Below are 112,965 nucleotides of genomic sequence, written 5' to 3' on the forward strand. Positions count from 1 at the left end.
TTACAGCGCCGATGGTACTGCAGGGGGGACCCTGTGGGAGAGTAGGACACCGCCGAACAAACATTGAAGAAAACCCCGCACCTCACGGTGCGGGGTTTTCTGCGTTCTGCCTCCGTCTAAGCTCATACGCATGCGCTACGACCTCGTCATCTTCGACAACGACGGTGTCCTCGTCGACAGCGAGCCGATTTCCAACCGGCTCCTGGCCGCCCATCTGACGGAGCTGGGGCACCCCACCTCCTACGAGGACTCCATCCGCGACTACATGGGGTCGGCGATGCACCGGGTGCACGACCTGGTCCTCGAGCGCACCGGCAAGCGGCTGCCCGACGACTTCGACGACGTCTTCCACGCCCGCGTCTTCGCGGCGTTCGAGCGGGACCTTAAGCCCGTGGCCGGCGTCACGGACGTACTGGAGAAGCTGGCGGCGGACGGGACGCCGTACTGTGTCGCCTCCTCGGGGAGCCATGAGCGGATCCGGGTGGGGCACCGGACCACCGGGCTCGACCGCTGGTTCGACGACGGGCGGGTCTTCAGCTCGCAGGACGTCGGGCGCGGCAAGCCGGCGCCGGACCTCTTCCTGTACGCGGCCGAGCGGATGGGGGTGCGGCCCGAGCGCTGTGTCGTCGTGGAGGACTCCCCGCTCGGGGTGCGGGCCGCCGTGGCGGCCGGGATGGACGTGTACGGGTTCACGGCCATGACGCCGGCCGAACGCCTCGCCGGTGCCACCCAACTGTTCTCCGACATGGGAGAGTTGGCCGACCTGCTGGTATGAGCGCCGGCATGACCGGCGCCACGGGCGCCGCGCTGACATTTGTCATGCGGACCTCCGGACGATCGTTCCTACTGCCGGGGCACCCCGTTCCGCGAAGCTGAACGCATGACGACGAACACGAAGCGCGCGAACCTCGCCCCCCTCCTGGTGGACGTCGCGGTGCCGGTCGGCGGGTACTACCTGCTCAAGAACGGTTTCGGGATGAGCACGCTGGCGGCCCTCGGCTGGAGCAGCGTGGTGCCGGCCCTGCGGACCGCGTGGGGCGCGGTCAAGGAGCGCACGGTGAACGGGCTCGCGGCGCTCATCCTGTTCGTCAACGTGGTCGGGCTGCTGCTCAGCCTGGTCTCCGGCGACCCGCGGCTGATGCTCGCCAAGGACAGCGGGGTCAGCAGCGCGATCGGCATCGGCATCCTGGTGTCCGTGGCGCTGGGCAGGCCGATGATGACCGCGGCCATGAAGCCCTGGGTGGTCAAGGGCGACGCGGGGCGCGAGGAGGCCTGGGGGCGGCTGGCGTCCGGCTCGGCACGTTTCCGGCGGGCCGAGAAGGTCTTCTCGCTGGTGTGGGGCGTGGTGCTGCTCGCCGAGTGCCTGGTGCGGGTCGTGGGCGCCTACACGCTGCCCGTGGACACCATGGTGTGGCTCGGGACGGTGATCCTGGCGGTCGCGATGGCGCTCGGGTTCCTCCTCAGCGGGGCGCTCGCCGCCGGGCCCATGGCCCACATGGTCATCGCCGAGGCGAAGGGCTCCAGGAGCACCGCGGGCACCCCGGTGCCGGTCCAGGTCTGAAGTTGAGCCGAATTCATCTTTGGCCGGATCTACCCACAGGTAGCCAGGGGCCCTACGCTCGCCGCCATGACAGATGTGCTGCGGCGCGGCAGGGCCTCGCTGGCGTTCAGCTTCTTCGCGCAGGGCGCCACCTTCGCGCTCCTCGTGACGCGCATCCCGGCCATCCAGGACCGCGTCGGCGTCTCGGACGCGCTGCTGCCGGCCTTCCTGGCCGCCGTGCCGATCCTCGCCGGGGTCGGCAGTGTGACCACCGAGCACCTGGTGAAGCGGGTCCGGCCCAGCCGGCTGCTGCGCTGGTCCCAGCCGGTGGTCCTGCTCGCCCTGCTCGGCGTGGGCGCCAGCGGGCAGGTGGCCGAACTGGCCGTCGCGCTCGGCGTGTTCGGGCTGGCGGTCGGTGCGCTGGACGCCTCGATGAACATGCTCGGGGTGAGCCTCCAGCGGACGTACGGCCGCAGCATCATGCTGAGTTTCCACGCCGCCTACAGCCTGGGCGGGATCGTGGGCGCCTCGCTGGCCTGGGTGGGGGCGCACTGGCACCTGGCGCTGTGGGTGTCGTACCTGCCGGTGGTGGCGGTGCTGCTGCCGGCGGCCCTGGTCGGCAGCCGGTGGTACGTCGACGACGAGCGCGGCACCGTACCCGACGCCAGGGAAGGCACCGCGGACGGGGACACCGCCGGCGGCACCCTCGTCTTCCGGATGCTGCTCCCGCTCTGCCTGGTGATGACGTTCGCCTACATCGGGGACTCGACCGTCTCCAACTGGAGTGCCAAGTACCTCCAGGACACGCTGGGCAGCTCCGAGCAGCTGGCGACGGTGCCGTACAACGTCTACATGGTCACGACCCTGCTCGGCCGGGCCATCGGGGACTTCGGGGTGCGGCGGTTCGGGGCCGTGGCGGTGGTGCGGCTCGGGGCGCTGGTCGCGGCGCTCGGGTTCGCGGTGGTGGCCGGGGCTCCGGGGGCCTGGGTGGGCATGCTCGGGTTCACCCTGCTGGGGCTGGGGCTGTGCGTGCTGGTGCCGCAGACCTTCGCGGCCGCAGGGCGGCTGTTCCCCGGGGCGTCGGACGCGGCGATCGCCCGGCTCAACATCTTCAACTACGTGGGTTTCCTGGTCGGTTCGCCCCTCGTGGGCGCGCTCGGCGACGCGTGGAGCTACCGCGGGGCGATGCTGGTGCCCATGGCGTTGGTGCTGGTGACACTGGTGTACGCCAGGTCGTTCGCGCGGGGCGCGGACCGATACGGTGGCGGGCATGAGCGGCCGCGCACAGCTGATGTGGGACGAGGCAGTAACGGGCTATGACTTCGGGCGGGACCATCCGATGGATCCCGTCCGCCTCGCCCTGACCCGGAAACTGATCGCGGCCCTCGGGCTGGACCGTCAGGCGCACCTGGTGACGGCCAAGCCGGCCGGGGATTCCACACTGCGGCTGGTCCACCGTGAGGACTACATCGAGGCCGTGAAGGCGGCCTCCGCCGACCCGGGCGCGGCCGACGGGTCGTACGGGCTGGGGACGCTGGACGATCCGGCCTTCGCCGGGATGCACGAGGTCTCCGCGCTGATCGCGGGCCAGTCGGTGGGCGCGGCGGAGGCGGTGTGGCGCGGGGAGGCGCTGCACGCGGTGAACTTCGCGGGCGGGCTGCACCACGCGATGCCGGGCTGCGCGTCCGGCTTCTGCGTCTACAACGACGCGGCGCTGGCGATCGCGCGGCTGCTGGAGCTGGGCGCGGAGCGGGTCGCGTACGTGGACGTGGACGTGCACCACGGGGACGGTGTGCAGGCGGCGTTCTGGGAGGACCCGCGGGTCCTGACGATCTCGCTGCACGAGCACCCGCGGACGCTGTTCCCGCAGACGGGCTGGCCGCAGGAGACCGGCGCGGAGTCGGCGGAGGGCTCGGCGGTGAACGTGGCGCTCCCGGCGGGCACCGGCGACTCGGGGTGGCTGCGGGCGTTCCACGCGGTGGTGCCGGAGCTGATCGCGGACTTCCGGCCGCAGGTGCTGGTCACCCAGCACGGCGCCGACACGCACTTCGAGGACCCGCTGGCGCACCTCGCGGTGTCGCTGGACGCGCAGCGGGCGGTGCAGGTGGCCTGTCACGACCTGGCGCACGAGCACGCCGACGGACGGTGGGTCGCGCTGGGCGGCGGGGGATACGCGGTGGTGGAGGTCGTACCGCGGTCGTGGACGCACCTGGTGGGGATCGCGGCGGGGCGGCCGGTGGAGCCGGAGACGGTGATCCCGGAGAGCTGGCGGCAGGAAGTGTACGCGCGGACAAGGCAGTTGGGGCCGATGCGGATGACGGACGGCCGGTGGCCGGTGTCCTGGGCGGACTGGGAGGCGGGGTACGACCCGGCCGACCGGCTGGACCAGGCGATCCGGGCGACCCGGCGGGCGGTGTTCCCGCTGCGCGGCCTGCTGCCGTAGGCCCGGCGCCGTACCCGCGTCCGCCGCGCACCCTCCGCGGGCCCTCCGCGGGCCCCGACGTTACGCCGACCGTGCGGTCTTCCCCGGTTCCGGGGACCCCGTGGGCCGGCGTCGGCCACCATCGCTTGCGTGGTGAGCACAGGCGCTCTGCGCGCCCATCTTCTGGCCGCCGGGCTGGCCGGTCCCGTGGCGACCACGCGGGAGGTGAGCCTGCGCAGCTACCGGCTGTTCGCGGCGCGGGACCCCCGGGCGCTGATCGGTATTGATCCCGAAGGGCCCTGGGGGCAGCGGGACCTGATCGAGTTGATGGCCAGGAAGTGTGGCGTTTCGGCCGATCCTGGGCATACGTCCGGCCGGGACGTGATCGACCCGGACCTGACGGTGGCCGCGCTGGGGGCGTTCGCGGAGCGGCTGGGAGCGGCGGCCCGGCGGGGCGAGCCGGTACTGTTCGGCACCGGTCACCCGCACCGGCTGCTCGGTTTCTACGCCGCGCTCGCGGACGCGCTGTCGGCGGCGGGATGTGCCGTCCTCGCCCCGGCGCAGGGTCGCTGTGTCGACATATTGACCCGGTTCGGTCTACGCACGCACAACCTCGCCTACGTACGGGGAGTCGCGCTGGTGCGGCCCGCCGGCCCCGAACGCCCCGGTTGTGAGCCCGGCGCACACACGCATTCACCCCTCCCGGTTCGGGTGGCGCTGGACGCGGCCGCCGACGCCGGAGGACCGCTGCCGCAGCTGGTGATCGGGGATCACGGCTGGGTCTGCGGAGCAGGTCAGCTGGGGTTCGAGGCCATCGGGCTGGCCGACACGGACGACCCCGCACCCTTCGTCGGCGAGGCGGAGGGGCGCGTGTCGGTCGTCGTTCCACTTGATGACGCCGTACGGGCCGCCTACTACCGCCCGCTCATCCGCTACGTACTCAATCGAGCGTGTCTGTCACGGTAGGCCGCCGATGGGTGCACCTCTTCCCCACTCGCATCACCCGCCCCTAGTCTGGGGAGTGAGCACGCAGCGACGAAGAGTCACCGGAAGGGGAAGCCGGTGGCCGTCGAGTGCGGAAGGTGCAGGTGTGTCATGGCTGCAGCTGGCGAGAGGCCTCTGAACGAGGTTCAGTTCCTTACCGTGGCGGAGGTCGCCTCGGTGATGCGAGTGTCGAAGATGACCGTGTACCGGCTGGTGCACAGCGGTCATCTGCCCGCGATCCGGGTCGGGCGGTCGTTCCGTGTCCCGGAGCAAGCGGTTCACGAATACCTCCGCGAGAGCTACGTGGGGGTGGAAACCGCCTGACGGCGACCTCGATTTACGACCTCAGCACTCGGGCGGGTAGGCTAGCCCCTCGTAGGTCGTGTGGGCCCATGGCGCCCAAACACCGAGTGATGAGAAGTGAGCGAGGGTAGTCGTGGGCTCTGTTATCAAGAAGCGGCGCAAGCGGATGGCCAAGAAGAAGCACCGCAAGCTGCTCAAGCGCACCCGCGTCCAGCGTCGCAACAAGAAGTAGTGACGCCGGTCGCCGCGAGGTAGCGCGACAACGCGAAAGCGTGGCCGTGGCCCCCCACCGCACAGGGTGGGGGGCCACGCGCATGTTCGGTGACGGATTTCGTCACGTCCCGCAGCGAGCGGTCATCACAGCGCAACAACGAACCGATAGGTTGGCCGCACGGGGGAACGCGGTGGTAGGCCGGGTGTGGGACACCCAGGTGCGGGAAGGAAGGCGCTGATCTTGGGACAGGTCGTGCTCGTGACCGGAGTGGCCCGCCAGCTAGCGGGCCGGTTCGTACGGCGCATCCAGCGTGACCCTCAGGTCGACCGGGTCGTCGCCGTGGACGCGGTGCCGCCCGAGCACCATCTCGGCGGCGCCGACTTCGTCCAGGCGGACATCCGGCAGGCCGGCATCGCCCGCGTGCTCGCCGAGACCTCCGCCGACACGGTCGTCCACATGGACGTCACGGGCACCCCGCTGGGCAGCGGCAGCCGGGCCACGGTCAAGGAGACCAACGTCATCGGCACCATGCAGCTGCTCGGCGCCTGCCAGAAGTCGCCGAGCGTCAAACGGCTGGTGGTGAAGTCCAGCACCAACGTCTACGGCTCCGCGCCCCGCGACCCGGCGGTGTTCACCGAGACCACCCCGGCCAAGTCCCTGCCCAGCGGCGGCTTCGCCAAGGACACCGTCGAGGTCGAGGGCTATGTGCGCGGCTTCGCGCGGCGCCGGCCCGACGTGGCCGTGTGCGTGCTGCGCTTCGCCAACATCCTCGGCCCCTCGGCGGACACCCCGCTGGCCGCGTACTTCTCACTGCCCGTCCTGCCGACCGTGTTCGGCTACGACCCCCGGCTCCAGTTCGTCCACGAGGACGACGTGATCGAGGTGCTGCGGATCGCCGCCCACGAGGCGCGGCGCGGCACGCTCAACAGCGGCACCTTCAACATCGCCGGGGAGGGCGCGCTGCTGCTGTCGCAGTGCTCGCGGCGGCTCGGGCGGCCCACGGTCCCCTTGCTGCTCCCGGCGGTCACCTGGGCGGGCTCGCTGGTGCGTACCCTGGGCATGACGGACTTTTCACCCGAGCAGATCCGGCTGCTGACCCACGGCCGGGTCGTGGCCACGGACCAGATGCGCGAGACGCTGGGCTTCGTCCCCAAGTACACGACCGCACAGACGTTCGCGGACTTCGTCCGCAGCCGCGGCCCCGGCCTGCTGCCGCCGGAGGCCCTTGCGGGGGCCGTCGACCGGATCGCGGCGCTGGCCCGGTGGGCCGGCGGCAACCCCCCGACGCAGAGCGCCAACTGAGGAGCGCAGCAACGATGGCGGACGCCAAGGTCATTCCGTTCGACGACGACCGGTCCCGCGGCGGCGGTGCGCAGCGGCCGGCGCGGCGCCGGAGCGCGGGCAGCCGGCGCTCCGGCGGCGAGCCCGCGGTGGTCCGCGAGGTCCAGCCCCTGCCCAGCAGGGCGAACGCGCAGGATGATGTCACTGTGACCGGTGAGAGCTCCGAGGAGCGGCCGTCCTTGGCAGGGGAGCCGCGCGAGGCCCGTGGGACGCACGAGGGTGACGGCGGCCTGGAGCGGCGCATCGCGAGCGGCCTGTCCTTCCTGCGCCGCCGGCTCACCGGCAACTACGAGGTCGACGACTTCGGTTACGACGCCGAGCTCACCGACCAGGTCCTGATGTCGCTGCTGCGGCCGGTGTACGAGAAGTACTTCCGGGTCGAGGTGAAGGGCGTCGAGAACATCCCCGCCAAGGGCGGTGCGCTGATCGTCGCCAACCACTCGGGCACGCTGCCGCTGGACGGCCTGATGATGCAGGTCGCGGTGCACGACAACCATCCGGCCGGGCGGCACCTGCGGCTGCTCGCCGCGGACCTGGTGTTCGTACTGCCGGTGGTCAACGAGCTCGCCCGCAAGCTCGGGCACACCCTGGCCTGCGCCGAGGACGCCGAACGGCTGCTGGAGCAGGGGGAGCTGGTCGGGGTGATGCCGGAGGGCTTCAAGGGCATCGGGAAACCTTTCAGCGAGCGCTACAAGCTCCAGCGCTTCGGCCGGGGCGGCTTCGTCTCCACGGCGCTGCGGCAGGGGGCGCCGATCATCCCCTGCTCGATCGTCGGGGCCGAGGAGATCTACCCGATGATCGGCAACGCCAAGACGCTGGCGCGACTGCTCGGCTTCCCGTACTTCCCGCTGACGCCCACCTTCCCGTGGCTGGGCCCGCTGGGCGCGATCCCGCTGCCGACGAAGTGGACCATCCAGTTCGGCGAGCCGATCCCCACGGACGGCTATCCCCCGGAGGCGGCCGAGGACCCCATGCTGATGTTCAACCTGACCGACCAGGTCCGCGAGCAGATCCAGCACACGCTCTACAAGCTGTTGGTGCAGCGCAGGTCGGTCTTCTTCTGAACGACCGGATTCCCGGCGATCCGCACGACGACGGGGTCGTCGCTCCCGCTCAGGGCGGGGGCGACGACCCCGTCGTCGTAGGTCCGGCGTACGCCTACTTCGCGTCCTCCCCGCTGATGCCGAGGCCCGGCAGCAGGCCCGGCAGGAGGGGCGGGATGGTGACGTCCGGGTTGCCCGCGGGCGGCTTGGTCGCGGACGGCGAGGCGCTGGCGCTGGGGTTGGGCGGGTCGAGCAGGCCGCCGGTGGTGCCGCCGATCAGCCCCTCGCCCTCGCTGCCCGAGCCCGCCGACTTGCTGGGGCTGCCGGAGGACGTGTGAGCGCCGCCGGAGGCGGAGCCGCCGCCCGCGCTGGGCCGCGCCGACTCGCCGGAGGCGGTGGAGCCGGCGGACGACGACGGACCCGTGCCGTGCCGTTTGCCCGCGCCGCCGCCCGGTGCCGTGGGCTGGGGGAGCAGCGACTGGAGCGGGGCGACCTCCTGGTCTATGGCGTCGAACACCGACGAGACCTGGTTGCTGACGTCCCCGAGCTGGGCGGGCAGCTTCTCGCGCAGGGTGCCCCAGGCCTGGCGGTGGGCCCGCGAGAACGAGGAGAGGGCCTGGATGGGTCCCAGGGAGCCGGGGTCGCGCTCGTAGGCCTCGTGGAGCAGGCGGTGGCCCTCCGACGCGTCGTGCTGCATGCCGGACAGGGTGCGGCGGATCTCGCCGAGCGACTCGTGGTCGAGGTGGCCGCCGCGGCCGCGGTCCATCAGCCGGCGGGCCTCGTTGAGCCGGGTCGAGGCCAGGTCGAGATAGGCCTGGCCCTGCTCGTCGGCGCCGTCGGTCAGGTAGTTCAGCCGGAAGTCCTCGATGCCGCGCTTGAGGCCGTACAGCGTGTCACCGGGGAGGGCGTCGGAGCTGGCGGCGGCCACGCCGCCGAAGGCGCTCGCGGCCACGCCGACGCTGAGCCCGCCCGCGGCAAGGCCCTTGGTCAGCCGTGTACGCGGCCGCAGTTTCCCCAGACCTGCGGCCCGATGGGCCCCCTTGCCGCGATGTGATCGCCCGCCCGTCTCCCGCCATCGCCCTTCCAGGGCCGCTTCGCTCCCCCTCTTCTGAACGGGCACCGAAGGGTCCGTGGCCTCGCCCGAGCCCTCTTGCAGCATGGCCTCCATCGCGGCCACCAGCTGGGCCCGCTGGACGACCTTGGTCTCCGGGTCCAGCTCCGGCCGGGGCAGCGCGCCGAGACCGGTCGCGAGGGCCAGCAGACGGCCCCGCTCGGTCTCTTCCGCGGCGGCCGCGGCCGGTGCCGGCCCTTCGGACTGCTCGGCCGCCGTGCCCCGGTCGGACTGCTCCTCCAGGGCCTGGGCGAAGGCGTTCGCCCGCCGGTGCGCCGATACGTTCGCGATCACTGGCGGCACCTCCTCTCGTCATGACGGTCGACTCCCCAGGGATCCTGAGAGTTGCACGTCCCGCGCCGGTCCACACGATCGAGTGATCAGGATTGGCCAGGGCGTGACCACAGGGAGCCTGTATCCCGCACAACGAGCGGCTCGGCACTTGGGTTACGGACGGACGGGCATCGGATGAAGAAGTCAACGCACCGCCACGCAACGTGAGTTGGGTGTCGCCCTGGGTGGCCGTCGTACGGCCGCGCCCGGCCGGTTCAGCGGGCGTCCTCCGGCAGGAGCCGGGCGAGGGTGCGCACGGCCCGGTACTGGAGGGTCTTGATCGCTCCCTCGTTCTTGCCCATCACCCGGGCGGTCTCGGCCACGGACAGGCCCTGGAGGAAGCGGAGCGTCACGCACTCCTGCTGCTGGGGGTTGAGCCGCCGTACGGCGTCCAACAGCGCGGCGTTCGACAGGTGCTCCAGGACGGAGTCCTCCGGGGAGCGCTCGACCTCGTTGGCGTCGAGCATCTCGCCGGTGGTGACCTCCAGGCGGAAGCGGCTGGACTTGAAGTGGTCGGCGACCAGGTTGCGCGCGATGGTCACCAGCCAGGCGCCGAAGTCGCGGCCCTGCCAGGTGAAGGTGCCGATGCGGCGCAGGGCGCGCAGAAAGGTCTCGCTGGTGAGGTCCTCGGCGGTCGCCTTGCCGCCCACGCGGTAGTAGATGTACCGGTACACGGTGTCGCTGTACTGGTCGTAGAGGCGGCCGAAGGCGTCGGCCTCGCCGGCCTGGGCGCGCTCGACGAGCTCCATCATCCGGGCGCTGTCGCTGTCCGCGGCCGGGCGGCGGACGGTGGTCGCGGCGGCCTGGCGCGCGCGCCTGCCGGTCGCGCGCCCGTCGCCCGTGCGCCGGCCCTCGACGACGGCACTGCGGGCCGGCCCCTGTTCCATGCCGTCGGCCAGCGCGTAGTACGGGCCTACGGGCGCGGCGGTGGCGAATGCAGGGCCGGCGGACGCGGTGGGGACGAGCCCGCGCAGCAGGTCCAGGACCGTGGCGCGGAGCGTAGCCAGGCCCGAGGCGTCAACCCCGACGTGTGGGTACACGGGACTCCCAGAGGCAGAGCTTCCATCACGTGCAGTGCGGGACCGTTCACCCGTCGTAGCGACGGAGGGGTACCGGTTTGCGTCTGAGGAGAATAACGCTTCGTGCAGGCGCTGCTACACCCAGTTGCTCAAATCATCGATTACGTCGCTTCCGTAACCGATTGACGCCCCATCAAGTGCCGCAGAGTGACCGATTGTTGATCGGTTCGGTTCGGTGTCGGTGTGGATCGGGGGCGTGTTGTGGCGGTGTACCGCCAAGAGGAAAGGCCAACGCGGTGCGTGAGTACGTTCGGGCGTCAGCCCCGGATTCCGGGTGCGCCGCGCGTCCCGCCCGCGTCCGGCGGTGCTACCGGCGCCGCCGGTGCAGTGCGATCGCCGCAGCGGTGCCGCCCGCGACCGCCCCGACCCCGGCCGCCGCCGGGATGCCGACCTTGGCCGCCTTGCGGCCGGTGCGGTAGTCGCGCAGGCGCCAGTCCATCTCGCGGGCGTGGCGGCGCAGTTTGGCGTCGGGGTTGATCGCGTAGGGGTGGCCGACCAGCGACAGCATCGGGATGTCGTTGTGGGAGTCGCTGTAGGCGGCGCACCGGGACAGGTCCAGGCCCTCGGCCGCCGCGAGCGCGCGCACCGCCTCCGCCTTCGCCGGGCCGTGCAGGGGCTCGCCGACCAGCCGGCCGGTGTAGATGCCGTCGACGGACTCCGCGACCGTGCCGAGCGCGCCGGTCAGGCCCAGGCGGCGGGCGATGACCTGGGCGATCTCCACGGGCGCCGCGGTGACGAGCCACACCTTCTGGCCGGCGTCGAGGTGGGCCTGGGCGAGCGCCCGGGTGCCCGGCCAGATCCGCTCGGCCATGTACTCGTCGTAGATCTCCTCGCCGATCGACTGGAGTTCGGCGACGCGGTGGCCCTGGACGATGGAGAGCGCGGAGTCGCGCGCCTCCTGCATGTGCTCGGGGTCCTCGACCCCGGCCAGCCGGAACCAGGCCTGCTGCCAGGCGAACCGGGCGAGGTCGCGGGTGTCGAAGAACTTGCGTTTGTACAGTCCCCGGCCGAAGTGGAAGAGGGCGGCGCCCTGCATCACGGTGTTGTCCAGGTCGAAGAAGGCGGCGGCCTGGACGTCGCCGTGCACCGGGAACTCCGCCTCCCGCTCGGCGGGGGGTGCGGCTTGCGCCTCCTCGGCCTGCGAGGACTTGCGCGCTGCCTCTGCCGAGGCCTCGCCTGCCAACACGCTCCGCGCCGTGGCGGAGCGCCTACGGGGAGTGAGCCATCCGAGAGCGGCCATGGCGTGAGCATAGCCAGTTTGTTCGGTGGTTCCGGAGGCGAGAGGTTCGCATGCCGTGAACTCTGCGCGACCGTGTCGTTAAAGCGGCCGCGGGCGGGCGGGGTCACACGGGGGCGCGACGGCGCGAGAATGGCGGGCATGAGTCCCCTCTTCCGCCGCAAGGCCCCCGCGCCCCACGAGCGGTTCGTCACCCTCGTCCGCAAACCCGGCTGCCATCTGTGCGACGACGCGCAGGCGGTGGTGGAGAAGGTGTGCGCCGATCTCGGCGTGCCCTGGGAGAAGAAGGACATCACCGAGGACCGGGAGCTGCACGACCGCTACTGGGAGCAGATCCCGGTCGTACTCGTCGACGGTGAACAGCACACCTTCTGGCGGGTGAACGAGGAGCGGCTGCGCAGGGAACTGACCGGTTGAGGCCGCGGCGGCCGACGGGCCGGACGCGCCACGCCGGTCCGGCCGGATCCGGACCCCGGTCCGCGACTGACCGGCGAGTACAAACTGGCGGAAATTCGCTTAGGATCGACGGCGACTTGGTCTCGGGGGCGGGGATCGCAGAGGAGCGTGGGCGGTTTTGCCCCCAACAAAGAAGGAACGCGAGAGCGGGTGCGCCGGTTCCGCGCACCCCCGCGCGGGACGCGTGACCCCGGTCACGTTGGCCGGGCAAATCGGACACCATCTTTGTGCACGCGTTCACAAAGACATAGCCTGCTTTCGACGGGGCGGTCCGGGGACGTATGACCGCCCACAGCCCCGCTCTACCCGCAGGAGCACCGTGGCAACTGGCCGAACTCACCGACCGGCGACCCGTAGCCGAGGGATTCCCGAGGCCACCGTCGCCCGGCTTCCGCTGTACCTACGAGCCCTGACCTCGCTGTCGGAGCGCTCGGTGCCCACGGTCTCCTCCGAGGAGCTCGCGGCCGCGGCGGGGGTCAATTCCGCCAAGCTGCGCAAGGACTTCTCCTACCTCGGCTCCTACGGGACCCGGGGTGTGGGGTACGACGTCGAGTATCTCGTGTACCAGATCTCCCGTGAACTCGGGCTCACCCAGGACTGGCCGGTTGTCATCGTCGGCATCGGCAACCTCGGCGCCGCCCTCGCCAACTACGGCGGGTTTGCCTCCCGCGGCTTCCGCGTCGCCGCGCTCATCGACGCCGACCCGGCGATGGCCGGAAAGCCCGTCGCGGGCATCCCGGTCCAGCACACCGACGACCTGGAGAAGATCATCCAGGACAACGGCGTCTCCATCGGCGTGATCGCGACCCCCGCGGGCGCCGCCCAGCAGGTCTGCGACCGCCTCGTGGCCGCGGGGGTGACCTCCATCCTCAACTTCGCGCCGACCGTGCTGAACGTCCCGGACGGCGTCGACGTGCGCAAGGTCGACCTCTCCATCGAGCTTCAGATCCTCGCCTTCCACGAGCAGCGCAAGGCCGGCGAGGAGGCCGCCGCCGACGGCGCCCTGCCCGGCGCCGCCGCAGCCGCTGCCGCCGCCCGCAAGGCGGCCGCCGACCAGGGGCCCGACGGGGACGTACCCGCCGTGATGCCGGCATGAGTCTCCTCGTCGTCGGACTGAGCCACCGCAGTGCCCCCGTCAGCCTGCTGGAGCGCGCCTCGCTGCACGCGGACGCGCAGACCAAGTTGCTTCAGGACACCGTCGCCGCCGAGCCGGCCACCGAGGCCGCCGTCCTGGCCACCTGCAACCGCATCGAGCTGTACGCCGACGTGGACAAGTTCCACGCCGGTGTCGCCGAGCTGTCCACGCTGCTCGCCCGGCACAGCGGGGTCGGCCTGGAGGAGCTCACGCCCTACCTGTACGTGCACTATGAGGACCGGGCGGTCCACCACCTGTTCTCGGTGGCCTGCGGCCTGGACTCGATGGTCGTCGGCGAGGGCCAGATCCTCGGCCAGATGAAGGACTGCCTGGCCCGCGCCCAGGACCTGCACACGGCCGGACGCCTGCTCAACGACCTGTTCCAGCAGGCGCTCAGGGTCGGCAAGCGCGCCCACTCCGAGACCGGCATCGACCGCGCCGGGCAGTCCCTGGTCACCTTCGGCCTGGAGCAGCTCTCCCGGGGCGCCGACGTCGCCGCCTGGGCGCGCGGCAAGAAGGCCCTGGTCATCGGCGCGGGCTCGATGTCCTCGCTGGCCGCCGCCACGCTCGCCCGTGCCGGCGTCGCCGAGATCGTGATCGCCAACCGGACCCCGGAGCGCGCCGAGCGCCTGGCCCGGATCCTCGCCACCGGCGACGACACGGACGTGCTGGCCCGCGCGGTACCGATGGACGCGGTGCCGGCCGAGCTCGCACGTGCGGACGTCGCCGTCTCCTGCACCGGTGCGACGGGGCTCGTCCTGACGGCCGGGACCGTCGCGACGGCGGTCGAGGGCCGTACCGGAACCGCGGTCACGGCCCAGGGCCGTAAGGACGCGGCCGGCGTGGACGCGGCGCGTGGAGCGGCGGCTACGGGTGCCGCCGGGGCCCACGGGCGTACGGCCGTGGCCGACGACCCGCGCGAGACCCCGCTGCCGCCCGCCACGGTCGGCGCCGAGGAGGGCTGCCCGGTCGACCTGGCCACGGTGGCCGCCGCCGAGCCCGGCTTCTCGCTGCTGGGCGAGTCCGCCGTGGCCGGCATCGACGCCGCCACGCTGGAACAGCACGGCACGTGGGTGGACAACGGCACCGTCGACCGCCGTGAGGCCGCCCGCCGCAGCGCCGAGGCCGACGCCGAACTGATCACCGCGCTCGCCGCGACCGCCGCCACCGTCGGCCGCATCCCGGAGCGGCGCAGGCCCGAGCCGGTCGTCGTCGCCCCGCGCCCCGAGCCGGCCCTGTCCCTGCTGGACCTCGCCATGCCCCGTGACGTCGACGCGGCCGTGCACCGGCTGGCCGGCGTGCGCCTGGTGGACATCGAGTCCCTGGCCGAGGCCTCCGCCGACGCGCCGATGGCGGCCGACGTCGACCAGGTCCGCCGTATCGTTTCGGACGAGGTCGCGGCCTTCGGGGCGGCCCAGCGCGCCGCGCACATCACGCCCACCGTGGTCGCCCTGCGCGCCATGGCGGCCGACGTCGTGGCCGGCGAGATCGCCCGCCTCGAGGGGCGGCTGCCCGGCATGGACGACAAGCACCGGGCGGAGATCACCCAGACCGTGCGGCGCGTCGTGGACAAGCTCCTGCACGCGCCGACCGTACGGGTCAAGCAGCTCGCGGCCGAGCCCGGCGGCGCCGGGTACGCCGACGCGCTGCGCACCCTGTTCGACCTCGACCCCGACACGGTCGCGTCCGTCTCCCAGGCGGACGACAGCAACACCCCCGAGAAGAACGGCAGGAACCGAGGGCCGGCATGACTGAGAAGGCATTGAGGCTCGGGACCAGGCGCAGCAAGCTCGCCATGGCCCAGTCCGGGCAGGTGGCGGACGCCGTGAGCCAGGTGACCGGACGGCCCGTCGAGCTGGTCGAGATCACCACCTACGGCGACGTGTCCCGCGAGCACCTGGCGCAGATCGGCGGCACCGGCGTCTTCGTCGCGGCGCTGCGCGAGGCGCTGGCGCGCGGGGAGGTCGACTTCGCGGTTCATTCGCTCAAGGACCTGCCCACCACGCAACCCGACGAACTCGTCCTGGCCGCCGTGCCCGAGCGGGAGGATCCGCGCGACGTGATCGTCGCCCGGGACGCGCTGAAGTTCACCGACCTGCCGCGCGGCGCCCGCATAGGCACCGGCTCCCCGCGCCGCATGGCCCAGCTGAACGCGTACGCCCGCACGCACGGCCTGGACATCGAGACGGTCCCCATCCGGGGCAACGTCGACACCAGGATCGGCTTCGTGCACAAGGGCGAGCTGGACGCGGTGGTGCTGGCCGCGGCCGGCCTGAACCGCATCGGCCGCGCCGACGAGGTGACCGACTTCCTGTCGGTCGACACCGTTCTGCCCGCTCCCGGCCAGGGGGCACTGGCGATCGAGTGCGCCGCGGGCAACGCGGACCTCGTCGCCGCGCTCGCCGAGCTCGACGACCCGTTCACGCGGGCCGCCGTGACCGCCGAGCGGTCACTGCTCGCCGCCCTGGAGGCCGGCTGCAGCGCACCCGTGGGGGCGCTCGCCGACCTTCCCCCACTCTCGAACCCGCTCGAGCGGGGGGACCCCCAGGCCGACGGGCAGATTGTCAAGGAAATGCGCCTGCGGGGCGTCGTCGGCACCACCGACGGCTCCGCGCTGGTGCAGCTGTCCACCACCGGTCCCGTGCCCCACACGCACGAGCAGGCGATGGCGCTCGGTCGCGAACTCGCCACCGAGATGCTCGCCCAGGGCGCGGCCGGTCTGATGGGGGAGCGAGCACATTGAGCCCCACCACCCTTTCCGCCGGCCTCGAACACGGGCACGTCACCTTCCTCGGTGCCGGACCCGGAGATCCGGGACTACTCACACTGCGCGCCGTGGAGGCGCTGGCGAACGCGGACGTCCTCGTCGCCGAGCACGACGTGCTCGAGGTCGTACGCACGCACGCCAGGCAGGGCGTGGCCGTCGTGCACACGGACCCGGATCCCTCGTCGGACCCGCTGCCGGGCACGGGCACACCCCAGCTCACGGTCGTCGACGGCACGTCGGCGACCGCTGGAACCCCCGCGGTGCGGGATGCCTCACATCTTGTCATGGAGGCCGCGCGCGGCGGCAGGCGGGTCGTCCGTGCGGTGTCCGGGGACCCGGGACTTGATACGTACGCGGCGGAGGAAATGCTCGCCTGCGCGGCGGCCGGCGTTCCCTTCGAGGTCGTGCCCGGCATCGCGGCCGCGGTCGGCGTGCCCGCGTACGCCGGTGTGCCGCTGCGCGACGCCGAGGGCGCGGACGTCCGCTTCGTGGACGCCCGTACCGCCTCGGACCGCTGCTGGACCGAGGTCGGCGCCTCCGACGGCACGGTGGTGGTGTCCACCACGCTCGACTCGGTCGCGGCTGCGGCCGGCGAACTGGTCTCGGCGGGCCGCAAGCCCGACACCCCGCTGACGGTCACGGTCGCCGGTACGACCACCCGCCAGCGCACCTGGACCGCCACCCTCGGCACCATCGCGCAGACCCTGAAGCAGGCCAAGGTCCTGCCGTCCCCGGACGGCGGCCGGCCCGTGATAGCCGTGGTCGGCGAGCGCGGCGCCGCGGCCCGGCGCGACCAGCTGTCGTGGTTCGAGTCCAAGCCGCTGTTCGGCTGGCGGGTGCTCGTGCCGCGCACCAAGGAACAGGCGGCCTCGCTCTCCGACCAGCTCCGCTCCTACGGCGCCGTCCCACACGAGGTCCCGACCATCGCGGTCGAGCCGCCGCGCACGCCCCAGCAGATGGAGCGCGCGGTCAAGGGCCTGGTGACCGGCCGCTACGAGTGGATCGCGTTCACCTCGGTCAACGCGGTGAAGGCGGTCCGCGAGAAGTTCGAGGAGTACGGTCTCGACGCCCGCGCCTTCGCCGGGATCAAGGTCGCGGCGGTGGGCGAGCAGACGGCGAAGGCCCTGATCGCCTTCGGCGTGAAGCCGGACCTGGTGCCGAGCGGTGAGCAGTCGGCGGCGGGCCTGCTGGAGGACTGGCCGCCCTACGACCCGGTCTTCGACCCGATCGACCGCGTCTTCCTGCCGCGCGCCGACATCGCCACCGAGACGCTGGTGGCGGGCCTGATCGAGCTGGGCTGGGAGGTCGACGACGTCACCGCCTACCGCACGGTGCGGGCCTCGCCGCCCCCGGCGGAGACCCGTGAGGCGATCAAGGGCGGCGGCTTCGACGCGGTGCTGTTCACGTCGTCCTCGACGGTACGCAACCTCGTCGGCATCGCCGGCAAGCCGCACAACGTGACGGTGATCGCCTGCATCGGCCCGGCCACGGCCAAGACGGCGGAGGAGCACGGGCTGCGGGTCGACGTCATGGCCCCCGAGCCCTCGGTCCACCGACTGGCCGAGGCCCTGGCCGAATTCGGCCTGCGCCGCCGCACCGCCGCGCTGGAGGCGGGCGACCCGGTCACCCGCCCGAGCGAACGCCGTCCCGGGGCGCGGAGGCGCCGCTCGACGACCTGAGCCCGGTGAGCTCACGAACGGACGGCGGGGTGTCCCACGGCGATGGCCGGGGACACCCCGCCGTCCGTCGTCCTCAACGCCCGCAGACGTACGGCAGGAAGCCCACCCAGGCAGCCGGACCGAGGGCGAGGCGCGGCCCGGCGGGGTTCTTGGAGTCGCGGACGAGGACGCGGTGGGGGATGGCGGCCACCTCGACGCAGTCGGGGCCTTCGTCCGTGCTGTAGCTGCTCTTTATCCACACCGGCTCAGGAGCGTTCTCGGGGGTCATGTCTCTCCAAGCACCTTCTCGATGAGGGCCGTTGACTCTCGCGTGCTGAGAGCCTGTGCCCGGATGATCCCATAGCGCATGTCGAGGAGCTGCACCTCTTTCGGATCGGTGATCACGCGACTGATGTGCTGCACCTCCACGTGTCCGGCCGTGGTGCCGTCCCTCAGCCTGAGAAGCCTGAACGAACCGGCGAGCCCCGGATTGTCCTCGCGTCCGAGCGGCAGCACCTGAAGGTCGACGTTGCGGAACTCCGCGATCTCCAGCAGCCGCTGGAGCTGACCGCGCATGACCATCTTGCCCCCGATGGGGCGCCGTAGCGTCGACTCGCACTGGACGAAGCTGAACACAGGATGTGCCGCCGTGCCGTTGATGATCCCCTGACGGGCGACGCGGGCCGTCAGCCGCTGCTCCAACTCGTCGGCGGTGAAGGGTGGGCGCCGGGCGCTGAACACGGCGCGCGCGTACGCCTCGGTCTGCAGCAACCCGTGCACGACGGAGTTGTTGTAGGCCCCCAGCTCGAAAGCCTCCGCTTCCAACTTCTTCAAGTCCCGTACCTTTTTCGGGTACCGGACCTCGGTCACGTCCTCCTTGAGCGCGGCGATCTTGCCGCCCGCGCCCAGCACCTCGTCGGCCGCGTCCAGGTACTCCGGTCGGGGAATCCGCCGCCCCCGCTCCACCGAGGAGACGAGTTCCTCGCCGTACCCGATGGCCGCGCCGAACTCGGCCTGAGTGAGGCCGGCGGCCTCGCGCCACAGCTTGAGCTGCCGTACGACCGTCCGCATCACGGCCCCGGCCTCTTCGTCGTCCCGTCCCGCTTCCCACCCGCTCATGCCTGCCGCCCTCCCGCCACGCGCCCTTCCCCGGCCCAACTCCGGTGGCCCGCGTCCGGTCACTGCGGCCGACCCGGACAGAACCGGGCAGTTGGCGGACAGACGCCGGCTGTACGACCTGTGTCGCTTCACAGCACAGACACGGCTGAGCACACTGTGTGACGAGGCGGTTGGCGGGTACGGGAGGGAGGGCCGCTGCGGCTGTGGGAGCGCGCCGAGCGCGTCCTGGACGTGTACGACGCGGCCGGGCGGCCCGGGCCGGAGAGCTTCACCCCCTGAGCGTCCACGGGAACGGGCCGTGCCTGCGCCACCCGCGGCTGCCCGGCCTGCCGCTGCCATCGCCCTGACGGGCACTGCCCGTGCCGACCCGGACAGCGGCCGGTTGCCCGGGTCTGACTCCTTCACAGCGGATGCGTGCGTGAACACGCTGGGTGACGTGAACGTAGACGTGAACCAGGGGACCGCCGAAGCGCGCGCCCTACTGCACCAGTTCTCCGTGCCGTTGTCGGCCACCCGCCGCGGAGCCCGCCTGGCCCGGCTGCTCGCGGTGGAGCGACTGCGGGCATGGGGACTGCCGTTGGACCCCGCCCGCCTGATCGTCGCCGAACTCGCGGCCAACGCGGCACTCCACGGCCGTGTCCCCGGCCGCGGCTTCCGTCTCACCCTGTGTGTGCCCAGGCCCACCGTCCTCCGCATCGAGGTGACGGACACAAGGGGCGACCGGCTGCCGGTCACCCCGCGGCCGTCCACCGACTCACCCGCGGAGTCCGGCTACGGACTGCTGCTAGTGGAGGAACTGGCGTCCCACTGGGGGATCCGGAACGGCCCCGCACCGGCGAAGACCGTCTGGGCGGAAGTGCGGCTCGTCAGTTCCGGGTGAGGTGAGGGGGTGACATGGAGATGTGGTCGCCGCAGGCGTCGATCTGAGTGGGGTGGCCGTGGGCGTCCGTGATGGGGACGTCCGTGCGGTCGGCCTCGGAGGCGTGCGGTGCGGAGACGAGGGCGTCGGGCTCACGGACGCAGTAGGAGCCGGCGCCCTCCGTACCGCTGGGGGTGTACTGGAGGCCCACCGTCAGCTTCTCCCCCTTGCGCAGGGTGATGGCCTCGGGCTGGCCCTGGCCTACTCCGTCGATGCTGTTGGCCTTGCCGTTGTGGATGAGGAGGCCGGGGTAACCGGCGAAAACGCAGGGTTCCGCACCGCGGTTGGACGCGGTCAGGTGAGCGTCACGCCGGCTGCCGCTCTTGTCGGACTGCAGGACCAGGCTCCACTTGAGGCCGCCGGTACGGCAACCGGCCGCCACGGGGGCGGCGGTGTCGTCCTGCGAGTTCACGTTGCCGCAGGCCGTCACGGCCACGACGACCCCGAGCGCGGCCATGCTGTGGGCGAGGCGTGTCTTCGCTCGCATCGTTCCTCCCGAAATCCGGAGTGCGCGGTCCGGCCAACGGCCCGCCTTGCCCCCGACTGCTCACCTGGCTGGATGAGCATCCGGCCCGATCGGTTGCACCAGGGGCTCATGCGTTCACTCGACCGGCCGGAACTCATTGGAGCGATCGGTAAGGATCCGCCGCCTCCGTGACATGTAAGAGGTGTGGAGACCTTGGAGGCCCGGAGTGGGCGTGAACTTGCCGGGCGGTTCACGGACTTGTACGTGCGTGAGCGGCCGCGTGTGTGCTGCTATGTGCACCGGCGGTGCGGTGACCTGGGGACGGCCGAGGAGCTGACCGCCGAGGTCTTCCGTACCGCCTGGGAGCGGATGACGGCTGGTCAGGAGATACGCGCAGGCTGGCTGTTCGTCACCGCGCGCAATCTGCTGAGCAACCACCACCGCTCGGTGGCCCGGCTCACCGAGCTGCACCGGGCGGTCGCCGACGAGTTGGGGCGGCCTCCGGCCTCACGGCGGGACGACGCCGTGCTCGACGCGCTCGACCGGCTCGCGCCCGCGCACCGCGAGGTACTGCTGCTGAGCTACTGGGACGGGCTCAGCGCCAAGGAGGCCGGCCAGGTCCTCGGATGCGGCGCGTCCGCGGTCTGGGTCCGGCTGCACCGGGCACGCAAAGCGTTCCGCGCCGCCTACGATCTGCCCGAGGAGTCAGTGTGATGCGTGTGAAAGGCCTGATCCAGAGCGTCAATCCGGTGCCGCCGAACGCGGGCCGGGAGCTGTCGGCGCGGGCCGAGGGTGAGCTGGCCGCGCTCGTCGGGCCGCAGGGGGCCGAGACGTCCGGGAGTGTCGTGTCTGCCACCGGTGCTCGGCGGACTGACCGGCGTGGGCTGCTCCTGGCCGTCGTCGCCTGTGGGGCCGTTCTCGCCGTCGGGGGCGCCTTCCTCGGTCTGCACGGCGGGTCTCCGGCCGGCTCCGGCAGTCACCAGGCTGGCGGCACCGGCGCCGGGCCAGGTGGGTCCGCCGTGGCCGACGAGCCCTCCTACGGGAGCACCGCCGAGCTGGAGGACGCCGCGAACCTCATCGTGCGGGCGCGGGTCGGTGACGGGCGGCAGGAGAGCGTCGAGGGGGTCGACACGACCGTCGCCACGGCGAAGGTGCTGGCGACCGCCAAGGGCGCGGCCCCGGGCGACTCGATCGAGGTGGCGTACACGACACCCGGTAGCGGGCCCGAGACCACGTCCTTCACCGCCGGGAAGGAGTACGTCCTCCTGCTCGACAAGGGACCCGGTGGACGCTTCGTCCTCGTCAACACCACCCAGGGGTGGTACGAGGTCCGCGGCGACGCCCCCGTCGCCGGGAAGGACAACCGCGTCGGCCTCAGCGCGGGCGTGCGCGGGTCACTCGGCCTCCGCCCGCGGTAGCGGAACGCAGGAGCTGCGCTGGTGCGCCACGGGTCGCTTCTCCGTGGCGCACCAGCCGACCGGTGCGGCTACTTCGTACGGTTCGCCGTGATCCGGTGGGCCCTGTCGGCCAGTTGACCGACCTTGCCCGCGCCGTCGAAGCCCGCGGGCGACACGGCCTTGACCGTGCCGTCCTGCTTCACGCCGTAGAGCGCCTGGACCGGGTTGACCAGGTCGTACGGGTGCCCGCTGCCGTGGTCGGCGAGCATCAGCACGTACTGGGGACCGCCCTTGGCGAGGAGCGTGGTGTCCGAGTCCCGGTACTTGACGCCCTTGTAGGTGCCGCCGAGCTGGCTGACCTCGATCACGTCACCCGCGGCCACGTGCCCGGACAGCGCCCGGGACACCTTCACCCGGGAGACGGTCACGATGACCGGGTCCGCCTCGGCCGCCTCCTTGGCCTTCTTCGCCTCGGCGGGCGACAGCCCGGCCTGCGGGTTCGTGGCGGGGTCGTTGCCGGCTGGCGCGTCGGGCAGCATCTTCTCCACCCGGCTGCTGAGCACCGTGCCCTCGACGACGACGTCGGACTTCCTGATGACCTCGTCGAGCGAGGAGTACGCGGGGTAGTCCGCGTGGTACGTCACGGTCTCCGCGGCCGGCGCGGAGCCGGCCCCCTTCGCGGAGGTGCCGTCCGCGGAGCAGCCCACGGCGGCGAACGCGGCGAGCATCGCCGTCCCGGTGATCAGTACGTGCCGTCTCGCGGTGGTCATCACTTGTAGATCCTCTTCACCTCGGACTTGTCATAGGGCTGCGGCGTCTGCACCTTCGAGCGGTCCCGGCTGTGCTTCATCAGCGAGACCTTGCTCGTGTTCGGGTTGTCCGCGAGGCTCAGCGCGTGTCCGAGCTCGTGCGTGGTGGTGCTGCGCACCCACTTGTCGTACTTGGGTATGGACTTGGTGTCCCGCCAGAGGGTCGTGGCGTTGACCTTGATCTGGAAGGACCGGCTCGAACGTGAACCGGAGGGCGCGTACAGCCCGTACCAGCTGGCGCTGTAGTTGCCGGCCGTGTAACTCGGCTTGGCGCTCGACTTGCGCTGGATGTTCGCGCCGACGCCGGCGCTGTTCCAGTTCTTGCGGCCGGTGTCGAAGTACTTGACCCACTCGCTGTTGATGCCGACGGTCTTCACGCTGAACGACCGCTTGGGCATGCCCCCGCTGTAGTACGTCGCGTAGGCGGGCGCCGTCGTGGCGAGCGTGCCCGCCAGGGCCAGCGCGCCGCACGAGGCGAGTGTGAGTGAGGTGCGGGTGAGCGCGGTGCGTGTGACTCTTCGCTGCAAAACTGCTCCTCCGTGAATCGAGCATGCGGCATGGCCGGATGCAGCCTCAGGGAAGGATTCGAAGGAATGCGGATGCCGGTGCCGACGCCGGTGTCGGTGCGGACGCCGGTGCCGGTGCGGACGCGGACAGGTCTCGACGCGTCCCGCGCACCGCGGCGCAGTGCGTCGCCATGCATCCAGAAATGTGCTGTTCCCCCTTTTTGGTCCCCCGTTGACCGGCTGCTTCGCTTGCGCGAGCCGTGCCTGTGATCAAGATCCAGCCTCACAGACAGCGCGGGTCCGGGCATCGACCCCAAGAACGAGTAAAGAGCTCCTACTTGAGGGCGATGACAGCCCGGCCCCTCAATCGCTCACACGTTCCAATACGCGGCCCGCGTGCGAGCGGTGCGGGGCTCGTGCGCGGCCCGTGCGGGGCCGACTCCGCGTCGGCAAAGGCACGGCGGTGGCGGGCGTAGCGTAGAGGGCATGACGAAGTACGGATCCTTCCCCGGTACGCGTCCTCGTCGGCTGCGCACCACCCCCGCCATGCGGCGCATGGTCGCCGAGACGCGGCTGAGCCCGGCGGACTTCATCCTGCCCGCGTTCGTGCGGGAGGGCGTGAGCGAGCCGGTGCCGATCGCCGCCATGCCCGGCGTGGTGCAGCACACGCGGGAGAGCCTGAAGAAGGCCGCCGCCGAGGCGGTGGAGGCCGGGGTCTCCGGGATCATGCTCTTCGGGGTGCCTCAGGAGGAGAAGAAGGACGCCCTCGGCACCGCCGGCACCGACCCGGACGGGATCCTCCAGGTCGCGCTGCGCGATGTCCGCGCCGAGGTCGGGGACGAGCTGCTCGTCATGTCCGACCTGTGCCTGGACGAGTTCACCGACCACGGCCACTGCGGGGTCCTCGACGCCGAGGGCCGCGTCGACAACGACGCCACGCTCGAGCGGTACGCCGAGATGGCCCAGGTCCAGGCCGACGCGGGCGCCCATGTCGTGGGCCCCAGCGGGATGATGGACGGGCAGATCGGCGTCATCCGCGACGCGCTCGACCAGATCGGCCGCGAGGACGTGGCGATCCTCGCCTACACCGCCAAGTACTCCTCGGCCTTCTACGGCCCCTTCCGCGAGGCCGTCGGATCCTCGCTCCGGGGCGACCGCAAGACCTACCAGCAGGACCCGGCCAACCTGCGCGAGTCCCTGCGCGAGCTGGCGCTCGACCTCGAGGAGGGCGCCGACATGGTGATGGTCAAGCCGGCCGGCCCCTACCTCGACGTCCTGGCCCGCGTCGCCGACGCGGTCGACGTACCGGTCGCCGCCTACCAGATCTCCGGCGAGTACTCGATGATCGAGGCCGCCGCCGAGAAGGGCTGGATCGACCGGGACCGGGCGATCCTGGAGACCCTCACCGGCATCAAGCGGGCCGGCGCGCGCAACATCCTCACCTACTGGGCCACCGAGGCCGCGCAGAAGCTCCGCTGAGCCGCCGGGGGCGGCGCCTGCTCCCCGCACGGGTGACCCAGCGATCTCGACGACACCGAGGACGGCCCCTCGTCCCGTACGCCCTCGCCGTCGTGGCAGCCCGTCAGGGCGGCCGAGGCGGTGAGCAGGAGCGCGGCGGCGACGAGCAGCCGGACCCGGGCGCGGGTGCGCGCGGTGCGCGCGGATCCGGGTACGGGTGTGCGTGCGGGTGCACGGGTGGGGCGTGCGGGCATGGTCGGTCCCTCTGTGGACGGGCATGAGCTGGTGACGAGAGGTGGTGCGGCGCCTGGTCGGGCCCCAGCCTGGTCCGTACGGCCCTCCCGGCGCCACGGTGAAGCGTGAACGTGGGACACCGGAACGCCGGGATGCCGTCCGACCTGCGGGAACGGTGTGCCCCTTGGATGCGGTACGGGACGCCCGGCCGGGACTGTCAGTAGTCCAGGGCGGTGTCCAGGCTCGGCTGCCAGTACGTCACCGTCAGGCTGTTGTCGACGTGGACGCCCTTCGCGGGGAGGGTAACCCGCGCGATCGAACCGTCGTCGAAGGGGACCGTCAGGGTGTGCACCGTGTGCCCGCCCTCCGCGCTGCCGTCGCCCGCCGAGAGCAGCACGCCCGCGTAACCGGACTTGCCGGGCTCCAGCTCGGTCGGCGCCTGCGGCTTGGTCTGCTCCGCCACGGGCGGCACGGCCTGCGCCTCGCCGAAGCGGGCCATCGGGTACGCGGGCAACTGGCACGTCTTCGAGCCGGTGTTGGTGGCCGTCAGCAGCAGGTGGTTGAGCGGACGGGACACCACGGTGGCGGTGATACGGACGCTCGCGGCACCGCACTTGCCCGGGACGCGGGACGACTGGCCGGCCTGGGTGCCGCCCTTGCCGCCACCGCCGGAGCCGGACGTGCCGGAGGAACCGGAGGAGGCCGCTGAGCCCTTGGCGCCGGACGTTCCCTGCGAGCCCTTCGAGCCTGTTCCCGAGGTGTTCGAGGACTGCCCGGCCGAACCGGCGCCGCCCTGCGCCGGCTGGGAGGCGGAGGTGCCGCCCGTGCCGTTCGCGGTCGCGGAGGACGAGGAGGAGCCCGCCCCCTTGGTGTCGTCGCCCTGGCAGGCGGTCAGGGACAGGGCCGCCAGCGCCACCGCGGTAGTGGCGAACAGGCGGGTGCGGTGCGTGCGGGCGGTGCGTGCGGACATGGCTGAACCCCTGTGTGTGCGAAGTGGCTGATCGCACGCCGCTCGACCGTCGCCGGGAGCGGGGTGCTCGGATGACCAGAAGCTTGGGGGAGCGGTCGTCCCGGCCGCCAGCGGCACCGGACGACCAGGGACACTGGAACGCCGGGAACCAGTGTGACCTGGAGGAACGTCATCTCCCTGGGACGGGGTTCCGGTACGCGGGAGAGGGAGAGACGGTGACGGGGGACGACTTCGCGGGGCTGCTGCGCGAGCTCAAGGAGCGGTCCGGACTGAGTTACGGCGCGCTCGGCAAGCGCCTGCACATGAGCGCGTCCACCGTGCACCGCTACGTCAGCGGCGACGTCGTACCGACCGACTACGCGCCCGTCGAACGGCTGGCCCGGGTGTGCCGGGCGACCCCCGACGAACTCCTCGAACTGCACCGCAGATGGGTCCGCGCGGACGCGCTGCGGGGCGTGAGGAGCGCTCACGCCGCTCAGGCGGCTCAAGAGGTGCGGGAGGACCCGCGGGATGAGCCGCAGGAGGACCCGCGGGCCGGGGAGGCGGAGCCGGACCGGCGGGAACCGGAGCCCGCGGCCCAGGAGGCCCAGGAGCCCGTGCCCGCCCCCGCCGAAACCCTCACGGGCCACAGCGCCCGGAAGCGACGGTGGAACCGCCCCCGCACCCTCCTCGCCGCGACCGGCGCCGGTGCCGTCGCCGCGACCGTGGTCCTGGTCGCGAACCTGGTGCCGGGGCACCCGGACGGCCGTACCCAGGACGCGGCGAACGTCACCTCGACCCACTCGCCCACCCCCACCGGCTCGCGCACCCAGGGTTCGGGCGCCCAGGGACGGAGCGCGTCCCCCTCGCCCTCCGCGTCCGGCCGCGGCGCCACCGCGAGCACCTCACCGTCCGCCTCCGCGCCCGTCCCACGGCGGAACTCCGCCGGCGGCGGCAGCGGCGACGACAAGGACCCGGCCGGCGTCCCGGTCACCGTCGACACCACCCCGTACTACTGGGACTCGCCCTGCGACCAGAGCTTCCTGGTGGACCGCAGTCCCGGCAACGTGCCGCCGCCGCCCGCCCAGCAGGACGCGGTCGGCTGGGCCACCGCGCTCGGCGCGGTCGCCGCGGACCACCAGACGGTGACGCTCACCGTGCAGGGCACCGGGGCGCGGACGGTGGTGCTGCGCGGACTGCACGCGCGGATCGTGCGCAGCGACGCGCCGCCCGCCTGGAACAAGTTCGAGATGGGCGACGGCTGCGGCGGCCAGGTGAACACCAAGGCCTTCGACGTCTCGCTGGACCTCGGCAACCCGCTGGTGCACCCGATCGGCGGTCAGCGGGACTTCCCGTACAAGGTCAGCGAGTCCGACCCGGAGGTCTTCTACGTCAACGCGCACACCAGCGGCCACGACGTCAGCTGGTACCTGGAGCTGGACTGGTCCAGCGGCAGCCGCAGCGGGACCGTGCGCATCGACGACCACGGCAAGCCCTTCCGCACCAGCGGCTCGGGCAAGCCGTACTACGGGTACCCGCTCGGCGGCGACGCGTGGGTCAGGTTCCCCGGCGAGTGAGTCCGGACCGCGGATCAGGTCAGCCGCGGCCGCGGGCGTGGCGCCCGCGGCCGGCGGTCGTCACAGACGCTCGGGGGTCCTGATGCCCAGGAGGGCCATGCCCTGGTGGAGGGTGCGGGCCGTGGTGTCGCAGAGGAAAAGGCGGTTCTCTGTCTGCTGCGGGGTCTCGGCCTTCAGGACCGGGCACTTGTCGTAGAAGGACGTGTAGAGGGACGCCAGCTGGTAGAGGTAGGCCGCCAGCTTGTGCGGGGCGTACTCCCTCGCCGCCTCGGCGACCGTCTCCGCGAAGGCGTCCACGTGCAGGCCGAGGGCCCGCTCCGCCTCCGTGAGGTCCAGCTCCGGGTGGGCGGCCGGGCGGGCAGCGCCGGCCTTGCGGAGGATGGACCGGATACGGGCGTAGGCGTACTGGAGGTAGACGGAGGTGTCGCCGTTGAGCGAGACCATCTGGTCCAGGTCGAACTTGTAGTCCCGGTTCGCCGACGTCGACAGGTCCGCGTACTTCACCGCGCCGATGCCCACCTGGGCGCCCCGCTCGGCGATCTCCTCCTCGGACAGGTCCTGCGCCTTCTCGCGCACCACCGCGGAGGCCCGCTCGATCGCCTCGTCGAGGAGGTCGACCAGGCGGACCGTCTCGCCCTCACGCGTCTTGAACGGCTTGCCGTCCTTGCCGAGCACGGTGCCGAAGGCGAGCTGGTACGCCGTCACGTCCTCGCCCAGCCAGCCGGCCCGCCGCGCGGTCTCGAAGACCATCTTGAAGTGCAGTGACTGCCGGGCGTCCACCACGTAGAGCAGCGTGTTCGCCTTGAGGTTGAAGACGCGGTCGCGGATCGCGGAGAGGTCGGTGGCCGCGTAGCCGTAGCCGCCGTCGGACTTCTGGACGATCAGCGGGACCGGGTTGCCGTCCGGGCCCTTGATGTCGTCGAAGAAGACGCACAGGGCGCCCTCGCTGCGCACCGCGACACCGGACTCCTCCAGGAGCCGGCAGGTCTCGGCCAGCATGTCGTTGTACCCGGACTCGCCGACGATGTCGGGGTCGCGGATCTCCATGTCCAGCTTCTCGAAGACGGAGAAGAAGTAGATCTTCGACTCGTCCACGAACTTCTGCCACATGGCCAGCGTGTGCGGCTCGCCCGCCTGGAGGTCGACCACCCGGCGCCGGGCCCGCGTCTTGAACTCCTCGTCGGAGTCGAACAGCCTGCGCGCGGCCTTGTAGAGGCGGTCGAGGTTCGACATCGCCTCCTCGCCGGAAACCTCGGACGCCTTGTGGTCCAGCTCGTGCGGGTGCTCGTCCAGGTACTGGATGAGCATGCCGAACTGGGTGCCCCAGTCGCCGATGTGGTGCCTGCGCACGACGTTCTCGCCGGTGAACTCCAGCAGTTGGACCACCGAGTCGCCGATCACGGCGGAGCGCAGGTGGCCGACGTGCATCTCCTTGGCCACGTTGGGCTGGGCGTAGTCGATGACCGTGGTGCCCGGGTGCTCCGCGTAGGGCACGCCCAGCCGGCCGTCGGGGTCGGCGGCCCGCGCCGCGAGGTTCTCGGTGATCGCCCGGTCGGTGACCGTGATGTTGAGGAAGCCGGGGCCCGAGACCTCGACGTCCCCGATCACGTCGCCCGTGGTGACGTGGGCGACCACCTGCGCGGCCAGCTCCCTGGGGTTGGCCTTGGCCTTCTTCGCCAGCGCGAGGATCCCGTTGGCCTGGAAGTCCGCCCGGTCGCTGCGTCGCAGCAGCGGGTCCGCGTCGGCGCTCTGCGGCAGGGCGGCCGAGAGGGCGTTCGCGAGGCGCTGGTGGACGGCGGACGTGAGGGACGTGACCGAGGCCATAGGAATGGGTGCCGTTCTCCTCGTGGGGATGGATAGACCCACCCAGTATCCCATGCGGGGTAAAGCGAATTTTCCGGTCCGCGGGTGAACGCCCGGGGCCGTGCGGCCGTCCAACGCGTTGAAAAGGCGTTTTCGTGGATGTGGCCCCGCCTGGGACACTGGAGCGGTCAGTCGTGCGACCGTACCGGCCGCCCAAGGAGAAAGAAGGACGTGCCGATCGTGGCTCAGAGCACCGAGACCACCGACTGGGTCTCCCGTTTCGCGGATGAGGTCATCGAGGAGTCGGAGCGCCGGGCCCCGGGCACAGTGACATCAGTCGCTGACGCTCCGGTGGTCGTCGTCGCGTCCGGTCTCTCCCCCTCCGGCCCCATCCACCTGGGGAACCTGCGCGAGGTCATGACCCCGCACCTCGTCGCCGACGAGATCCGCCGCCGGGGGTACCAGGTGCGGCACCTGATCTCCTGGGACGACTACGACCGTTACCGCAAGGTCCCGGCGGGCGTGGCCGGTGTCGACGAGTCCTGGGCCGAGCACATCGGCAAGCCGCTGACCTCCGTCCCGGCGCCCAAGGGCTCGCCGCACCCGAACTGGGCCGAGCACTTCAAGGCCGCCATGATCGCCTCGCTCGCCGAGCTGGGCGTGGAGTTCGACGGCATCAGCCAGACCGAGCAGTACACCTCGGGCGCCTACCGCGAGCAGATCCTGCACGCGATGAGGCACCGCGGCGACATCGACGCGATCCTCGCCCAGTACCGCACGAAGAAGGCCCCCGCCAAGAAGCAGCAGCAGAAGCAGGTCGACGAGGCCGAGCTGGAGGCCGAGGAGGGTTCGGGCGCCGCGTCCGAGGACGACGGCAGCTCCGGCTCCGCCGGCTACTTCCCGTACAAGCCGTACTGCGGCAACTGCGAGAAGGACCTCACCACCGTCACCGCCTACGACGACGACTCCACCGAGCTGACGTACGCCTGCACCGCGTGCGGCTTCTCGGAGACGGTCAGGCTCGCCGAGTTCAACCGCGGCAAGCTGGTCTGGAAGGTCGACTGGCCGATGCGCTGGGCGTACGAGGGCGTGGTCTTCGAGCCGTCCGGCGTCGACCACTCCTCGCCCGGCTCCAGCTTCCAGGTCGGCGGGCAGATCGTCGGCATCTTCGGCGGCAAGCAGCCCATCGGCCCGATGTACGCCTTCGTCGGCATCTCCGGCATGGCGAAGATGTCGTCCTCCCGCGGCGGGGTCCCCACCCCGGCGGACGCGCTGCAGATCATGGAGCCGCAGCTCCTGCGCTGGCTGTACGCCCGCCGCCGGCCCAACCAGTCCTTCAAGATCGCCTTCGACCAGGAGATCCAGCGCCTCTACGACGAGTGGGACAAGCTGGCCGCCAAGGTGGCCGACGGCTCGGCGCTGCCCGGTGACGTCGCCGCGTACACCCGCGCCATCGGCACCGCCGCCGGCGAGCTGCCCAGGACCGCCCGCCCGCTGCCGTACCGCACGCTCGCCTCGGTCGCCGACATCACCGCCGGCCACCAGGACCAGGCGCTGCGCATCCTGTCCGAACTGGACCCGGCCAACCCGCTCGGCTCCCTGGACGAGGCCCGCCCGCGCTACGACAAGGCCGAGGCGTGGATCAACACCCACGTCCCCGCCGACCAGCGCACCATCGTCCGTGACGAGCCCGACACCGAGCTGCTGAAGTCCCTCGACGAGCCCTCCCAGCAGTCCGTACGGCTGCTGCTCGACGGCCTCGCCGAGCACTGGTCCCTCGACGGGCTCACCCACCTCGTGTACGGCGTGCCCAAGGTCCAGGCCGGCTTCTCCGCCGACGCCACGCCCAAGGAGCTGCCGCCGGAGATCAAGACCGCCCAGCGGTCCTTCTTCGCGCTGCTCTACCACCTGCTGGTCGGGCGCGACACCGGCCCGCGTCTGCCCACGCTGCTGCTCGCGGTGGGTCAGGACCGGGTGCGGACGCTGCTCGGCGAGTAAGCGCCGAAGGAAAGGGGGCCCTCGTCGTGAGGGCCCCCTTTCCCGTGCGACGGGTGTCCCGCCCTACGCGATGTGGTCGTCCTCCAGCTCCGCCGTGTGGCGGTTCTGGAAGCGCATGACCATCTTCTTGGCCTCGGCGTCCGGGACGGGGACGCCGTACGTCGCCTCGACGTTGTCGCTGAACTCGCGCGGGGTCGGGTAGCTGCCGTTGATCGACTGCTTGAAGACCTGGTAGTACGACTCCTCGTCCGGCGGCGCGGGCTCCGGCGTGCCGCCGCCCTCGCCCAGCTCGCGGGTGCGGTTGGGGCCCACCGGGATCGGGAAGCTGCCCGTGTCCTCCATCGACGGCTGCTCGAACCGCTGCCCCTGCTGCTGCGGCACGGACTGCCGGCCCTCGTACCAGTCCTCGTACACCGGCTCCGGGTCGTACGTCGGGTCGTAGCCGCCCTGGTAGTCGACCTGTGCGTGGGCCTGGAACCAGGGGCTCTGCTCGTCGGGCGGCAACTGCTCCTCGTAGGCCGGCCCGACCGGCTCCTGCTCGGCCACCGCGACCGGCCGCTGCGCGCCCGGACCGCCCACCACGGCCTGCCGGGCGCCCGCCGTCATCTCGGCGCGCGGCGCGGGCGGGAGCAGCGCGGGCTCGATCCCCGCCGCCGCGAGGCCCGCCGGGGCCGTCTCGCCCAGCGGCACGCCGTAGCGCGCGAGCCGCAGCGGCATCAGGGACTCCACCGGGGCCTTGCGCCGCCACGCCCGGCCGAACCGGGACCGCAGCCGCGCCTGGTACACCAGCCGCTCCTGCTCCAGCTTGATCACCTGGTCGTAGGAGCGCAGCTCCCACAGCTTCATCCGGCGCCACAGCAGGAAGGTCGGCAGGGGGGAGAGCAGCCAGCGGGTGAGGCGGACGCCCTCCATGTGCTTGTCGGCGGTGATGTCGGCGATTCGCCCGATCGCGTGCCGGGCCGCCTCCACGGCGACCACGAACAGCACCGGGATCACCGCGTGCATGCCCACGCCCAGCGGGTCCGGCCAGGCGGCCGCGCCGTTGAACGCGATCGTCGCCGCCGTGAGCAGCCAGGCCGTCTGCCGCAGCAGCGGGAAGGGGATACGGATCCAGGTCAGCAGCAGATCCAGGGCCAGCAGGACGCAGATGCCCGCGTCGATGCCGACCGGGAACACGTAACTGAAGTTCCCGAAGCCCTTCTTGATGGCGAGCTCACGGACGGCCGCGTACGAACCCGCGAAGCCGATACTGGCGATGATCACGGCGCCCGTCACGACCACGCCGATGAGAACGCGGTGCATCCGAGTCAGCTGCAGTGGCGCGGCCACTCGTACTCCCCTCCCATTGCGTGTTGTTGCGCGCAACAGAGTGGCACATCCGTGCGGCGAACGGGTGGCCGGATCCGATTGCCCGCCTCCGCGGGCCGGTCCTGGCCGGTCAGCTCTTCGCGGCCGACTGGGACGCGGACGGCGAGGCCGACGCCGGGGCGGACTTGGACGGGGAGGCGGACTTCGACGGCGCCGTGGACGGCGAGGCGGAGGACGAGGAGCCCGGCGCGGTGCCGGCCTTGCCGCCGTTGGCCGCGGTCACCGCGGCCACCGCCTCCTTGGCGGCCGCCTGGGCCGACTTCGACAGGTCGTCGGCGTCCGGGGTCTTGTCACCGGCCAGACCGGCGCCGTTGTAGTCCAGGGTGACCACGACGTTCTCGACGCGCGCCACGACCGTCTGCTGCTTGAAGGCCCCCTCCTTCTTCGTCAGGTCGTAGCGCACCAGCGTCGCCTCGTCGCCTGTGCCGGACACCGGCTGCGACTTCACGTTCTTCGCGTCCGCCGTGGACGTCGCGTCCCGCACCTGCTTCTGGTAGTACTCCCGCGCCTGCGCCTCGCCCGTGCCGCGCGTGGCGTCGGACTCGAAACGCAGCAGCGAGACGTTGAGCCAGCGGAACTGCGAGCCCTTCACGCCGTTGTTGTCCAGGCTGCTCCAGGAGCAGCCCGCGCGCGTGGACAGATCGCTGGAGGCGCCCTCCTTGGCCGACTTGTCGCCCTTGGGCACCAGATCGCCCAGCGTCTTCGCGGACAGCGCCTTGCACGCGTCCGGCAACTTCCCGTACGCCGCCGCCTGCACGGTCGGCGACGCGCTCGCGCTCGACTGCCCCTTCGCGTCGGCCGAGGGCGTCTGCTTGCCGCCGCCCGAGCCGGAGTCCGAGGAGCAGGCCGCGGCAAGGAACATCACGGGCACGGCCGCCGCGCAGACAAGGACACGGTTCAGCCGCTTGGCTCGCGGGGCGCTGTGGTGGTCTCGCTGGGCTGCTCGCTGCATGGTTCCTTCACTCATGACGCTCGTGGTTCCTGCGGTCGGATCGGGTCCGGGGGGCCACGGTACGCGTTGAGTGCGGTGCGCAAGTCGCTTCCCGTGCATTGTGCCGGGGCGTCAAGTGCCCGTCCGGGAGCGTCAACCGCCGAGCGAATCCGCCAGCTGCGCCGCCAGTTTCCGGGCCTTGTCCTGCATTTCCTTGCTGTCCGGGACCACTCCGACCATCGCCGGCTGCTCCTCGTACTCGATGGTCACGATCACGTTCGACGTGCGGAACGCCACAGTCACGGTGCGCTGCTGGGCCGTCGAACCGGAGGTGCCGAGGGTGTCGTCGATGAACGCCTCGTCGCCGAGGTCGTCCAGGGTGCGGGGCTGGATGTCGGCGGGGTCGGTGCTGGGGGAGGAGGAGCCGGAGGGGGTGGCGGAGGAGCCGGGGGAGTCGGAGGAGGCCGCGGACGAGGAGGGCGAGGGGGTGGCCGTACCGGCGCCCGGTCCGCCCGGGTTGCCCGGCTTGCCCGAACCGTCGGTGGACGAACCGGCGGAGGGGCTCGTGGCGGTGGGCGCGGGAAGGTCGGCGGCCGCCTGCTTGGTGGCGAAGACCGCCTCGGCCTGGCTGTCGTCGCTGACGGCGTTGTCGTAGGAGACGACCCGCTCGAAGTCGACGTGGAGGTGGTCGGTGGCGTCCGTGGACTCCACCTTCCAGCGGCAGCCCACCTTGCGGTCGGTGTCGTAGGTGAGCGTCGCCTCGCCCTCGTAGGCCTTGGTGCGCTGGTCCACGTCCGTGATCTGCTTGATGCCGGGCAGCAGCGAGTCGAGGGTGTCGTGCCTCACCGCGCCGCATGCCTCGGGCAGCGTGCGGTACTTGCCCGGCTGGGCCGCCGCCGTGGCCGTGCCCGCGCCGCCGGGGTTGGCGTTGTCCGTCCGGCCGTCGCCCGACGACCCGCCGGTGCAGCCTCCCAGCAGCAGCGCCGCGAGGAGCGCGGCCGCGCCGGGTACGTACGCCTTCCGCAGCACGGTCAGGCTCCTCTCGGTCTCGCCCGCGCGGCCGCTCGCACGGACGCGGCCCCGCAGGTTATTCGCTTGCCGCGCGGGGGCGGCACCTGGAGACAATGTGTATCGCACGCACTGCCGTGGACGCCGGTCCGATGCCCTGTTTCGTCGACCTTGGTGCCGGTATTGCGATATGAGACTTCTGTACTTTTCCGGGGGAATGAGGGCGATATGTCGTACGTGGAAATGCCGGGCGCCAAGGTTCCGATCCGTATGTGGACCGATCCTGCGACCGTCGAGGACGTGGCGATGCGGCAGCTGCACAACGTCTCGACGCTGCCCTGGATCAAGGGCCTCGCCGTCATGCCGGACGTCCACTACGGGAAGGGCGCCACGGTCGGCTCGGTCATCGCCATGCGCGGCGCGGTCTGCCCGGCGGCGGTGGGCGTGGACATCGGCTGCGGGATGTCGGCGGTGCGGACGTCGCTGACGGCCAACGACCTCCCGGGCGACCTGTCCCGGCTGCGCTCGAAGATCGAGCAGGCGATCCCGGTGGGCCGGGGGATGCACGACGACCCGGTCGAGCCGGCCCGCTTCCACGGGCTGGCCACCTCCGGCTGGGACGACTTCTGGGGGCGGTTCGACGGGGTGGCCGAGGCGGTCAGGTTCCGTCAGGAGCGGGCCGTCAAGCAGATGGGCACGCTCGGAAGCGGCAACCACTTCGTCGAGGTGTGCACGGACGAGGCCGGTTCGGTGTGGCTGATGCTGCACTCCGGTTCCCGCAACATCGGCAAGGAACTCGCCGAGCACCACATCGGCGTGGCCCAGCAGCTCCCCCACAACCAGGACCTGGTCGACCGCGACCTCGCGGTGTTCGTGTCGGACACCCCGCAGATGGCGGCGTACCGCAACGACCTGTTCTGGGCGCAGGAGTACGCCAAGTACAACCGCTCGCTCATGATGGCGCTCCTCAAGGACGTGATCCGCAAGGAGTTCAAGAAGGCGAAGCCCGTCTTCGAGCCGGAGATCTCCTGCCACCACAACTACGTGGCCGAGGAGCGCTACGACGGCATGGACCTGCTCGTCACCCGCAAGGGCGCGATCCGCGCGGGCTCCGGCGACCACGGGATCATCCCCGGGTCCATGGGCACGGGCTCGTACATCGTCAAGGGCCTCGGCAACGAGAAGTCCTTCAACTCCGCCTCCCACGGCGCCGGCCGGCGCATGAGCCGCAACGCCGCCAAGCGCCGCTTCTCCACCAAGGACCTGGAGGAGCAGACGCGGGGCGTGGAGTGCCGCAAGGACTCCGGCGTGGTCGACGAGATCCCCGGTGCGTACAAGTCGATCGACCAGGTCATCGACCAGCAGCGCGACCTGGTGGAGATCGTGGCCAGGCTCAGGCAGGTCGTCTGCGTGAAGGGCTGACGCGGGGCGCCTCGGGGGCCGGGGGCCCCGGCCTACTTGGCGTGGCGGACCGCGAAGATCATCACGAAGGCCACCACGTGGATGCCGAAGAGGAAGTAGCCGAGGTAGTACCAGACGTAGCGCTCGCGCTTCTTCTCCAGGGCCAGGCGGCGCCGTTCGGCGTCGTCGGGCCGCTCGTCGCCGGTGGGGGTGGTCGAGTCCGTCATCACCGCTCCCGGTGGACCTTGGTGTTCGACGCCTGGGCGCGGGGGCGGACGACCAGCAGGTCGATGTTGACGTGGCTGGGACGGGTGACCGCCCAGGTGATGGTGTCGGCCACGTCGTCGGCCGTCAGCGGCTCGGCCACGCCCTCGTAGACCTTGTCGGCCCTCTCCCGGTCGCCGCCGAAGCGGGTCAGGGCGAACTCGTCGGTCCTGACCATGCCGGGCGCGATCTCGATCACCCGCACCGGGCGGCCGACGATCTCCAGGCGCAGGGTCTCGGCGAGGACGTGCGCGCCGTGCTTGGCGGCGACGTAGCCCGCGCCGCCCTCGTAGGTGGCGTGGCCGGCCGTGGAGGAGACGACCACGACCGTGCCGTCGCCGCTCGCCTCCAGCTTGGGCAGCAGGGCCTGGGTGAGGTTGAGCGTGCCGAGGACGTTCGTCTCGTACATCGTGCGCCAGTCGGCCGGGTCGCCGGTGGCCACCGGGTCGGCGCCGAGCGCGCCGCCCGCGTTGTTGACGAGCACGCCGACGGTCGTGAAGGCCGTGGCGAACTCGTCCACGGCCGCGCGGTCGGTGACGTCGAGCTGGTACGCCGTCGCCGCGTGGCCGGCCGCGTTGATCTCCTCGGCGAGCGCCTCTATACGGTCCTTGCGGCGGGCGGTCAGCACGACGCGGTAACCGGCGGCGGCGAGCTGCCGGGCCGTGGCGGCGCCGATGCCGCTGCTCGCACCGGTGACGACGGCGATGCGGGAGGCGGCGGACGGTGCGGCGGTGGCCATGGGCTGCTCCTCGGTCGTACGGCGATGGTCCGTGCCCAGGGTAGGCGACCCCGCTCGAGGCGTGATGGGCCGTCCGGCCCTCGGGCGCCCTTCCGCTCCCGGGCGTCCCTCCGCCCTCGTCCGTGCTCAGCCGCCGTTGCGGGGTGCCCACATGATCACGGCCATGCCCGCCAGGCAGATCAGTGCGCCCGTCACGTCCCAGCGGTCGGGGCGGTAGCCGTCCGCGAGCGCGCCCCACAGCAGGGAACCGGCGACGAAGATCCCGCCGTACGCGGCGAGGATGCGGCCGAAGTGGGCGTCCGGCTGGAAGGTGGCGACGAAGCCGTACGCCCCGAGCGCCAGCACCCCGCCCGCGGCCCACAGCCAGCCCCGCTGCTCGCGCACGCCCTGCCAGACCAGCCAGGCGCCCCCGATCTCGAAGATCGCGGCGACGACGAAGAGGGCGGCGGAGCGGAGGATCGGCATGGGGGCCAGCTTCGCACGGGCCGCCGCGACGGTTCCGCCTCTGGTTGGATGGCCGGGGTTGCGGCCAGGGAGGAGCGGGCGTGGGCGAGGGCACGGGCGCGAGGCGGACGCTGGGGCGGCGGTTCGGGTGGCTGTGGGCCGCCTACGCGGTCAGCACCTTCGGGTCCTGGCTGGCCTTCGACGCGTTCGCGCTGATCGCGGTGCTCGTGCTGCACGCCGGGTCGGCGCGGGTGTCCCTGCTCGCGGCGGCCGGGCTCGCGGTGGGCGCGGTGGCGGCGGTGCCGCTCGGGCCGTGGATGGAGTTCCGGCGCAAGCGGCCGGTGATGATCGGCACGGATCTGGTGCGGTTCGCCGCGCTGGCGAGCGTGCCGGTGGCGTACGCGTGCGGCGCGCTCGGGTTCGGGCAGCTGCTGGTGGTGTCGGTGGTGGTCTCGGCGGCCGACATCGCGTTCGGCGCGGCGAGCGGCGCGTATCTGAAGCACCTGGTGCCGCCGGGGGACCTGCTGGTCGCCAACAGCAGGTTCGAGTCGACCACCTGGACGGCGACCGTGCTGGGGCCGCCCGCCGGGGGCCTGATGGTCGGGGTGTTCGGCCCGGTGGTGACCGTGGCGGCGGACGCGGTCAGCTATCTGCTGTCGGCGGCCGGGATCCGCGCGATCGGCGGGGGCGAGCCGCGGCCCGTGCGTCCCGGGCGCGGTGAGAAGGGACGTGCGCGACTGCGGGCGGCGGGCCTCGCGGAGGGCTGGCGGTTCGTGCTCCGGCACCCGGGACTGCGTCCGCTCTTCTTCAACACCGTCCTGGTGAACTCCCTGATCATGGCGACCTCGCCGCTGCTCGCCGTGCTGATGCTGGGCCCGCTGGGCTTCGCGCCGTGGCAGTACGGGCTCGCCTTCGCCGTGCCCTGCCTGGGCGGTCTCGTGGGCTCGCGGCTGGCCCGCACGCTGGTCGCCCGGTTCGGGCAGCGCCGGGTGCTGCTGGGCTCGGGCGTGCTGCGGGCGTGCTGGTCGGTGGGGCTGGCGTTCGTGCGGCCGGGGGTGGCCGGGCTGGCGCTGGTGATGGGCGTCGAGGTGGTGCTGATCGCCTGCTGCGCGGTGTTCAACCCCGTGTTCACCACCCACCGGCTGGAGCAGACCCCGTCCGACCGGACCGCGCGGGTGCTGTCGGCCTGGTCGGTCACCGGCAAGGCGGCCACCGCGGCGATGACCGGCCTGTGGGGCCTGCTGGCCGCGACGGCCGGCCCGCGCACCGCCATCGGCATCGCGGGCCTGCTGCTGCTCGCCACCCCGCTGCTGCTGCCGTGGCGCGAGCGGACGCCGCAGGCGGAGGCGGTGCCGGCGGTCGCGGACGCGGTGTAGGCACGGGACGCGGGGCGGCGCTCCGGGGCGCGGCCGCGTCGGCGGGGGAGGGGAATACCCCCGGCCGGGGGACCGTTGGACGGGTATAGTTGAATCGTCAACAACCTGGAGAGTGAGCGACCATGCAGTTCGGGATCTTCAGCGTCGGCGACGTCACGCCGGACCCGACCACCGGCCGGACGCCGACCGAGCGCGAGCGCATCAAGGCCATGGTCGCCATCGCGCTGAAGGCCGAGGAGGCCGGCCTGGACGTCTTCGCGACCGGCGAGCACCACAACCCGCCGTTCGTGCCCTCGTCCCCGACCACCATGCTCGGCTACATCGCCGCGCGCACCGAGCGGCTGGTCCTGTCCACGTCGACCACCCTCATCACCACCAACGACCCGGTGAAGATCGCCGAGGACTTCGCGATGCTCCAGCACCTCGCGGACGGGCGGGTCGACCTGATGATGGGCCGCGGCAACACCGGACCGGTCTACCCCTGGTTCGGCAAGGACATCCGCCAGGGCATCAACCTCGCCATCGAGAACTACGCCCTGCTGCACCGGCTGTGGCGCGAGGACGTCGTGAACTGGGAGGGCAGGTTCCGCACCCCGTTGCAGGGCTTCACCTCCACCCCGCGGCCGATGGACGGCGTGCCCCCGTTCGTCTGGCACGGCTCCATCCGCTCGCCGGAGATCGCCGAGCAGGCCGCGTACTACGGCGACGGGTTCTTCCACAACAACATCTTCTGGCCCGCCGACCACACCAAGCGCATGGTCGAGCTGTACCGCAGCCGGTACGCCCACTACGGCCACGGCACGCCCGAGCAGGCCATCGTGGGCCTCGGCGGCCAGGTGTTCATGCGGAAGAACTCCCAGGACGCGGTGCGCGAGTTCCGCCCCTACTTCGACAACGCCCCGGTCTACGGTCACGGGCCCTCCCTGGAGGACTTCACCGAGCAGACCCCGCTGACCGTCGGCTCCCCGCAGCAGGTGATCGAGAAGACCCTGTCCTTCCGGGAGTACGCCGGCGACTACCAGCGCCAGCTGTTCCTCATGGACCACGCCGGTCTGCCGCTGAAGACCGTGCTGGAGCAGATCGACATGCTCGGCGAGGAGGTCGTGCCGGTGCTGCGCGAGGAGTTCGCCAAGGGCCGCCCGGCCGGCGTGCCGGACGCGCCGACGCACGCGTCCCTGCTCGCCGCGAAGGCTGCGGGGGCTGCGGGGGCCGCGGAGGCGGCCCAGGGGGCCGAGGAGTCCGGGTCCGAGTCCCAGGAGGTGTCCGTATGAAGCTCGTAGTCGTCTCGGCCGGGCTGGGCGTGCCCTCGTCCACGCGGCTGCTGGCCGACCGGCTGGCGGCAGCGACGGCGGAACGGGTGCCGTCCGGCGCCGAGGTGCGGGTGATCGAGGTGCGCGACCTCGCCGTCGCGATCGCGCACAACCTGACCAGCGGTTTCCCCGGCCCCGCGCTGGCGGACGCGCTGGACGCCGTGACGGAGGCCGACGGGCTGGTGGTCGTCACCCCGGTGTTCTCCGCGTCGTACAGCGGGCTGTTCAAGTCCTTCTTCGACGTGCTCGGGGCGCGCGACCGGGACGCCCTGGCGGGCAAGCCCGTGCTGATCGCGGCGACCGGCGGCAGCGCCCGGCACTCGCTGGTCCTCGACCACGCGCTGCGCCCGCTGTTCGCCTACCTGCGGGCCGTGGTCGTCCCCACCGGCGTCTACGCCGCCTCGGAGGACTGGGGCGCCGAGGGCCTCCCGGACCGTATCGAGCGAGCGGCCGCGGAACTGGCCGCCCTCCTGCCCGCCACCCTGCCCGCCCCCCGCCGTGAGCGGGAGGAGCCGGAGGCCTTCGAGGTCGTTCCCTTCGAGGAGCGACTGGCGGCCCTGCGCGACTGACCCCGCCCGCCGGGTCACCCCCTGTGGCCCGCCGGGACACCCCCTGTCGCCGGAGTGTGACGGTGAGAGGACGGTAGGCGGGCGTCGGCGGTTGCCTCCGGATCGGTGAGAGGCGGGTAAAAAGGGTGATCGTAGACCCACCCGTCCAGGCCACGGGGCTCTCGGCCTTGGCAGACTGGACGCGTGCCTCAGACTGTGCTGCTCGCCGAAGACGACCGCGCCATCCGCCATGCCCTGGAGCGGGCCCTGACCCTGGAGGGCTACGAGGTGACGGCGGTCGCCGACGGCGTAGAGGCGCTCGCGCAAGCGCACCGCAACCCGCCGGACGTCCTCGTCCTGGACGTGATGATGCCGGGCATCGACGGACTCCAGGTCTGCCGGGTGCTGCGCGCCGAGGGCGACCGCACCCCGATCCTCATGCTCACCGCGCTGGTGGAGACCGCCGACCGGATCGCCGGCCTGGACGCCGGCGCCGACGACTACGTCGTCAAGCCCTTCGACGTGGAGGAGGTCTTCGCCCGGCTGCGCGCCCTGCTGCGCCGCACCAGCCCGGTCGGCGTCGGCGCGCCGGGCACGGCCGGATCGCCCTCCGGCTCCGGTGACCTCGCGGTGAAGGGGACGCAGGTGCCCGAGCGGCTGGTCGAGGCGGCCGGCATCCGCATGGACCTCCAGGCCCGCCGCGTCTGGCGCGGCGCGCGCGAGCTGGAGCTGACCCGCACCGAGTTCGAGCTGCTGGAGCTGCTGGTCCGCAACGCCGGCATCGTGCTGGACCACTCCACCATCTACGACCGCATCTGGGGCTACGACTTCGGCCCCGGCTCCAAGAACCTCGCCGTCTACGTCGGCTATCTGCGCCGCAAGCTCGACGAGCCGGGCGCGCCGCAGCTCATCCACACCGTGCGGGGTGTGGGGTACGTGCTGCGGGAGGACTGAGTGGGCCGCCTCGGGCGGCTGCTGGACCGACCGCGGCCCGGACTGTCCTCGCTGCGGACCACGTTCGCGGTGCTGTTCGCGGTGGTGACCGCGGCCGTGACGGTGCTGGTCGGCATCCTGTCGTACAACTCCGCCGCCCGGCTGGTGCGGGTGGACGAGCAGTCGGTGTTCACCCAGGTCGTGCAGGACGTCCAGGACGAGGTACGGCGCTACGACCGTACGCCCGCCGACTTCTCCTCCTCCCGGCCCGGCCACGAGGTGGTGCGGCCCAGCCGCACCGACGTCCAGGTGCTCGGCGACAACGGCCAGATCGTCGACCACGGCAGCCCCCAGCTGCCCGTCACCGCACGGGACAGGGCGACGGCCGCCTCGCCCAAGGCGGGCAGAACCGTCGAGTACCAGGACGTGGTGGTCGCCGACGACGTGTACCGCATCGCGACGGTCGCGCTCGGCGACGGACGTGGCGCCGTGCAGGTCGCCCAGGAGTTCAGCGACACCGAGGACCTGCTGCGCGAGCTCCAGCAGCGGACGCTGGTCCTCATGGGCGTCGTGGTGATCGCGGCCGGCCTGTGCGGCTGGTGGCTGGCCCGGCGCATCACGCGCCGGCTGCGGATACTCACCGCCGCTGCCGAGGACGTGGCCCGCACCCGGCAGCTCGGCGTCCAGGTTCCCGTCACCGGCTACGACGAAGTGGGCCGCCTCGGCCGCGCCTTCGACCGGATGCTGGGGCGGCTGGCACAGTCCGAGGAGGACCAGCGCCGCCTGGTCCAGGACGCGGGCCACGAACTGCGCACCCCGCTGACCTCGTTGCGCACGAACATCTCGCTGCTGCGCCGGATCGACGAACTGCCGTCCGCCACCCGCGAGGAACTGGTCGCCGACCTCACCCAGGAGGCCCGCGAGCTGACCGACCTGGTCAACGAGCTCGTCGACCTCGCGGCCGGGCAGTCCGACACCGAGCCGCCGCAGCGGGTCGACCTCGCGGACATCGCCGAGGACGTCGCCGGCCTCGCGCGCCGCCGCACCGGGCGGGACATCGTGGTGCGCGCGAGCGGCGACACGACGACCGACGGCCGCCCGGCCATGCTCCAGCGGGCCGTGTCCAACCTGGTGGAGAACGCCGCCAAGTTCGACCGCGACGGCAGGCAGCCCATCGAGATCGCCGTCACCGGGCCCGCCCGGCGCGGCACGGTCCGCGTCGAGGTGCTCGACCGGGGGCCGGGCATCGCCGCGGGCGACCTGATCCGCGTCTTCGACCGCTTCTACCGCGCCGCCGACGCCCGCTCCCTGCCCGGCTCCGGACTCGGCCTGTCCATCGTCCGCGAGGTCGCCATGGCCCACGGCGGCGCCCCCTTCGCGTTCCGCCGCGAGGGCGGCGGCGCGGTGATCGGCTTCACCGTGGGCGCGGACAGCTACCGCGGCGAACGCGGTCACCACGACGGCTCGGGCACGACGGCCGGGACCCGGGGCGGCATCTGACCGCGGACCCCGGGCCCGGGACCGGCGTCAGGGGGTTTCGGCTCCGGCCGGGGCCGGGACCTGCTTGCGGCGGGTGAAGGAGGGGAGGGCCGGCGGGGTCAGGAAGCCCTCGGCGCGGGCGCTGGCGATGCCGATGCGCGGGATGTCGCTGCTCTTGGCGAACAGCAGGAAACGGGGCTCCCACACGGGCCGGTACTTGGCGTTGGCGCGGTACAGGGACTCGATCTGCCACCAGCGCGAGAAGAAGGTGAGCACCGAGCGCCACAGCCGCAGCACCGGCCCGGCGCCGAGCCGGGAGCCGCGCTCGAAGACCGAGCGGAACATCGCGAAGTTCAGCGACACCCGGCGCACCCCGATCTCCTGGGCGCGCAGCAGCAGTTCGACCACCATGAACTCCATCAGCCCGTTCTCGCAGTCGCGGTCACGGCGCATCAGGTCCAGGGAAAGCCCCTGCTCACCCCACGGAACGAAGCTCAGCAGCGCACGCGGCTCGCCGTCTCCGTCCCGGCACTCCAGCATCACGCAGCGCCCGTCGTCCGGGTCGCCGAGCCGGCCGAGCGCCATGGAGAAACCGCGCTCGACGGCCCCGTCGCGCCAGTGGTCGGCGCGGTCGACGAGCAGTGCCATCTCGTCGTCGGGAATGTCCTCGTGGCGGCGGATGCGCACCGTGTACCCGGCCCGGCGCACCCGGTTGTGCGCCTGCCGCACGACGCGCATCGCGCGCCCCTCGAGGCTGAAGTCGGCGACGTCCACGATGGCCTCGTCGCCGAGTTCGAGGGCGTCCAGGCCGTGCCGGGCGTAGATCGTGCCGGCCTCCTCGCTCGCGCCCATCACGGCCGGTGTCCACGCGTGCCGGCGGGCCTCGGCGAGCCAGGCGTCGATGGCCCCGGGCCACGCCTCGGGGTCCCCGATGGGATCGCCCGAGGCCAGGCTGACGGCGCCCACGACGCGGTAGGTGACGGCCGCCTTGCCGGTGGGGGAGAAGATCGCCGCCTTGTCGCGGCGCAGGGCGAAGTAGCCGAGGGAGTCGCGGTCGCCGTGCTTGGCGAGCAGTTCGCGCAGCCGCTGCTCGTCCTCCTCGCTGAGCAGGGCGCGGCCGCGGGGCGAGCGGAAGCAGGCGTACAGCACGAGCAGGAAGGTGGCCGCCATCAGGATGTTGATGGTGATGTCCACCCAGCGGGGCGCGTGCACGGCGGGCACCCGGTCGGCGAGCGGGCCGACGCTGACCCCGCGCAGCAGCGCGTAGACGAGCTTGTCGGACAGCGAACCGCCGGAGGTCTTGTTGGTGGCGTCGACCAGCCAGGTGCCGATCCCGCCGGTGACCAGCACGCCGCCCGCGCCCACGGCGAGGGCGAGCCGGGGGTTGGAGGGGTCGCCGATGGCGTTGAACTCCCGGCGGCCCACCAGCAACGCGGCCACGAACAGCCCGGTGAGCGCGGCGGAGAGCCAGTTGAACACGTGGTCCTGGAAGCGGTCCTGGGTGAGCGCGGCGACGTAGAGCGCGAACAGGGGCCCGGCGAGCACCAGGTTGAACATCCAGGCCGCGCGTTTGCCCCGGCGCATCACCATGGCGAGGAACAGCGCCATCGCCGCCGAGACCAGACCGGCGGTGGCGAGGTACGGAGTGAAGAAGTCACCGCCGTTGTGCTCGTGCACCTCCTCGCGGAACGGCAGCGAGAGCACCGCGACGATGTTGAGCAGCGCCATCAGCCTCAGGTACCAGACGGTGGACGCGGCGGCCCGTGCCCGCAGCCGGGGTCCCGGCGAGGGGCGGGGGGCGGAGCGGGGATCACGCTGTGGGGGAATGACGACGGACTGCTGTGCGGGCATGGGTGACATGTCACCTCTGAGCGGGCCGGGAAACCGGCGGGGACGGGGCGGGCAGCCGGACACGCGGTCCGCTGCGCGCCCATGTCGCTGACCCTACGACTTGTAGGGTAACGGAGCCGGACGGGCTGCCCGGCCGCCATTCCTGTGGAAAGGGTAAGACTCGGCCGTGAGGTCGCTGAGCGCGCTGAGGGCGGGGCGCTGAGGTCGCTGAGGGCGCTGAGGGGCCTCAGGGCGGGTCGCTGAGGGCGCCGGACGGTGCCCGCCGTGGGCGCTCGGCCCTTCTCAGCCGGCGCCGGCGCGGCCCTGACCGGCCTCGGCGCGGGTCCGCCTGCGGGCCGCCGTCAGCAGCCAGGCCAGGTTGCCCGCCGCCGCCCCGGCGGCCACGGTGGCGGCGATCACGCCCGCCGTGGCGAAACCGTCCCCGAACAGGTGCGGGCGCCGGTCGAGGCTGTGCAGCCCGAAGCCGCACAGCTGGTACACCCCCACGGCGGCGATGGTCAGGCTCAGGACGAGCACCGCGACGGTCGCCGCGAGCCCGCCCCCGCTCTCCTCGCCCCCGGCGGCACCGGGCGCCGGACTGCGTGCTTCCTGCATGGGTCCCCTGTCGACGGTCGATTGGCGAAGCTGGACCCTACAGTACGTAGGGCCGTGCGCGCGGCGCCCACCGGTCACCGTCCCGGGGGCGGGCCGGGGAAAAAGCGACGTACTGTCGGAGGCCGGGTGGTTGGATCGGGAGCCGGACGACGCCGACGGGGACCGCCGGGCCGGGGCCCCGCCCGACGGAGGGAGACACGATGAGCACGGTCACCAGGACGGACGCGGACCCGGATCCGGACTCGGACTCGGCGGAGGGCAGGCACGCGGGAGCCTCCTCGGCGCCGCGCGGTGCCGACAGCCACGACCTGATCCGGGTGCACGGCGCCCGTGAGAACAACCTCAGGAACGTGAGCGTCGAGATCCCCAAGCGCCGCCTGACGGTGTTCACCGGAGTCTCCGGCTCGGGCAAGAGCTCCCTGGTCTTCGACACCGTCGCCGCCGAGTCGCAGCGGCTGATCAACGAGACCTACAGCGCCTTCGTCCAGGGCTTCATGCCGACGCTCGCGCGGCCCGACGTCGACGTACTGGACGGCCTGACCACCGCGATCATCGTCGACCAGCAGCGGATGGGCGCCGACCCGCGCTCCACGGTGGGCACCGCCACCGACGCCAACGCGATGCTGCGCATCCTCTTCAGCCGGCTCGGCCGGCCGCACATCGGCTCGCCCAAGGCCTTCTCCTTCAACGTCGCCTCGATCAGCGGCGCGGGCGCGGTCACGGTCGAGCGCGGCGGGAAGACCGTGAAGGAGCGGCGCAGCTTCAGCATCACCGGCGGCATGTGCCCGCGCTGCGAGGGCCGGGGCCGGGTCACCGACATCGACCTGACCCAGCTCTACGACGAGACCAAGTCGCTCGCCGAGGGCGCGCTGGCCGTCCCCGGCTACAAGTCGGGCGGCTGGAACCACCGCCTCTACAGCGAGTCCGGCTTCTACGACCCGGCCAAGCCGATCCGCGAGTTCACCGAGACCGAGCTGCACGACTTCCTCCACCGCGAGCCGACCAGGATGAAGATCGCGGGCATCAACATGACGTACGAGGGTCTGGTCCCGCGCATCCAGAAGTCGATGCTGTCCAAGGACCGCGAGGCGATGCAGCCGCACATCCGTGAGTTCGTGGACAGGGCGGTCACCTTCACGCCCTGTCCCGACTGCGGCGGTACGCGGCTCAGCGAGGCGGCCCGGTCCTCGAAGATCAAGGGCGTCAGCATCGCCGACGCCTGCGCGATGCAGATCAGCGATCTGGCCGAGTGGGTGCGCGGTCTGGATGAGCCGTCGGTGGCGCCGCTGCTCACGAGTCTGCGGGACACCCTGGACTCCTTCGTGGAGATCGGCCTCGGCTATCTGTCCCTGGAGCGGCCGGCGGGCACCCTGTCGGGCGGTGAGGCGCAGCGCGTGAAGATGGTCCGCCACCTCGGCTCGGCGCTCACCGACGTCACGTACGTCTTCGACGAGCCGACCACGGGGCTGCACCCGCACGACATCCAGCGGATGAACGAACTGCTGCTGCGGCTGCGCGACAAGGGCAACACGGTGCTGGTCGTGGAGCACAAGCCGGAGGTCATCGCGATCGCCGACCACGTCGTCGACCTCGGGCCCGGCGCCGGCACGGCGGGCGGCCGGGTCTGCTTCGAGGGCACCGTGGAGGGGCTGCGGTCCGGGGGCACCGTCACCGGCCGCCATCTCGACGACCGGGCCGCGCTGAAGGAGCAGGTGCGCAAGCCCACCGGGGCCCTGGAGATCCGCGGCGCCACGGCGAACAACCTGCGTGACGTGGACGTCGACATCCCGCTCGGCGTGCTGGTCGTGGTCACCGGCGTGGCCGGCTCCGGCAAGAGTTCCCTTCTGCACGGCTCTCTGCCGGCCGGCGCGGGCGTGGTCTCGGTCGACCAGGCCCCGATCCGCGGCTCCAGGCGCAGCAACCCCGCCACGTACACGGGTCTGCTGGAGCCGATCCGCAAGGCATTCGCCAAGGCCAACGGGGTCAAGCCGGCGCTGTTCAGCGCCAATTCCGAGGGCGCCTGCCCGAACTGCAACGGCGCCGGCGTCGTCTACACCGACCTGGCGATGATGGCCGGCGTCGCCACGACCTGCGAGGAGTGCGAGGGCAGGCGGTTCGAGGCGTCGGTGCTGGAGTACCGCCTCGGCGGCCGGGACATCAGCGAGGTGCTGGCGATGCCGGTGAGCGAGGCGGAGGCCTTCTTCGCCGAGGGCGAGGCCCGCACCCCGGCGGCCCACCGCGTCCTCCAGCGGCTGTCCGACGTGGGCCTCGGCTACCTCACCCTCGGCCAGCCCCTCACCACCCTCTCCGGCGGCGAGCGGCAGCGGCTCAAGCTGGCCACCCACATGGCCGAGAAGGGCGGCGTCTACGTCCTCGACGAGCCGACCACGGGCCTCCACCTCGCCGACGTGGAGCAACTGCTGGGCCTGCTCGACCGGTTGGTCGACTCCGGCAAGTCGGTCATCGTGATCGAGCACCACCAGGCGGTGATGGCCCACGCCGACTGGATCATCGACCTCGGCCCCGGCGCGGGCCACGACGGCGGCCGCATCGTCTTCGAAGGCACCCCGAGCGACCTCGTCACCACCCGCCCGACCCTCACGGGCGAGCACTTGGCGAAGTACGTGGGGACCTGACAGCCCCCTCGTCCGACCCGAACGCTGGTCACGCGGCTTCGGGCAGTCGCACTCGATGCGCGTGCCGGTCAGCCTGTGGGCAGGCCGATCCGGTCGCGTTCGAGTACGGAGCGCAACTCCGAGAGGAACCGTGCGGCGGCAGGTCCTGAGGGACCGCCCAGGACGTCTGCGGTCAACTCGGCCAGTGTTTCGGTGAAGGTCGCTTCCGCCGCCTCGACGAGTTGCAGGCCTGTGGCGGTCAGGTCCAGCAGTGATGAGCGGCGATCCGATGGATTGGTTCGCCGTATGACCCATGCCTGCTTCTCCAGGCGGTCGATGCCCTTGCTGGTCGCGCCGATCCCGATGGCGAATTCGGTGGCGAGGTCCGCGACCCGGGACCCGGGGTGGTCGCGCAGGAAGCGCAGGAACTCGAACTGCGAGGTGACGATCCCGTGCCGCTCGCGAAGGCGGTCGTTCAGCGCGTTGTAGAGGCGTGTCTCGCAGCGGACGAGATCGGCGAAGAAGCCCGGGAGGTCGATCGGGCCACGGCTTGACTTGGATGCCATGGCATATAGTTTAGTCTGCATGCCTAGGCATATTGTTCCTAGGCATGCACTCGCGAGGGAGGCGACGATGAGCAGGCAGCAGCGCGCGGAGATCGACGCGATGGTCCGACGGCCCCGGCCGGAGGGCCCTCGGTCGGTGGAGGGACTCCGCGCCGGGTTCAGGGCGATGATGGGGGAAATGATCGTCCCGGCTGAGATCCGCACCCGGACCGCGACGCTCGGCGATCGGTCCGCGGTGCTCGTCGAGCCGGCCGGCACTCCGAAGGCCGGGACGATCCTCTACTTCCACGGCGGCTCTTACGTGGTCGGTTCACCGGAGACGGCGATGTCCCTGACGGGGAACCTGGTGACCAGAACAGGGTTCAGGGCGTTCTCCCTGGATTACCGGCTTGTGCCTGAGCATCCGTTCCCGGCCGCGATCGAGGACGGACTGAGCGCCTACCGCGCACTTCTCGACAGCGGCGAAGACCCTTCGGCGATCGCGTTCGCCGGGGACTCCGCCGGTGGCGGCCTCACCGTCACCACCTGCCTCGCCGCCCGCGACGCGGGCCTGCCCCTGCCCGCCGCGATCGTGGCGTTCTCCCCCGGACTCGACATGACCCGGACAGGCGAGAGCATGGACACCAAGGCGGGCGTCGACCCGTTCTTCACGCGTGCGGGCCTGGAACACACCGGGACCATGTACCTCGCGGGACAGGATCCGCGTCAGCCCATGCTCAGCCCCGCCACCCTCGCCGACCTGACCGGCTTCCCTCCGATGCTTCTGCAGGCGGGCACCAACGAAATGCTCCTGGACGACTCCACACGCATGGCCACGCGCGCGAGGGAAGCCGGAGTGGACGTCATCCTGGACGTCACCGCTGACGTTCCCCATGTCTTCCAGGCGTTCGCCGGCGTCCTGGACGAAGCCGACGAGGCACTGGACCGCGCCGCTCTCTTTCTCGGTCAGCACATTCGCACCAGGGGTACGGCAGGTACGTCGGCAGGCTGAAGCCCTCAGGCGGTCTCATACGGACCCCGGTCCGAACCCCAGGCCCCCCGCCCAAACCCGCCGAACCCGCTGAATCCCCGCTCAGGGCCACACCAGGCAGTACGGCTGGTGTCCCGCCTCGTGCAGCCGGTGGCTGAAGTCCTGCCACTCGTGCAGGAGCTGGTACACGTTGAAGGCGTCCCGGGGGCCGCCTCTGTCGGGGACCGTGGACCAGATGAAGGCGGCCGCGCCGACCGCCTCCTCGCCGATGTCGCGCAGGGGGTCGACGACCGTCATCGGGAGCTTGACCACGGCGTAGTCGGGGTGCAGGACGACCAGCTCAAGCGGCGGCACCTTGTGCAGGGGGACGCCCTCGATGCCGGTCAGCACCATGGCGGCCATCGTCTCCGGCTTGATCTTGGTGAACATGCCGTTCATGCCGAGCTCGTCGCCGCCGAGTTCCTCGGGGCGCATCGAGATCGGGACACGGGCGGCCGTGGCACCGTCGGGCGCGCCGAAGTACTTGTACGTCACCCCCACCCGACCACCATTCCTGCTTCCGTCCCGGAGGCTGTCGATCCTGCGGTCGATCCGGTGATCGAACCGCCGCTCGAGCCGCTCGGGCTCACCCGGTACCCCGTGTTCCTGACGTGCTTCGGCCGCTTCCTCCGCCTCGCGTCGGTGCCTTCCCCGCCGGGCACGTCGAGGACCCAGGTCGTCAGTCCCCTCGCCCAGTCCGCCACCGCGATGCATATCTCCACCCGACTGCTTTTCTAGGACGCGTGGCCCCCGCCGCGCAACCCGATCATCGTGTCAGTGACCTCCCCCACGGCCGCCCGCCGAAACGTGCGCCGAAACATCTGCCCGCAGGGATCTTCGCAGCCCTCGACACGACCCTTCGCCCTGTCTATACGTACGCGGAGACCAGTTTCGCAGATGGTGGGCGGCGAATCCGTGCGATCCGCCGCCCAGCGGGCCGCGGGCCGCGCTGGCCTACCCTGAACAGGGCACTGCCCACCGGATTTCAGGAAACCAGCCGAGAACGACCCGAGAAGTCGGAGAAGTCGCAGGTCATGAGCGAACTGCCATATCCATACGAAGCGCCCGCCTCGAAGGCGCTGTTCGACCGTGCGGAGGCCGTCACGCCCGGCGGTGTGAACTCGCCGGTGCGCGCCTTCGGCGCCGTGGGCGGCACGCCCCGGTTCATGGTGTCCGGCAGCGGCCCGTATCTGAAGGACGCCGACGGGCGCGAGTACGTCGACCTCGTGTGCTCCTGGGGCCCGATGATCCTGGGGCACGGCCGGCCCGAGGTGCTCGCCGCGGTGCAGGAGGCGGTCGCGCGCGGTACGTCCTTCGGCACGCCCGGTGAGGGCGAGGTCGCGCTCGCCGAGGAGATGACCGCCCGGGTCGCCCCGCTGGACCGGGTGCGGCTGGTGTCCAGCGGTACCGAGGCCACCATGTCCGCGATCCGCCTGGCCCGAGGGTTCACCCGGCGCTCCAAGGTGGTCAAGTTCGCCGGGTGCTACCACGGGCACGTCGACTCGCTGCTCGCCGCCGCCGGCTCCGGCGTCGCCACCTTCGCGCTGCCCGACACCCCGGGCGTCACCGGTGCGCAGGCCGGGGACACGATCGTGCTGCCGTACAACGACCTCGAGGCGGTGCGCGCGGCCTTCGCCGCCCACCCCGGCGAGATCGCCTGCGTGATCACCGAGGCCTCGCCTGGCAACATGGGCGTGGTGCCGCCGCTGCCCGGGTTCAACCAGGGGCTCAAGGACCTGTGCCGGGACAACGGCGCCCTCTACGTCTCCGACGAGGTCATGACCGGCTTCCGCACCAGCCGCGCCGGGTGGTACGGCGTGGACGGGGTCGAGCCGGACCTGATGACCTTCGGGAAGGTGATGGGCGGCGGCTTCCCCGCCGCCGCGTTCGGCGGCCGCGCCGACGTCATGGCGCACCTCGCGCCGGCCGGGCCCGTCTACCAGGCCGGCACCCTGTCGGGGAACCCGGTCGCCACCGCCGCCGGGCTCGCCCAGCTGCGGCTGCTCGACGACGCGGCCTACGCGAAGGTCAACACCGTCTCGCAGCAGATCCAGGCCATGGTCTCCGAGGCGCTGACCAAGGAGGGCGTGGCGCACACGCTGCAGAACGCCTCCAACATGTTCTCGGTGTTCTTCACCGACCGGCCGGTGCGCAACTACGACGACGCCAGGGCGCAGGAGTCGTATCGTTTCACCGCCTTCTTCCACGCGATGCTCGCGAACGGCGTCTACCTGCCGCCGTCCTCCTTCGAGTCCTGGTTCGTCTCCACCGCCCACGACGAGCAGGCCCTCCAGCGGATCGCCGACGCCCTTCCGGCGGCGGCCCGGGCGGCGGCGGAGGCGGAGACCACGGCATGAGCGAGATCCACGGCAACAGCGGCAGCGGCGGCGACGACATCACGGTCGTGCACGTCATGCGTCACGGCGAGGTGGAGAACCCCACCGGGGTCCTCTACGGGCGGCTGCCCGGCTACCACCTGTCCGAGCTCGGGCGGAAGATGGCCGAGCGGGTCGCCGAGCACCTCGCGCACCGGGACATCACCTACGTGGCCGCCTCCCCGCTGGAGCGGGCGCAGGAGACGGCGACGCCCATCGCCAAGGCGCACGGGCTCGACCTCGCCACCGACGAGCGGCTGATCGAGGCGGAGAACGTCTTCCAGGGCAAGACGTTCGGCGTCGGCGACGGCGCGCTGCGCAGGCCGGGCAACTGGAAGCACGTGCTCAACCCCTTCAGGCCGTCCTGGGGTGAGCCGTACGTCGACCAGGTGGTGCGCATGATGGGCGCGCTGAACGCGGCGAAGGACAAGGCGCGCGGGCACGAAGCGGTGCTGGTGAGCCACCAGTTGCCGATCTGGATCGTGCGCTCCTACGTCGAGCGGCGCCGGCTGTGGCACGACCCGCGCCGGCGGCAGTGCACGCTCGCCTCGCTGACGACGTTCACCTACCGGGGCGACCGGATCGTCTCCGTCGGCTACAGCGAGCCGGCCCGCGACCTGGTCCCCGCCCACCTGCGAGCAGGCGCCAAGCCGGTCAAGGGCCAGAGCAAGGCCTTCGGCGCCTAGCCGGCACACGCCAGGGGTCCCGGGGGCGGTGCGTGCGCCGCCCCCGGCCCGGTGTGCTCGGAGTCCCGCGACGGTGCGCTCGGCGCACCTGGTCCGCCGCCTCGCGGCCGTGCGCTCGGCGCACCTGGTCCGCCGTCTCGCGGCCGTGCGCTCGGCGCACCTGGTCCGCCGTCTCGCGGCCGTGCGCTCGGCGCACCTGGTCCGCCGTCTCGCGGCCGTAAGCCCCGTGCACCGCGCCGGAGTTGACGGTGCATCGCGCCGTCGGCCCGCCCCGCCCGTGTCCCGGCGCACCCCCTGCGCCCGACCACCGGACAGTTTCATGACGTTTGTTGCGAAATTCATACCGGCGGTGGGAACCCCCGCGTCCGTCGCTGCCTCTCAGTGGGTGACCATCGAAGGACGGGACGGATCGAGGATCTCATGCGCACCTTCTCCCGGAGGGGAATGCTCGGCCTCGGCGCGGGCACCGCGGCCGCCATCGGGCTCGCGGGCTGCGGCACCGACAGCTCTTCCGACGGCGGCGACCGCTCCGGCGGTTCCGGCAAGGGGAGTTCGGGCGGCGGCAAGAGCACCGACCGTCCGGAGCGCCTCATCGGCGACGGCTCCACGGCGTACACCGGCGCGCAGCCCTTCCAGCCCGCCAAGCCCGAGCCGCTGGAGCCGGGGCAGACCCCGCCGCAGTTCGTCATCTTCTCCTGGGACGGGGCGGGTGAGGTCGGCAACGGCCTCTTCCCCCGCTTCCTCGACCTCGCCAAGCAGCACGGCGCCCACATGACCTTCTTCCTCTCCGGCCTCTACCTGCTGCCGGAGTCCAAGAAGCGCCTGTACGACCCGCCGAACAACCCGCGCGGCGCCTCCGACATCGGCTACCTGACGGACGAGCACATCAAGTCCACGCTCGCCAACGTCCGCCGTGCCTGGCTCGAGGGCCACGAGATAGGCACCCACTTCAACGGGCACTTCTGCGGCGGCCACGGCACGGTCGGCAACTGGACGCCCAAGCAGTGGCGCAGCGAGATAGACCAGGCCAAGGCCTTCGTCAAGCAGTGGAAGACGAACACCGGCTGGAGCGACCTGCCCGCGCTGCCCTTCGACTACGACAAGGAGCTCGTCGGCGGCCGCACGCCCTGCCTGCTCGGCCAGAACCAGCTGCTGCCCACCGCCCGTGAGCTCGGCTGGCGCTACGACGCCTCCTCGCCCGGCGGCCTCCAGGTGTGGCCGCGCAAGAAGCTGGGGATCTGGGACCTGCCGTTGCAGCAGGTGCCCTTCCCCGGCCGCAAGTTCGAGGTCCTCTCGATGGACTACAACATGATGTACAACCAGTCCAAGAACTCGACCAAGGCGCCCGCCTACAACTACCCCGCCTGGCGCCAGCAGTCCGCCGGCGCCTACATAGCGGGCTTCAAGCGGGCATACGAGACAAACCGGGCACCGTTCTTCATAGGCAACCACTTCGAGCACTGGAACGGCGGCATCTACATGGACTCCGTCGAGGAGGCCTTCAAGCACATCGCGCGCGAGAAGGAGAAGGGCGCCGACGTGCGCCTCGTCTCCTTCCGGCAGTACGTGGACTGGATGGACGCGCAGAAGCCGGAGGTGCTCGCCAAGCTGCACGGCCTCGGGGTGGGCCAGACGCCTCCCGGCGGCTGGAAGCAGTACATGCAGACCGCCGGCAGCGGCACGGGAACCGGCACGGGCACGGGCACCGGAACCGGCACGGGGACGCAGAACGCGGGCTGAAATGCGGTTTTCGCGCCGCCAGGGGGGTGCGCGAGATCCGCGGAACGGGCATGCGAAACTTTTCACATGAGTGCCGTCAGCCGCGCCCCCCAGTGCTCGAACCGGGCGAACCGTACGCCCCGTCCGCACCCCACGCGCACGAGCCGCGTCCGCCGCCGCGCAGCCCTGCTCGCCGCGGGGACCGCCGTCGCGGCACTCACCCTGTCCGCGTGCGGCTCCGGCGGCACCTCCGGCGGCTCGGGCAACACCAACTTCATCACCGGCGCCGACGGCATCGCCACCGTCAAGAAGGGCGAGCGCAAGCCCGCGCCCGACCTGTCCGGCAAGACCATCGACGGCAAGCAGCTCGACCTCTCCTCCTACAAGGGCAAGGTCGTCGTCCTCAACGTCTGGGGCTCCTGGTGCGCCCCCTGCCGCGCCGAGGCGCCCAACCTCGTGAAGGTGGCCGAGGACACCGCCGCCAAGGGCGTGCAGTTCGTCGGCATCAACACCCGCGACACCAGCACCCAGCCGGCCCAGGCCTTCGAGAAGCAGTTCTCGGTGCCGTACCCGAGCCTGTACGACCCGACGGGCAAGCTGATGCTCCGCTTCAAGAAGGGCACGCTCAACCCGCAGCTCATCCCGACCACGATCGTCCTCGACCGCGACGGGAACATCGCGGCGCGCGCACTCCAGGCGCTCAGCGAGGACAAGCTGCGCAAGATGCTCGACCCGGTCGTCGCGGAGAAGTGACCCGCCGTGCTACTGGCCGAAGCCATTGACACCAGCCGGACCGTCAGCAGCGGAGCGCTGCTGCTGGCGCTCCCCGTCGCCGTGCTCGGCGGACTGGTCTCCTTCTTCTCCCCCTGCGTCCTCCCACTCGTCCCCGGCTACCTGTCGTACGTGACGGGAGTCACCGGCACCGACCTCGGCGAGGCGCGCCGGGGCCGGATGGCCGTGGGCGCCTCGCTCTTCGTGCTCGGCTTCACCGCCGTGTTCGTCTCCGGCGGCGCCCTGTTCGGCTACTTCGGGCAGACCCTCCAGGACCACAAGGGCCCCCTGACCAAGGTGCTCGGGGTGCTCATGATCCTCATGGGCGTCTTCTTCATGGGCCTGATGCCCTGGATGACCCAGCGTGAGTTCCGCTTCCACCGGCGCCCGACCACGGGCCTGGTGGGCGCGCCGCTGCTGGGCGCACTGTTCGGCATCGGCTGGACCCCGTGCATCGGCCCCACCCTCTCCGCCGTCCAGACGCTCTCCTTCCAGCAGGCGAGCGCGGGGCGCGGCGCGCTGCTCACCGTCGCCTACTGCGCCGGGCTCGGGATCCCCTTCGTGCTCACCGCGATCGCCTTCCGCAAGGCCCTCGGCGCCTTCGGCTGGGTCAAGCGTCACTATGTCTGGGTGATGCGCATCGGCGGCTCGATGATGATCCTGACCGGTGTGCTGCTGCTGACCGGTGTCTGGGACCTCCTGGTGCAGCAGATGCAGACCTGGTCCACCGGCTTCACTGTGGGGATCTGATCGATGAGCAAGACGACAACCGGCACCCCCGCCGACGAGACCCCGGTCACCGGGACTCCCGACGGCGAGACCCCGGTCACCGGGCCCCCCGACGGCGGCATCCCCGAGGACGATCTCGGCGCCGCCGGGTCCCAGCTGTCCACCGCGCCCTCCGAGACCGCCGTGCCCGGCTCCTTCGGCGGCAACCGCGCCCCCGGCGCGGCCGGCTGGCTGGCGTGGACCGGACGGGAGGTCCTCGGCTGGGCCCGCTGGTTCTGGCGGCAGCTGACCTCGATGCGGGTCGCGCTGCTGCTGCTGTTCCTGCTCTCCCTCGGCGCCGTTCCCGGCTCGCTGATCCCGCAGACCAACACCAACGCCATGAAGGTCGACGCCTTCCGGCAGGCGCACAAGACCCTCGCCCCGCTGTACGACAAGCTCGGCCTGTTCCACGTCTACAGCTCGGTGTGGTTCTCCGCGATCTACATCCTGCTGTTCGTCTCCCTCATCGGCTGCATCGTGCCGCGCACCTGGCAGTTCACCGGCCAGCTGCGCAGCCGGCCGCCGGGCGCGCCCAAGCGGCTGACCAGACTGCCCGCGTACGCCACCTGGCGCACCGGCGCCGCGCCCGAGGAGGTCCGCGAGGCCGCGCTGCGCGTGCTGAAGGACCGCCGCTTCCGCGCCCACACCGAGGGTGACGCCGTCGCCGCCGAGAAGGGCTATCTGCGCGAGGCCGGCAACCTCGCCTTCCACATCGCGCTGATCGTGATGCTGGTCGCCTTCGCCTGGGGCCAGTTGTACAAGACCGAGGGCAACAAGCTGGTCGTCGAGGGCGACGGCTTCTCCAACACCCTCACCCAGTACGACGACTTCAAGTCCGGCAGCCTCTTCAACGACGACAACCTGGTGCCGTTCAGCTTCAACCTGGACAAGTTCACCGCCACCTACGAGCGCAACGGCCCCAACAAGGGCACCGCCCGCACCTTCCAGGCGGCCGTCGACTACAGCGTGGGCGCCGACGGCAAGGAGCGGCGCACCACCATCAAGGTCAACGAGCCGCTGGAGATCGGCGACGCCAAGGTCTACCTGGTCAGCCACGGCTACGCGCCCACGGTCACCGTCCGCGACGGCAAGGGCGACGTGGTGCTGCACCAGGCGGTGCCGATGCTGCCGATCGACTCCAACGAGACCTCGCAGGGCGCGATCAAGGTCCTCGACGGCTACCGCGACGCGCGGGGCAAGTCCGAACAGCTGGGCTTCTCCGCGTTCTTCGTGCCCACCTTCGCGGGCGCCGGCAAGGGCACGATGTTCTCTCAGTTCCCCGCGCTGGACTTCCCCGTCCTCGCGGTGAGCGGCTACCACGGCGACCTGGGCGTCGACGCGGGCGTCCCGCAGAACGTGTACCAGCTGGACACCAAGGACAACCCCAACCTCAAGCAGTTCAAGGACGCCAAGGGCGAGATCGTCAAGCAGCGGCTGCTGCCCGGCGAGACCATGACGCTGCCGAACGGCGCCGGCTCCATCACCTTCGACAAGGACATCAAGGAGTGGGCCGGCTTCCAGATCGTCCAGCAGCCCGGCACCGACTGGGCGCTGGCCGGAGCCCTCGCCGCGATCGCGGGACTGGCCGGCTCGCTGTTCATCCAGCGCCGCCGGGTCTGGGTGCGCGCGGTCGCCGGCGCGGACGGCGTGACGGTCGTCGAGGTGGCCGGCCTCGGCCGCAGCGAGTCCGCGAAACTCCCCGAGGAGATCGGCGACATCGCCGCCCTCGTCCACGACAAGGCACCCGCACAGACCGACGCCGACCCCGACCGGGAGCCGGACGACGAGACTTACGCATCCGCCGAAGGGGCTGAGAAGAAGTGACTTTCGCCGCCGCAACAGAGCTCGCCACGGCGACCAACGAGCATCTGGCGAACATCAGCAACACGCTGATCTACTCCGCGATGGCCGTCTACACCCTGGCCTTCTTCGCCTACATCGCCGAATGGCTCTTCGGCAGCCGCAGCAAGGTCGGCCGCACGGCCGCCGCGCTGACCGCCGAGGCCGCCACGGCCAAGGCCAAGGGCCCTGCCGTGACGGTGAAGTCCAAGGGCGGCACCGCCGTCCTGGAGCGGCCCGAGGTGATCGTACGGTCCTCGGCCGGCTCGCGTGACGTGCCCGACGGGCCGGGCGCGCACGGCGGCGACGAGCAGGGCGACCTCTACGGCCGTATCGCGGTGTCCCTCACCGTGCTCGCCTTCCTGGTGGAGCTGTGCGGCGTGCTCGCGCGCGCGGCCTCCGTGCAGCGGGCGCCGTGGGGCAACATGTACGAGTTCAACATCACCTTCTCCACGGTCGCGGTCGGCGTCTACGTCGTGCTGCTCGCCCTGAAGAAGAACGTGCGCTGGCTCGGCCTCTTCCTGACCACCACGGTCCTGCTCGACCTCGGCCTGGCCGTCACCGTCCTCTACACGGCGAGCGACCAGCTGGTCCCGGCCCTGCACTCGTACTGGCTCTACATCCACGTCTCCACCGCGATCTTCTGCGGCGCGGTGCTCTACGTGGGCGCGATCAGCACCCTGCTGTACCTGTTCAAGGACTCCTACGAGAACAAGCTCGCGGGCGGCGGCAAGCCGGGCGCCTTCGCGAGCTCCGTCCTGGAGCGGCTGCCCGCCTCGGCGTCCCTGGACAAGTTCGCCTACCGGATCAACGCCGCCGTCTTCCCGCTGTGGACGTTCACGATCATCGCGGGCGCCATCTGGGCCGAGTCGGCGTGGGGCCGCTACTGGGGCTGGGACCCCAAGGAGACCTGGGCCTTCATCACCTGGGTCGCCTACGCCTGCTACCTGCACGCCCGCTCCACGGCCGGCTGGAAGGGCCGCAAGGCCGCCTACATCGCGCTGATCGCGTTCGGCTGCTGGCTGTTCAACTACTACGGCGTGAACATCTTCGTGGGCGGCAAGCACTCCTACGCGGGGGTGTGAGCCCCGGGCGGGGTGCGAGCCCCGCTCCCAGGCCGGGCGCGAGCCCGCGCGCGACACTTGAGGCATGACCGGTTCCATCGAACAGGGCACCAGCCAGACCCACGGCAACACACACATCCTGGGCTTCCACGTGCGGCTGCCGAGACCCATGGAGGGGGTCTGGCCGGCGCTCGCCACACCCGAGGGGCTCCAGCGCTGGTTCACGGCGGCCGACGAGCTGGAGCCCCGGCTCGGCGGCGCGGTCAGCCTGCGCGACCTCGGCAGCGGGCGGATCACCGCCTGGGACGTCGACCGGGTCGCCGAGTACACCCTCGAGGGCGGCGGCCGCATCCGCTTCCACCTGGAACGCGACGGCGAGGGCGGCTCCCTGCTCCGCTTCACCCACGAGTTCCAGGGCGAGGGCGAGAGCGAGCCGGGCTGGCGGGCCCGCTTCGAGCGGCTGATCGGCCAGCTGTCGAGCTGACCGGACGGCTCCCGGGCGGCCGGCCGGACGACCCGGGCGGCCGCCCGGGTCGTCACCGCGTCCTCACTCCGTCCTGGGGTCGTCCTTGCGCAGCGACTTCAGGAACTCCGGGTTGTCGTCGGGGGCGACCCAGCTCGGGCCCGAGGGCCGTCCGGGCGCCCGGCGGACCCTGCCCGCCAGCAGCCAGGCGACGGGACCCACCAGCACCTCGCCGAAGAGCAGGATGACGATCACCCACGCCACCTTCGGCATGCCGCGCACCTCGTCCTCGGGGGTGTTCAGGCAGTCGACGAACGCGTAGATCCACAGGGCCAGGACCAGCAGCAGGGGCAGATACCTGAACATGGGGCGCCTCTCCGGGCGGTCGTGCGGAGGGCCTTGGGACGGCCCCGGTGACCGGGCCAGGGTAGCCGGTGACAGATACTGGGACGCATGGCTTACGACGATCTTCGCTCCCTGCTCAGGGCGCTGGAGCGCGAGGGCGACCTCAAGCGCATCAAGGCCGAGGTCGACCCGTACCTGGAGGTCGGTGAGATCGTCGACCGGGTGCAGAAGTCGGGCGGTCCCGCGCTGCTCTTCGAGAACGTCAAGGGCTCGGCGATGCCGCTCGCGATGAACGTCTTCGGCACCGACCGCCGCCTGCTCAAGGCGCTCGGCCTGAAGTCGTACGGCGAGATCTCCGAGAAGATCGGCGGGCTGCTGCGGCCCGAGCTGCCGCACGGGTTCGTGGGCGTGCGCGAGGCGTTCGGCAAGCTCGGCGCGATGGCGCACGTACCGCCGAAGAAGGTGAAGCCGGACAACGCGCCCGTGCAGGAGGTCGTGCTGCGCGGCGAGGAGGTCGACCTCGACCGGCTGCCCGCGCTGTTCACCTGGCCCGAGGACGGCGGGTCCTTCTTCAACCTCGGGCTCACCCACACCAAGGACCCCGAGACGGGCATCCGCAACCTGGGTCTGTACCGGCTCCAGCGCCACGACCGGCGCACCATCGGCATGCACTGGCAGATCCACAAGGACAGCCGCAACCACTACCAGGTGGCCGCGCGCAAGGGCGAGCGGCTGCCGGTCGCCATCGCCTTCGGCTGCCCGCCCGCCGTGACGTACGCCTCCACCGCGCCGCTGCCCGGCGACATCGACGAGTACCTGTTCGCCGGCTTCGTCGCGGGCAAGCGGATCGAGATGGTCGACTGCAAGACCGTGCCGCTCCAGGTGCCGGCCAACGCCGAGGTGGTTTTGGAGGGGTGGCTGGAGCCCGGCAGGATGCTGCCCGAGGGGCCCTTCGGCGACCACACCGGCTTCTACACCCCGCAGGAGCCCTTCCCGGCGCTGACCATCGACTGCGTGACCATGCGCAGGCGTCCCCTGCTCCAGTCGATCGTCGTGGGCCGGCCCCCGACCGAGGACGGCCCCCTCGGCCGCGCCACCGAGCGCTTCTTCCTGCCGCTGCTGAAGATCATCGTGCCGGACATCGTGGACTACCACCTGCCCGAGGCGGGCGGCTTCCACAACTGCGCGATCGTCTCCATCGACAAGAAGTACCCCAAGCACGCCCAGAAGGTGATGCACGCCGTCTGGGGGGCACACATGATGTCGCTGACCAAGCTGATCGTGGTCGTCGACGCCGACTGCGACGTGCACGATCTGCACGAGGTGGCCTGGCGGGCCCTCGGCAACACCGACTACGCCCGTGACCTCACGGTCGTGGAAGGCCCCGTCGACCACCTCGACCATGCCTCCTACCAGCAGTTCTGGGGCGGAAAGGCGGGCATCGACGCCACCCGGAAGCTGCCGGAGGAGGGCTACACCCGCGACGGCGGCTGGCCCGAGATGGTGCTGTCCGACCCCGATACGGCGGCGAAGGTCGACCGCCGGTGGAAGGAGTACGGCCTGTGAGTTCCGCTTCCGCCGCGATCGGGCAGCCGGGGCGCACCAAGGCGTTCCTGCGCCTGGTGATGATCGAGCACTCGGTGTTCGCGCTGCCCTTCGCCTACATCGCCTCGCTGACCGCCATGTACGAGTGGGACCGGAACATCCACTGGGGCCGGCTGCTCCTGGTGACCGTGTGCATGGTGGGCCTGCGCACCTTCGCCATGGCCGTCAACCGGATCATCGACCGGGAGATCGACGCCCGCAATCCGCGCACCGCCCAACGCGAGCTGGTGACCGGCGCGATGTCGGTGCGGCACGCATGGACCGGCGCGCTGATCGCGCTCGTCGTCTTCCTCGGCGCCGCCGCCCTGCTCAACCCGCTGTGCCTGGCGCTCGCGCCCATCGCGGTGATCCCGATGGTGGTCTACCCCTACGGCAAGCGGTTCACGAACTTCCCGCAGGCCATCCTCGGTCTCGCCCAGGCGATGGGGCCGGTCGGCGGCTGGCTGGCGATCACCGGCGAGTGGTCGTGGAAGGCGGTGATCCTCGGCCTGGCCGTGGGCGTGTGGATCGGCGGCTTCGACCTGATCTACGCCTGCCAGGACGTGGAGACCGACCGCCGGATCGGCGTCCGCTCGGTCCCGGCCCGCTTCGGCGTCCCGGCCGCGATCTGGGGGGCGCGCGGCTGCCACCTGGTCACCACCGCCCTGTTCGTCTGGTACGCGGTCGCCACCGGCGCGGGCGCCTTCCTCTGGCTGGGCCTGCTGATCGTCGCGGGCGCCTTCGTGTACGAGCACTCGATCGTGCGGCCGAACGACCTCTCCCGCGTCAACCGCGCGTTCTTCAGCGTCAACGGGTTCATCGGCATCGCCCTGTTCGTGTGCGCCCTGCTGGACCTCCTGGTCCGGGGCCTGAGCGTGTGAGCCGGGGCCCCGGTGGCCGACCGGTCCTGAGCAGGGCCCGGTCCGCCGGTAGGCTCAAGGTGTGAACGCAGGAGAAACGCAGCGCACGCCTTGGATCGTGGGGGTCTCCGGGGCGTCGGGGACGCCCTACGCCGCTGCCGTGCTGCGCGCCCTCCTCGACGCGGGACACAGCGTCGACCTGGTGGTCAGCCGGGCCTCGCGGCTCACCCTGCTCGACGAGACCGGCATCTCCTTCCGGGACGCCCACTGGCAGGACGACCTGCGCGAATGGCTGGCCCGCGGGGCCGACGGCAAGCCCGCCACCTTCACCTGCGACATCGCGCGGGTGCGGTACTGGAACGCCGGTGACCTCGCCGCGGGGCCGTCCTCGGGGTCGTACCCGGCGAAGGGGATGATCATCGTGCCGGCCTCCACCGCCTGCGTGGCGGGGGTCGCCCTCGGGCTGTCGAAGGACCTCCTCCAGCGGGCGGCGAGCGTCACCCTGAAGGAACGCCGGACCCTGGTCGTGGCCGTACGGGAGACCCCGCTGAACGGCCAGACCCTGCGGCACCTGGTCGCCCTGGACGACGCGGGCGCGGCCGTGGTGCCGGCCTCGCCGGGCTTCTACGCGGGCGCGACGCACATCCAGGACCTGGTGGACTTCGTCGCGGGCCGGGTGCTGGACGCGGCGGGCGTGGAGCACCGCCTCTACCGCCGCTGGCAGGGCGGCCTCGGCGGCGGAGCCGGCACACCGGGCGAGTAGCACCACCCGCAGGACCCACAGGACTCGCAGTACCTCTCACCACCCCGCAGTACCCGCAGCACCCATCAGTACCTTTCATCACCTCGGAACTCTTCAGCGGAAGGCTTCGATCGCATGGACGCGGTGGACAGGCAGCTCATCCAGGCCCTGAGGGAGAACGGCCGGGCCTCCTACGCGGAGCTGGGGCGCCTCGTCGGCCTGTCGGGACCGAGTGTCACCGACCGCATCAACCGGCTGGAGGCGGCCGGTGTCATCACCGGGTACCGCGCCACCGTGGACGCCGCCTCGCTCGGCCTCGGCGTGACCGCCCTGATCGGCATCTCGCTCTCCGACGCGGCCGACCACGAGGACGTGGCGCAGCGGCTGAAGGACCTGCCCGAGATCGAGGACTGCTGGTTCATCGCGGGCGACGACTCCTTCATGCTCAAGGTGCGCGCCACGGACGTCGACGGACTGGAGCGGATCATCCGCCGGCTGTCCGGCACCAAGGGCGTCTCCAGGACCCGTACCACCATCGTGCTGTCCACCAAGTGGGAGAACCGCGTGGGTGAGCTGCCCGAAGGTGTGTAGGTCACCCGGCGTACGGTAATCGGAGTCTTTTCGGAAAGAGGTATTCGCATGGACGCCGGGCTCAAGCGCGAGCTGGAGGAGAAGGTACGGGCGGGTGTCCGCCTGACCCGCGAGGACGGCATCGCGTTGTACGAGTCGGACGACCTGGCGTGGCTGGGCGGCCTGGCCCACGAGGTGCGCACCCGCAAGAACGGCGACGTGGTGCACTTCAACGTCAACCGCCACCTCAACATGACGAACGTGTGCACCGCGTCCTGCGCCTACTGCTCCTTCCAGCGCAAGCCGGGCGAGAAGGACGCGTACACGATGCGCATCGAGGAGGCGGTGAAGCTCGCCAAGTCGATGGAGTCGGAGAACCTCACCGAGCTGCACATCGTCAACGGCCTGCACCCCAACCTGCCCTGGCGGTACTACCCGCGCTCGCTGCGCGAGCTGAAGGCCGCGCTGCCGGGGGTGTCGCTGAAGGCGTTCACGGCCACCGAGATCCACCACTTCGAGACCATCTCCGGGCTGAGCGCGAGCGAGATCCTCGACGAACTCATCGACGCGGGCCTGGAGTCGCTCACCGGCGGCGGCGCGGAGATCTTCGACTGGGAGGTCAGGCAGCACATCGTCGACCACCGCACCCACTGGGAGGACTGGTCGAGGATCCACCGCCTGGCGCACGAGAAGGGCCTCAAGACGCCCTGCACCATGCTCTACGGCCACATCGAGGAGCCCCGCCACCGCGTGGACCACGTGCTGCGTCTGCGCGAACTCCAGGACGAGACCGGCGGTTTCCAGGTCTTCATCCCGCTGCGCTACCAGCACGACTTCGTCGACATGAAGGACGGCAAGGTCCGCAACCGCCTCCAGGCGCGCACCACCATGGCCACCGGCGCGGAGGCCCTGAAGACCTTCGCCGTCTCCCGGCTGCTCTTCGACAACGTCCCGCACGTCAAGGTGTTCTGGGTGATGCACGGCGTGCAGACCGCCCAGCTCGCCCTCCAGCACGGCGCGGACGACACGGACGGCTCGGTGGTCGAGTACAAGATCACGCACGACGCGGACAACTTCGGCACGCCGAACAAGCTGACCCGCGACGACCTGCTGGAGCTGATCCGCGACGCCGGCTTCCGCCCGGTCGAGCGCAACACGCGCTACGAGATCATCCGGGAGTACGACGGCCCGGACGCCGGCCGCCGCGAGTCGCCGCAGCCCATGCGCGTGTGAGCCCGGCCGGGCGCGGTACCCGGCGCGCGTGAGTCCGCGTACGTCACCCGCCGCGGCCGCGCCCGAGGACGCGTACACCGCCGAGCCCTTCGTGCCCGCCCGCGGAGGGCTGGCGGCGCTGCGCCGGGCCGCCGCCGGGTGCCGGGGCTGCCCGCTGCACCGGGACGCCACGCAGACGGTGTTCGGCGCCGGGAGCGCGGACGCCCGGGTCATGCTGGTCGGCGAGCAGCCGGGCGACCAGGAGGACCGGCAGGGCACGCCGTTCGTCGGACCCGCCGGGCGGCTGCTGGACCGGGCGCTCGCCGAGGCGGGTCTCGACCCGAGCGAGGCGTACGTCACCAACGCGGTCAAGCACTTCAAGTTCACGCGGGCCGAGCCGCGCAAGCGCCGCATCCACAAGGCGCCGAGCCTGCGGGAGATGACCGCGTGCGGGCCCTGGCTCGCGGCCGAGCTGGCGGTCGTGGAGCCTGAGCTGATCGTGGTGCTCGGCGCCACGGCGGGCAAGGCGCTGCTCGGCTCGTCGTTCCGGGTGGGCGAGGTGCGCGGCACGGTCCTGGAGCGCGAGATCCACGGCAGGCCCGAGCGGCTGGTGCCGACCGTGCACCCCTCGTCGGTGCTGCGCGCGGACGACCGGGAGGGCGCGTACCGTGGGCTGGTCTCGGATCTGTAAGTCGCGGTGAGCGCACTGTCGTAATAGATACGATGCCTCCATGCCCCTTACTTTCACGCTTGATCCCGCCGTCGACCCCGCCCTGCGCGACGGCGTCCTCGACCTGTGGACCGACGTGTCCAACGCGGGCGGCTCCGTGGGCTTCGTGCCCCCCGTCACGCGGGAGACGATCCGGCCCGAGCTGGTGAAGCACCTCGTGGCCATGGCCGAGGGCCGCGCCCGGCTGCTGGTCGGCCACGACGAGGAGGGGCGCGTCGCCGCCACGGCCTTCCTGACCCTCAACACCCACCGGCTGATGACCCACTGGCTGTGGCTCTACACCGTGATGATCCACCCGCGCCACCAGGGCAGGGGCTACGGCCGCGACCTGCTCGCGGCCGCCGCGGGGGCGGCGCGCGGCATCGACGGCATCGAGGCGATACGGCTGACCTGCCGGGGCGGGCTCGGCCTGGAGCGGTTCTACGAGTCCTGCGGCTACAAGGAGGTCGGCCGGGTGCCGGGCGCGATCAGGGTCGCGCCGGACGACGACCGCGACGACGTGTTCATGCTGCTGCCGCTGACCTGAGGGTTTGCCCCCTTTGACACCCCCCTGCGTGATCCGGCACCGGACGTGCTTCACTGGAGCGTGGGCCTTTGGGTCTTCGGGATCGTTCTGGACGAAAGAGTGGATTGAGATGCTCCGCTACACGCTGATGCGCCTCGGAATCTTCGTGGGCTGCCTCGCGGTCGTCTGGGGCCTGGTCTACTCCGGTGTGGTCCCGCGCGGCCTCGGCAGCTCCAACGGCCTGTGGATCGCCCTGCTCGCCCTGGTGATTTCGGCCCCGATCAGCTTCGTGGTGCTCCGCAAGGAGCGGGACCGGGCCTCGGAGCAGGTCGCCCGCCGGGTGGACCGGATGAAGGCGAACATCGAGGCCAGCGCCGGCCAGGAGGACCTGGCCGACGACCGGGCGCGGGCGCAGGGCTAGGGTCTTCCTTCCGGATCAGGCCGGCTTCGAGCGCCGTCGCTTCTCGGCCGACCGCGACCGGCGGCAAGATCCGGAAGAGAGGCCCTGGGGCGTCCTGATCCGGCCGGGACGGCGGGGGCGTGGCCGCTTCGCGGGCCGCGCGCCGGGGTGCGAACCGTAGGCTATGGCTCCATGGGTGCCGTGAAGACCACGCGGATGCCGCGTGCGGTTCGTGAACAGCAGATGCTCGACGCCGCCGTGCGGATCTTCGGCCGGCGCGGCTACATGGCCGCGTCGATGGACGAGATCGCCGAACTGGCGGGCGTCTCCAAGCCGTTGGTCTACCTGTATCTCAACTCCAAGGAAGACCTCTTCAGCGCCTGCATCCGCCGCGAGGCCGCCGCGCTGACCGAGGCCGTGCGCGCCGGAGTACGCCCCGAGCTGCCCGCCGACCGCCAACTCTGGGAAGGGCTGCGGGCGTTCTTCACCCACACCGCGCAGCACCCCGACGGCTGGTCGGTGCTGCACACCCAGGCCCGCACCCACGGCGAACCGTTCGCGGCCGAGGTGGGCGAGCTGCGCAGGGAGTTCGTCGCCTTCGTCACGCAGCTCATCGCCGTCACCGCGCGGGAGGCCCACCGCGATCCCGACCTGCCCGAGCGCGAGGTCTCCGGGCTCGCCGAGGCCCTCGTGGGCGCCGCCGAGTCCCTCGCCGCCTGGGCGAACGCCACCCCCGGCGTCACGGCCCGGCAGGCGGCGGCCACCCTCATGAACTTCGCCTGGGCGGGCCTGGACAACCTCATGACGGGCAAGCCCTGGACCCCGCCCGCCGCCTGACCCGGCGGCTCAGGTGAGCAGCGGCAGCACCTCGCCGGTCAGGTGGAGGCGCCCGTCCTTCGCCCCGCGCAGCTCGAAGCGGCCGATGTCGTCCGCCGCGTAGGCGACCGCGCCCGGCAGCAGCACCGGCGCGCGGAACTCCGCCCGGACCAGCGCGGCCGGCGGGGTGCCGTGGGCGGCGAGGCAGCGGGCCACGGTCCACATGCCGTGCGCGATCGCCCGCGGGAAGCCGAACAGGCGGGCGGTGAGCGCGAAGAGGTGAATCGGGTTGCGGTCCCCGGACGCGGCCCCGTAGCGCCGTCCGACGTCCCCGGCGAGCCGCCACTCCTCGACGACCGGCAGCGGCGGGCGCTCCTGGCCGGCGGCTTCGGCGGCTCCTGCCGGCGACTCCACCGCCCCGGTACCGTCCGTGCGGTGGCGGGCCAGGTAGGTGCTGCTCGACGCCCACACCACGTCCCCGCCCTCCGCGCGGAGCTCGGTGACGACGGTCGCCTCCGTGCCGCGCCGGTGTGCCGCAAGTCCCGCCACGTACACGGTCAGTTGATACATCCCCGTCGCGGGCAGCACCCGGTGCCGGGTGATGTCGATCGAGGTGTGGACCAGGCCGAGCAGCGGCAGCGGGAAGTCGCCGCCGCTCATCAGGCTCATCGCCAGCGGGAAACCGAGCACGTGCGGATAGGTGACGGGCAGCGCGTCCTCGCCGGTCGCGAAGCCGCACACCCGCTCGTAGGCGGCCAGCCGGCCCAGGTCCACGCGCAGGGACGGCACCACCAGCCGGGTGCGCGGGAAGGGCGCGTCGGGGGCGGGCCGTTTGAAGGGCGAGCGCAGGGCGCCCCGGGCGAGGAGCGGGGGGAGCGAGGGCGGGCGGGGGAGGACGACGGACGAGGGCGCGGTGCCGCGGTCGGGGGTGGGGCCGGCGGTGGTCACGGGTCACGCCCCCAGCAGGCTCTGGCCGCAGACCCGTACGACCTGGCCGTTGACCGCGCCCGAGGCCGGGTGCGCGAACCAGGCGGTCGTCTCGGCCACGTCCACGGGCAGGCCGCCCTGCGCGAGGGAGTTCATGCGGCGGCCCGCCTCGCGGATGAACAGGGGGATCGCGGCGGTCATCCTGGTCTCGATGAAGCCGGGCGCGACCGCGTTCACCGTGACCCCGTGCTCCGCCAGGGCACGCGGCGCCAGGGAGCGGACCAGGCCCACGACGCCCGCCTTGCTCGCGCCGTAGTTCGTCTGGCCGGCGTTGCCCGCGAGGCCCGCGATGGAGGCGGTGGCCACGATCCGGCCGCCCGGGCGCAGGGTGCCCGAGGCGAGCAGCGCGTCGGTGGTGCGCAGCACGCTCGCGAGGTTGACCTCCATGACCGGACTCCAGCGGTCGGCGGGCATGTTGACCAGCCGCCGGTCACGGGTGACGCCCGCGTTGTGGATCAGGACGTCGAGCCCGCCGGGCAGCGCGGCCGCGATGCGCTCGCCCGCGTCGGCGGCGGTGATGTCCAGGGTGAGGGCGGTGCCGCCGAGGCGCTCGGCCAGCGCGCGGGCGTCCTTCTCGGCGGCCGGCACGTCCAGCACGACGACGTGGGCGCCGTCCCGGGCGAGGGTCTGGGCGACCGCCTCGCCGATGCCGCGGGCGGCGCCGGTCACCAGGGCGGTGCGCCCGGCGAGCGGGCGGTCCCAGTCCTCGGGGGCGGTCGCCGTCCCCGCGTCCACGTGGATCACCTGGCCGCTGACGTAGGCGGACTTGGGGGAGAGCAGGAAGCGGAGGGTGGACTCGGCGGCGGACGCGTCGGTGAGCCGTACGAGGTTGACGGTCCTGCCCCGGCCGATCTCCTTGCCGAGCGAGCGCGTGAACCCCTCCAACGCCTGCTGCGCGGCGGCCTGGTGGTGGTCGGCGGCATCGAGCGGGGCGCCGAGCACGACCACGCGGCCGCTCGCGGCCACCGACCGCACGACGGGGTGCAGGGCGGCGTGCACATCACCGAGCCCGGCGACGTCCCGCACACCGGTGGCGTCGAGGACCACGGCGGCGGGGGGCGTACCGGCGGGGGCGCCGGCCGACGCGCCGGTGGCGGTTCCGGTCTGCGTGCCCATGACGCCTCCGGTCTGCGCGTCGGCCGGGCGCAGGCCCGTGCGGGACAGGACGTCCGCCAGACCGGCGGCCAGGTCCGGGTCCGGCTTGCCTGCCACGAGGTGCAGCAACGTGCCGTCGAGCGCGGGCCGTTCGGGCGACCACCGCCGCAGCGCCGCGGGCTGCGGCAGACCCAGCCGGCGGGTCAGGAAACGGCCCGGCGCGGTGCCGGTGAAGCTGAGATAGCGGTCGGCCATGGGCCATCTCCCCAAGGGTTCCCAAGTGCTTACTCTGAAGTAAGGTTACCGGAGGTAAGCCTACGTCACGGGTGAGGAGCAGGTCGAGATGAGTCCCCTTGAGCCCCCTCGGGCCCGCCGGGTCGCGGTGATCGGCGGCACGCGCGTCCCCTTCGCCCGCTCCGACGGCCCCTACGCCACCGCGGGCAACCAGGAGATGCTCACCGCGGCTCTGAACGGCCTCGTCGAGCGGTACGGCCTCGACGGTCCGGGCGCCGTGGGCGAGTTCGTCGCCGGCGCGGTCCTCAAGCACAGCCGGGACTTCAACCTGGCCCGCGAGACCGTGCTCGGCTCGAAGCTGGACCCGCGCACCCCGGCCTACGACATCCAGCAGGCCTGCGGCACCGGGCTCCAGGCGGTGATCGCCGCCGCCAACAAGATCACCCTCGGGCAGACCGAGTCCGCCGTCGCGGGCGGCGCGGACACCGCGAGCGACGCGCCGCTGGGCGTCAACGACACGCTGCGCCGCATCCTGCTCGAGGCCCGCAGGGCCAAGTCGGCGGGCGCGCGCCTGCGGGCGCTGGCCAAGGTCCGCCCCTCCCACCTCGTCCCCGACGTCCCGCGCAACGCCGAGCCGCGCACCGGGCTGTCCATGGGCGAGCACGCCGCCGTCACCGCCCGCGCGTTCGGCGTCACCCGCCGGGAGCAGGACGAACTGGCGGCCGCCAGCCACCAGCGACTCGCGGCGGCCTACCAACGCGGCTTCTTCGACGACCTGGTGGTCCCCTTCCGGGACCTGACCCGCGACCAGAACCTGCGCCCCGGCTCCACGGTGGACAAACTCGCCGCGCTGAAGCCGGTGTTCGGGCTCGGCGGACCCGAACCCACCATGACGGCGGGCAACTCCACACCCCTGACGGACGGCGCCGCGACCGTGCTGCTGGCGTCCGAGGAGTGGGCCGAGGCCCGCGGCCTGGAACCGCTGGCCTACCTGACCGCGTACGAGACGGCGGCGGTGGACTTCGTGCACGGTGACGTGGCGGGCGGCGAGGACGGCCTGCTGATGGCACCGGCGTACGCGGTCCCGCGCATGCTGGAGCGCGCGGGACTCGGCACCGAGGACTTCGACCTGGTGGAGATCCACGAGGCGTTCGCCTCCCAGGTGCTGGCGACGCTGGCGGCCTGGGAGAAGCGGGGTCTGGCCCCGGTCGACCGCGCCCGCCTCAACGTCGCCGGCTCCTCGCTCGCCACCGGCCACCCCTTCGCCGCGACCGGCGCCCGGATCGTCGCCACCCTGGCCAAGCTGCTCGCCGAACGCGGGGGCCCCGGACGCGGCCTGATCTCGGTCTGCGCGGCCGGCGGCCAGGGCGTGACGGCGATCCTCGAACGGCCGTAGCCGGCCCTGTACGGCCCTGCCGGGACGGCTTCACAAGGCTCCCCACCGCCGTGATCCGGCGTGATCCCGTGTGATGTCGAAGACTGCACATCCCCGGCCCCGGACCATCCCCTCTCCCGCCGAGAAACCGCACGAACCCCCCACGAGCGCGCCGTACGATCCCGGTTCCGGCCCGCGGCGACACCCGAGCCGCACCACGCCGGTGAACGACCCGGTGCGCCCGGCGCGTACCAGATGCAGCAGTGCAGTACATGTAGCTGCAGGCCCCAGGAGCTGCCATGCCCATCTCGTACTCGTCCTTCTCGCCGTCCCCCTCGTCCCCCGGGCAGCAGCCGTCGCCGGAGTTCGCCTACGACCCGGACATCGGCCCGGTGCCCGCGGAGCCCCTGACACGGCGGCTGGACGGAGAGGTGCGGGAGGCCTACGTGCCGCCGCTGGTCGCGAGCGTGACGCACGGCTCGCTCGCGGACCTGCCGTTCGAGAACGCGAGCGCGGACCCGGGCCGCCGCGTGCTCAGCCGCCGGGACGCGGACGGCGGCTGGACGGACGTGACGGCGGCTCAGTTCGCCGACCAGGTCCTGGCCGTGGCCAAGGGCCTGATCGCGGAGGGCCTGGTCCCGGGCGACCGGATCGCGGTCATGGCCCGCACGCGCTACGAGTGGACGCTGCTGGACTTCGCCGCCTGGGCCGCCGGCCTGGTCACCGTGCCCGTCTACCCGACGTCCTCCCTCTTCCAGACCCGCTGGATCCTCCAGGACTCCGGCGCGGTGGCCCTGGTGACGGAGACGGCCCGGCAGGCGGCGGCCCTCGGCCCGGAGCGCGACCGCCTGCTCGGCCTGCGCCACATGTGGGTCATGGACAGCGGGCACGTGGAGCGGCTGGCCGAGCTCGGCGCGGCGACCGTCCCGGACCAGGAGGTCGCCGTGCGCCGGGGTGTGCTCGGCCCCGACACGCTGGCCACGCTCATCTACACCTCGGGCACCACCGGCCGCCCGAAGGGCTGCGCCCTCACCCACGGCAACTTCCTGGCCGAGGTCGACAACGCGATCGAGCTGCTCCACCCGGTCTTCAAGGCCAAGATCTCCGACGAGCCCGCCACCCTCCTCTTCCTCCCGCTGTCCCACGTCTTCGGCCGCATGGTGGCGGTCGCCTGCGTCCGCGCGGGCGTGCGGCTCGGGCACGCGCCGAGCCTGAAGGCCGAGGACCTGCTGGCCGACCTGGCGAGCTTCAGGCCGACCTTCCTGCTGGCCATCCCGTACATGCTGGAGAAGATCTACAACAACGCGCGCGCGGCGGCCGAGCGCGGTGGCCGGGCCTCGTCCTTCGACCGCGCCGCGAACGTGGCCCGCCGCTACGGCGAGGCCGTGGAGGCCCGCCGGCACGGCACCGGCCCCGGCCCCGGAGCCGCCCTGAAGACCGCGCGCGCCCTCTACGACCCCCTGGTCTACCGCCGCATCCGCGGCGCCCTGGGCGGACGTCTGCGCTACGTCATCTGCGGCGGCTCACCGCTGGGCCGTCGCCTGGCCGCGTTCTTCGCCGGCGCGGGCGTGGAGATCTACGAGGGCTACGGCCTGACCGAGACGACCGGCGCCGCCACCGTGAGCCCGCCGCAGAAGCCCCGCCTGGGCACGGTGGGCCGCCCGCTGCCGGGCACCAGGGTGCGCATCGCGGCGGACGGCGAGGTACTGCTGTCCGGCGGGCAGGTCTTCCGCGGCTACTGGGACCCGAACGCCGGCGGGGTGGTCCCGGCCACGCACGAGGGCTGGTTCCCGACCGGGGACATCGGCCGCCTGGACGACGAGGGCTATCTGACGATCACGGGGCGGAAGAAGGAAATCCTGATCACCTCGGGCGGCAAGAACGTGGCCCCCGCCCCGCTGGAGAACTGGCTGCGCTCCCACCCCCTGATCTCCCAGTGCCTGGTCCTCGGCGACGGCCGCCCCTACGTCTCGGCCCTGATCACCCTGGACCCCGACGGCATCACCCACTGGCGGCAGATGAACGGCAAGCACCCGGTGCCGCCCGAGCTCCTGGTGGACGACCCGGATCTGCGCGCAGTCCTCCAGCGGGCGGTGGACGAGGCGAACAAGCTGGTGTCCCGCCCGGAGTCCATCCGCCGCTTCGCCGTCCTGCCCGTGGACTTCACCGAGGAAGCGGGTCATCTGACCCCCTCGATGAAGCTGCGCCGGGAGGCGATCATGCGCGACTTCGCCCGGACCGTGGAGGAGCTGTACGCGGGCTGAGGCCCCCTGGGACGGATAGGCCCCGTCGAATTCCCGCCGGCCGCCCGCGAGGGCGAGGGAAAGACGACGGGAATTCGGTGGCGGGTCCTGGTGCCCGCCACCGGCAATTCACACACAATTCACGAACGGCCCCGGCCCGCCTCGGGTGGGCCGGGCGCCGGGGCCGGGTGCGGCAAAGGCAGGAGCCCCGTCGCCGGACGGCGCGGGGCTCCTTGGGTACTGCTTGTCGGATCGGTTACTGCGCGCGGAACGCTCAGACCGGGGTGACGTTCTCCGCCTGCGGGCCCTTCGGACCCTGCGTGACGTCGAAGCTCACCTGCTGGTTCTCTTCGAGGGAGCGGAAACCGGTCGCGTTGATCGCGGAGTAGTGGACGAAGACGTCGGGGCCGCCGCCTTCCTGGGCGATGAAGCCAAAGCCCTTTTCGGCGTTGAACCACTTCACGGTTCCGGTAGCCATATAAGCCCTCCTTGGGCTCAAAGGGTCGCCCTGCTCCAGAACCTGCAAGTGTGAAAACGAAATCGCCGCACAACTGCATACGTCTGAAAACGACCAGAGCCCGCGGTCACATGCTCCGCAGGCTCTGTACTGCAAGGGAAACCAAACTGCAACTTGCTCGTGAGCCTAGCATGCGGTCGACGAAAAGCAATAGAGGCCAAGATCACGTCACCCGGATGTTTGAAGGTTCTGGTGAGAGGTTGACGTAGAGAGACCGGACGAAGTCCGGCCCGGATCGGCCGGGAGAGGGAACGCGGGCCGCCGGGGAGCCGCCGCGAGAGGGGGGACAGGGGGTGGCGGCGGGGTCACCCGGGGCAGGGTCTAGTCTCGCGATGTGGACAATTCTCGCATCCGGCCGCGCGTCGGCCACATCCAGTTCCTCAACTGCCTGCCCCTGTACTGGGGGCTCGCGAGAACGGGCACGCTGCTCGACTTCGAGCTCACCAAGGACACCCCGGAGAAGCTCAGCGAGCAGCTCGTGCGCGGAGACCTCGACATCGGTCCGATCACCCTCGTCGAGTTCCTCAAGCACGCGGACGAGCTGGTCGCCTTCCCCGACATCGCCGTCGGCTGCGACGGCCCGGTGATGTCGTGCGTGATCGTCTCCCAGCTCCCGCTGGACCGCCTCGACGGCGCCCGGGTCGCCCTCGGCTCGACCTCCCGCACCTCCGTCCGCCTCGCCCAGCTGCTGCTCGCCGAGCGGTACGGCGTGGCCCCGGACTACTACACCTGCCCGCCCGACCTCAGCCTGATGATGCAGGAGGCGGACGCGGCGGTGCTCATCGGCGACGCCGCCCTGCGCGCCAACCTGCACGACGGCCCCCGCTACGGCCTCGACGTCCACGACCTGGGCGCCCTGTGGAAGGAGTGGACGGGCCTGCCGTTCGTCTTCGCGGTCTGGGCGGCCCGCCGCGACTACGCCGAGCGCGAGCCGGAGATCACCAGGAAGGTGCACGAGGCCTTCCTGTCCTCCCGCAACCTCTCCCTGGAGGAGGTCGGCAAGGTCGCCGAGCAGGCGGCCCGCTGGGAGGCCTTCGACGAGCAGGTCCTCCAGCGGTACTTCACCACCCTCGACTTCAGCTTCGGCGCCCCGCAGCTGGCGGCGGTCGCGGAGTTCGCCCGGCGGGTCGGCCCCACGACCGGCTTCCCGGCGGACGTCGAGGTGGACCTCCTCCAGCCGCTGTAGAGGCGGCGGCAGCGGCCGGGCGGCGTCCTTTCGGCACTACCCTGCTGAGGAGCGTGGGGAGCCGCGAGGGCAGTACGGGGGAGGGGTGGACGCCATGCAGCCGCTCGAAGTCGACGAGCCCACCGCGGTGGGGCCCTACCGGCTGCTCGGCCGGCTGGGCTCCGGCGGCATGGGCCGCGTGTACCTGGGCCGCAGCGCGGGCGGCCGCACGGTCGCGGTGAAGATCGTGCACCCGCACTTCGCGCTCGACGAGGAGTTCCGCGCCCGGTTCCGGCGCGAGGTCGAGGCCGCGCGCCGGGTGGGCGGCGCCTGGACCGCGCCCGTGCTGGACGCCGACCCCGGCGCGCCCGTGCCCTGGGTCGCCACGGCCTACGCGGCCGGCCCCTCCCTCGCCGCGGCCGTCACCGACGGGGGACCGCTGCCCGCCCACTCGGTACGGGCGCTCGGTTCGGGCCTGGCCGAGGCGCTGGCCGCGGTGCACGAACTCGGCCTGGTGCACCGGGACGTGAAGCCGTCCAACGTGCTGCTGACCCTCGACGGCCCGCTCCTGATCGACTTCGGCATCGCCCGCGCAACCGACGGCACCGCCTCCCTCACCTCCACCGGCGTGTCGATCGGCTCGCCCGGCTACATGTCCCCCGAGCAGATCCTCGGCAGGGGCGCCACCGGCGCGGCCGACGTCTTCTCCCTGGGCGCGGTCCTCGCGTACGCCGCGACCGGCACGCCCCCCTTCCCGGGCGACTCCTCGGCGGCGCTGCTCTACAAGGTCGTCCACGAGGAGCCCGAACTCGGCGCGCTGGAGGGCGACATGCGGGACCTGGTCGCGGCCTGCCTCGCCAAGGACCCCGCCGCCCGTCCCGCCCCCGCCGGCATCGCCCGCCGGCTCGCCCCCGAGGGCACCGCCCGCCTGGTCGCGGGCGGCTGGCTCCCGGGCCGGCTCGTGGAACAGGTCAGCCGCGGTGCCGTGCGACTGCTGAACCTGGAGGCGGCCGGGGAGGCGCCGGGGAGTCAGGGTGCCTCGCCCGAAGGGCGTTCGGAGCCCGGCGGCGCGTCCGGGCCGGTGGGGTTCAGCAGCGTGTCGGTCGCGTCGGAACGCCCGTCCGACACCGGGCGTTTCGGGCCCCCGCCCGTCATGCCCGGCACGGCGCCTCCCGCACCGGCGCCCACGCCCCCTCCCACCGCCCCGCCCTTCGGCGTTCCCGAGCCGCGTGACGCGCCGCCGCAGGAGAGCGTCGCCGCGGGCGTCACGGCCGGCGCGGGCGCCCCGGACGGGGCGGACGGCGCGGACGGGCGGTCCGGGCCCGGGAAGTCCGGTGCCGGGCCATCCGGGTCCGGACGGTTCTCCGTCACCGTGGCGGCCGGCTCCGCGCCGGGCGACGGCGGCCGGGGCCGCCGGATGAGCTGCAGCGTGGTGCTGGCGGTCGCGGGCGCGCTGGCGGTGGTGACGACCGTGGGCGGAGTGCTCCTGTCCCAGCTGCACGGCGACAGCGGCAAGGACGGGGCGAGCAGCGGCGCGCCCCCGGGAAGCACCGGGACCCGGCCGTCCGCGTCGGCGGCGGCCACCGGCGCGGTGCCCGAGGTGTACCTCGGCACCTGGCGGGGCGACGGCACGGTGACCGCGCTCGGGCAGGACCTGCCCGGCGGCACGTACGAGATCGTCGTACGGCAGGGCGCGCCCGGCTCGGTCGTCGGCTCGGTCACCCAGACGGACGCCCTCGGCGGCGCGTGCGTCGACGAGCTCACCCTGAAGTCGGCCACGGCCACGGAGCTGGTGGCCACCGGGCGCGGCCGGAAGGACAACCCCTCCCACTGCGTGCCCGACGCCCACGAGGTGCGGCTGCGCCCGGACGGCGGGAACGCGCTGCGGTTCACCTCGGTGGACCCCAAGGCGGGCAATCCGAAGGCCCGCCTGCTCAGGGCGGACTGAGGTCAGCACGGCAAAAGGCCTGGCGTAGGCTGGTTCGGTCCGTCCACCCGTCTCCCACCACTTGTACGAGCGCTTCGCGCCCACCCCCTGTTCAACGCACCAACCTTGCGAAAGGGACGCCGGTGACCGAGAAGGCCGACCTCACCTCTTTTGATGTCACAGCCGTCCTCGACCGTGCCGCCGCGGGCGGACGGATCACTCCCGAGGAGGCGCTCGACCTCTACCGCTCCGCGCCGCTGCACGCGCTGGGCGCCGCCGCCGACGCCGTGCGCCGCCGCAAGTACGCGGGCACCGAGCACATCGCGACGTACATCATCGAGCGCAACATCAACTACACGAACGTGTGCGTCACCGCGTGCAAGTTCTGCGCCTTCTACGCCGCGCCCAAGGACACCGCCAAGGGCTGGACCCGCGACCTGGACGACATCCTGCGCCGCTGCGCGGAGACCGTCGAGCTCGGCGGCACCCAGATCATGTTCCAGGGCGGCCACCACCCGGACTACGGCGTGGAGTACTACGAGAAGCACTTCCGCGCCATCAAGGACGCCTTCCCGCAACTGGTGATCCACTCGCTGGGCGCGTCCGAGGTCGAGCACATGGCCCGGATCAGCGGGGTCTCCGTGGAGGAGGCCATCACCCGCATCCACGAGGCCGGCCTCGACTCCTTCGCCGGCGCGGGCGCCGAACTCCTGCCCGAGCGGCCCCGCAAGGCCATCGCCCCGCTGAAGGAGTCCGGCGAGCGCTGGCTGGAGATCATGGAGACCGCGCACCGGCTGGGCGTGGAGTCCACCTCCACCATGCTGATGGGCACCGGCGAGACCAACGCCGAGCGCATCGAGCACCTGCGGATGATCCGGGACGTCCAGGACCGCACGGGCGGCTTCCGCGCCTTCATCCCGTACACCTACCAGCCCGAGAACAACCACCTGAAGGGCCGCACCCAGGCGACCGTCTTCGAGTACCTGCGGATGATCGCGATCGCCCGCCTGTTCCTCGACAACGTCATGCACATCCAGGGCTCCTGGCTGACCACCGGCAAGGACGTCGGCCAGCTCACCCTGCACTACGGCGCGGACGACCTCGGCTCGATCATGCTGGAGGAGAACGTCGTCTCCTCCGCCGGAGCCAGGCACCGCTCCAACCGGATGGAGATCATCGAGCTGATCCGCAAGGCGGACCGCGTCCCGGCGCAGCGCTCGACGACGTACGAGCACCTGGTCGTGCACGACGACCCGGCGAACGACCCGGTCGACGACCGCGTGATGTCCCACATCTCGTCGACGGCGATCGCGGGCGGCACCGCCCACCCCGAGCTGAAGCTGCTCGCCTCCAACTGAGCCGGACGTGCTGACGATTCACACGGCCGGCGAGGTCCGCCGCACCTGGGACGACGCCGAGCCGCTGACCGAGGGGGCCGTCGCCGTCGAGGGCGCCCGGATCGCCGCCGTGGGCCCGCTCGCCGAGGTGGAGGAGAGGTTCCCGGGCGCGCGGGTGCGGCGGTGGCCCGGCGTGCTCGGGCCCGCGCGGGTGCACGCGGGGCCGCTTCCGGACGCGCCCAGCCCGCGCGAGCGCGTGCACGCCGTACTGAAGCTCGGCGCCACCGCCGTCCTGGCCGAGCACGCCGGGACGCCCGAACTCCGCCACGCCGCCGAGCGCAACGACGTGGCCGTGCTGCCGGGCACCCGTCCGGCCGCCGTGGTGGAGGGCGGCCGCGCGGACCTGGCCGTCGTCGACGCGAGCGGCGCCTGCCTGGCGACCGTGTGCGCGGGCCGCCTGGTGCACCGGCGCCGCTGAGCCCGGCCGGGAGACGGCGGGGGCGAGGAGGTACGTCGCCGGGGGCCCGGGGAGTCCGTGGCGGACGCGGCGGCGCGCAGGAAGGCGAGGCTGCTGCCGTGGGGCCGGGTACCCGCCTGCCACAATGGGCCCGTGACCCGCGCATCCCTGGAGAAGCAGCCGCACGAAGTCGCCTCGATGTTCGACGGCGTGGCGGAACGGTACGACCTCACCAACGACGTGCTGTCCCTCGGGCAGGACCGGCGGTGGCGCAGGGAGGTCGCCAGAGCGGTCGACGCCCGGCCCGCGCAGAAGGTGCTCGACCTGGCCGCCGGCACGGCGACCTCCTCGCTGCCCTTCACCCGCGCCGGCGCGTACGTCGTCCCGTGCGACTTCTCGATCGGGATGCTCCAGGTCGGCAAGCGGCGGCACGCCTGGCTGCCGTTCACGGCCGGTGACGCGACGCGGCTGCCGTTCCGCGACGACACCTTCGACGCCGTCACCATCTCCTTCGGGCTGCGCAACGTGCACGACACGGACGCGGCCCTGCGCGAGATGCACCGGGTGACCCGGCCCGGCGGGCGGGTGGTCATCTGCGAGTTCTCGCACCCCACCTGGGCGCCGTTCCGCACCGTCTACACCGAGTACCTGATGCGCGCCCTGCCCCCGGTGGCCCGCGCGGTCTCCTCCAACCCCGACGCCTACGTCTACCTCGCCGAGTCCATCCGCTCCTGGCCCGACCAGGAGGCCCTGGCCGCCCGCCTGAGCGACGCCGGCTGGACGAAGGTCGCCTGGCGCAACCTGAGCGGCGGCATCGTGGCCCTGCACCGGGGCTTCAAGGCCTGAGGCCGCCCGGGTGCCGCCCTGCCCGGCTCAGACCCGCATGACGGCGTACGGGTCGCCCGGTTCGTCCAGTTCGCGTTGCAGGCCGCCTGCCGGCGGGCGGGGCGCGCGGGGCTCGCGGACGCCTCCGCCGCCCTCGCCCGGGCCGAAGTCGAACCACACGTAGACCATCGAGTCCCGCGGCACCTCGGCGCCCGGAGGCGGGTACTGGCGCACGACGTGGTCGGCCACGGCGAGTTGGAAGTCCGGGCGGTCCGGCGCGTTGACGAACAGACCGTTCGCGCGCGCGGCCTCGCGCGCGTCGACGGCCATCAGCCCGACCAGCCGTGGCACGCGCACTTCGGGTGTCTTGGGTGGAATGAACACAGACGTCACCCCCAGCGGTACCGGCAGGGTAACCGCCAGGGACCGCCGCCCGGAAGCGTCAGGTGTCTTTCTGTGACAGTCAGTTACTTACGGTAATCGGCAACGGGTGCCAAGATCGGCGACGGGCGCCCGCCTACAGCTCGAGCCGGTAGCAGTGACCCTCGCGCCGCGACACCGGCGTCACGAACGTCTCCGCCAGCCGCATCCCGAGCCGCTCGGTCACCGCGATGGAGCGCGTGTTGCGGGCGTCGACCATCGCCACCACGCTCGTCAGCCCCGCCGCCCGCAGCCGCTCCAGAGTCGTCCGCGCGGCCGCCGTGACGTATCCCCGGCCCCAGTGCTCCCGCCCGAGCCGCCACCCGATCTCGATCTCGCCCGTGGGACCCCACTCCCGCTCCCAGGGCTGCGCGCCGGTGAAGCCGACGACCCGGCCCGACTCGTCGAGCATCGTCCACAGGCAGAAGCCCCGTTCGGCGTCGTGCCGCCGCTGCCGGGCGGTGAGCTCCTCGTACACGGACAGCTCCGCCGGCCTCCCGCCCTGGAACTCCATGACGTCCGGGTCGTCGAAGACCCGGTGCCAGGCGACGGCGTCCTCGTCGGTGGGGACGCGCAGCCGTACGACGGGGAGTGCTCGGTTCACGGAAGCAGCCCTTCAGCCGGGTGATCAATTCTGCTGCATAGACTGCCCATGTCCAGTGCCGGTCGGCACGCGTATTTCGAACTTGGGGAGATCCCGCCGTGACCGTCGTGACTGAGCCCCTCTCCGAGAACACCGCCGATGTGATCGTCGTGGGCGCGGGGCCGGCCGGGTCCACCACCGCCTACCACCTCGCCCGTGCCGGACTCGACGTACTCCTGCTGGAGAAGACCGAGTTCCCGCGCGAGAAGGTCTGCGGCGACGGCCTCACCCCGCGCGCAGTCAAGCAGCTCGTCGCCATGGGCATCGACATCTCCGAGGAAGCCGGCTGGCTGCGCAACAAGGGGCTGCGGATCATCGGCGGCGGCGTCCGGCTCGAGCTCGACTGGCCGGAACTCGCCTCCTTCCCCGACTACGGACTCGTGCGCAGGCGCGACGACTTCGACGAGCAGCTGGCCCGGCAGGCGCAGAAGGCGGGCGCCCGGCTGTTCGAGCGCTGCAACGTCTCCGGCCCGGTCGTCGACGACCGCACCGGCCGCATCACCGGCGTGACCGCCAAGCTCGGCGAGGAGAAGCGCGAGGTCACCTTCCACGCGCCGCTCGTCGTCGCCGCCGACGGCAACTCCACCCGCCTGTCCCTGGCGATGGGCCTGCACCGGCGCGAGGACCGCCCGATGGGCGTCGCGGTGCGCACGTACTTCGAGAGCCCCCGCCACGGCGACGACTACTTGGAGTCCTGGCTGGAGCTGTGGGACCGGCGCGGGGAGCAGGACCGCCTGCTGCCGGGCTACGGATGGATCTTCGGCATGGGCGACGGGACGTCCAACGTCGGCCTGGGCGTGCTCAACACCTCGGCCTCCTTCAAGGAGCTCGACTGGCGCGAGATCCTCAAGGCCTGGTGCGCCTCGATGCCCGAGGACTGGGGCTACACCCCCGAGAACATGACCGGCCCGATCCGCGGCGCCGCCCTCCCCATGGCCTTCAACCGCCAGCCGCACTACACGCGCGGGCTGCTGCTCGTCGGCGACGCGGGCGGCCTGGTGAACCCCTTCAACGGCGAGGGCATCGCCTACGCCATGGAGTCCGGCCAGCTCGCCGCCGACGTCGTCGTCCAGGCCCACGGCCGCGCCACGCCCGCCCAGCGAGAACTCGCCCTCCAGCGCTACCCGCGCGTCCTGAAGGACACCTACGGCGGCTACTACACGCTGGGCCGCGCCTTCGTGAAGCTCATCGGCAACCCGAAGGTCATGCAGATCGCCACCCAGCGCGGTCTGACCCACCCGATGCTGATGAAGTTCACCCTCAAGCTGCTCGCCAACCTCACCGACCCGACGGGCGGCGACGCGATGGACCGCATCATCAACGGCCTGAGCAAGGTGGCGCCGAAGGCGTGAGCCCGCGCGGGACGTGAAGCGACGGCTGAGGCCGGCTCAGGAATGAGCCGGCCTCAGCCGTTGGCGGCCGTCGTCGTCCGCGTTCCGCGTAGGGCGCCTCAGAGCACCCGTACCGCGCCCGTGGGCGGGTCGTAGGACAGCGGACGCTCCACGACGCCGCTGGAGGGGTTCTGCGCGCCGACGAACATGCCGTCGCCCACGTACACCGCCACGTGGTACGCGCTGCCCGCGCTGCCCCAGTAGAGGATGTCGCCGGGCTGGAGGTTGGACAGCGACACCTGGGTGCCGGCGGTCGACTGGTCCTGCGAGACACGCGGCAGGCTGATGCCCACCTGGTTGAAGGCGGTCTGCACCAGGCCCGAGCAGTCGTACGCGGACGGGCCGGTGGCGCCGGAGACGTAGGCCTTGCCGACCTGCGCCTTGACGAACGAGATGACCGCCGCGGCCGAACCGGTCGCCGTGGACGTGCTCGTGGACGCGGAAGCGCCGGCGGAGCTCGCCGGGGCGGCGAGCGTGGTGCGCAGGCTGCTGCGCGAGGCGCGCTCGGCGGCCTGCTTGCGCGCGGCCTCCTCGGCCGCCTTCTTCTCGGCGGCGGCCTTCTGCTTGGCCTCCGCCAGGTCCGCCTTGGCCTGCTTCGCGGCCTTCGCGGCGGCCGCGTCACGTTCGGCCTGAAGCTGGTAGTTCGCGGCGGTCTGCTGCGTGGCGTCCGCGGACTGGGCGATCTGAGCGGCCAGGTCGGCCGTCAGCGTGGGCAGTTCGAGCGTCTGCGTCACCGGCTCGGCGGCGTTCGCCGAGGAGGCCGACGCACCGGCCACTGCCATGGTGCCGAGGACGCCACCGGCAACTCCGGCCCGCATCGCGATTTTCGACGCGCTACGGCGGGGCTTCCGGTGGCTGCGTATGTGAGCGGTGTGGGACATGGGAACAACCGGTACCAGGGGCTCCTTCATATCTTCAAGAAACGTGTGCTGCGCCACATTTGCTCAACAGGGGCCCCGAACACCGGGAACTGTTTTCTTTATTGACGCCGTAACGGACATTGCGGACGCAGGTGATCATGCCTGTGATCATGGTCTTTCGCTGTTACGTCCGGATTGCCCCGCGCCTACCACCGGTGGGGACCGTTGGCCAAGCCCGCTTCTCACGGCCCTCTCATCAATGTGGCGGAGGTCACGGAACGGTCACCACCCCGCCGTGCGTCCGCGCCTCAGGGCCTCCGGCTCGGCGCGCCGTCCCCGGAGGGTCGTCCAGGGCCGATCTCGGGGCCGATCTCCGGGCCGATCCCGCCTGTCACTTCGGCCCGTTGGACCACTTAGGTCCCTTTTGCCTCGATGACCCCATCGGCCACGGCGGCGCTTGTGAAGCGGCGAACGTGTCCACTTTCCGCGACGCCGTCCCACTGATGTGTGAAAAGCGGCCCTATACCAAGGGCTTGACCGCATCGGCCACTTTGCGCCGGACGCCGGGCGTCTGATAGTGGACACCCCCTCCGACCTGCAAAGACGAGGTCAAATGTCACCGCTCGTGATCACTTCGGTGCTTCATGTGTGAAGATCGACGCTCATCCGGCTTCATGATCGTTCGTCAGGTGGTGGAGATCACAAAGATCAGGGAATACCCCGTGTCGCAAGTCACAGAGCGTCGGGCATAAGATGCGAGGCAGTTGGGCTTGTGACCTGCTTCACATGTTCTCGATCTTCGTCGGAAACGGCGTGGTTCGCGGGGCTGGAGGGGCCGGCCGTGAGCCCGCAACCTCCCCCAAGGTCTCGGCTCCGCTCGACCAGGGGGGACCCCCATGCAGTCAGTGCCGACTGAGAGGAGCGAGGAGCGGTGAACGCGTATGCGCCCATCCTCGTACTGGGAGCCCTCGGGGCAGGCTTTGCGATCTTCTCCGTGGTCATGGCCACGCTGATCGGACCGAAGCGGTACAACCGCGCCAAGCTCGAGGCATACGAGTGCGGTATCGAGCCGACCCCCACGCCGGCCGGCGGCGGGCGCTTCCCCATCAAGTACTACCTGACGGCGATGCTCTTCATCGTCTTCGACATCGAGATCGTCTTCCTCTACCCGTGGGCCGTCACCTTCGACGCCCTGGGTGTTTTCGGGCTCGTGGAGATGCTGCTCTTCGTGCTCACCGTCTTCGTCGCGTACGCGTACGTGTGGCGGCGCGGCGGGCTGGAATGGGACTGAGGGGCCATATAAGACATGGGACTCGAAGAAAAGCTGCCGAGCGGCTTCCTGCTGACCACCGTTGAGCAGGCCGCGGGCTGGGTGCGCAAGGCGTCCGTCTTCCCGGCCACCTTCGGCCTGGCCTGCTGCGCGATCGAGATGATGACGACCGGCGCCGGCCGCTACGACCTCGCGCGCTTCGGCATGGAGGTCTTCCGCGGATCGCCCCGCCAGGCCGACCTGATGATCGTGGCCGGCCGGGTCAGCCAGAAGATGGCGCCGGTCCTCAGGCAGGTCTACGACCAGATGCCCAGCCCCAAGTGGGTGATCTCCATGGGCGTGTGCGCCTCCTCCGGCGGCATGTTCAACAACTACGCCATCGTCCAGGGCGTCGACCACATCGTCCCCGTCGACATCTACCTCCCCGGCTGCCCGCCGCGGCCCGAGATGCTGATGGACGCGATCCTCAAGCTCCACCAGAAGATCCAGTCCTCCAAGCTCGGCGTGAACGCCGAGGAGGCGGCCCGCGAGGCGGAGGAGGCGGCGCTCAAGGCCCTGCCCACGATCGAGATGAAGGGGCTGCTGCGGTGAGCGACGCGAACGGCACCCACGGCGCGAACGGGTCCGCGAACGGGGTCAACCCCGAGAAGGACCTCGCCGCCCAGAACCTGCCCGGCCGGCGCGGCGAGGGCGGTGAGGAGATCCGCGTCCAGCGCGGCATGTTCGGCGCGAACAACGGCGGGGACACCTCCGGCTACGGGGGCCTGGTCCGCTCGGTCCGGCTCCCGGGACCGGCGAGCCGTCCCTACGGCGGCTGGTTCGACGAGGTCGCCGACGAACTCGAGGGCGCGCTGGAGGAGCAGGACCTCCTGCCCGGCAACGCGATCGAGAAGACGGTCGTCGACCGCGGCGAACTCACCTTCCACATCGAGCGCGAGCACCTCGTCCGCGTCGCCCGCACCCTGCGCGACGACGCGGCCCTCCGCTTCGAGCTGTGCACCGGCGTCAGCGGCGTCCACTACCCGCACGACAAGGGGCGCGAGCTGCACGCCGTCTACCACCTGCGCTCGATCACCCACAACCGGCTGATCCGCCTCGAGGTCAGCTGCCCCGACGACGACCCGCACATCCCGTCGATCGTCTCCGTCTACCCGACGAACGACTGGCACGAGCGCGAGACCTACGACTTCTTCGGGATCGTCTTCGACGGTCACCCGGCCCTGACCCGGATCATGATGCCCGACGACTGGCAGGGCCACCCGCAGCGCAAGGACTATCCCCTCGGCGGCATCCCCGTCGAGTACAAGGGCGCCCAGATCCCGGCTCCGGACCAGCGGAGGTCGTACTCGTGAGCACGCAGTCAGCATCCGCCGCATCCGCGGAATCCGCCGCGTCGGCCGCCTCGGCGCGCGAGACCACCGAGGGCACCGTCTACACGGTCACCGGCGGCGACTGGGACGAGGTCGTCCAGTCCGCGGCCCGCGCCGACGACGAGCGCATCGTCGTCAACATGGGCCCCCAGCACCCCTCCACCCACGGGGTGCTCCGCCTCATCCTGGAGATCGACGGCGAGACGGTCACCGAGGCCCGCTGCGGCATCGGCTACCTCCACACCGGGATCGAGAAGAACCTCGAGTTCCGCACGTGGACGCAGGGCACCACGTTCGTGACGCGCATGGACTACCTGACGTCCTTCTTCAACGAGACCGCCTACTGTCTCGCCGTCGAGAAGCTCCTCGGCATCGAGGACCAGATCACCGAGCGCGCCAAGATCATCCGGGTGCTCCTGATGGAGCTGAACCGCCTCTCCTCCCACCTGGTGTGCATCGCCACCGGCGGCATGGAGCTCGGCGCCACCACGATCATGATCTACGGGTTCCGCGACCGCGAGATGATCCTCGACATCTACGAGCTCGTCACGGGCCTGCGGATGAACCACGCCTACATCCGCCCCGGCGGACTCGCCCAGGACCTGCCGCCCGGCGCGGTGGACCAGATCCGCGAGTTCGTGAAGAAGATGCGCAAGAACCTCCCGGAGTACGACAAGCTCGCCACCGGGAACCCCATCTTCAAGGCGCGCATGCAGGACGTCGGCTACCTGGACCTGGCCGGCTGCATGGCCCTCGGCGCCACCGGCCCGATCCTGCGCTCCACCGGCCTCCCGCACGACCTGCGCAAGGCGCAGCCCTACTGCGGCTACGAGACCTACGACTTCGACATCCCGACCGCCGACACCTGCGACTCCTACGGCCGCTTCCTGATCCGCCTGGAGGAGATGCGCCAGTCGCTCAGGATCATCGAGCAGTGCCTGGACCGGCTCCAGCCCGGCCCGGTCATGGTCGCCGACAAGAAGATCGCCTGGCCCGCCCAGCTCGCCCTGGGCCCGGACGGGCTCGGCAACTCCCTCGACCACATCAAGAAGATCATGGGCACCTCCATGGAGGCCCTGATCCACCACTTCAAGCTCGTCACCGAGGGCTTCCGCGTCCCGCCGGGGCAGGCCTACGTGGCGGTCGAGTCGCCCAAGGGCGAACTCGGGGCGCACGCCGTGTCCGACGGAGGCACCCGCCCCTACCGGGTCCACTTCCGCGACCCGTCCTTCACCAACCTTCAGGCCATGGCGGCGATGTGCGAGGGCGGTCAGGTCGCCGACGTCATCGTCGCCGTCGCGTCCATCGATCCCGTGATGGGAGGCGTCGACCGGTGACCACTTCCCCTTCGGAGCGGGGCGTCAGCCTGGGCATGCCCGAACTGCCCGCGCCCGACTACCCGGCCGACGTCCGCACCCGCCTGGAGGCGGACGCGCGCGAGATCATCGGCCGCTACCCCGACTCCCGGTCCGCCCTGCTGCCGATGCTGCACCTGGTGCAGTCGGAGGAGGGCTACGTCAGCCGCACCGGGATGGGCTTCTGCGCCGAGATGCTCGACCTGACCACGGCCGAGGTCACCGCGGTCGCCACCTTCTACACCATGTACCGGCGCAAGCCGAGCGGCGACTACCAGGTGGGCGTCTGCACCAACACCCTGTGCGCCGTGATGGGCGGCGACGCGATCTTCGAGTCGCTCCAGGAGCACCTGGGCGTCGGCAACGGGGAGACCACCGACGACGGCAAGGTCACCCTGGAGCACATCGAGTGCAACGCGGCCTGCGACTTCGCGCCGGTCGTGATGGTCAACTGGGAGTTCTTCGACAACCAGACGCCGGACAGCGTGCGCCGCGTGGTCGACGACCTGCGCGCGGGACGCGCGGTGACGCCCACGCGCGGCGCGCCGCTGTGCACCTTCAAGGAGACCGCCCGGATCCTGGCCGGCTTCCCCGACGAGCGGGAGGGGGCCACGGAGTCCGGCGGCAGCGCGGGACCCGCCTCGCTGGTGGGCCTCCGCCTGGCCAAGGGAGAGACCGCACCCGCGCGCGTCGTCCACCCCAGGGAGTCGGGCCCGCGCGACGAGCCGCGCGACGCCGCCGTGGGGGACGCGTCCGCCACCAAGCACCCGAGCTCCCACGACGCGCCGCAGGAGACATCGGCCTCCGACCCGTCCCACCCGGCGGGACCTGTCGCGAAGGAGGGGGAGGAGTCATGACCTTGGCACCCGAGATCGACGAGAGCAGCCCCGAGAAGCTGCTCGCACCCGTGCTGTCGGCCTTCTGGGACGAGGACAGGTCCTGGACGCTGGACGTCTACCGCAGGCACGAAGGGTACGAGGGGCTCCGCAAGGCGCTCTCCATGTCACCGGACGACGTGATCGCGTACGTCAAGGACTCCGGTCTGCGCGGGCGCGGCGGCGCGGGATTCCCGACGGGAATGAAGTGGCAGTTCATTCCCCAGGGCGACGGAAAGCCGCACTATCTCGTTGTCAACGCCGACGAGTCGGAGCCGGGGACATGCAAGGACATCCCGCTCCTCTTCGCGAACCCGCACAGCCTCATCGAGGGCATCGTGATCGCGTGTTACGCCATCAGGTCTTCGCATGCGTTCATCTACCTGCGGGGTGAAGTCGTCCCCGTACTGCGGCGGTTGCACTCGGCCGTCCGCGAGGCCTACGAGGCCGGCTACCTCGGCGAGAACGTCCTGGGCAGCGGCCTGGACCTCGACATCACCGTGCACGCGGGCGCGGGCGCGTACATCTGCGGTGAGGAGACCGCACTGCTGGACTCGCTCGAAGGCCGCCGTGGCCAACCGCGGCTGCGTCCCCCCTTCCCTGCCGTCGCGGGCCTCTACGCGTGCCCGACTGTGGTGAACAACGTCGAATCGATCGCGTCGGTTCCCGCCATCATGAAGAACGGCAAGGAGTGGTTCAGGTCGATGGGCAGCGAGAAGTCCCCGGGCTTCACGCTCTACTCGCTCAGCGGCCACGTCGCGAGCCCCGGCCAGTACGAGGCGCCGCTCGGCATCACCCTGCGTCAGCTGCTCGACATGAGCGGCGGAATGCGGACCGGGCACCGCCTGAAGTTCTGGACGCCGGGCGGCTCCTCGACGCCGATGTTCACCGACGAGCACCTCGACGTCCCGCTCGACTACGAGGGAGTGGGCGCCGCGGGCTCCATGCTCGGCACCAAGGCCCTGCAGTGCTTCGACGAGACGACCTGCGTGGTGCGGGCCGTGACCCGCTGGACCGAGTTCTACGCCCACGAGTCCTGCGGCAAGTGCACGCCGTGCCGCGAGGGCACGTACTGGATGGTGCAGTTGATGCGCGACCTGGAGGCCGGCAAGGGCGCGATGTCCGACCTCGACAAGCTGTACGACATCGCCGACAACGTCAACGGCAAGTCCTTCTGCGCGCTCGGCGACGGTTCCGCCCAGCCGATCTTCTCCTCCCTGAAGTACTTCCGCGAGGAGTACGAGCAGCACATCACGGGGCGCGGCTGCCCCTTCGACCCGGCCAAGTCCACGGCCTGGGCCGACCGCCTGGAGGTGACCGCATGACCGTGACCACGAACGCCCCCTCCGGCGGGGGAGAGGCGGCCCTCCCGCCGGAGGACCTCGTGACCCTGACCATCGACGGCGTCGAGATCAGCGTGCCCAAGGGCACCCTGGTCATCCGTGCCGCCGAGCAGATCGGCGTCGAGGTCCCCCGGTTCTGCGACCATCCGCTGCTCGCCCCGGTCGGCGCCTGCCGCCAGTGCATGGTCGAGGTGGAGGGCCAGCGCAAGCCCATGGCCTCCTGCACCATCACCTGCACCGACGGCATGGTGGTCAGGACGCAGCTCTCCTCGCCGGTCGCCGAGAAGGCCCAGAAGGGTGTGATGGAGCTCCTGCTCATCAACCACCCGCTGGACTGCCCGGTCTGCGACAAGGGCGGCGAGTGCCCGCTGCAGAACCAGTCCCTGTCGCACGGCACCGCCGAGTCCCGCTTCGACGGCAGGAAGCGGACGTACGAGAAGCCGGTGCCGATCTCCACGCAGGTGCTGCTGGACCGGGAGCGGTGCGTGCTGTGCGCCCGCTGCACCCGGTTCTCCAACCAGATCGCGGGCGACCCGATGATCGAGCTGCTGGAGCGGGGCGCGCTCCAGCAGGTCGGCACCGGCGAGGGCGACCCCTTCGAGTCGTACTTCTCCGGGAACACCATCCAGATCTGCCCGGTCGGCGCCCTCACCTCGGCGGCCTACCGGTTCCGCTCCCGCCCCTTCGACCTCGTCTCCTCCCCGTCGGTGTGCGAGCACTGCTCGGGCGGCTGCGCCACCCGCACCGACCACCGGCGCGGCAAGGTCATGCGGCGGCTCGCCGCCAACGACCCCGAGGTCAACGAGGAGTGGATGTGCGACAAGGGACGCTTCGCGTTCCGGTACGCGCAGCTGAAGGACCGGCTCACCACCCCGATGGTGCGCAACCCGGAGGGCGAGCTGGTGCCGGCGTCCTGGCCGGAGGCGCTGGAGATCGCCGCCCAGGGCCTGCTCGCCTCGCGCGGCCGCACCGGTGTCCTCACCGGCGGCCGGCTCACCGTCGAGGACGCCTACGCCTACAGCAAGTTCGCGCGCGTCGCGCTCGACACCAACGACATCGACTTCCGCGCGCGCGTGCACAGCGGTGAGGAGGCCGACTTCCTGGCCGCCCGCGTCGCCGGGCGCGGACGCGACGTCGACGGTACGGGCGTCACGTACACCTCGCTGGAGAAGGCGCCCGCCGTCCTGCTCGCCGGGTTCGAGTCCGAGGAGGAGGCGCCCGGGGTCTTCCTGAGGCTGCGCAAGGCCTGGCGGGGCCACGGGCAGCAGGTGTTCTCCCTGGCCACGCACGCCACCCGGGGCCTTCAGAAGGCGGGCGGCACGCTGCTGCCGGCCGCGCCGGGCACCGAGACCGAGTGGCTGGACGCGCTCGCGAGCGGCGTCGGCCTGGAGGGCGACGGCGCACGGGCGTCCGAGGCGCTGCGCGCCGAGGGCGCGGTGATCGTCGTCGGTGAGCGCCTCGCCTCCGTCCCGGGCGCCCTGACCGCCGCCGCACGGGCCGCGACCGCGACCGGCGCCCACCTGGTGTGGATCCCGCGCCGGGCGGGCGAGCGCGGCGCGATCGAGGCGGGAGCGCTGCCGTCGCTGCTGCCGGGCGGACGCCCGGCGACCGACCCGCGCGCGCGGGAGGAGGTCGCCGCCCTCTGGGGCGTCGCCACCCTGCCGCACCGCTACGGCCGCGACACCGGCCAGATCGTCGAGGCCGCGGCCACGGGCGAGCTCCAGGCGCTGGTGGTCGCCGGCGTGGAGATCGCCGACCTGCCCGACCCGGCACGCGCGCGTGCCGCACTGTCCGAGGCCGGCTTCCTGGTCTCGCTGGAGCTGCGGCCCAGCGAGGTCACCGCCCACGCCGACGTGGTGCTCCCGGTGGCGGCCGTCGCCGAGAAGGCGGGCACGTTCCTCAACTGGGAGGGCAGGGTGCGCTTCTTCGAGGCCGCGCTCAAGCCGGACCAGATGACCCGCCGCCTGGCCCCCAGCGACCTGCGGGTGCTCCAGATGCTGGCGGACGCCATGGACGTGCACCTCGGCCTGCCCGACCTGCGCACCGCCCACGCCGAACTGGACCGGCTCGGCGCCTGGACCGGGCCGCGCGCCGACGACCCGGCGGAGAGCCCGGGCGTGCTGCCCCGGCCGGCCGCCGGTGAGGCCGTGCTCGCCGGGCACCGGCTGCTGCTCGACCGCGGTCTGCTCCAGGAGGGCGACGACGCGCTCGCCGGGACCCGGCACGCCGCACGCGCGCGCGTGTCGTCCGCCACGGCCGCCGAGGCGGGCGTCGCGGACGGCGAGCCGATCGCCGTCACCGGCCCCGCGGGCACCGTCGAACTCCCGCTGGAGATCACCGAGATGCCCGACCGCGTGGTGTGGCTCCCGCTGAACTCGGCCGGCACCGGCGTCGCCTCCGACACCGGGGCGCTGCCCGGTTCCCTCGTCCGCATCGGCCCGGCGCGGCGCGCGACCGAGGCCCCCGAGGAGGTGGAGGCATGAGCCCGTACCTCGCCGCAGAGAACCTGTCGATGTTCGGCACGGACCCCTGGTGGCTCGTGGTCATCAAGGCGGTGTTCTGCTTCGCCTTCCTGATGGTGACCGTGCTGTTCTCCATCGTCTGGGAGCGCAAGGTCGTCGCCTGGATGCAGTTGCGCATCGGCCCCAACCGGCACGGCCCCTGGGGCATGCTCCAGTCGCTCGCCGACGGCGTGAAGCTGATGCTCAAGGAAGACGTCGTCGTCAAGCGCGCGGACAAGGTCGTCTACGTCCTCGCGCCGATCGTCGCGGCCATCCCGGCCTTCATGGCGATCGCGGTGATCCCCTTCGGGCCCGCCGACAACGAGATCTCCGTCTTCGGCCACCGCACCGCGATGCAGCTGACCGACCTGCCGATCGCGATGCTCTACGTCCTCGCGGTCGCCTCGGTCGGCATCTACGGCATCGTGCTCGCGGGCTGGAGCTCCGGCTCCACCTACCCGCTCCTCGGCGGCCTGCGCTCCTGCGCCCAGATGATCTCGTACGAGATCGCCATGGGCGCCGCCTTCGCCTCGGTGTTCCTCTACTCCGGGTCGATGTCGACCTCGACGATCGTCCAGCAGCAGCACGACCGCTGGTACATCGTGCTCCTGCCGGTCTCCTTCATCATCTACATCGTCACCATGGTGGGCGAGACCAACCGCGCCCCCTTCGACATGCCGGAGTCCGAGGGCGACCTGGTCGGCGGCTTCAACACCGAGTACTCGTCGATCAAGTTCGCGATGTTCATGCTCGCCGAGTACGTCAACATGGTGACCGTCTCGGCCGTGTCGACCACGCTCTTCCTGGGCGGCTGGCGGGCCCCCTGGCCGATCAGCACCTTCTGGACGGGCGCCAACCACGGCTGGTGGCCGCTGCTCTGGTTCGTGATCAAGGTCCAGCTGCTGCTGTTCTTCTTCATCTGGCTGCGCGGCACGCTCCCGCGCGTGCGCTACGACCAGCTGATGAAGCTCGGCTGGAAGGTCCTCATCCCCGTCTCGGTGGCCTGGCTGATGCTCGTCGCGACCGTGCGCACGCTGCGCAACGAGAACTACGGCTTCACCGACATCGCCCTCTACGTCGGCAGCGCCGTACTGGCCCTGCTGCTGATCTCCCTCGTCGCCGACGTGCTCCGCGACAAGGGGAAGAAGGGCGAACCCGCCGCCGAGCCGGCCGGCTTCGACCCGATGGCCGGCGGATTCCCCGTACCGCCGCTGCCCGGGCAGGAGCTGCCGCCGGTGCCGCGGCGCCGCCCGCACCGCGAGCGGGAGTTGATTGTCAGTGGCGGCCCGGATACTGCCAGTGACGGATCTCTGGATGGAAAGGAGGCGTCCGATGGCTGAGGAGCCCAAGGAGACCAAGCCCGGTTTCCTGAACCCCGTGGCCGGCTTCGGCGTGACCTTCAAGGCCATGTTCAAGAAGCGGCTGACCGAGCAGTACCCGGAGCAGCAGAAGACCACCGCTCCGCGCTTCCACGGACGGCACCAGCTCAACCGCCATCCGGACGGCCTGGAGAAGTGCGTCGGCTGCGAGCTGTGCGCCTGGGCCTGCCCCGCCGACGCCATCTACGTCGAGGGCGCCGACAACACCGACGAGGAGCGCTACTCCCCGGGCGAGCGGTACGGCAGGGTGTACCAGATCAATTACGCCCGCTGCATCCTGTGCGGCCTGTGCATCGAGGCGTGCCCCACGCGCGCGCTGACGATGACCAACGAGTTCGAGCTGGCCGACTCCAGCCGCGCCAACCTCATCTACACCAAGGAACAGCTGCTCGCCGGCCTCGAGGACGGCATGGTCGACACGCCCCACGCCATCTACCCCGGCACCGACGAGCAGGACTACTACCGGGGCCTGGTGACCGAGGCCGCGCCCGGCACGGTGCGCCAGGTGGCCGTCTCCAAGGGCGAGCGGCCCGAGGACCAGGAGGTGGACGCATGAGCGCCCAGCTCGCCGCCTACTCCACCTCCACCGGAGAGGCCTTCCAGTTCTGGGTCCTCGGCACCTTCGCGGTGATCGGCGCCCTGTGCACCGTCTTCATGAGGCGGGCCGTGCACAGCGCGCTCTGCCTCGCGGGCACCATGATCATCCTGGCGGTGTTCTACCTCGCCAACGGCGCCTACTTCCTGGGCATCGTGCAGATCGTCGTCTACACCGGCGCGATCATGATGCTGTTCCTGTTCGTGGTGATGCTGGTCGGCGTGACCGCGGCGGACTCCCTGAGGGAAACCATCAAGGGCCAGCGCTGGCTGGCCCTGTTGTGCGGACTCGGCTTCGGCATCCTGCTGTTCGCCGGGATCGCCAACGCCTCCCTGAAGGACTTCGACGGCATCGGCAAGGCCAACGCGAACGGCAACGTGGAGGGCCTGGCCTCCCTCATCTTCACCAAGTACGTCTTCGCCTTCGAACTCACCGGCGCCCTGCTCATCACGGCCGCGGTCGGCGCCATGGTGCTCACCCACCGCGAGCGCACCGAGCGCGCCAAGACCCAGCGTGAGCTGTCCGAGCAGCGCGTGCGCGAGGGCAAGAACGTACCGCCGCTGCCCGCGCCCGGTGTCTACGCCCGGCACAACGCCGTGGACATCGCGGGCCTGCTGCCCGACGGCACCCCCTCCGAGCTCACGGTCAGCAAGACCCTGCGGGACCGCGGCCAGATCCGCGACGTCTCCGCGGAGGCGCTGAACGACCTCAAGGCCCTGGAGCAGCGCGCCGAGGAGCGGCTGGAGCGCACCGAGATCGAGCCGGCGACGTTCAAGCGGCCCGAGGAGGCGTCGAAGTGAACCCCGTCAACTACCTCTATCTCGCCGCGCTGCTGTTCACGATCGGCGCCACCGGCGTGCTGATCCGGCGCAACGCCATCGTGCTCTTCATGTGCGTCGAGCTGATGCTGAACGCCTGCAACCTCGCGTTCGTCGTCTTCTCCCGCATGCACGGCAATCTCGACGGCCAGATCATCGCCTTCTTCACGATGGTCGTCGCCGCCGCGGAGGTCGTGGTCGGGCTCGCGATCATCGTGTCGCTGTTCCGTTCCCGCCACTCGGCCTCGGTCGACGACGCCAGCCTGATGAAGCTGTAAGGGGTCGGAAGAATCGTGGAGAACCTGATTGCGCTGCTGATCGCGGCGCCCCTGCTCGGAGCGGCCGTCCTCCTGGTCGGCGGCCGGCGCCTGGACGCCGTCGGCCACTGGCTCGGCACCCTGCTGTCGGCCGTCTCCTTCGTGATCGGCCTCGTCCTCTTCGCCGACCTGCTCGGCCGCGACGCCGAACAGCGCACCCTGATCCAGCACTTGTTCACCTGGATCCCGGTGGAGGGCTTCCAGGCGGACGTCACCTTCCGCCTGGACCAGCTGTCGATGACGTTCGTGCTGCTGATCACCGGCGTCGGATCGCTCATCCACCTGTACTCGGTCGGGTACATGGAGCACGACGAGCGCCGCCGCCGCTTCTTCGGCTATCTGAACCTCTTCCTCGCGGCGATGCTCCTGCTCGTCCTCGCCGACAACTACCTGTTGCTGTACGTCGGCTGGGAGGGCGTCGGCCTCGCCTCCTACCTCCTCATCGGCTTCTGGCAGCACAAGCCCAGCGCGGCCACCGCGGCCAAGAAGGCCTTCCTGGTCAACCGCGTCGGCGACATGGGCCTGTCCATCGCGATCATGCTGATGTTCGCGACGTTCGGCACCTTCGCCTTCGGGCCGGTGTTCGCCCACGCCGGCGAGACCTCGCAGGGCAAGCTCACCGCCATCGCCCTGATGCTGCTGCTCGCGGCCTGCGGCAAGTCCGCCCAGGTCCCGCTGCAGTCCTGGCTCGGGGACGCGATGGAGGGCCCGACCCCGGTCTCGGCCCTCATCCACGCCGCGACGATGGTGACCGCGGGCGTGTACCTCATCGTCCGGTCCGCCGCGATCTTCAACGCGGCCCCCGACGCGCAGCTGGTCGTCACCGTCGTCGGCGCGGTCACGCTGCTGTTCGGTGCGATCGTCGGTTGCGCGAAGGACGACATCAAGAAGGCGCTGGCCGGCTCGACCATGTCGCAGATCGGCTACATGGTGCTGGCCGCGGGCCTGGGCCCCATCGGCTACGTCTTCGCGATCATGCACCTGGTGACGCACGGCTTCTTCAAGGCCGGCCTGTTCCTAGGCGCCGGCTCGGTCATGCACGGCATGAACGACGAGGTCGACATGCGCCGCTACGGCGGCCTGCGCAAGTACATGCCCATCACGTTCATCACCTTCGGCCTCGGCTACCTCGCCATCATCGGCTTCCCGGGCCTGTCCGGCTTCTTCTCCAAGGACAAGATCATCGAGGCGGCCTTCGCCAAGGGCGGCACCGAGGGCTGGATCCTCGGCGGCGCGGCCCTGCTGGGCGCGGCCATCACGGCGTACTACATGACGCGCGTGATGCTGATGACGTTCTTCGGCGAGGAACGCTGGCGCGACAGGCCGACGCCGTCCCCGGCCGAGCCCGACGTGGAGCCGGCGGCCGAGGAGCGCGGCGCGCACGCCGAGCCCCACCCGCACGAGTCGCCCAAGGTCATGACGATCCCCATGATCGTGCTGGCCGTCGGGTCCGTCTTCGGCGGCGCGTTCTTCAGCATCGGCGACCGCTTCCTCAAGTGGCTTGAGCCGGTCACCGGGCACAGCGAGGGCAACTCCCCGGTCAGCGCGCTGACGGTCACCGGCGCCACCATGGTGTGCCTGGTCGTCGGCGTCGCCATCGCCTGGGCGCAGTACGGCCGCAGGCCGGTCCCGGCCGTGGCCCCGCGCGGGTCGCTGCTCACCCGCGCCGCCCGGCGCGACCTGCTCCAGGACGACTTCAACCACGTGGTCCTGGTCCGCGGCGGCGAACACCTCACGCGCTCCCTGGTGTACGTCGACCACACCCTGGTCGACGGTGTCGTCAACGGCACGGCGGCCTCGTTCGGCGGCCTGTCCGGACGGCTGCGCCGGCTCCAGAACGGGTTCGCGCGGTCCTACGCGGTCTCGATGTTCGGCGGTGCGGCACTCCTCGTCGCCGCGACCCTGCTGATGAGGGCGGTCTGATACCGATGTCCTTTCCTCTGCTGACAGCGACGGCGGCGCTCCCGGCCGTCGGGGCCGTCGCCACGGCCGCCGTGCCGGCGGCACGGCGCACCGCGGCCAAGTGGCTGGCGCTCGTCGTCTCGCTCGCCACCCTCGCCCTGGCGATCACCGTCCTGGTCCGCTTCGACCCCGGCGGCGCCCGCTACCAGCTGACCGAGTCCCACTCCTGGATCAAGGAGTTCGGGGTCAGCTACGCACTGGGCGTGGACGGCATCGCGGTGGCGCTGATCGCGCTGACCGCCCTGCTCATCCCGTTCATCGTCCTCGCGGGCTGGCACGACGCCGACCCGCTGGAGACCGGCAGCCGCCGCTGGCGTCCGACCCAGGGCTTCTTCGCCCTGATCCTGGCCGTCGAGGCGATGGTGATCATCTCCTTCGAGGCGACCGACGTCTTCCTCTTCTACATCTTCTTCGAAGCCATGCTGATCCCGATGTACTTCCTCATCGGCGGCTTCGGGGACCGTGCCCACGAGCACGGAGAGTCGGCGGCGTCCACGCAACGGTCGTACGCGGCGGTGAAGTTCCTGCTCTACAACCTGGTCGGCGGCCTGATCATGCTGGCCGCTGTGATCGGCCTGTACGTGGTCGCCGGGAACTTCTCGCTCACCGAGATCGCGCAGGCCCGCGCCAACGGCACCCTGCACATGGCGACCAGCACCGAACGCTGGCTGTTCCTCGGCTTCTTCTTCGCCTTCGCGGTGAAGGCGCCGCTGTGGCCGCTGCACACCTGGCTGCCCAACGCCATGCAGGAGTCCACCGCGCCGGTCGCCGTCCTCATCACGGCCGTCATCGACAAGGTCGGCACCTTCGCGATGCTCCGCTTCTGCCTCCAGCTGTTCCCGGGGGCCAGCAAGTGGGCGACGCCCGTCATCCTGGCCCTCGCCCTGGTCAGCATCCTCTACGGGGCGCTGCTAGCGGTCGGCCAGCGGGACATCAAGCGCCTGATCGCCTACGCGTCGATCTCGCACTTCGGCTTCATCATCATGGGCATCTTCGCGATGACCAGCCAGGGCCAGTCCGGCGCCACGCTCTACATGGTCAACCACGGCATCTCGACGGCCGCGTTGATGCTGATCGCCGGCTTCCTCATCTCCCGGCGCGGCTCGCGGCTCATCGCCGACTACGGCGGCGTGCAGAAGGTCGCCCCGGTGCTCGCCGGCACCTTCCTGATCGCGGGTCTGTCGACCCTGTCGCTGCCGGGTCTCGCGCCCTTCGTCAGCGAGTTCCTGGTCCTGGTCGGCACGTTCACCCGCCACCCGGCCATCGGCATCATCGCCACCTTCGGCATCGTGCTCGCCGCGCTCTACACCCTCGTCCTGTACCAGCGGACGATGACCGGCCCGGTGAAGCCGGAGGTCTCGGCGATGCCGGACCTGCGGGTGCGCGAGCTGGCGGTGGTGGCCCCGCTGATCGTGCTGCTCGTCTTCCTGGGCGTCTACCCGAAGCCCGTCACGGACATCGTCAACCCGGCGGTCAAGCAGACCATGTCGGACGTACACCAGACCGACCCCAAGCCCGAGGTGGAGGCGGCCAAGTGAGCGCAGCAGCCGTCCACAGCCTGTGGACAACCGCGGCCGACCCGATCTCGAAGATCGACGCGCCGAAGATCGAATACGGGCAGTTGTCGCCCACCCTGATCATCCTCGGGGCCGCCCTCGTCGGAGTGCTCGTCGAGGCGTTCGTCCCGCGCAGGTCCCGCTACTACGCACAGGTGTTCGTCTCCGCGGTCGCCCTGTGCGCCGCCTTCGCCGCGGTCGTCGCCCTCGCGGCGGACGGGTACGGCACCACCAAGGCGCACATCGCGGCCATGGGCGCCATCGCCGTCGACGGCCCGTCGCTGTTCCTCCAGGGCACCATCCTGCTGTCCGGCCTGGTGGGCCTGTTCACCTTCGCCGAACGGCGCCTGGACCCGGCGGCGCACGGCAACCGGGTCGACTCCTTCGCCGCGCAGGCCGCGTCCGTGCCCGGCAGCGACAGCGAGAAGGCCGCGGTGAAGGCCGGCTTCACCACCACCGAGGTCTTCCCGCTGCTGCTCTTCGCGGTCGCCGGCATGCTGGTGTTCCCCTCGGCCAACGACCTGCTGACGCTGTTCGTGGCCCTGGAGGTCTTCTCCCTGCCGCTGTACCTGATGTGCGCCCTGGCCCGCCGCAAGCGGCTCATGTCGCAGGAGGCCGCGGTCAAGTACTTCCTGCTGGGCGCGTTCGCCTCCGCCTTCACCCTGTTCGGCATCGCCCTGCTGTACGGGTACGCGGGCTCGGTGTCGTACGCGACGATCGCGCAGGTCGTCGACGGCAACGTGACCAACGTCGACCCGGCCCTCGCGGGCACCATGGGCAACGACGCGCTCCTCCTCGTCGGTGCCGCGATGGTCGTCATGGGCCTGCTGTTCAAGGTGGGTGCGGTGCCCTTCCACATGTGGACCCCGGACGTCTACCAGGGCGCGCCGACCCCGGTGACCGGGTTCATGGCGGCGGCGACCAAGGTGGCCGCCTTCGGCGCGCTGCTGCGGCTGCTGTACGTGGTGCTGCCGGGGATGCGCTGGGACTGGCGGCCGGTCATGTGGGGGGTGGCGATCGTCACCATGCTGGGCGGCGCGATCGTCGCGATCACCCAGACCGACATCAAGCGCCTGCTGGCGTACTCGTCGATCGCCCACGCGGGATTCATCCTCGCGGGTGTCATCGCGACCTCGAAGGACGGCGTCTCCTCCGTCCTGTTCTACCTGGCCGCGTACTCCTTCGTCACGATCGGCGCCTTCGCCGTGGTGACGCTGGTGCGCGACGCGGGCGGCGAGGCCACGCACCTGTCCAAGTGGGCCGGGCTCGGCCGGCGGTCCCCGCTGGTGGCGGCCGTCTTCGCGGTGTTCCTGCTGGCCTTCGCGGGCATCCCGCTGACCAGCGGCTTCGCCGGGAAGTTCGCCGTGTTCAAGGCGGCCGCGGAGGGCGGTGCGGTCCCGCTGGTCGTGATCGGTGTGATCTCCTCGGCGATCGCCGCGTTCTTCTACATCCGGGTGATCGTGCTCATGTTCTTCAGCGAGCCGCGCCCGGAGGGCCCGACGGTGGCGGTGCCCTCGCCGCTGACGATGACCGCGATCGGCGTCGGCGTGGCGGTCACGGTGGTGCTCGGCGTGGCCCCGCAGTACTTCCTGAACCTGGCGAGCCAGGCGGGGGTGTTCGTGCGCTGAGGCGCGACCGCCGCGATGCCGTGGCCCGGCTCCCTCGCTCGCCGAGGGGGCCGGGCCATCGCGTTCGGCGGGGTGCGGGGCCGCTCGCCCTCGCGGGCGCCGGGGCGGGTGGGCCCTGTGGAAAACTCCGGGGCTGTCGGCGCCGCCCCCTATCGTGGAGGCAGTGGTCGAGGGACGACGTACGGGGGACGGGACGATGGGCGGGACAGGCGGTGGCACCGAGATGACGGTGACGGAGGGCGAGACGAGTGAGGCGCTGACCACGCTGCACCGAGTCTTCGGGTACGAGGCGTTCCGCGGCGAGCAGGAAGCGATCGTCGAGCACGTGGTCGCGGGCGGCGACGCCGTCGTCCTGATGCCCACCGGCGGCGGCAAGTCGCTGTGCTACCAGATCCCGGCCCTGATCAGACCCGGCACGGGCGTCGTGGTCTCACCGCTGATCGCGCTCATGCAGGACCAGGTCGACGCGCTGCGGGCGCTCGGCGTGCGGGCCGGCTTCGTCAACTCCACGCAGGACTTCGACGAGCGGCGCGTGGTCGAGGCGGAGTTCCTGGCCGGCGAACTCGACCTGCTCTACCTCGCGCCGGAGCGGCTGCGCCTGGACAGCACGCTGGACCTGCTCTCCCGCGGCAAGATCTCCGTCTTCGCCATCGACGAGGCGCACTGCGTGTCCCAGTGGGGCCACGACTTCCGCCCGGACTACCTGGCGCTGTCGCTGCTCGGCGAGCGCTGGCCGGACGTCCCGCGGATCGCGCTCACGGCGACGGCCACCGACGCCACCCACCAGGAGATCACCCAGCGGCTGGGCATGCCCCGGGCCCGCCACTTCGTGGCGAGCTTCGACCGGCCCAACATCCAGTACCGGATCGTGCCCAAGTCCGACGCCAAGAAGCAGCTGCTGGCCTTCCTGCGCGAGGAGCACCCGGGCGACGCGGGCATCGTGTACTGCCTCTCGCGCAACTCGGTGGAGAAGACCGCCGAGTTCCTTACCCACAACGGCGTCGAGGCGGTGCCCTACCACGCGGGCCTGGACGCGGGCACCCGCGCGGCCCACCAGTCCCGCTTCCTGCGCGAGGACGGCCTGGTCGTGGTCGCCACGATCGCCTTCGGCATGGGCATCGACAAGCCGGACGTGCGGTTCGTGGCCCACCTCGACCTGCCGAAGTCCGTGGAGGGCTACTACCAGGAGACCGGCCGCGCCGGCCGCGACGGCCTGCCCTCCACGGCCTGGATGGCCTACGGCCTCAACGACGTGGTGCAGCAGCGCAAGCTCATCCAGACCGGCGACGGCGACGAGGGCTTCCGGCGCCGGGCCGCCGGCCACCTGGACGCGATGCTCGCCCTGTGCGAGACCGCGAGCTGCCGCCGCGGCCAGCTCCTCGCCTACTTCGGCCAGGACCCGCAGGCGGCCGGCTGCGGCAACTGCGACACCTGCCTGAGCCCGCCCGAGACCTGGGACGGCACCGTCGCGGCCCAGAAGCTGCTGTCGACGGTGGTCCGGCTCCAGCGCGAGCGCGGGCAGAAGTTCGGCGCGGGGCAGATCATCGACATCCTGCTCGGCAAGCGCACCGCGCGGGTCATCCAGTTCGACCACGACCAGCTGTCCGTGTTCGGCATCGGAGAGGACCTGACCGAGGGCGAATGGCGCGGTGTCGTACGCCAGTTGCTGGCCCAGGGCCTCCTCGCCGTCGAGGGGGAGTACGGCACGCTGGTGCTGACGGACGCCAGCGGCTCGGTGCTGCGCCGCGAGCGGGAGGTGCCGCTGCGCAAGGAGCCCAAGCGCCCGGCGGCCGCACGCGGCGGCGGTTCTTCCTCCGCCGGGCGGCCGAAGGCCAAGGCGGCCGTGGCCGAGCTCCCCGAGGAACTGCTGCCCGCCTTCGAGGCCCTGCGCGCCTGGCGTGCCGAGCAGGCCCGCGAGCAGGGCGTCCCCGCGTACGTCATCTTCCACGACGCCACACTCCGGGAGATCGTCAGCGTGTGGCCCACGTCCGTGGACCAGCTGGGCACGGTCGGCGGCGTGGGCGAGAAGAAGCTGGCGACGTACGGGGAGGGTGTGCTGGCGGTACTGCGGTCGCTGAACGGCGGGGCGGGGGACACGCCACCCGAGGAAGCCCGCCCCGAGCCCGAAGACGCCTGGCCCGGCCCGGACACGGAGCCCGAGCCGGACGACTGGATATAGGCACTCAGGACGGCTGAACCTCGTCGAAGAGGGCGACGGCTTGGACGGGGTCCGGGCTCACGCCTGGGGCCGAACGGTCTCGCCGTGACCGAGGCCGGGCTGGCCGCCCTCGACGGTCTCGCCGACATGGACACCGTCATGCGCGCCGTGGAGACCGTCAGCGCCTACTCCACCGGCGCGATCAGGCGCGAGATCGCCAACCTGCGGGCCGAGCGCGCCACGGGCCAGTCCAAGCGCGACTGGCAGCGCGCCTCCGGCCCGCGGCCTGCGAGGCCGGTTAGCCCAGTGCTGTGAGGCCGGGTGCGAAGGTGATCAGGAGCGGCAGCAGGGGCACCAGGGCGGCCACCGTCGTCGCCAGTGCCCGGCGCCTCGGGCCGAGCCGCGGCGGAGGCTGGAGCAGACGGTCCACGCGTTCGCCGAGCAGCCGGTGGCTGGAGGCGCAGGAGAGCACTCCGCGGTGCTGGTTGAGCTCGATCAGCGCCAGCGCGGTGGTGAGGTGGCCGTGGCGGCGGGAGGCGGTGTCGTCCGCGGCGAGTTCCACCAGCCGGTGGGTCTGGTCGCAGAAGTGGGCGAACAGCGGCACGCGCGGGAAGCCGGTCGCCAGCGCGGTCGACAGGTGCAGCAGCCAGTCGTGGTGGGCGCGCGCGTGCCCGCGCTCGTGGGCGAGCACCGCGTCGAGCTGATGGCCGCTCAGGCGGCGCAGCGCGCCCGTGGTGACCACGAGCTGGGGCGGATGGCCGGGCATCCACCAGGCGTCGGGGTACTCGTCCTCCAGCACCAGCATCGGACCGCGGCCGCCGGGAAGTCCCGCGGGCAGGTCGGGGGCGCGCTCGCGCAGGTGCGCGCGGGTCCGGCCGCGCCGCCTGCGCGCCTCGGCGAGCTCGCGGGCGAGCATGGCGGTGGTCCAGGCGGCGCCGCAGGCCAGGAACACGGTCAGCGCGACGGCCCAGGCCGGTGCCACCGACAGGTCGTACGCGGCCGTCACGGCGGGCGGCGCCGGGGCGAACACGCGGTCGCGGACGGTGTGGAAGACCGCCGCCGCGCCCAGCACCAGCGCCGCCAGGCAGCACAGCAGGACGGTCGCGACCAGGCACTGCCAGACCCACAGCGCCACGACGGGCTCCCGCTCGGGCCACACCGCGCGGGTCAGCGCACGGGGGACCGGCACGGCGGCCATCAGGGCGACGGTGCTCAGCAGGAGCAGGCAGACGGTCATGCCACGGACTCCGGATCCTGATCGGAGGTGGGCGGGTGCGGGGTGGTGCGCGTCGTGCGGGAGGCCCCGGCCGCGCGGGAGCGCGTCGGCGGCCTGCCGTCAGTATGACGGCGGGAGGCGGCACGGGTCAGGGCTCGGCACCGACCAATCCCGGCTCGGCACCGGCCCATCCGGGCTCGGCACCGGCCCATCCGGGCTCGGCACCGGCCCATCCGGGCTCGGCACCGGCCCATCCGGGCTCGGCACCGGCCCATCCGGGCGCGGCACCGGTCAATCCCGGCGTCGCACCGGCTCACCCCGGCGCCCACCGGCCCATCCCGGGCGATCACCGACCCGCCCCCGCGCGCGGCACCGGCCGCCCCTGCCCCGCACCGACCGCCCTCCGCGCCGCATCGGCCGCCCCGGCCGCCCCCCGCCCCACCCCGGCGGTCAGCCCGACACCACGCGTCCCGTCACCTCACCGAGCCCCACCCGGACCCCGGCCGTCCCCGGCGCCCATGCCGACAGCGTCACCACGTCCCCGTCCTCCAGGAACGCCCGCTTGCCGTCGGGGAGTTCGAGCGGGTCCCGTCCGTTCCAGGTCAGCTCCAGCAGCGAGCCGCGCTGGGCCGGCTCGGGCCCGCTCACCGTGCCGGACCCGTACAGGTCGCCCGTGCGCAGGGAGGCGCCGTTGACCGTCATGTGGGCGAGTTGCTGGGCGGCGGTCCAGTACATGGTGGAGAAGGGCGGCTCGGACACCACGTGCCCGTTGATCGCCACGGAGATCCGCAGGTCGTAGCCGCCGGGCTCCTCCCCGGAGTCGTCCAGGTAGGGCAGCAGCGGGTGGGTGCGCTCCGGCGGGGCCACCCGCGCCTCCTCCAGCGCGTCCAGCGGGGTGATCCACGCCGAGACCGAGGTGGCGAAGGACTTGCCGAGGAACGGGCCGAGCGGGACGTACTCCCAGGCCTGGATGTCGCGCGCCGACCAGTCGTTGAGCAGGCACAGTCCGAAGACGTGCTCGCGGAAGCCGTCGAGCGCGACCGGGCTGCCCATCTCGCTCGGCACGCCCACCACGAAGCCGACCTCCGCCTCGATGTCGAGCCGCACCGAGGGCCCGAACACCGGGGCCGGGTCGGCGGGGGCCTTGCGCTGCCCCGAGGGGCGTACGACGTCGGTGCCCGACACCACCACCGTGCCCGAGCGGCCGTGGTAACCGATCGGCAGGTGCTTCCAGTTGGGGGTGAGGGAGTCGGCGGCGTCCGGGCGGAAGATGCGGCCGACGTTGCGCGCGTGGTTCTCGGACGCGTAGAAGTCGACGTAGTCCGCGACCTCGAAGGGCAGGTGCAGCGTCACCGAGGACAGCGGGTGCAGGAACGGCGCGACGGTCTCCTGGTGCGCGGGCACGGTCACCCACGCGGTCAGCGCCCGCCGCACGTCCGACCACGCGGTGCGGCCCGCCGCCAGCAGCGGGTTGAGGGTGGGCCGGGCGAGCAGGGAGGCGTAGGGCGAGCCGAGCGCGCGCGCCGCCGCGCCGGCGTCGAGGACGTGGTCGCCGAGGCGGACGCCCACGGTCCGTTCCTGCGAACCGGCGTGCGAGAAGACGCCGTAGGGAAGGTTGTGCGGGCCGAAGGGGTCGCCCTCGGGGACCTCGAAGGGGGGCATGGGGGTGCTGCCTTCCTTTCCCGTGTGCCATGGGGTCGGATTCCATGTGGTCGGCCCACACGTTACGTGTGCGCGGTGGTCTTGGGCAGTGTCTAAAGAGTTTGCAATGTCCCAATTGGCCTTGTCGGAGGGGGCAATTCCGGCTTAGCGTCCTTTGGGGGGACGCGGGCGGGGTGGGTCCGCTCCGTAAGGGGGACACGTGGGGGGACCCGTGGCCAGGAACGCCGTCAGCGTGCCGTTCGCGGCCGACCGTGACGTGCCGGGCCTGATCGTGAAGTTCGGCGACTATCCGCTGCACCACGGCGGAGTGGGCGCGATCCGCAGCCTCGGCCGGCTCGGCGTCCCCATGTACGCGATCACCGAGGACCCCTACACGCCCGCGGCCTCCTCGCGCTTCCTGGAGCGGGCCTTCGTCTGGCCGACGCGCGGCACGGAGGACGCCGGCCGCCTGGTGGAGGGCCTGCTGCGGATCGGCCGCCGCATCGGGCGGCCCGCCGTCCTCGTCCCCACCGACGAGGAGGCCGCCGTCCTGATCGCCGAGCACCAGGACGAACTCGCCGGCCCCTTCCTCTTCCCGCGCGTCGCCCCCGGCCTGCCGCGCCGCCTGGCCAGCAAGCAGGGCCTGCACGAACTGTGCGTGGAGCACGGCATCGCCACTCCCGAGGCCGCCTTCCCGCGGACCTACGACGAGATCGTGGCGTTCGCCGACAAGGCCCGCTTCCCGGTGGTGGCCAAGAACCTCGAGGCGTTCGTGCGGCGCAGCCGCCCGGCGGTCGGCGGCACCACGAGGATCGACACCCGTGAGGGCCTGCTCGCCCTCGCCCGCGACTGGGGCGAGCGGCCCGGGGTGATCCTCCAGGAGTACCTGCCGAGGGAGGACGCCGAGGACTGGATCGTGCACGCCTACTTCGACCGGGACGCCACCCCGCTCGCCCTGTTCACCGGCGTCAAGGTCCGCTCCTGGCCCCCGCACGCGGGCATGACGGCGAACGCGTACGTGGTCGACAACCCGGAACTCGCCGACCTCGCCGCGCGTTTCATCAAGCAGATCGGCTTCAGCGGGATCATCGACCTCGACCTGCGCTTCGACCGGCGCGACGGACAGTACAAACTCCTCGACTTCAACCCGCGCATGGGCGCCCAGTTCCGGCTCTTCGAGAACGAGTCGGGGGTGGACGTGGTGCGCGCCATGCACCTCGACCTGACCGGGCGTCACGTACCGGAGGGGGAACAGCGGGCCGGCCACCGTTTCGTCGTGGAGAACATCGACCTGCCCGCCCTCCTCGCCTACCGCCGCAGCGGCTATACGACGCCGCACGCGCCGGCGAGGGCGAGCGGGACGGAGCTGGCGTGGTTCGCGGGCGACGACCCGCTGCCGTTCGTCACGATGCTCGCCCGTTTCGTGCGGCCGGGCGCGAGGCACCTCTACCAGCTGTGGCGGACCAACCGCCGCGGGGCAGTCCGCCGCGGGGCTGTCCGCTGAGAGGCTGTCCGCCGAGCGGCTGTCCGCCGAGCGGCTGTCCGCCGAGCGGCTGTCTGATCCAAAGCGACAAAAGCGAAGGAAGTCGGAGGCGAAAGGGCACGCTCAGCAGCGCGGACGGCCGTCGTGCGCAAGGGTCGGAACACCCTTGAGTGGGCGGAGCGGCGGATCCGTATTCTCTGATCATGGCCGCACCCCTCCCTCCCGCCCTCATCGCCACCGACTTGGACGGAACGCTGCTGCGCGGCGACGACACCCTGTCCGAACGGTCCCTGGACGCCCTCGCGCGGGCGGCCGCGGCCGGCGCCCGGCACCTCGTCGTGACGGGCAGGCCGGCGCCGAGGGTGCGGGAGCTGCTGGCGGCCCTGGGCACCGCGGGGCCGGCGGTGTGCGGCCAGGGCGCGCAGCTCTACGACGCCGGCGCGGACCGTCTGCTGTGGTCGGTCACCCTGGACCGGGAGCTCGCCGAGACCGCGCTCGGCAAGATCGAGGCCGAGGTCGGGGAGGTGTACGCGGCGGTCGACCAGGACGGGATCGACGGGCTCACGCTCATCGAGCCCGGGTACCTCATGCCGCACCCGGCCCTGCCCTCGGTGCGCGTGGACCGGCGCCGCGAGCTGTGGTCGGCGCCGATCAGCAAGGTGTTGCTGCGCCACCCCGTGCTGTCCGACGACGAGCTGGCGGCGGCCGCCCGGAGCGTGGTCGGCTCGCTGGCCACGGTCACCATGTCGGGGCCGGGGACGGTCGAGCTCCAGCCGTGCGGCATCACCAAGGCGACGGGGCTGGCCATGGCCGCGGCCCGCCTGGGGCTGGGCCGCGAGAGCGCCGTGGCCTTCGGGGACATGCCCAACGACATCCCCATGTTCCAGTGGGCCGCGCACGGCGTCGCCATGGCCAACGCGCACCCGGAGCTGAAGGCGGTGGCCGACGAGGTGACCACGTCGAACGAGGACGACGGCGTGGCCGTCGTCCTCGAACGACTGTTTCCCGCGGCTGTGCGCCGGGCCCGTCAGTAGGCGCTGAAGACGTTGTCGATCGAGCCGTAGCGGGCGGCGGCGTAGTTGCAGGCCGCGGTGATGTTGGCGACCGGGTCGTAGATGTCGAACGACGTGCCGGCCACGTGGTAGGCCCGGAAGGTGGGGTCGATGACCTGGAGCAGGCCCTTGGACGGGATGCCCTTGGCGGCGTTGGAGTCCCACAGGTTGATGGCCAGCGGGTTGCCGGACGACTCGCGCATCACGTTGCGGTAGATGCCGTTGTAGGTGCCCGGGATCTTCTTCTCCGCCATGACCGCGAGCGAGGCGCGGATCCAGCCGTCGAGGTTGTTGGGGTAGCCGACGGTGGCGGCGGTCTTGACCGAGGCGGGGGTGGCCGCGGAGGCGGTGGTGGCGCCCACGAGCGGCAGGGCGAGGACGGCGGCACCGGTGCCGGTGACGGCGAGGGTGCGCAGGAGGCGGGCGGTGCGGGTACGGCGCTGACCGTTTGCAGGCATGGGGATTCCTCTCCATCGCCTGCGAGGTGAGCTGTCGGGTTCGGGCGGGGAGGTGCCCGGCCGCGCCCCTGAGGGCACGGCTTCACCCCTAGCCGCTCCTGCGACGGCGTACGGCGTGGGCCGTACGACGCGCGGACCGGCGACTTACCTGGGTCCCCCGCTCCTGCCATGAGTGGTTCGTTGATGGATACCGGGCGGCGGCAGGATTCGGCGTCCGCCCGACGGCCCGGAACGTATGCGAGAGCACATGTCCCGAACAAGTACCTGCTGCATACATCGCCCTAATTGACCTTGGTCTGAGGCGTATGAGGTACTTGATCCTTTGCATATGCCAAGGCTCAACTGCCGTGCGGGGAACGGAAAACCGGACCTGCCGCCTCCGGGCGGCGCCGACGGGTGGGCGTGACCCAACTCACGGTTTCCCCTGGTCAAGAGCATTTGCGGCCAAGGGGAATTGGGATACCAATAGGGGTAAATCGGTCCCGCGTCCCCGTTCCGGCCGTCCCGAGGGTCGCGGAGGGGCGGGGCCGCGGAGGTGTGCGTGACGGTGGTCACGTCGGGTGATGCCCTGGCTCGTTCGTACGTGTGTATCGGTGGGCATGTGTGCGCGAGAAGGGAGAGGGTGGGTAGGTGGACAAGTCGATAAATATCTGCTCATACGAGGTGATCAAAAACATATCGGGCGTAATCCGATACCGCCTGGCCTGTAACGGTGGGCGCTAGCGGTGATCGAAACGTGACCGGATACGCTGACTTGAGTGATGGCAGCGACCTATCGACAAACCGCGTAACAGCCAGCAGACACCAGCAGACAGGAGACCCCTCGTGACCGTCGTCGGGCCGTTCGGGCTGAGCGTGCGGGACCAGGCTCTCGAAGCCGATGTCCAGGCCGGGTTGGCGGCTGTCGAGGAAGGGCTGCTCGAGGCCACCAAGAGCGAGGTGCCCTTCATCACGGAGGCCGCACAGCACCTCGTCAAGGCGGGCGGGAAGCGGTTCCGGCCGCTGCTCGTGATGCTCGCGTCGCAGTTCGGCGACCCCTACGCGCCGGGCATCGTGCCGTCGGCCGTGGTGGTGGAGCTGACCCACCTCGCGACGCTCTACCACGACGACGTCATGGACGAGGCCGCGGTGCGCCGGGGCGTGGCCAGCGCGAACACCCGCTGGGGCAACTCGGTGGCCGTCCTGACCGGCGACTTCCTGTTCGCGCGCGCCTCCCAGATCCTCGCCGACCTCGGGCCGGAGGCGGTCCGGGTGCAGGCCGTGGCGTTCGAGCGGCTGGTCACCGGCCAGATCCTGGAGACCGCGGGCCCGCAGGACGGCCGCGACCCGGTCGACCACTACCTGGACGTGCTCGGCGGCAAGACGGGGTCGCTGGTCGCCGTCTCCTGCCGCTTCGGGGCGATGATGTCCGGCGCCGACGAGACGGTCGTGGACGTGCTCACCCAGTACGGCGAGCGCCTGGGCGTCGCCTTCCAGCTGGCGGACGACGTCCTGGACATCGCCTCCGACTCCCACGAGTCCGGCAAGACCCCCGGCACCGACCTGCGCGAGGGGATCGCCACGCTCCCGGTGCTGCGGCTGCGCGAGCGCGCTGCCCGGCTCGGGCTCGCCGAGGACATCGCCCTGTGCGAGCTGCTGGACTCCGACCTGAGCGACGACGCGCGGCACGCCGAGGCGCTGGCCGCGCTGCGTACCCACCCCGCACTGGAGCAGGCCCGCCGGGACACCGTGCGCTACGCCGAGGAGGCCCGCGCCGCGCTGGCCCCGCTGCGCGAGTGCGACGCCAAGGCCGCCCTGCTCCAGCTGTGCGACGCGGTGGTCCACCGGGCGGGATAGCCGCCGCGGCGGCCCGTGCGCACCCGTCCCCTACGGGGTGGTGGAGTCGTACGGGCCGTCGTGTCATACCCCAGGCGTACACGGAGTTGGCTCCGCGGTCTGACGCTTCCTCGCCGGCTATTTGGTCAGATGGAACCACGGACAACACCACTGCTCACCGATTCGGGTGAGAATGGCGGCTCGGGGTGGGACCCGGTGCGAGACGTACAGCCGCCGCCGACGACGGAGGTAGGGCACACATGGCACCGTACGAATCCGACGACAGCACGAACGCGGGGGAGGCCGACGACCTGCGCTCGGGACGCCGCAAGGCCGCGCGTTACGTCGTCCCGGTAGCGGTGGTGGGGGTGGCGGCGGCGACCATCGGGCTCGTCCCGGCACTCGCCGACTCCGGCGACCCCAGTCTGCCGAAGATCACCGCACAGCAACTCATCGAGAAAATCGCCAAGTCGGACGTCCAGGAGCTGTCCGGCACGGTCAAGGTCAGCACCGACCTCGGCCTGCCGAACCTCGGCGGACTGGAGAGCGGTCTGCTCTCCGGCGCCGCCAAGGGCCGTGACGGCTCGTCGGCCGACCCGACGTCCAAGCTCACCGAGCTCGCCAGCGGCACGCACACCCTGCGCGTCGCGGCCGACGGCCAGGACCGGCAGAAGGTCTCGCTGATCGAGAGCGCGGCCGAGTACAGCCTCATCCACAACGGCAAGGACGTCTGGGGCTACGACAGCAAGTCCAACGAGGTCTACCACGGCACCGCCGACCAGGCCGGCGGCAAGAAGCACAAGGACGAGGTCCCGGCCACGCCCAAGGACTTCGCCGACCAGGCCCTGAAGGCGGCCGACGACACCACCTCGGTGACGGTCGACGGCACCGCGCAGATCGCCGGCCGGGACGCCTACCGCCTGGTCCTCAAGCCCAAGCACGCCTCCGGGACCACGGTCGGCGTCATCAGCATCGCCGTGGACGCCAAGACCGGCATGCCGCTGAAGTTCACGCTCACCCCCGCGGGCGGCGGCGCCGCCGTGGTCGACGCGGGCTTCACCCAGGTCAGCTTCGCCAGGCCGGCGGCCTCCACCTTCGACTTCACCCCGCCCAAGGGCGCGAAGGTCACCGAGGAGAAGGACAAGGCGGGCAAGGGCGGCGAGCGCTCCCACCGGACGGCGCCTTCCCAGAAGGACCTCGGCAAGAGCGGCGCCCCGAAGGTCATCGGCAAGGGCTGGAACTCGATCGCGGTCATCGACTCCGGCGCCAAGGGCGGCATCCCGTCGTCCTCCGGCAAGGGGAACCTGAGCGGCTTCATCGGCTCGCTGGGCGACCACGTCTCCGGCAAGTTCGGCAAGGGCACGGTCTTCTCCACCCGCCTGATCAACGCCCTGATCACCGATGACGGCAAGGTCTACGTCGGCGCGGTCACCAAGGACGCGCTGGTGAAGGCGGCCGACGCCGGCCGGTAAGCACCGGACAGGCGGGCGCGCGGGCGCGCGCGGGGCCACGACGAATCGAGGGAGCCGATGGACGAGGCGTCCGCCACGGAGCCGGACCCGGCCGCGCACGGCGCCGGCGACGGCCCGGCCGCGGGGGACGCGGGTGACGGCGTCATCCGCACCCGTGCGCTCACCAAGCGGTACCGCGGCGGACAGCTCGCCGTGGACGGTCTCGACCTGACCGTCCCGGCGGGCAGCGTCTTCGGCTTCCTCGGTCCGAACGGCTCGGGCAAGACCACCACCATCCGCATGCTGATGGGGCTGATCGAGCCCACCTCGGGCACGGCGCGGGTCCTGGGGCACCCCATGCCCCGCGCCTCCCGCGCCGTCCTGCCGCACGTCGGGGCCCTCATCGAGGGCCCCGCGCTCTACGGCTTCCTCTCCGGCCGCGACAACCTCCTGCGCTACGACGCCGCCGACCCGACCGCCGACCCGGGCACCCGGCGCGTCCGCGTCGCCGCCGCCCTGGACCGGGTGGGTCTGACGGCGGCCGCGGGCAAGAAGGCCAAGGCGTACTCCCTGGGCATGAAGCAGCGCCTCGGCCTGGCCGCCGCGCTGCTCCAGCCGCGCAGACTGCTCGTGCTGGACGAGCCGACCAACGGCCTGGACCCGCAGGGCATGCGCGAGATCCGCTCCCTGGTCCGCGAGCTGGCCTCCGACGGCACCACCGTCTTCCTCTCCTCCCACCTCCTCGACGAGATCGAGCAGGTGTGCACCCACGCGGCCGTCATGGCGCGGGGCAGACTGATCGTCCAGGGCCCGGTGTCCGAACTCGCCGCCGGGGCGCACGGCCGGCTGGTGGTCACCACCCCCGACACCGGGGAGGCGGTGCGCGTGCTGAAGGAACAGGGCGTCGCCGGCGTCACCGCCGACGAGGACCGGGTCACCGGCGAACCACCGGAGCGCGACCTCGCGGAGGTGAACGCCGCGCTGGTCACGGCCGGCGTCCGCGTCCGCGGGTTCGGCGTCGAACGCGCCTCCCTGGAGGACGCGTTCGTGGCACTCACGGGGGAGGGCTTCGATGTCGCGGGCTGAGTCCCTCACCGTGCGGGCCCCGAGCCCGCTGTGGACGTTCGGGCTGCTGCGCAGCGAGCTGGTCACCACCTTCCGGCGCTGGCGCACCCTGGCCCTGCTGGGCGTGCTCGCCGCGGTTCCCGTCCTGGTCGGGGTGGCCGTCCGGATCGAGACCAAAGGCGGCGCGCCGTCCGGCCGCGGCGGCGACGGCGGCGGCCCGGCGTTCATCGCCCAGATCACCAACAACGGGCTGTTCCTGGTCTTCACCGCGCTCGCGGCGACCCTGCCGTTCTTCCTGCCGATGGCCGTCGGCGTGATAGCGGGCGACGCGGTCGCCGGCGAGGCGAACTCGGGCACCCTGCGCTATCTGCTGGTCGCGCCCGCGGGCCGCACCCGCCTGCTGCTCACCAAGTACGTCACGACGATCGCGTTCTGCCTGGTCGCCACCCTCGTCGTCGCCGTGTCGGCACTGGCCGTGGGCGCCCTGCTCTTCCCGCTCGGCGACCTGACGACCATCTCCGGCACACAGATCTCCTTCGCCGACGGCCTCGGCCGGGCGCTGCTGATGGCCCTGGTGGTCACCGGGTCCCTGACGGGACTGGCCGCGCTCGGCCTGTTCGTCTCGACGCTGACCAACAGCGGCATCGCCGCCATGGCCACCACCGTGGGCCTGCTCATCACCGTCCAGATCCTCGACCAGATCCCCCAGCTGCACGCGGTGCAGCCGTACCTCTTCTCCCACTACTGGCTGTCCTTCGCCGACCTGATGCGGGAGCCGGTCTACTGGGACGATCTGGTGAAGAACCTGGAGCTCCAGGCCCTGTACGCGGCGGTGTTCGGGTCCGCGGCCTGGGCCCGGTTCACGGCCAGGGACATCACCGCCTAAAGCGGCTTCGGGGCGGGAGCGGTCGGCTCGGCGCCCCGCTCGGCGCCCCGCTGGGCGGTCCGCTCGTGGGGGAAGCGCGCCAGGGGAGGCTCCTGGGCGAAGAACGTCTTGGCGCGCGCCAGCGCCCCGGTGTCCTTCAGCACGTCGCCGGGCGCGGTGCCGTTGCCGAGCAGCACCCCGCCGAAGCGCATCCGCAGGTAGGCGGCCGAGTTGTTGAGGGTGCCGGCCAGCGGATCGGCGACGGAGGCTTCACTGGCGGCGAGGGCCGTGACGCCCCACAGGGTGCGTCCGGCCATGGCCGCCCTGAAGTCCAGGCCGGGTGTGCGCAGCCAGGCGGACCAGTGGTCGAGGTAGCGCTTGGTGTGGCTGGACACGGAGTACCAGTACAGCGGCGAGGCGATCACGATGTCCGTCGCCGCGAGCGTGGCGTCCAGCAGCAGGGCGGTGTTTCCCGACGCCGGGCGGGTGTGATCGCTGTCGTGCCGCAGGTCGGTGAAGTCGGGCAGCGGGTGGTCCACGAGCCGTATCCACCGCTGCTCCGCGTCGGAGGGC

The 112,965-nt window shown here is 71.7% G+C and carries 106 protein-coding genes, 1 pseudogene and 1 riboswitch (1 of these 108 only partly in view); of the genes and pseudogenes, 75 read left to right on the forward strand and 32 right to left on the reverse strand.

Features of this window, described 5'->3' with window-relative positions; genetic code table 11:
* Positions 1-130 precede the first annotated feature (130 nt).
* The 9 genes from IE217_RS25570 to IE217_RS25610 all read left to right on the forward strand — a co-directional run bounded on the left by IE217_RS25570 (position 131) and on the right by IE217_RS25610 (position 7,868).
* Positions 131-775, forward strand: a complete 645-nt coding sequence (locus tag IE217_RS25570) for an HAD family hydrolase (RefSeq protein WP_190180309.1) — start codon at positions 131-133, stop codon at positions 773-775.
* Positions 776-880: 105 nt separating this feature from the next.
* On the forward strand, positions 881-1,561 hold the full coding sequence (locus IE217_RS25575; protein WP_190180310.1) for a VC0807 family protein: 681 nt from the start codon (positions 881-883) through the stop codon (positions 1,559-1,561).
* Positions 1,562-1,627: 66 nt separating this feature from the next.
* Positions 1,628-2,860 carry an MFS transporter gene (locus IE217_RS25580; RefSeq protein WP_190180311.1) on the forward strand — a complete coding sequence of 411 codons (1,233 nt, stop codon included), beginning with the start codon at positions 1,628-1,630 and terminating at the stop codon, positions 2,858-2,860.
* Positions 2,811-3,983, forward strand: a complete 1,173-nt coding sequence (locus IE217_RS25585; protein ID WP_190180312.1) for an acetoin utilization protein AcuC — start codon at positions 2,811-2,813, stop codon at positions 3,981-3,983. The genes IE217_RS25580 and IE217_RS25585 overlap by 50 nt, the downstream gene beginning before the upstream one ends.
* Before the next feature lie 129 nt (positions 3,984-4,112).
* A complete protein-coding gene (locus IE217_RS25590; protein WP_190180313.1) occupies positions 4,113-4,928 on the forward strand; it encodes a phosphatase in 816 nt (271 codons plus the stop codon).
* Between the two features lie 129 nt (positions 4,929-5,057).
* A complete protein-coding gene (locus IE217_RS25595; RefSeq protein WP_004984898.1) occupies positions 5,058-5,270 on the forward strand; it encodes a helix-turn-helix domain-containing protein in 213 nt (70 codons plus the stop codon).
* A gap of 112 nt (positions 5,271-5,382) precedes the next feature.
* On the forward strand, positions 5,383-5,481 hold the full coding sequence (locus IE217_RS25600) for a 30S ribosomal protein bS22 (RefSeq protein WP_003948845.1): 99 nt from the start codon (positions 5,383-5,385) through the stop codon (positions 5,479-5,481).
* Between the two features lie 222 nt (positions 5,482-5,703).
* On the forward strand, positions 5,704-6,765 hold the full coding sequence (locus IE217_RS25605; protein WP_190180314.1) for an NAD-dependent epimerase/dehydratase family protein: 1,062 nt from the start codon (positions 5,704-5,706) through the stop codon (positions 6,763-6,765).
* A 14-nt stretch (positions 6,766-6,779) separates the two neighbouring features.
* The gene (locus IE217_RS25610; protein ID WP_190180315.1) at positions 6,780-7,868 is read left to right on the forward strand and encodes a lysophospholipid acyltransferase family protein; all 1,089 of its coding nucleotides are present in this window, start codon (positions 6,780-6,782) and stop codon (positions 7,866-7,868) included.
* Positions 7,869-7,962: 94 nt separating this feature from the next.
* Here the strand turns inward: IE217_RS25610 and IE217_RS25615 are convergent, their stop codons facing one another.
* The 3 genes from IE217_RS25615 to IE217_RS25625 all read right to left on the reverse strand — a co-directional run bounded on the left by IE217_RS25615 (position 7,963) and on the right by IE217_RS25625 (position 11,610).
* Entirely contained in the window at positions 7,963-9,252 is a 1,290-nt protein-coding gene (locus IE217_RS25615; protein ID WP_190180316.1) for a DUF5667 domain-containing protein, read from the reverse strand.
* 254 nt (positions 9,253-9,506) lie between these two features.
* Positions 9,507-10,331, reverse strand: a complete 825-nt coding sequence (locus IE217_RS25620) for an ECF subfamily RNA polymerase sigma factor, BldN family (RefSeq protein ID WP_190180317.1) — start codon at positions 10,329-10,331, stop codon at positions 9,507-9,509.
* 346 nt (positions 10,332-10,677) lie between these two features.
* Complete coding sequence (locus IE217_RS25625; RefSeq protein ID WP_190180318.1) at positions 10,678-11,610, reverse strand: HAD family hydrolase; 933 nt, start codon at positions 11,608-11,610, stop codon at positions 10,678-10,680.
* Between the two features lie 129 nt (positions 11,611-11,739).
* On the opposite strand from IE217_RS25625, the gene IE217_RS25630 reads away from it, so the two are divergent.
* From IE217_RS25630 to IE217_RS25650, 5 genes are all read left to right on the forward strand, one after another.
* Positions 11,740-12,024 carry a glutaredoxin family protein gene (locus IE217_RS25630; RefSeq protein ID WP_190180319.1) on the forward strand — a complete coding sequence of 95 codons (285 nt, stop codon included), beginning with the start codon at positions 11,740-11,742 and terminating at the stop codon, positions 12,022-12,024.
* Between the two features lie 358 nt (positions 12,025-12,382).
* Positions 12,383-13,159 (forward strand): redox-sensing transcriptional repressor Rex, encoded by a 777-nt coding sequence (locus tag IE217_RS25635; protein WP_190180320.1) that lies wholly within the window; start codon positions 12,383-12,385, stop codon positions 13,157-13,159.
* The gene (locus IE217_RS25640) at positions 13,156-14,949 is read left to right on the forward strand and encodes a glutamyl-tRNA reductase (RefSeq protein WP_190180321.1); all 1,794 of its coding nucleotides are present in this window, start codon (positions 13,156-13,158) and stop codon (positions 14,947-14,949) included. Before IE217_RS25635 ends, IE217_RS25640 begins: the two co-directional genes overlap by 4 nt.
* On the forward strand, positions 14,946-15,941 hold the full coding sequence (gene hemC, locus IE217_RS25645) for a hydroxymethylbilane synthase (RefSeq protein ID WP_190180322.1): 996 nt from the start codon (positions 14,946-14,948) through the stop codon (positions 15,939-15,941). Before IE217_RS25640 ends, hemC begins: the two co-directional genes overlap by 4 nt.
* Positions 15,938-17,644 carry a bifunctional uroporphyrinogen-III C-methyltransferase/uroporphyrinogen-III synthase gene (locus IE217_RS25650; protein ID WP_190180323.1) on the forward strand — a complete coding sequence of 569 codons (1,707 nt, stop codon included), beginning with the start codon at positions 15,938-15,940 and terminating at the stop codon, positions 17,642-17,644. The genes hemC and IE217_RS25650 overlap by 4 nt, the downstream gene beginning before the upstream one ends.
* A gap of 73 nt (positions 17,645-17,717) precedes the next feature.
* On the opposite strand, the gene IE217_RS25655 is transcribed toward IE217_RS25650, so the two are convergent.
* Together IE217_RS25655 and IE217_RS25660 are read right to left on the reverse strand one after the other, a co-directional pair.
* Positions 17,718-17,912, reverse strand: a complete 195-nt coding sequence (locus IE217_RS25655) for a DUF397 domain-containing protein (RefSeq protein ID WP_190180324.1) — start codon at positions 17,910-17,912, stop codon at positions 17,718-17,720.
* Positions 17,909-18,742, reverse strand: a complete 834-nt coding sequence (locus IE217_RS25660) for a helix-turn-helix domain-containing protein (protein WP_190180325.1) — start codon at positions 18,740-18,742, stop codon at positions 17,909-17,911. The genes IE217_RS25655 and IE217_RS25660 overlap by 4 nt, the downstream gene beginning before the upstream one ends.
* Before the next feature lie 436 nt (positions 18,743-19,178).
* Between IE217_RS25660 and IE217_RS25665 the strand changes: the two genes are divergently transcribed.
* Positions 19,179-19,622: an ATP-binding protein gene (locus IE217_RS25665; protein WP_229865614.1), complete on the forward strand. Its 444-nt coding sequence runs from the start codon at positions 19,179-19,181 to the stop codon at positions 19,620-19,622.
* On the opposite strand, the gene IE217_RS25670 is transcribed toward IE217_RS25665, so the two are convergent.
* Positions 19,609-20,148, reverse strand: a complete 540-nt coding sequence (locus tag IE217_RS25670; protein WP_190180326.1) for a DUF4232 domain-containing protein — start codon at positions 20,146-20,148, stop codon at positions 19,609-19,611. The genes IE217_RS25665 and IE217_RS25670 overlap by 14 nt on opposite strands.
* A gap of 243 nt (positions 20,149-20,391) precedes the next feature.
* Here IE217_RS25670 and IE217_RS25675 point away from each other — a divergent pair, with 243 nt between their 5' ends.
* Entirely contained in the window at positions 20,392-20,841 is a 450-nt protein-coding gene (locus IE217_RS25675; RefSeq protein ID WP_229865615.1) for an RNA polymerase sigma factor, read from the forward strand.
* Complete coding sequence (locus IE217_RS25680) at positions 20,841-21,545, forward strand: hypothetical protein (protein WP_229865616.1); 705 nt, start codon at positions 20,841-20,843, stop codon at positions 21,543-21,545. Before IE217_RS25675 ends, IE217_RS25680 begins: the two co-directional genes overlap by 1 nt.
* A 68-nt stretch (positions 21,546-21,613) precedes the next feature.
* Here IE217_RS25680 and IE217_RS25685 read toward each other — a convergent pair whose 3' ends face one another.
* Together IE217_RS25685 and IE217_RS25690 are read right to left on the reverse strand one after the other, a co-directional pair.
* A complete protein-coding gene (locus tag IE217_RS25685) occupies positions 21,614-22,294 on the reverse strand; it encodes a hypothetical protein (RefSeq protein WP_190180329.1) in 681 nt (226 codons plus the stop codon).
* The gene (locus tag IE217_RS25690; RefSeq protein ID WP_229865617.1) at positions 22,294-22,860 is read right to left on the reverse strand and encodes a zinc metalloprotease; all 567 of its coding nucleotides are present in this window, start codon (positions 22,858-22,860) and stop codon (positions 22,294-22,296) included. Before IE217_RS25690 ends, IE217_RS25685 begins: the two co-directional genes overlap by 1 nt.
* Before the next feature lie 465 nt (positions 22,861-23,325).
* Here IE217_RS25690 and hemB point away from each other — a divergent pair, with 465 nt between their 5' ends.
* Positions 23,326-24,318 (forward strand): porphobilinogen synthase, encoded by a 993-nt coding sequence (hemB, locus tag IE217_RS25695; protein ID WP_190180330.1) that lies wholly within the window; start codon positions 23,326-23,328, stop codon positions 24,316-24,318.
* Here hemB and IE217_RS25700 read toward each other — a convergent pair.
* Together IE217_RS25700 and IE217_RS25705 are read right to left on the reverse strand one after the other, a co-directional pair.
* Entirely contained in the window at positions 24,282-24,551 is a 270-nt protein-coding gene (locus IE217_RS25700) for a hypothetical protein (RefSeq protein ID WP_190180331.1), read from the reverse strand. The two genes, hemB and IE217_RS25700, sit on opposite strands and share 37 nt — an antisense overlap.
* Positions 24,552-24,748: 197 nt before the next feature.
* Entirely contained in the window at positions 24,749-25,501 is a 753-nt protein-coding gene (locus tag IE217_RS25705; RefSeq protein ID WP_190180332.1) for a DUF4232 domain-containing protein, read from the reverse strand.
* A 215-nt stretch (positions 25,502-25,716) separates the two neighbouring features.
* Between IE217_RS25705 and IE217_RS25710 the strand changes: the two genes are divergently transcribed.
* The gene (locus IE217_RS25710; RefSeq protein ID WP_190180333.1) at positions 25,717-27,057 is read left to right on the forward strand and encodes a transcriptional regulator; all 1,341 of its coding nucleotides are present in this window, start codon (positions 25,717-25,719) and stop codon (positions 27,055-27,057) included.
* 60 nt (positions 27,058-27,117) lie between these two features.
* On the opposite strand, the gene argS is transcribed toward IE217_RS25710, so the two are convergent.
* Entirely contained in the window at positions 27,118-28,881 is a 1,764-nt protein-coding gene (gene argS, locus IE217_RS25715) for an arginine--tRNA ligase (protein ID WP_190180334.1), read from the reverse strand.
* A gap of 210 nt (positions 28,882-29,091) precedes the next feature.
* On the opposite strand from argS, the gene lysS reads away from it, so the two are divergent.
* Positions 29,092-30,858 carry a lysine--tRNA ligase gene (gene lysS / locus IE217_RS25720; protein ID WP_190180335.1) on the forward strand — a complete coding sequence of 589 codons (1,767 nt, stop codon included), beginning with the start codon at positions 29,092-29,094 and terminating at the stop codon, positions 30,856-30,858.
* Positions 30,859-30,921: 63 nt separating this feature from the next.
* Here the strand turns inward: lysS and IE217_RS25725 are convergent, their stop codons facing one another.
* The 3 genes from IE217_RS25725 to IE217_RS25735 all read right to left on the reverse strand — a co-directional run bounded on the left by IE217_RS25725 (position 30,922) and on the right by IE217_RS25735 (position 34,186).
* Positions 30,922-32,160 (reverse strand): DUF2637 domain-containing protein, encoded by a 1,239-nt coding sequence (locus IE217_RS25725; RefSeq protein ID WP_190180458.1) that lies wholly within the window; start codon positions 32,158-32,160, stop codon positions 30,922-30,924.
* 136 nt (positions 32,161-32,296) lie between these two features.
* Positions 32,297-33,193, reverse strand: coding sequence for a DUF3558 family protein (locus IE217_RS25730; RefSeq protein ID WP_190180336.1), 897 nt, complete (start codon positions 33,191-33,193; stop codon positions 32,297-32,299).
* A 117-nt stretch (positions 33,194-33,310) separates the two neighbouring features.
* Positions 33,311-34,186, reverse strand: a complete 876-nt coding sequence (locus tag IE217_RS25735; protein WP_190180337.1) for a DUF3558 domain-containing protein — start codon at positions 34,184-34,186, stop codon at positions 33,311-33,313.
* Positions 34,187-34,393: 207 nt separating this feature from the next.
* Between IE217_RS25735 and IE217_RS25740 the strand changes: the two genes are divergently transcribed.
* A complete protein-coding gene (locus IE217_RS25740) occupies positions 34,394-35,587 on the forward strand; it encodes an RtcB family protein (RefSeq protein ID WP_190180338.1) in 1,194 nt (397 codons plus the stop codon).
* A 32-nt stretch (positions 35,588-35,619) separates the two neighbouring features.
* On the opposite strand, the gene IE217_RS25745 is transcribed toward IE217_RS25740, so the two are convergent.
* From IE217_RS25745 to IE217_RS25755, 3 genes are all read right to left on the reverse strand, one after another.
* Positions 35,620-35,793 (reverse strand): hypothetical protein, encoded by a 174-nt coding sequence (locus IE217_RS25745; RefSeq protein WP_190180339.1) that lies wholly within the window; start codon positions 35,791-35,793, stop codon positions 35,620-35,622.
* Positions 35,793-36,569: an SDR family NAD(P)-dependent oxidoreductase gene (locus IE217_RS25750; RefSeq protein ID WP_190180340.1), complete on the reverse strand. Its 777-nt coding sequence runs from the start codon at positions 36,567-36,569 to the stop codon at positions 35,793-35,795. The genes IE217_RS25745 and IE217_RS25750 overlap by 1 nt, the downstream gene beginning before the upstream one ends.
* A 126-nt stretch (positions 36,570-36,695) precedes the next feature.
* Positions 36,696-37,034 carry a YnfA family protein gene (locus tag IE217_RS25755; protein WP_190180341.1) on the reverse strand — a complete coding sequence of 113 codons (339 nt, stop codon included), beginning with the start codon at positions 37,032-37,034 and terminating at the stop codon, positions 36,696-36,698.
* A gap of 80 nt (positions 37,035-37,114) precedes the next feature.
* Here IE217_RS25755 and IE217_RS25760 point away from each other — a divergent pair, with 80 nt between their 5' ends.
* From IE217_RS25760 to IE217_RS25780, 5 genes are all read left to right on the forward strand, one after another.
* Complete coding sequence (locus IE217_RS25760) at positions 37,115-38,389, forward strand: MFS transporter (protein ID WP_190180342.1); 1,275 nt, start codon at positions 37,115-37,117, stop codon at positions 38,387-38,389.
* 122 nt (positions 38,390-38,511) lie between these two features.
* A complete protein-coding gene (locus tag IE217_RS25765; RefSeq protein WP_190180343.1) occupies positions 38,512-39,660 on the forward strand; it encodes an LLM class flavin-dependent oxidoreductase in 1,149 nt (382 codons plus the stop codon).
* A complete protein-coding gene (locus IE217_RS25770; RefSeq protein ID WP_190180344.1) occupies positions 39,657-40,268 on the forward strand; it encodes a CE1759 family FMN reductase in 612 nt (203 codons plus the stop codon). The genes IE217_RS25765 and IE217_RS25770 overlap by 4 nt, the downstream gene beginning before the upstream one ends.
* A 183-nt stretch (positions 40,269-40,451) precedes the next feature.
* On the forward strand, positions 40,452-41,201 hold the full coding sequence (locus IE217_RS25775) for a response regulator transcription factor (RefSeq protein WP_190180345.1): 750 nt from the start codon (positions 40,452-40,454) through the stop codon (positions 41,199-41,201).
* Positions 41,202-42,680 (forward strand): sensor histidine kinase, encoded by a 1,479-nt coding sequence (locus IE217_RS25780; RefSeq protein WP_190180346.1) that lies wholly within the window; start codon positions 41,202-41,204, stop codon positions 42,678-42,680.
* Positions 42,681-42,707: 27 nt separating this feature from the next.
* Here the strand turns inward: IE217_RS25780 and IE217_RS25785 are convergent, their stop codons facing one another.
* Positions 42,708-44,510 (reverse strand): phosphatidylglycerol lysyltransferase domain-containing protein, encoded by a 1,803-nt coding sequence (locus tag IE217_RS25785; RefSeq protein ID WP_190180347.1) that lies wholly within the window; start codon positions 44,508-44,510, stop codon positions 42,708-42,710.
* Between the two features lie 282 nt (positions 44,511-44,792).
* The gene (locus tag IE217_RS25790) at positions 44,793-45,104 is read right to left on the reverse strand and encodes a hypothetical protein (protein ID WP_190180348.1); all 312 of its coding nucleotides are present in this window, start codon (positions 45,102-45,104) and stop codon (positions 44,793-44,795) included.
* A 200-nt stretch (positions 45,105-45,304) separates the two neighbouring features.
* Between IE217_RS25790 and IE217_RS25795 the strand changes: the two genes are divergently transcribed.
* Positions 45,305-47,740 carry an ATP-binding cassette domain-containing protein gene (locus tag IE217_RS25795; RefSeq protein WP_190180349.1) on the forward strand — a complete coding sequence of 812 codons (2,436 nt, stop codon included), beginning with the start codon at positions 45,305-45,307 and terminating at the stop codon, positions 47,738-47,740.
* A 68-nt stretch (positions 47,741-47,808) separates the two neighbouring features.
* Here the strand turns inward: IE217_RS25795 and IE217_RS25800 are convergent, their stop codons facing one another.
* Positions 47,809-48,285, reverse strand: coding sequence for a MarR family winged helix-turn-helix transcriptional regulator (locus IE217_RS25800; RefSeq protein ID WP_190180350.1), 477 nt, complete (start codon positions 48,283-48,285; stop codon positions 47,809-47,811).
* Between the two features lie 67 nt (positions 48,286-48,352).
* Between IE217_RS25800 and IE217_RS25805 the strand changes: the two genes are divergently transcribed.
* Positions 48,353-49,276, forward strand: coding sequence for an alpha/beta hydrolase (locus tag IE217_RS25805; RefSeq protein ID WP_190180351.1), 924 nt, complete (start codon positions 48,353-48,355; stop codon positions 49,274-49,276).
* 81 nt (positions 49,277-49,357) lie between these two features.
* Here the strand turns inward: IE217_RS25805 and IE217_RS25810 are convergent, their stop codons facing one another.
* Entirely contained in the window at positions 49,358-49,795 is a 438-nt protein-coding gene (locus tag IE217_RS25810; RefSeq protein ID WP_010353923.1) for a hypothetical protein, read from the reverse strand.
* 533 nt (positions 49,796-50,328) lie between these two features.
* On the opposite strand from IE217_RS25810, the gene hemL reads away from it, so the two are divergent.
* The 8 genes from hemL to IE217_RS25850 all read left to right on the forward strand — a co-directional run bounded on the left by hemL (position 50,329) and on the right by IE217_RS25850 (position 59,000).
* Positions 50,329-51,651 carry a glutamate-1-semialdehyde 2,1-aminomutase gene (hemL, locus tag IE217_RS25815; RefSeq protein WP_190180352.1) on the forward strand — a complete coding sequence of 441 codons (1,323 nt, stop codon included), beginning with the start codon at positions 50,329-50,331 and terminating at the stop codon, positions 51,649-51,651.
* Positions 51,648-52,355: a histidine phosphatase family protein gene (locus tag IE217_RS25820; RefSeq protein WP_190180353.1), complete on the forward strand. Its 708-nt coding sequence runs from the start codon at positions 51,648-51,650 to the stop codon at positions 52,353-52,355. Before hemL ends, IE217_RS25820 begins: the two co-directional genes overlap by 4 nt.
* A gap of 420 nt (positions 52,356-52,775) precedes the next feature.
* A complete protein-coding gene (locus IE217_RS25825; RefSeq protein ID WP_190180354.1) occupies positions 52,776-54,095 on the forward strand; it encodes a polysaccharide deacetylase family protein in 1,320 nt (439 codons plus the stop codon).
* A 66-nt stretch (positions 54,096-54,161) separates the two neighbouring features.
* Positions 54,162-54,827 (forward strand): TlpA family protein disulfide reductase, encoded by a 666-nt coding sequence (locus tag IE217_RS25830; protein ID WP_190180355.1) that lies wholly within the window; start codon positions 54,162-54,164, stop codon positions 54,825-54,827.
* A gap of 6 nt (positions 54,828-54,833) precedes the next feature.
* Positions 54,834-55,595: a cytochrome c biogenesis CcdA family protein gene (locus IE217_RS25835; protein WP_190180356.1), complete on the forward strand. Its 762-nt coding sequence runs from the start codon at positions 54,834-54,836 to the stop codon at positions 55,593-55,595.
* Between the two features lie 3 nt (positions 55,596-55,598).
* A complete protein-coding gene (resB, locus tag IE217_RS25840) occupies positions 55,599-57,437 on the forward strand; it encodes a cytochrome c biogenesis protein ResB (RefSeq protein ID WP_190180357.1) in 1,839 nt (612 codons plus the stop codon).
* Positions 57,434-58,537 carry a c-type cytochrome biogenesis protein CcsB gene (ccsB, locus tag IE217_RS25845; protein WP_190180358.1) on the forward strand — a complete coding sequence of 368 codons (1,104 nt, stop codon included), beginning with the start codon at positions 57,434-57,436 and terminating at the stop codon, positions 58,535-58,537. Before resB ends, ccsB begins: the two co-directional genes overlap by 4 nt.
* Positions 58,538-58,601: 64 nt before the next feature.
* Entirely contained in the window at positions 58,602-59,000 is a 399-nt protein-coding gene (locus IE217_RS25850; RefSeq protein WP_190180359.1) for an SRPBCC domain-containing protein, read from the forward strand.
* A gap of 63 nt (positions 59,001-59,063) precedes the next feature.
* On the opposite strand, the gene IE217_RS25855 is transcribed toward IE217_RS25850, so the two are convergent.
* A complete protein-coding gene (locus tag IE217_RS25855) occupies positions 59,064-59,345 on the reverse strand; it encodes a PLD nuclease N-terminal domain-containing protein (protein ID WP_190180360.1) in 282 nt (93 codons plus the stop codon).
* An 87-nt stretch (positions 59,346-59,432) separates the two neighbouring features.
* On the opposite strand from IE217_RS25855, the gene IE217_RS25860 reads away from it, so the two are divergent.
* The 9 genes from IE217_RS25860 to IE217_RS25900 all read left to right on the forward strand — a co-directional run bounded on the left by IE217_RS25860 (position 59,433) and on the right by IE217_RS25900 (position 66,764).
* Positions 59,433-60,890 carry a menaquinone biosynthesis decarboxylase gene (locus tag IE217_RS25860; RefSeq protein ID WP_190180361.1) on the forward strand — a complete coding sequence of 486 codons (1,458 nt, stop codon included), beginning with the start codon at positions 59,433-59,435 and terminating at the stop codon, positions 60,888-60,890.
* Entirely contained in the window at positions 60,887-61,789 is a 903-nt protein-coding gene (gene mqnP, locus IE217_RS25865) for a menaquinone biosynthesis prenyltransferase MqnP (RefSeq protein ID WP_190180362.1), read from the forward strand. Before IE217_RS25860 ends, mqnP begins: the two co-directional genes overlap by 4 nt.
* Positions 61,790-61,850: 61 nt before the next feature.
* Positions 61,851-62,531 carry a UbiX family flavin prenyltransferase gene (locus tag IE217_RS25870; protein ID WP_190180363.1) on the forward strand — a complete coding sequence of 227 codons (681 nt, stop codon included), beginning with the start codon at positions 61,851-61,853 and terminating at the stop codon, positions 62,529-62,531.
* Between the two features lie 114 nt (positions 62,532-62,645).
* On the forward strand, positions 62,646-63,101 hold the full coding sequence (locus IE217_RS25875; RefSeq protein WP_190180364.1) for an Lrp/AsnC family transcriptional regulator: 456 nt from the start codon (positions 62,646-62,648) through the stop codon (positions 63,099-63,101).
* A gap of 48 nt (positions 63,102-63,149) precedes the next feature.
* Complete coding sequence (gene mqnE / locus IE217_RS25880; protein ID WP_190180365.1) at positions 63,150-64,313, forward strand: aminofutalosine synthase MqnE; 1,164 nt, start codon at positions 63,150-63,152, stop codon at positions 64,311-64,313.
* A gap of 28 nt (positions 64,314-64,341) precedes the next feature.
* On the forward strand, positions 64,342-64,983 hold the full coding sequence (locus IE217_RS25885) for a UdgX family uracil-DNA binding protein (RefSeq protein WP_190180366.1): 642 nt from the start codon (positions 64,342-64,344) through the stop codon (positions 64,981-64,983).
* Positions 64,984-65,023: 40 nt separating this feature from the next.
* Positions 65,024-65,548 (forward strand): GNAT family N-acetyltransferase, encoded by a 525-nt coding sequence (locus tag IE217_RS25890; RefSeq protein WP_190180367.1) that lies wholly within the window; start codon positions 65,024-65,026, stop codon positions 65,546-65,548.
* Between the two features lie 109 nt (positions 65,549-65,657).
* Entirely contained in the window at positions 65,658-65,948 is a 291-nt protein-coding gene (locus tag IE217_RS25895; protein WP_190180368.1) for a DUF4229 domain-containing protein, read from the forward strand.
* Positions 65,949-66,119: 171 nt separating this feature from the next.
* Positions 66,120-66,764 carry a TetR/AcrR family transcriptional regulator gene (locus tag IE217_RS25900; RefSeq protein WP_190180369.1) on the forward strand — a complete coding sequence of 215 codons (645 nt, stop codon included), beginning with the start codon at positions 66,120-66,122 and terminating at the stop codon, positions 66,762-66,764.
* Between the two features lie 9 nt (positions 66,765-66,773).
* Here the strand turns inward: IE217_RS25900 and IE217_RS25905 are convergent, their stop codons facing one another.
* Both IE217_RS25905 and IE217_RS25910 read right to left on the reverse strand, forming a co-directional pair.
* Positions 66,774-67,691 (reverse strand): MaoC/PaaZ C-terminal domain-containing protein, encoded by a 918-nt coding sequence (locus tag IE217_RS25905; protein ID WP_190180370.1) that lies wholly within the window; start codon positions 67,689-67,691, stop codon positions 66,774-66,776.
* A gap of 3 nt (positions 67,692-67,694) precedes the next feature.
* Positions 67,695-69,080: a 3-oxoacyl-ACP reductase gene (locus IE217_RS25910; RefSeq protein WP_190180371.1), complete on the reverse strand. Its 1,386-nt coding sequence runs from the start codon at positions 69,078-69,080 to the stop codon at positions 67,695-67,697.
* Between the two features lie 88 nt (positions 69,081-69,168).
* On the opposite strand from IE217_RS25910, the gene IE217_RS25915 reads away from it, so the two are divergent.
* Both IE217_RS25915 and IE217_RS25920 read left to right on the forward strand, forming a co-directional pair.
* On the forward strand, positions 69,169-70,455 hold the full coding sequence (locus IE217_RS25915; RefSeq protein ID WP_190180372.1) for an acetyl-CoA C-acetyltransferase: 1,287 nt from the start codon (positions 69,169-69,171) through the stop codon (positions 70,453-70,455).
* Positions 70,456-70,733: 278 nt separating this feature from the next.
* Positions 70,734-72,698: an AMP-dependent synthetase/ligase gene (locus IE217_RS25920; RefSeq protein ID WP_190180373.1), complete on the forward strand. Its 1,965-nt coding sequence runs from the start codon at positions 70,734-70,736 to the stop codon at positions 72,696-72,698.
* A gap of 253 nt (positions 72,699-72,951) precedes the next feature.
* Here IE217_RS25920 and IE217_RS25925 read toward each other — a convergent pair whose 3' ends face one another.
* Positions 72,952-73,155, reverse strand: a complete 204-nt coding sequence (locus IE217_RS25925) for a cold-shock protein (protein WP_004984723.1) — start codon at positions 73,153-73,155, stop codon at positions 72,952-72,954.
* A gap of 373 nt (positions 73,156-73,528) precedes the next feature.
* Here IE217_RS25925 and IE217_RS25930 point away from each other — a divergent pair, with 373 nt between their 5' ends.
* From IE217_RS25930 to IE217_RS25950, 5 genes are all read left to right on the forward strand, one after another.
* Positions 73,529-74,380, forward strand: a complete 852-nt coding sequence (locus IE217_RS25930; RefSeq protein WP_190180374.1) for a menaquinone biosynthetic enzyme MqnA/MqnD family protein — start codon at positions 73,529-73,531, stop codon at positions 74,378-74,380.
* 94 nt (positions 74,381-74,474) lie between these two features.
* On the forward strand, positions 74,475-76,307 hold the full coding sequence (locus IE217_RS25935; RefSeq protein WP_190180375.1) for a serine/threonine-protein kinase: 1,833 nt from the start codon (positions 74,475-74,477) through the stop codon (positions 76,305-76,307).
* A gap of 122 nt (positions 76,308-76,429) precedes the next feature.
* Positions 76,430-77,644 (forward strand): cyclic dehypoxanthinyl futalosine synthase, encoded by a 1,215-nt coding sequence (mqnC, locus tag IE217_RS25940; protein WP_190180376.1) that lies wholly within the window; start codon positions 76,430-76,432, stop codon positions 77,642-77,644.
* Positions 77,645-77,651: 7 nt separating this feature from the next.
* Positions 77,652-78,101: an imidazolonepropionase-like domain-containing protein gene (locus tag IE217_RS25945; RefSeq protein WP_190180377.1), complete on the forward strand. Its 450-nt coding sequence runs from the start codon at positions 77,652-77,654 to the stop codon at positions 78,099-78,101.
* Between the two features lie 132 nt (positions 78,102-78,233).
* On the forward strand, positions 78,234-78,926 hold the full coding sequence (locus IE217_RS25950) for a demethylmenaquinone methyltransferase (protein WP_190180378.1): 693 nt from the start codon (positions 78,234-78,236) through the stop codon (positions 78,924-78,926).
* A gap of 27 nt (positions 78,927-78,953) precedes the next feature.
* Here the strand turns inward: IE217_RS25950 and IE217_RS25955 are convergent, their stop codons facing one another.
* Entirely contained in the window at positions 78,954-79,298 is a 345-nt protein-coding gene (locus tag IE217_RS25955) for a PASTA domain-containing protein (protein WP_373298136.1), read from the reverse strand.
* A 124-nt stretch (positions 79,299-79,422) separates the two neighbouring features.
* On the reverse strand, positions 79,423-79,929 hold the full coding sequence (locus tag IE217_RS25960; RefSeq protein ID WP_190180379.1) for a GNAT family N-acetyltransferase: 507 nt from the start codon (positions 79,927-79,929) through the stop codon (positions 79,423-79,425).
* Between the two features lie 98 nt (positions 79,930-80,027).
* Here IE217_RS25960 and IE217_RS25965 point away from each other — a divergent pair, with 98 nt between their 5' ends.
* The gene (locus tag IE217_RS25965; RefSeq protein ID WP_190180380.1) at positions 80,028-81,320 is read left to right on the forward strand and encodes a geranylgeranyl reductase family protein; all 1,293 of its coding nucleotides are present in this window, start codon (positions 80,028-80,030) and stop codon (positions 81,318-81,320) included.
* A 98-nt stretch (positions 81,321-81,418) separates the two neighbouring features.
* On the opposite strand, the gene IE217_RS25970 is transcribed toward IE217_RS25965, so the two are convergent.
* Positions 81,419-82,240 (reverse strand): C40 family peptidase, encoded by an 822-nt coding sequence (locus tag IE217_RS25970; protein ID WP_190180381.1) that lies wholly within the window; start codon positions 82,238-82,240, stop codon positions 81,419-81,421.
* Positions 82,241-83,150: 910 nt separating this feature from the next.
* On the opposite strand from IE217_RS25970, the gene IE217_RS25975 reads away from it, so the two are divergent.
* From IE217_RS25975 to IE217_RS26050, 16 genes and pseudogenes are all read left to right on the forward strand, one after another.
* Entirely contained in the window at positions 83,151-83,510 is a 360-nt protein-coding gene (locus IE217_RS25975) for an NADH-quinone oxidoreductase subunit A (protein ID WP_007383963.1), read from the forward strand.
* A 15-nt stretch (positions 83,511-83,525) separates the two neighbouring features.
* Positions 83,526-84,080: a NuoB/complex I 20 kDa subunit family protein gene (locus tag IE217_RS25980; RefSeq protein ID WP_030742960.1), complete on the forward strand. Its 555-nt coding sequence runs from the start codon at positions 83,526-83,528 to the stop codon at positions 84,078-84,080.
* Positions 84,077-84,841 carry an NADH-quinone oxidoreductase subunit C gene (locus IE217_RS25985; protein WP_190180382.1) on the forward strand — a complete coding sequence of 255 codons (765 nt, stop codon included), beginning with the start codon at positions 84,077-84,079 and terminating at the stop codon, positions 84,839-84,841. The genes IE217_RS25980 and IE217_RS25985 overlap by 4 nt, the downstream gene beginning before the upstream one ends.
* Positions 84,838-86,196 (forward strand): NADH-quinone oxidoreductase subunit D, encoded by a 1,359-nt coding sequence (locus IE217_RS25990; RefSeq protein ID WP_190180383.1) that lies wholly within the window; start codon positions 84,838-84,840, stop codon positions 86,194-86,196. The genes IE217_RS25985 and IE217_RS25990 overlap by 4 nt, the downstream gene beginning before the upstream one ends.
* Positions 86,193-87,071, forward strand: a complete 879-nt coding sequence (gene nuoE / locus IE217_RS25995) for an NADH-quinone oxidoreductase subunit NuoE (RefSeq protein ID WP_190180384.1) — start codon at positions 86,193-86,195, stop codon at positions 87,069-87,071. Before IE217_RS25990 ends, nuoE begins: the two co-directional genes overlap by 4 nt.
* On the forward strand, positions 87,068-88,414 hold the full coding sequence (nuoF, locus tag IE217_RS26000; protein WP_190180385.1) for an NADH-quinone oxidoreductase subunit NuoF: 1,347 nt from the start codon (positions 87,068-87,070) through the stop codon (positions 88,412-88,414). Before nuoE ends, nuoF begins: the two co-directional genes overlap by 4 nt.
* Positions 88,411-90,915: an NADH-quinone oxidoreductase subunit G gene (locus IE217_RS26005; protein ID WP_190180386.1), complete on the forward strand. Its 2,505-nt coding sequence runs from the start codon at positions 88,411-88,413 to the stop codon at positions 90,913-90,915. The genes nuoF and IE217_RS26005 overlap by 4 nt, the downstream gene beginning before the upstream one ends.
* Positions 90,912-92,273 (forward strand): NADH-quinone oxidoreductase subunit NuoH, encoded by a 1,362-nt coding sequence (gene nuoH / locus IE217_RS26010; RefSeq protein WP_190180387.1) that lies wholly within the window; start codon positions 90,912-90,914, stop codon positions 92,271-92,273. Before IE217_RS26005 ends, nuoH begins: the two co-directional genes overlap by 4 nt.
* On the forward strand, positions 92,266-92,868 hold the full coding sequence (gene nuoI / locus IE217_RS26015) for an NADH-quinone oxidoreductase subunit NuoI (protein WP_190180388.1): 603 nt from the start codon (positions 92,266-92,268) through the stop codon (positions 92,866-92,868). The genes nuoH and nuoI overlap by 8 nt, the downstream gene beginning before the upstream one ends.
* Positions 92,865-93,707, forward strand: a complete 843-nt coding sequence (locus tag IE217_RS26020; RefSeq protein ID WP_190180389.1) for an NADH-quinone oxidoreductase subunit J — start codon at positions 92,865-92,867, stop codon at positions 93,705-93,707. Before nuoI ends, IE217_RS26020 begins: the two co-directional genes overlap by 4 nt.
* Positions 93,704-94,003: an NADH-quinone oxidoreductase subunit NuoK gene (nuoK, locus tag IE217_RS26025; RefSeq protein WP_190180390.1), complete on the forward strand. Its 300-nt coding sequence runs from the start codon at positions 93,704-93,706 to the stop codon at positions 94,001-94,003. The genes IE217_RS26020 and nuoK overlap by 4 nt, the downstream gene beginning before the upstream one ends.
* A 15-nt stretch (positions 94,004-94,018) precedes the next feature.
* Positions 94,019-95,965 carry an NADH-quinone oxidoreductase subunit L gene (gene nuoL / locus IE217_RS26030; protein WP_190180391.1) on the forward strand — a complete coding sequence of 649 codons (1,947 nt, stop codon included), beginning with the start codon at positions 94,019-94,021 and terminating at the stop codon, positions 95,963-95,965.
* A 5-nt stretch (positions 95,966-95,970) separates the two neighbouring features.
* Positions 95,971-97,542 carry an NADH-quinone oxidoreductase subunit M gene (locus IE217_RS26035; RefSeq protein ID WP_190180392.1) on the forward strand — a complete coding sequence of 524 codons (1,572 nt, stop codon included), beginning with the start codon at positions 95,971-95,973 and terminating at the stop codon, positions 97,540-97,542.
* Positions 97,539-99,188, forward strand: a complete 1,650-nt coding sequence (nuoN, locus tag IE217_RS26040; protein WP_190180393.1) for an NADH-quinone oxidoreductase subunit NuoN — start codon at positions 97,539-97,541, stop codon at positions 99,186-99,188. Before IE217_RS26035 ends, nuoN begins: the two co-directional genes overlap by 4 nt.
* A 196-nt stretch (positions 99,189-99,384) precedes the next feature.
* Positions 99,385-101,367: a DNA helicase RecQ gene (gene recQ, locus IE217_RS26045; RefSeq protein WP_190180460.1), complete on the forward strand. Its 1,983-nt coding sequence runs from the start codon at positions 99,385-99,387 to the stop codon at positions 101,365-101,367.
* Positions 101,368-101,427: 60 nt separating this feature from the next.
* A pseudogene (locus IE217_RS26050) lies at positions 101,428-101,628 on the forward strand (TetR/AcrR family transcriptional regulator); the annotation flags it as partial.
* Positions 101,629-101,644: 16 nt separating this feature from the next.
* Here IE217_RS26050 and IE217_RS26055 read toward each other — a convergent pair.
* Together IE217_RS26055 and fahA are read right to left on the reverse strand one after the other, a co-directional pair.
* Positions 101,645-102,583, reverse strand: coding sequence for a M56 family metallopeptidase (locus tag IE217_RS26055; RefSeq protein WP_190180394.1), 939 nt, complete (start codon positions 102,581-102,583; stop codon positions 101,645-101,647).
* A 429-nt stretch (positions 102,584-103,012) separates the two neighbouring features.
* The gene (fahA, locus tag IE217_RS26060; protein ID WP_190180395.1) at positions 103,013-104,224 is read right to left on the reverse strand and encodes a fumarylacetoacetase; all 1,212 of its coding nucleotides are present in this window, start codon (positions 104,222-104,224) and stop codon (positions 103,013-103,015) included.
* Positions 104,225-104,456: 232 nt separating this feature from the next.
* Here fahA and IE217_RS26065 point away from each other — a divergent pair, with 232 nt between their 5' ends.
* Together IE217_RS26065 and IE217_RS26070 are read left to right on the forward strand one after the other, a co-directional pair.
* Positions 104,457-105,707: a carboxylate--amine ligase gene (locus IE217_RS26065; protein ID WP_190180461.1), complete on the forward strand. Its 1,251-nt coding sequence runs from the start codon at positions 104,457-104,459 to the stop codon at positions 105,705-105,707.
* 182 nt (positions 105,708-105,889) lie between these two features.
* On the forward strand, positions 105,890-106,720 hold the full coding sequence (locus tag IE217_RS26070; RefSeq protein ID WP_190180396.1) for an HAD family hydrolase: 831 nt from the start codon (positions 105,890-105,892) through the stop codon (positions 106,718-106,720).
* On the opposite strand, the gene IE217_RS26075 is transcribed toward IE217_RS26070, so the two are convergent.
* Complete coding sequence (locus tag IE217_RS26075; RefSeq protein ID WP_190180397.1) at positions 106,714-107,196, reverse strand: transglycosylase SLT domain-containing protein; 483 nt, start codon at positions 107,194-107,196, stop codon at positions 106,714-106,716. The two genes, IE217_RS26070 and IE217_RS26075, sit on opposite strands and share 7 nt — an antisense overlap.
* A 3-nt stretch (positions 107,197-107,199) precedes the next feature.
* A riboswitch (cyclic di-AMP (ydaO/yuaA leader) is annotated at positions 107,200-107,386 on the reverse strand.
* A gap of 635 nt (positions 107,387-108,021) precedes the next feature.
* Between IE217_RS26075 and IE217_RS26080 the strand changes: the two genes are divergently transcribed.
* The 4 genes from IE217_RS26080 (at position 108,022) to IE217_RS26095 (ending at position 112,413) form a co-directional block, all read left to right on the forward strand.
* Positions 108,022-109,032 (forward strand): polyprenyl synthetase family protein, encoded by a 1,011-nt coding sequence (locus IE217_RS26080; RefSeq protein ID WP_190180398.1) that lies wholly within the window; start codon positions 108,022-108,024, stop codon positions 109,030-109,032.
* 239 nt (positions 109,033-109,271) lie between these two features.
* Positions 109,272-110,483 (forward strand): LolA family protein, encoded by a 1,212-nt coding sequence (locus tag IE217_RS26085; RefSeq protein WP_190180399.1) that lies wholly within the window; start codon positions 109,272-109,274, stop codon positions 110,481-110,483.
* 57 nt (positions 110,484-110,540) lie between these two features.
* Positions 110,541-111,548, forward strand: coding sequence for an ABC transporter ATP-binding protein (locus tag IE217_RS26090; RefSeq protein WP_190180400.1), 1,008 nt, complete (start codon positions 110,541-110,543; stop codon positions 111,546-111,548).
* Positions 111,535-112,413, forward strand: coding sequence for an ABC transporter permease (locus tag IE217_RS26095; protein WP_190180401.1), 879 nt, complete (start codon positions 111,535-111,537; stop codon positions 112,411-112,413). Before IE217_RS26090 ends, IE217_RS26095 begins: the two co-directional genes overlap by 14 nt.
* Here the strand turns inward: IE217_RS26095 and IE217_RS26100 are convergent.
* On the reverse strand, positions 112,410-112,965 hold the 3' portion of the coding sequence (locus tag IE217_RS26100) for a flavodoxin family protein (protein WP_190180402.1). Its footprint extends 86 nt past the window's final position; only the last 556 of its 642 coding nucleotides appear in the window; the start codon falls outside the window, past its right edge — the gene reads right to left on this strand; its stop codon occupies positions 112,410-112,412. The two genes, IE217_RS26095 and IE217_RS26100, sit on opposite strands and share 4 nt — an antisense overlap.

This window comes from Streptomyces naganishii JCM 4654 (assembly GCF_014650575.1).
Taxonomy (GTDB): Bacteria; Actinomycetota; Actinomycetes; order Streptomycetales; family Streptomycetaceae; genus Streptomyces; species Streptomyces naganishii.

Excerpts from the sequence above, each read along its gene's own strand:
- IE217_RS25570 (WP_190180309.1), top strand. The coding sequence starts at position 131 with ATGCGCTACGACCTCGTCATCTTCGACAACGACGGTGTCCTCGTCGAC.
- IE217_RS25575 (WP_190180310.1), top strand. The coding sequence starts at position 881 with ATGACGACGAACACGAAGCGCGCGAACCTCGCCCCCCTCCTGGTGGAC.
- IE217_RS25580 (WP_190180311.1), top strand. The coding sequence starts at position 1,628 with ATGACAGATGTGCTGCGGCGCGGCAGGGCCTCGCTGGCGTTCAGCTTC.
- IE217_RS25585 (WP_190180312.1), top strand. The coding sequence starts at position 2,811 with ATGAGCGGCCGCGCACAGCTGATGTGGGACGAGGCAGTAACGGGCTAT.
- IE217_RS25595 (WP_004984898.1), top strand. The coding sequence starts at position 5,058 with ATGGCTGCAGCTGGCGAGAGGCCTCTGAACGAGGTTCAGTTCCTTACC.
- IE217_RS25610 (WP_190180315.1), top strand. The coding sequence starts at position 6,780 with ATGGCGGACGCCAAGGTCATTCCGTTCGACGACGACCGGTCCCGCGGC.
- IE217_RS25625 (WP_190180318.1), bottom strand. The coding sequence starts at position 11,610 with ATGGCCGCTCTCGGATGGCTCACTCCCCGTAGGCGCTCCGCCACGGCG.
- IE217_RS25630 (WP_190180319.1), top strand. The coding sequence starts at position 11,740 with ATGGCGGGCATGAGTCCCCTCTTCCGCCGCAAGGCCCCCGCGCCCCAC.
- IE217_RS25640 (WP_190180321.1), top strand. The coding sequence starts at position 13,156 with ATGAGTCTCCTCGTCGTCGGACTGAGCCACCGCAGTGCCCCCGTCAGC.
- hemC (WP_190180322.1), top strand. The coding sequence starts at position 14,946 with ATGACTGAGAAGGCATTGAGGCTCGGGACCAGGCGCAGCAAGCTCGCC.
- IE217_RS25655 (WP_190180324.1), bottom strand. The coding sequence starts at position 17,912 with ATGACCCCCGAGAACGCTCCTGAGCCGGTGTGGATAAAGAGCAGCTAC.
- IE217_RS25660 (WP_190180325.1), bottom strand. The coding sequence starts at position 18,742 with ATGAGCGGGTGGGAAGCGGGACGGGACGACGAAGAGGCCGGGGCCGTG.
- IE217_RS25670 (WP_190180326.1), bottom strand. The coding sequence starts at position 20,148 with ATGCGAGCGAAGACACGCCTCGCCCACAGCATGGCCGCGCTCGGGGTC.
- IE217_RS25680 (WP_229865616.1), top strand. The coding sequence starts at position 20,841 with ATGCGTGTGAAAGGCCTGATCCAGAGCGTCAATCCGGTGCCGCCGAAC.
- IE217_RS25685 (WP_190180329.1), bottom strand. The coding sequence starts at position 22,294 with ATGACCACCGCGAGACGGCACGTACTGATCACCGGGACGGCGATGCTC.
- hemB (WP_190180330.1), top strand. The coding sequence starts at position 23,326 with ATGACGAAGTACGGATCCTTCCCCGGTACGCGTCCTCGTCGGCTGCGC.
- IE217_RS25700 (WP_190180331.1), bottom strand. The coding sequence starts at position 24,551 with ATGCCCGCACGCCCCACCCGTGCACCCGCACGCACACCCGTACCCGGA.
- IE217_RS25705 (WP_190180332.1), bottom strand. The coding sequence starts at position 25,501 with ATGTCCGCACGCACCGCCCGCACGCACCGCACCCGCCTGTTCGCCACT.
- argS (WP_190180334.1), bottom strand. The coding sequence starts at position 28,881 with ATGGCCTCGGTCACGTCCCTCACGTCCGCCGTCCACCAGCGCCTCGCG.
- IE217_RS25725 (WP_190180458.1), bottom strand. The coding sequence starts at position 32,160 with ATGCACCGCGTTCTCATCGGCGTGGTCGTGACGGGCGCCGTGATCATC.
- IE217_RS25730 (WP_190180336.1), bottom strand. The coding sequence starts at position 33,193 with ATGAGTGAAGGAACCATGCAGCGAGCAGCCCAGCGAGACCACCACAGC.
- IE217_RS25740 (WP_190180338.1), top strand. The coding sequence starts at position 34,394 with ATGTCGTACGTGGAAATGCCGGGCGCCAAGGTTCCGATCCGTATGTGG.
- IE217_RS25745 (WP_190180339.1), bottom strand. The coding sequence starts at position 35,793 with ATGACGGACTCGACCACCCCCACCGGCGACGAGCGGCCCGACGACGCC.
- IE217_RS25750 (WP_190180340.1), bottom strand. The coding sequence starts at position 36,569 with ATGGCCACCGCCGCACCGTCCGCCGCCTCCCGCATCGCCGTCGTCACC.
- IE217_RS25755 (WP_190180341.1), bottom strand. The coding sequence starts at position 37,034 with ATGCCGATCCTCCGCTCCGCCGCCCTCTTCGTCGTCGCCGCGATCTTC.
- IE217_RS25765 (WP_190180343.1), top strand. The coding sequence starts at position 38,512 with ATGCAGTTCGGGATCTTCAGCGTCGGCGACGTCACGCCGGACCCGACC.
- IE217_RS25770 (WP_190180344.1), top strand. The coding sequence starts at position 39,657 with ATGAAGCTCGTAGTCGTCTCGGCCGGGCTGGGCGTGCCCTCGTCCACG.
- IE217_RS25785 (WP_190180347.1), bottom strand. The coding sequence starts at position 44,510 with ATGCCCGCACAGCAGTCCGTCGTCATTCCCCCACAGCGTGATCCCCGC.
- IE217_RS25790 (WP_190180348.1), bottom strand. The coding sequence starts at position 45,104 with ATGCAGGAAGCACGCAGTCCGGCGCCCGGTGCCGCCGGGGGCGAGGAG.
- IE217_RS25795 (WP_190180349.1), top strand. The coding sequence starts at position 45,305 with ATGAGCACGGTCACCAGGACGGACGCGGACCCGGATCCGGACTCGGAC.
- IE217_RS25800 (WP_190180350.1), bottom strand. The coding sequence starts at position 48,285 with ATGGCATCCAAGTCAAGCCGTGGCCCGATCGACCTCCCGGGCTTCTTC.
- IE217_RS25805 (WP_190180351.1), top strand. The coding sequence starts at position 48,353 with ATGAGCAGGCAGCAGCGCGCGGAGATCGACGCGATGGTCCGACGGCCC.
- hemL (WP_190180352.1), top strand. The coding sequence starts at position 50,329 with ATGAGCGAACTGCCATATCCATACGAAGCGCCCGCCTCGAAGGCGCTG.
- IE217_RS25820 (WP_190180353.1), top strand. The coding sequence starts at position 51,648 with ATGAGCGAGATCCACGGCAACAGCGGCAGCGGCGGCGACGACATCACG.
- IE217_RS25825 (WP_190180354.1), top strand. The coding sequence starts at position 52,776 with ATGCGCACCTTCTCCCGGAGGGGAATGCTCGGCCTCGGCGCGGGCACC.
- IE217_RS25830 (WP_190180355.1), top strand. The coding sequence starts at position 54,162 with ATGAGTGCCGTCAGCCGCGCCCCCCAGTGCTCGAACCGGGCGAACCGT.
- resB (WP_190180357.1), top strand. The coding sequence starts at position 55,599 with ATGAGCAAGACGACAACCGGCACCCCCGCCGACGAGACCCCGGTCACC.
- IE217_RS25850 (WP_190180359.1), top strand. The coding sequence starts at position 58,602 with ATGACCGGTTCCATCGAACAGGGCACCAGCCAGACCCACGGCAACACA.
- IE217_RS25855 (WP_190180360.1), bottom strand. The coding sequence starts at position 59,345 with ATGTTCAGGTATCTGCCCCTGCTGCTGGTCCTGGCCCTGTGGATCTAC.
- IE217_RS25860 (WP_190180361.1), top strand. The coding sequence starts at position 59,433 with ATGGCTTACGACGATCTTCGCTCCCTGCTCAGGGCGCTGGAGCGCGAG.
- IE217_RS25875 (WP_190180364.1), top strand. The coding sequence starts at position 62,646 with ATGGACGCGGTGGACAGGCAGCTCATCCAGGCCCTGAGGGAGAACGGC.
- mqnE (WP_190180365.1), top strand. The coding sequence starts at position 63,150 with ATGGACGCCGGGCTCAAGCGCGAGCTGGAGGAGAAGGTACGGGCGGGT.
- IE217_RS25890 (WP_190180367.1), top strand. The coding sequence starts at position 65,024 with ATGCCCCTTACTTTCACGCTTGATCCCGCCGTCGACCCCGCCCTGCGC.
- IE217_RS25895 (WP_190180368.1), top strand. The coding sequence starts at position 65,658 with ATGCTCCGCTACACGCTGATGCGCCTCGGAATCTTCGTGGGCTGCCTC.
- IE217_RS25900 (WP_190180369.1), top strand. The coding sequence starts at position 66,120 with ATGGGTGCCGTGAAGACCACGCGGATGCCGCGTGCGGTTCGTGAACAG.
- IE217_RS25910 (WP_190180371.1), bottom strand. The coding sequence starts at position 69,080 with ATGGCCGACCGCTATCTCAGCTTCACCGGCACCGCGCCGGGCCGTTTC.
- IE217_RS25915 (WP_190180372.1), top strand. The coding sequence starts at position 69,169 with ATGAGTCCCCTTGAGCCCCCTCGGGCCCGCCGGGTCGCGGTGATCGGC.
- IE217_RS25920 (WP_190180373.1), top strand. The coding sequence starts at position 70,734 with ATGCCCATCTCGTACTCGTCCTTCTCGCCGTCCCCCTCGTCCCCCGGG.
- IE217_RS25925 (WP_004984723.1), bottom strand. The coding sequence starts at position 73,155 with ATGGCTACCGGAACCGTGAAGTGGTTCAACGCCGAAAAGGGCTTTGGC.
- IE217_RS25935 (WP_190180375.1), top strand. The coding sequence starts at position 74,475 with ATGCAGCCGCTCGAAGTCGACGAGCCCACCGCGGTGGGGCCCTACCGG.
- IE217_RS25970 (WP_190180381.1), bottom strand. The coding sequence starts at position 82,240 with ATGTCCCACACCGCTCACATACGCAGCCACCGGAAGCCCCGCCGTAGC.
- IE217_RS25980 (WP_030742960.1), top strand. The coding sequence starts at position 83,526 with ATGGGACTCGAAGAAAAGCTGCCGAGCGGCTTCCTGCTGACCACCGTT.
- nuoF (WP_190180385.1), top strand. The coding sequence starts at position 87,068 with ATGACCTTGGCACCCGAGATCGACGAGAGCAGCCCCGAGAAGCTGCTC.
- IE217_RS26005 (WP_190180386.1), top strand. The coding sequence starts at position 88,411 with ATGACCGTGACCACGAACGCCCCCTCCGGCGGGGGAGAGGCGGCCCTC.
- nuoH (WP_190180387.1), top strand. The coding sequence starts at position 90,912 with ATGAGCCCGTACCTCGCCGCAGAGAACCTGTCGATGTTCGGCACGGAC.
- nuoI (WP_190180388.1), top strand. The coding sequence starts at position 92,266 with ATGGCTGAGGAGCCCAAGGAGACCAAGCCCGGTTTCCTGAACCCCGTG.
- IE217_RS26020 (WP_190180389.1), top strand. The coding sequence starts at position 92,865 with ATGAGCGCCCAGCTCGCCGCCTACTCCACCTCCACCGGAGAGGCCTTC.
- IE217_RS26035 (WP_190180392.1), top strand. The coding sequence starts at position 95,971 with ATGTCCTTTCCTCTGCTGACAGCGACGGCGGCGCTCCCGGCCGTCGGG.
- recQ (WP_190180460.1), top strand. The coding sequence starts at position 99,385 with ATGGGCGGGACAGGCGGTGGCACCGAGATGACGGTGACGGAGGGCGAG.
- IE217_RS26055 (WP_190180394.1), bottom strand. The coding sequence starts at position 102,583 with ATGACCGTCTGCCTGCTCCTGCTGAGCACCGTCGCCCTGATGGCCGCC.
- fahA (WP_190180395.1), bottom strand. The coding sequence starts at position 104,224 with ATGCCCCCCTTCGAGGTCCCCGAGGGCGACCCCTTCGGCCCGCACAAC.
- IE217_RS26070 (WP_190180396.1), top strand. The coding sequence starts at position 105,890 with ATGGCCGCACCCCTCCCTCCCGCCCTCATCGCCACCGACTTGGACGGA.
- IE217_RS26075 (WP_190180397.1), bottom strand. The coding sequence starts at position 107,196 with ATGCCTGCAAACGGTCAGCGCCGTACCCGCACCGCCCGCCTCCTGCGC.
- IE217_RS26085 (WP_190180399.1), top strand. The coding sequence starts at position 109,272 with ATGGCACCGTACGAATCCGACGACAGCACGAACGCGGGGGAGGCCGAC.
- IE217_RS26090 (WP_190180400.1), top strand. The coding sequence starts at position 110,541 with ATGGACGAGGCGTCCGCCACGGAGCCGGACCCGGCCGCGCACGGCGCC.
- IE217_RS26095 (WP_190180401.1), top strand. The coding sequence starts at position 111,535 with ATGTCGCGGGCTGAGTCCCTCACCGTGCGGGCCCCGAGCCCGCTGTGG.